This window comes from Halobellus sp. MBLA0158 (assembly GCF_041477585.1).
Lineage (GTDB): Archaea > Halobacteriota > Halobacteria > Halobacteriales > Haloferacaceae > Haloquadratum > Haloquadratum rubicundus.
On sequence record NZ_JBGNYA010000001.1, the window covers coordinates 110,268 to 222,453 of the forward strand.

The window sequence follows — 112,186 nt, forward strand, 5'->3', positions numbered from 1 at the left end:
CCGAGTTCGTGCGCGAGCGCCCGCGAGACGGTGGTCTTGCCCGTTCCGGGCGGCCCGACGAAGAGGATCTTCCCGATCTCGCGCAGGCCGATCTCCGCGAGGTACTCGCGGTGTTCGATCGCCTGCATCAGCTTCTGGATCTCGCCCTCCTGATCGGTCGTCAGCACGAGGTCGTCGAGGGTCATCTCGATCTCCTCGGGGGCGCGGACCTGGACGAGGTCCAGCATCTCGGCGTCTTCCTCCTCGTCGAAGTACTCCTCCAGCAGGCTGTCGATCCAGACCCGGTCGGCCTGGATCGGGCGGGTGTGCTCGCGCGCCTCGGCGTGGGTCACGTCGACGTCGTCGCGGTCCTCGACGGCCGCGGCGATCGTCGGGTTCGTCTCTATCCGTTCCCTATCGGCCCGGTCGAGGAACCACTCGATCGCCATCTCCGGCTGCGTCAGAGAGATCCGGCCGGAGAAGTCCTCGCGCTGGGTGAACAGCAGATCCGAGACTGCATCCCAGGGGTGTTCGACGCCGGTCGCCTTCCGGGCGACGCTCTCGGTGACGACGAGCGGTCGCTCGATCCCGACGACGCCCGAGTCGGGGTCGTCGGCGTCGTCGTCTTCGTCGTCGGCATCGGGGTCGGACCAGAAGACGCGGCGGTAGCGGGGCGGGAGATCGTTCTCGTCGAGGTCACGGTCGTCGGTGTAGAGGTGTGCCGTGAGGAGGAACTCGACAACTTCGAGAGCCCGGTTACTCATCCCAAAGACGTTGCCGGGTCACCCGCATAAGCGCGTCGAAAAGGCCCGACACCGAAGCGGCCCGAAAACTCCGCGCCCGGACCTTCGGGTTCTGTGAGCTTTATGCCCACGGCCCGCCCAGGGTGTGGTATGCCGACACCTGTGATCGCCGCCGCGCGCCGAACCCCGTTCGGGAAGGCCGGCGGCGTCTTCGCGGACGTCCGAAGCGAGGACCTCTCTGTGGCGCTCGTCGACCATCTCCTCGACGAGCACGGACTGGAGAGCGACGACATCGACGACCTGATGTGGGGCGTCGCCCAGCAGCGGGGCGAACAGGACAACAACGTCGCCCGCGTGATCGCGCTACTTTCCGACCTCGGAGAGTCGGTCCCGGCGACGTCGATCAACCGCTGGTGTGCCTCCTCGATGCAGGCGATCACCTCCGCGGCGGACGCGATCGCGGCGGGCAACCGCGAGTGCATCATCGCCGGCGGCGTCGAATCGATGTCGCGGGTGCCGATGGACGGCGACTCCTACCAGCACCTCCACCCGGAGCTCTCGGAGCGGTACAACGTCTTCCAGCTCCAGATGGGGATGACCGCCGAGAAGGTCGCCGAGGAGTACGACGTCTCCCGCGAGGCCCAAGACGAGTACGCGCTCCGCTCGCACCGGCGGGCCGCCGAGGCCACCGAGTCAGGGAAGTTCGCCGCGGAGATCGTCCCGTTCGAGGTCGACGGCGAGACGGTGAGCGAAGACGAGGGGATCCGTCCGGACACCTCCCTGGAGGCGCTGTCGGGCCTGTCGCCGGCGTTCACCGGCGACGGGACCGTCACGGCGGGCAACTCCTCGCAGATGACAGACGGCGCGGCCGCGACGCTCGTCACCTCGCGGGCGTTCGCCGAGGAGCGCGGCCTCGACGTCCTCGCCGAAGTGGGGACCAACGCCGTCGCGGGCGTCGATCCGACGGTGATGGGGATCGGCCCCGTTCCCGCCACGCGGGCGCTCTTGGAGCGGGCCGGCACCGACATCGACGACTACGGCCTCGTCGAACTGAACGAGGCGTTCGCGAGCCAGTGCGTCTACGCTCGGCGGGAACTCGGGATCGACGAGGAGCGGTACAACGTCAACGGCGGCGCCATCGCCATCGGACACCCGCTCGGCGCCTCGGGCGCGCGGCTGCCCGTGACGCTCCTCCACGAGATGGAGCGGCGGGACGTAGAGCGCGGGCTGGCGACGCTGTGTGTCGGCTTCGGACAGGGCCAAGCGATCGAGTTCCTGCGGTAGGCGGTCGTCCTACTTGTCGGGGTGGACGAACTCGATCGCTTCCTGGACCTCCTCCTTGCCGCCGATGATCGTGATGCGGTCGCCCTCTTCGAGCGTGCAGTCCGCGTCGGGGACGCGGGTGACGCCGTCGCGCTGGACGAGCGTGATCAGGCAGTCGTCGGGGAGTTCGGGGCCGATCTCGCGGACCGTCCGGCCGATGATCTCCTCGGAGGTGACGTCGATCTCCTGGACGTCGCCAGAGCGGCCGATCTCGCTCATCCAGTCCATCATCGACGGGCGCTCGATGTAGTTGTCCATCGCCTGGGCGGTCGCGAGCGTGGCCGAGATGGGCCGGACGCCCAGCTCCTCGAACGCCTCGGCGTTGTCGGGGTTGTTCACCCGCGCGAGGATCGTCTCGGGGTCGAACTTCGAGCTGGCGAGCTGTGAGACCAGCAGATTCACGTCGTCGTTGCCGGTCGCGCCGACGACGATCCGGGCGTTTTCGGCGCCCGCAGACCGGAGGACGTCCGTGTCGGTCCCGTCGCCGTGGTGGACGGTGAAGCCGGCGTTGCGGGCGGTCTCGACGGTCTCGGGGTCCTGTTCGATGAGCACTACGTTCTCTCCGCGGCCTTCGAGGCGTTCGGCGAGCGTCCGGCCCACCGTGCCGCCTCCGATGATGAGTACGCGCATTGGGATGATGTCCAGGTATTCGGCTATCTGACGGGCGAATCCGCCTTCGACGACGACCGTGACGAGGATGACGAGAAAGACCGTCCCGACGAGGGTGTCGGCCGCCTCGGTGAACCCCGCGTTCCGGAGTTCGATGGCGAAGAGCGTCGCGACCGACGCGGGGATGATCCCGCGGGGGCCGACGAGGCTCATAAACCACTTCTCGCCGGTGCTGAAGCGGTCGCCGTACGCAGAGAGGAAGACGAGCGCCGGGCGGAGCACGAGCGCGACGACTGCGGTGACGAGCAGGCCTCTGGGCCCGATCGTCCGCAGGATGTCGAACTCCAACAGCGCCGCGAGCGCGATGAAGACGAACGAGAGGACGACGAGCGTCACGTCGCCTTTGAACGCCGAGATCTCCTCCTCGTAGGGGATCTCGGCGTTGCCGAGCAGGATGCCGGCGGTCGCGACCGCCGCGATCCCGGCCTCCGTCGCGATGGCGTCGGCGGCGCCGTAGGAGACGAGCGCGCCCGCGAGGACGAGCAGCCGGGCGTTCTGCGGCGCGTTCCCCGGCGACAGATCGACGTAGCGGATCCCGTACAGGAGGACGCCCGCCACGAGGCCGCCGACGAGGATGCCGATGCCGAGCCGCTCGGCGAACAGCCGGAGGAGTTCGGTCGGCGCGGTGACGTCCGTGACGATCGCCTCGAAGATGACGACCGCGAGGATCGCCGCCGTCACGTCGTTGACGATCCCCTCGGTTTCGAGGGCGGCCTCGACGCGGTCCCGCGCGGGGACGACCTCCAGGATCGGGGTGACGACCGTCGGCCCGGTCGCGACGAGCAGGGCGCCGATCAGGAACGCCAGCGGCCACGACGCCCCGAGGAGGACGTGAACGGCCGCGGCGGTCCCGAGGAGCGCGATGGCGGCGCCGACGGTGATGAGCTTCAGCGTCGCCGCCGGGGCCTCACGAAGCTTCGCGATCCGCAGGTGGAAGGCGCCCTCGAAGACGATGATCGCGACCGAGAGCCCGACGATGGCCGACAGCGCGTTCCCGAAGGAGTTCGGACCGACGACGCCGAGGACCTCCGGGCCGAGGAGGATCCCCGAGGCGATGAGGAACACGACGCTCGGGACCCGGTACCGGTCCGAGAGGATCTGCGCGATCACGCCGATCCCGATGATCGCCGCGACGATGGGGATGAGGTTCGCCCCGCCGCCAGTCGCCACTATGGTCCCTCCATTATCTCGGGATGGATCCTAGAGCGGTATAAACCCACACATTCCGGAGGGTTTTATCCCGTCTGATGCTGACGAATAGCTAAGCGAAAGCGGATATCCGTGGACAAATGTGGGGTTATCGGGTCAGTCGTCCTCGTAGAGCATCTCGATCTGGTCGCCGTATCGGTCGAGGATGTTGCGGCGCTTCTTCTTCATCGTCGGCGTCAGCGTGTCGCTCTCGGCGGAGAACTCCTCGGCGACGAGCCGGAAGCGCTTGATCCGCTCGTGGGATTCGAGGCCCTCGTTGACGCCGTCGACCTCCCGCTCGATGCGCTCGCGGACGCGGTCATCGCGGACGACGGCCTCCGGGTCCTCGGGGAGGTCGACGCCCGCGCCGTCGGCCCACTCGCGGAGCCCCGCGAAGTTCGGGACGATCAGCGCGGAGACGAACTTCCGGCCGTCGCCGAGGACGAAGCACTGCTCGACGACGGGACTGGCGGCGAAGGCGTCCTCGATCGGGCCGGGCGCGACGTTCTTGCCCGTCGAGAGGACGATGAGCTGCTTCGCTCGCTCGCGGAAGGCGAGGTAGCCGTCCGGACGCAGTTCGACGATGTCGCCGGTGCGGAACCACCCGTCGTCGGTGAACGCGCGCTCGGTGTCGTCGGGGCGGTTCCAGTAGCCCGAGGAGACGTTCGGCCCGCGGACGAGCAGTTCGCCCACGTCGCCGCCGGCCGCGCCGGTCTCCTCGGGGACGAGGCTCGCGTCGAGATCGACCTCGATGTCCTGGAGCGGCGGGCCGATCGTGCCCACCTTCGGCGCCTCGGGCGGATTGACCGAGACCACGGGGGCGGTCTCGGTGAGGCCGTAGCCCTCCAAGATCGGGAGGTCCATCGCGTGGTACAGCCGGCAGAGCTCCGGCGAGAGGCTCCCGCCGCCGCTGATGAAGAACTCGACGCGCCCGCCGAGGGCCTCGCGCACCTGCGAGAACACGAGCCGGTCCGCGAGGTCGTGTTTCAGCGAGAGCAGCGCGCCGGGGTCGTCCGCCGCTTGGTGTGCCGTCCCGACGTCGACCGCCCACTCGAAGATGCGGCGACGGAGCGGCGACGACGACGCCTGCGACCGGATCGCGTCGTAGAGCTTCTCGTAGACGCGCGGGACGCTCGTGCCCACGGTCGGCCGGACCAACTGGAAGTCCTCCCGAAGCGTGTCCGGGCTCTCGGCGTAGGCGACGGTCGCGCCGGCGGCGAACATCAGGAAGTGGCCCGCGAGCCGCTCGAAGACGTGCGCCAGCGGCAGGAACGAAAGCGTCGTCGAGGCCGCCGACACCGAGGGCGTCGGACGGTCCGGCCGCGGACCGAACCGCCGGTAGCACTGATTCACGTTCGCGCGGAAATTGCGGTGTGTGAGTTCGACGCCCTTCGGCTGGCCAGTCGTGCCCGAGGTGTAGATCAGCGACGCGAGGTCGTCGGGACCGCGGGCATCGAGCCACGACTCGTAGGCGTCGGAATCGAAGGTCTCGGCTCCGCGTTCGTACACCTCGCCGAGCGAGAGGACGTCGTCGCGGTCGCGGACCGCGCCGGCCATCCCGCTCCCGTCGGGGAGGTCGTCGACGACGACGACGAAGGAGAGATCGAGATCCTCCTCGACCGCGAGGACGCGCGAGAGCAGCTCGGCGTTCTCGACGACGACGCCGGCGGCGTCGGGGTCCGAGAGGAGGTACTCGACCTGGGACTCCGAGGAGGAGGTGTAGACGGTGGTGACGACGGCGCCGGCCGCGAGCAGCGCGAAGTCGGTCTGGGCCCACTCCATCCGCGTGTCCGAGAGGACGCCGACGCGGTCGCTGGCGCCGACCCCGAGCGACCGGAAGCCCGCGGCGAGCGCGCGGACGATCTCGCGCATCTCGGCGTAGGTCAGTTCGGCGAACTCGCCGTCCGGCGCCGCCGCGACGGCGCCGCTGGAGACGAGCGATCGGTCGTAGATTCCGCCCTTGTACCGCTGTGCGCCCGACGCCGCGTGCCGCTCGGCGCTTTCTTCGAACATCCGGCCCAGCGTCTCCTCGCCGAGGGCGTCGTCATCAAACGCCGCCTCGGCCTCCCGCCACGACATACCGGCGAGACGCGCCGGGTGGAATTAAATCTACAGTCCTTCGGCGCCGGCCCGTTGTTCGGCGTTGAACGGCGCAGAACGGACGCGCCGTTTACGACGCGGCGGTGTCGTATCGGATCGGATCGCCAATGCCGTGATTAGACGACGAACCGCAGCAGCCACAGCGTCGCCATCCCGGCGACGATGGTCGCGAAGACGTCCTCGACGTACCAGGTGGCCGCGGCCGCGACGATCCCGGCGAGGAGGCGCTCGTTGCCGACGAGCGCGACCGTCCCCCCGGGCGCGACGATCGCCGGGACCGCCAGCGCCGCGAGCACGGCGGGCGGCACGAACCGGAGCGCGTGGACGAGGCGGTCGGGGACGTCGTCGATCCGGCCGAACAGGTAGATGAACGACCCCCGGATCGCGAAGGTACAGACGCCCAGCGCGACGATCGCGCCCCAGACCGCGAGCGGACCGTACTCGGCGGGCATCAGTGCCCACCTCCCGGCTCCGAATCCGCCTCGTCGTCGGCCGATCCCAGGACCGCGTCGGTGGCGACGCCGGCGACGACGCCGACGACGCCTCCGGCGATGAGGCCGAGGTTGAACGGCGCGGCGAAGACGCTCCCCGCGAGCGCGACCGTCCCGCCGACGATCGCCGCGACGGCCTTCGGCGGGGAGGTGACAGTCGGGACCAAGAGACCCAGGAAGACGAGCGGGACCGCGAACTCCAGGCCCCACGAGTCGGGGACGCGCGCGCCGACGACGATTCCGAGGATCGTACAGACCTGCCAGAGGAGCCACAGCGACACCGCCACCGTGAGGTAGTAGTTGCGCCGCTCCGAGGGGGAGAGGTCCTCGTCGCTGTACCGGGCGATAGAGAGCGCGTAGGCCTGGTCGGTCAGGACGTACGCGCAGGCGGTCTTCCACCACGCCCGGAGCGGCCGGAAGCGCGGCGCGATCGACGCCGAGTACATCAGCATCCGGAGATTGATCACGACGCCGGTGAGGACGACCACCAGCAACTCGGCGTTCCGTCCGAACAGGTCGATCGCGGCCAGTTGGGACGCGCCGGCGAAGACGACGACCGAGAGGCCAATCGTCTGGAGGGGCGTGAGGCCGGCGTCGACGCCCGCGGCGCCGGCCACCAGCCCGAACGGGACGAATCCGATCAGGACGGGACCGGCGTCGCGGAGGCCGCGGGCGACCTCTGGCGGGAGCGAAGCGCGGGACACGGCGGGAAGTCGAAGCGGGACGGCTAAACCGCTACCGTTTCGGGCGCGAGCGGGGCGCCGACGGCCTCGGTCCGTCGTACCGTGCGACACCCCTAACTACCTCTCCCGAGTAGGGGCCGCTATGTCGAACGACGCGCAGTCGCAGGCCGGGACGGCCGAGGGGCAAGGCCCCGTCGAGGTCTCTATCGAGGTCGCCCGGCAGTTGGAGGAAAAGCGCGAGGAGCTCTTCGAGGAGTTCGAGATCCGGGACCGGTTCCCGTCCGAGGTTCGCTCGGAGGCGCGCGCGCGGACCGAGGGCATCCAAGCGGAGATCGAAGACGAGATCGACGAGCGGGCGGACCTCCGCGACCTCACGACCTGGACGACCGACCCCGTCGACGCCCAGGACTTCGACGACGCACTCAGCATCGAGGAGGGCGAGGAGACCTACACGCTGTGGGTCCACATCGCCGACGTCACCCACTACGTCCACCCGGGCTCGGAGATGTGGGCCGAGGCCGTCGAGCGCGGCAACACCGTCTATCTGCCCGGCTACACGATCCATATGCTCCCGCCGGTGCTCGCAGAGACGGTCTGTTCGCTCGTCCCCGAGGAGGACCGCCTCGCGCACACGGTCGAGATGGAGATCGACAAGGAGACGCTCTCCTTCGAGAACGTGGACATCTACAAGTCGGTCGTCCACTCCGACGAGCGGCTGACCTACACGCAGTGCGAGCGCCGCCTCGACGACCCCGAGGCGCCGCTCCACGAGGAGAACGCCCTGGTCTACGAGCTCGCCGACCAGCTCCACGAACAGCGCAAGGAGGACGGCTCGCTCGTGTTGAATCCGAGCCGCGACCGCGCCCACACGATCATCGAGGAGTGCATGCTGAAGGCCAACAAGGCCGTCACCCACGAGCTGATGTGGAACCGCGGCGTGGAGGCGATGTACCGCGTCCACCCGCAGCCGACCCCCGATCAGTGGGACGACGCGCTCAGAGAGATCAACGACCTCGACGGCGTGAACATCTCCGGCGCCAACTGGGACGACCCGCGGAAGGCCGTCAACGACGCCTTGGAGAACTCCGAAAAGCGGGCGCTGAACAAGATCCAGCGCGCCGTGCTGAAGGTGATGCCCCGCGCGAAGTACATGAACGACCCCTTCGGCGGACACTACGCCCTGAACTTCGACATCTACGGGCACTTCACCTCGCCGATCCGGCGGCTCTCGGACCTCATCAACCACTGGATCGTCCACGAGAACGACGTCCCCGAGGACCTCGTGGAGCTGTGCGACCGCGCCTCCGAGCGCCAGAAGGACGGCGAGACGGCCGAGCGGCTCTACAAGCAGTTCCTGGAGGAGGTCGGGCTCGACCCCCACGCGGTCAACAACCGCGGGATCGTCACCGTCGACGAGGACGGCGCCGTCGTCAACGAGGAAGGCCTCCCGCCCGAGCGGATCGACCTGCGGGACGAGTGAGCGGGCGCGTCGGCGGCCCCCTCACCGCCGGGCGGCGGTGACTGCCGGTCGACTCAGTGTTTGTGGGTGAAGAGGAGGACCTCGTCCTCGTGGGTGGTCACACAGAGGTCCAAGAGCATACTGAGTTCGAGGCTGTTGTACTCGTCCTCGCAGATGACCAGGTCGTCGAACGGCTCGCCGCAGGCGGGACAGGCGATGGCCACGGTGTTCCGGTACGTCGTCACCCCGCCGGCCGACTCGTGGGGCGTCAGCGACGAAGTGAGCTCCTCGTACTCTTCGTCTTCCATCGTTCCCACGAACGAGACGATCCATCATAATTCTACTCCTCGCGTCGGGCGCCGCGGCGCCGACACCAGCGGCCGGCGACGCCCCGACTCACTCCGCGAGCGGGAGTTCGACGACGAACACCGCGCCCTCGGGCTCGTTGTCCTCGACCCAGACCGCGCCGCCGTAGGCGTCGACGAGCGACTGGACGAGGTAGAGCCCGAGGCCGGTCCCGCTGCTTTCGAGCCCCTTTTCCCCCTTCCCGAAGATGGCTTCCTTTCGGGAATCGGGGACGCCCGGCCCGTTGTCGGCGATGCGGACCCGGGCGACCGCGTCCCCGTCGTCGACGGTCGCGGAGACGACCACCTCGGCGACGTCCTCGTCGTTGTGCTGGACCGCGTTCGAGAGGAGGTTCCCGAACACCGAACTGAGGAGGTCGTCGCCGCGCACCGAGACGTCGGGGAGCGACCCCTCGACGGAGACCGCGGCGTCGGTCGTCGCCGAGCGCAGTTTCTCGATCTCCCCGGAGAGGACGGTCCGGAGGGCCACCGGTCGCGGCTCGTCAGCGTCGGTCAAGAGCAGGTCGGCGATGTTCCGGGCGGTCTCTGTGAGCTCGACCGCGTGGCTCGCGCTCTCGCGGATCTTCTCCAGGTACTGGCGGTTCTGCCGGGTCGTCTCGTCCATCTCCGCGTCCGCGTCCGCATCCGCATCGGGGAAGGACTCCGCCAGGAAATCGGCGTAGGCGGTCACGAGCTGGAGGTCGTTGCGGATGTCGTGGCGGACCACCTGATTCAGGACGTCGAGGTTGTCCCGCTGCTTGCGGAGGCGCTTTTCGTACTCCTTGCGGTCGGTGATGTCGATGTAGACGCCGAACTGGCGCGAGACGCTGCCCTCGGGGTTGATGGGTGCCGACCGGAAGAGGAAGTCGCGGACGCCGTCTTCCGTCCGTCGGCGGACCTCCCGGGTGAGCTGTTCGCCCTCTGCGGCCCGCTCGTCGATCCGCGCGGCCTCGGCGCCGATCTCGTCGTCGTCGGGGACGATCAGGTCGTTGACGTCCCGTCCGATCACCGCTTCGGCGTCGTAGCCGAAGGTCTCCTCGAAGGCCGCGTTGACGTCCCGGAGGTACGTCCCGTCGTCAGTGAGCTCGACGCTGACGATCGGCTCGGGGACGCCCTCGAACAGCGCCTCGAAGCGGTCGCGTTCGCGTCTGAGCGCCCGCTCGCGCGCCCGACTCTCGGCGCGGGACTGCTCGATCGCCCGGCTGACGCGGTTGAAACTGCGCTCGATCTGCTGCCACTCCTCGGCGTCGTCGAGGCTGATCTCGGAGCCGTAGCGCTCGGCTTCCAGCGCCTCGAACCCCGCGAGGAGGCGCTCGATCTGCTGGATGTTCGAGCGGTAGATCCACAGCCCGAATCCGAACAGGACCGCGAGCACCGCCACGATCGAGGCGGCCTGGAGGACCGTCACCGTCCGGATCGTCGACTCGACGTCGGCCCGGTTCTCGCGGACGCTGACGGTCCAGCCCGTCTGTGAGACCGTGACGTTGTGGGCGAATCCGACCGTCTCGATCGGGCTGGAAGTGTAGATCGCCTCCCCCCGCTGTGCGTACATCGTCAGCTGCTGTCCGTCGTCCAGCGTCGACGCGAACGACGAGAAGAAGGCGTGCTCCGAGAGGTGGAAGGCGGCGTTCAGCGTGCCGACGACGCGGCCGTCGCGGGTGATCGGCGTGCTGACCGTGATGATGTAGTTGCCCGAGTCCGCCTCCACGGGGTCGCTGATGTACGTCTCGCCGGCGAGCGCGCGCCGGAAGTACGTCCGGTCGCCGAAGTCCGAGCCGATCAGTTCGCGGCGCGTCTCGGGGGAGACGTCCGAGACGATGTTCGTCATCGTGCCGTTGGCGGCGATGACCGAGGCGCCCGAGAAGTCCGAGCGGTTCCGAAAGCGCGCCAGCGCCCGGCGCTGGGCCGCGGACCCGTGCCGCGCCAGGTCGGGGTTGTCGGCCGCGACCGCGACCGTCCGCTCCAGGGCGGCGAGCTGCCGGTCGAGCGACGAGCCGACGAACTCGGCCGACCGTTCGACCTCCGTCTGCTCCTGGGCGTAGAGCGTCCCCTTGTACTCCTGGAAGCCGACGAAGACGGCCCCCGCGAGCACGACCGCGACCAGCAGGACCGACAGGAGGAAGGCGCGCTTGATCCTCACTACCGACGCTCAGCGACGGTAGCGAATTGAATGTACTGATTCTACGGCGCCGGGCCCTCTACCCGTCGGTCGGTCTCGGCGCGCCCTCGAACCGGCGTTCGCGCGGCCACCGCGACGCCGACGAGGACGCCCGCGGCGTGGCCGACGTTCGCGACGCCGGGAGTGCCGAGAAGCGCCGCCGCGAGGAGCTCGGCGGCGACGAGCGCGACCGCACACGCGCCGAACAGCGTCGCGAGGAGTTCGAGGTCGCTCACGCGGCGGCGGCGCGGAAAGTACGCGACCGCGAAGCCGCCGGACGCGAAGACGACGCCGCTGATCCCGTAGACGGCGATGGTGGGATCGGAGCCGAAGAGCAGGCTCCAGCCCGCCAGCGCGGCGATCGAGCCGGCGGCCGAGACCGCGGCGAGGACGGCGAACCGCCGCGTCGCGAGCGTCGCTTCCGCGACCCGCCCGAAGGCAAAGAGCGTGAGCGCGTTCGGCACGACGTGGGTGAGGCCGCCGTGCAGGAGCGGCGACAGCGGCCACGCGAGCCACGGTGCCCGGAGGTAGACGTAGTTCGTCGTCGCGAAGACCGACGGCGCGTCCCACAGGACGGTCTGGAACGCCTGGAGGGCGTACACCGCACAGACGGCCACGACGAGGAGGTCCGTGATCGGCGCCGACAGCGCGCGGTGCTGGGCCACCACCGGCCGCAGGCCGTTCTCGAACGGCGTGAGCAGATTCGACACCGAGACGCGTCGCATCGGCGCGCTAGTGCGGCCCGCGGGAGTATGAGTGCTTGGGCGGCGAGGGTTTATCACCGAAACCGAGGCCAGGGTCGCCGTGACGTAGCACCAGCCCCGCGCCGAACAGCGGGTGTCCGGCACAGCGGCGCGGGCGAGGGCGGGTGTCGGCTGTTCGCAACCGTCCGAGCGGAGTGGCCGCGCCGCCACCCGCGGACCCGCCGGATTCTTGTCGCGTCGGCGTGAGCGACCGACGTGCGACTCGTACAGGTGATGGTCCCGACCGGAAAGCGCGAGGCGGTCCTCGACGTCCTCGACGACGAGGAGGTCGACTACGCCGTCTCCGACGAGACCAGCGGCCGCGACTACACCGCCGTGGTTACGTTTCCGCTCCCGACGGCCGCCGTCGAGCCGGTCCTCGACCGCCTGCGGGGCGTCGGGATCGAACGGGACGCCTACACCGTCGTCGTGCAGGCCGAGACCGTCGTCTCCGAACAGTTCGAGGCCCTAGAGGAGCGCTACGAGAGCGACGAGGAAGAGACCGGCAACGGCGACCGGATCGCCCGCGAGGAGCTCGTCGCCCGCGCCGACGAGATGGCTCCGACGGTCCGGCCGTACGTCCTGATGACGGCCGTGAGCGCCGTCGTCGCGACCGCGGGACTCCTGCTGGACTCGCCCGCGGTCGTCGTCGGCTCGATGGTCATCGCGCCGCTCATCGGCCCGGCGATGGCCACGAGCGTCGGCACCGTCGTCGACGACAGCGAGCTGGTGCTCCGCGGGGTCAAGCTCCAGGCGCTCGGCGGCGCCCTGGCGATCGGCGCCGCCGCCGTCTTCGCGTTCCTGCTCCGGATGACGAACGTCGTCCCGCTCACCGCCGAGGAGGTCTTCGCGATCGGCGAGGTCCGAGAGCGGCTCGCGCCCGACGTCCTCTCGCTCGTGATCGCGCTCGGCGCGGGGGCCGCCGGCGCGGTCTCGCTGTCCTCGGGCGTCTCCTCGGCGCTCGTCGGGGTGATGATCGCCGCGGCCCTGGTGCCGCCGACCGCGGTCGTGGGGATCGGCATCGCCTGGGGCGCGCCGCAGACCGTCGTCGGCTCGGCGGTGCTCGTCCTCGTGAACATCCTCGCGATCAACCTCGTCGCGCTCGTCGTCCTCTGGCGGCTGGGCTACCGGCCGAAGCTGTGGTTCCGCGAGGAGGAGGCGCGCGCGGCGACGCTCAAGCGGATCGCCGCCCTCGGAGCGGTGCTGCTCCTTCTGACGGGGCTGCTCGGCGCGTTCACCTACAGCGCCTACCGGACCGCAGACTTCGAGGAGGAGGCGACGGCCGCGATCGAGGCCGAACTGCCGCCGGAGGCGACGCTGTTGGATATGGAAGTCGTCTACGAGGGATTCCCGCTCCAGACGCCGCAGCGGATCGTCGTCACCGTTGGATACCCGCCCGGGGCCACCCCGCCAACGGCCGCGAGCGCCATCCGCGACCGAGTGGCGACGCTCGCGCCGGACCCCATCGGACCGTTCGGCCACGCGGACGTCAGCGTCCAGGTCCGGTACGTCGGCGTCGACGCCGCCGCGTAGGCGCGGGTCCGAGGCGAAGACGCAAATCTGCCTTTGCGCTAAGCGCGCGTTCAATACCTGAGCCGTCGTTAGAGCGGTATGAATCGCCGATTTGGGCTCGTCACGATCGCCGTCGCAGCACTGGTACTGTTCGCGGGCTGTGCCGCACCGCTCCAGGCCGACAACGGAACTGCAACAGCCGCGACTGACGCGAGCGGGGATCGCACGATCTCGACCGCCGGGACCGGCGAGGCGTCGGCCGACGCCGACCGCGCGATCGTGACGATCGCCGTCAGCGCCCACGCCGAGACCGCCGAAGCAGCCCGGGACTCGGTCGCCGCGGACGCGGCGCAGTTGCGCGAGGCGCTCCGCGAACTCGGAATCGCGGACCAGGCCGTGCGGACGGTCTCCTACAGGCTCTCGCCCCGGTACGAGTCGCTCGACGGGCGGAGCGGCGGCGAGGTCGCCGGCTACGAGGCGGTCCACGCCTACCGGATCGAGACCGCGCCCGCCGAGGCCGGGCGCGTCGTCGACACCGCCGTCGGCAACGGCGCCAGCGAGGTGTACGGCGTGTCGTTCACGCTGAGCGACGAGGCCCGCGCCGAACTCCGCGCACAGGCGCTGGAGCGCGCGATGGCGGACGCCAGAGCCGACGCCGACGTCGTCGCCGGCGCGGCCGGGCTGTCGGTGACGGGGGTCCAGTCCGTCTCCGTTGGCAGCGACTACGGCCCGATCTACGAGAGCCGAGTCGCGGCCGACGCCGGCGGGGCGGGGACGCAGTTCGACGCCGGTCCCGTGACGGTGACCGCGCGGGTCGACGTCACCTACACCGCGGCGTGAGCCGTCGAAAAAGCGTTTTCCGCGGCGCCCGCTACTCCTGTCGCGACGGCGGGATGTCCGGCTCCCAGGCGACGGCTTCGACCGCGGCGTCGAGGACCTCGTCCACCCCGTCGCCGCCCTCGACGCTCATCTGGTAGTCGGCGTCGATGTCCGTCGAGCGGTCGCTCTTGTTGTTGATCGTGAGGACGGGCACGTCCCGCTCCCGGAAGCGCGTCGCGACCGCGTCGCGCAGCTCCAGTTGGGCCGAGAGCGGATAGCCGCAGGCCTCGCTGGCGTCGACGACGAAAAGCACCGCGTCCGCGAGGTGTTCGAGCGCGCTCACGGCCTGGCGCTCGATGTCGTTTCGGTCCTCCTCGGGGCGGTCGAGCAGCCCCGGCGTGTCGATGATCTGGTACCGGATGCGGTCGCGCTCGAAGTGCCCCACGTGGACGCTCTTGGTCGTGAACGGGTAGCGGGCGATCTCGTTGTGCGCCCGCGTCACCTGATTGACGAACGAGGACTTGCCGACGTTCGGGTAGCCGGCGACGACGATCGCGGGCTCGTCCGGCCGGATGTCGGGCAGCGTCTTCAGCGAGTCGCGGGCCTCGCCGATGCGCTGGAGGTCCTCGGCGACCTCCTCGACGACGTCGGCCATCCGCGCGAACGCCTGCTTGCGGTGCTTCCGGGCCGTCTCGGCGTCCGTGTTCCGGAGCTTGGGCTGGTACTCGCGTCGGAGTTCGCTGATCTGTCGGCTCGCCCAGGTCACCTCCGAGAGGCTCTGTCGCAGTTCGTCGACGTCGACGATGGCGTCCGCGAGTTCGTAGTAGAAGGGGTCGACGGTACCGAAGTCGGGCCACTGCGTCACGACGTTTTCGAGGTTGTCCGAGAGGATCGACGAGGCCGTCTGCAGCATCGACTGCTGGGCCTCCAGCCCGGACTTCGCTCGCCCCGCGCGCGCCGCCCGCGAGAACGCCTTGTCAAGAAGCTCCTCCGACCGGGGCGTCGTCGGAAGGGACTCGAAAATCATTACCACCCCGTACTCGGCCGAGGGGTAAAAGCGCGTCCGTTCGGCCGCCACGCGCGGGATCGCCGATTCGGGAGGCGTCGGCCCGGACCGTTTTAGTCCCGCGGCCCGTCGGCGGCGGTATGGAGACGGACTGGCGCGCGGTGGGGATCGGGTTCGTGGTGATGATCGTCGGATCGATCGCCGGGATCGCCATCCCGCCGATCGGACAGCTCGGCGCCGGGTTCCTCGGCGGCGTCGCCGCGGGCTATCTCGCCGGCGGCGGGATCGGCAACGGCGCGTGGAACGGCCTGCTCGCGGGGTCGATCTCGGGGATCGTCGTCTCCGTCCTGATCGGGCTGATCGGCGGCCTGATCGGGCTGGCTGGCGGCCCGCTCGGCGGACTGCTCGGCGGGGCCGGCGCGTTCCTCGTCGGCATCGTCGTCACGGTTCTGTTCGCGCTCGACAGCGCCATCGGCGGCGCGATCGGCGGGTTCGTCGCCGACTGAGCCGACAGCCGGACAGCCGCGCCCGAGCGGTCAGCCGTCCTCGCCGCGGTCGAGGTACTCCTGCTGGACGGCGACGACCGCCCCCGAGTCCGCGCAGTCGGCGTACCGGCGGAGCGGCTCGTCGTTCAGTTCCAGGAAGGTGTGGCCCCAGGAGAACTTCGAGAGCAGTCCCTCCGCGCGGTCGCGACGCCCGAAGATGGCGAGCGCGGCGGCGAGCGCCTCGACGGTCGTCAGCCGCATCGGCCGCCCGAAGTTGACGGGGTTCGCCGCCACGAGATACGGCAGCGCGCGGTGCTCGCCCGGGAGCGAAAAGCGCGCCTCGCCCGCGGACTCCCACGAGCAGTCGAGCGCGACGAGCGCCCCCGCTCCCGCGTCCGTGTCGGCGTCCGCGGGCGAGAGCGCCCGCTCGGCGTGGGGATTGAGCACGACGCCGTAGGGGGTCGCCCGGTCCGATCGGTGGAGTTCGACGAGGTCAAAGCGGGCGAGGTTTCGCGCCGTACACTTCTCGGGATCGTCGTCGCCCTCGTAGCGGACGTGCAGCGAGCCGCTGAACCCCGCCGCGGACCCGTCGGAGTCGGCGGCGATGCGTTCGTCCGCGGCGGTGTCGGGATCGGCGGTCACAGTCGTCGTAGGCGCCGGAAGCGCGAAAAGCCTTCCTCACTCGCGTCCGCCCGGAACGCGGCTGTGACAGTGATTACTCTCACTGTTTACCGCGAACGCCGTCACCTGGGTGGCGTTCGGCGGTAAGAGACGAGAGTACTCGCTACTCAGGAGTGCATACCCGCTCGGGCGGTTCTGATCTCGACGGTGCCGTCGGCCGACACGCGCACCGTCCTGTTCGACACGGAGAAGACGACGCTGGCGTCGTCGTTTCGCACGGAAGAGAGGAACCGCTCTGCGGGCTCGGTGTCGACGTCGGTGTACAGCGGCCGCCCGTCCAGCGACTCCTCGCTGTCGAGCGCAGAGAGGATCGTCGCATCGAGTTCGTCCGGGCCGTCGAAGTCGTGGTGAGCGACGGTCTTCCACTGCCAGGAGCCGCCGCCTGCGAGATGGTCCGTCCGTTCTGCCATACGTCAGTGGACTGTCCGTACCGATAAGAAGGGGGATGACCGTCGCTCCGGTTTTCGCCGAATTAGCCCGAATATCGCGTTTAATCGGTCGTTACAGGGGCTCAGCCCCGTCAGTCCCGGTCACCGGCGCCGACCGCGGCCTCGCCGACCGGCTCGTGGCCCTCGATGACCTCGGTGCCGCCCATATACGGCCGGAGCGCCTCGGGCACGGTCACGGTGCCGTCGTCGTTCTGGTAGTACTCCAGGATCGCGACCATCACCCGCGGGATGGCGAGTCCCGAGCCGTTCAGGGTGTGGAGGTACTCGGCGGACTCGTGCCGTTCGGGGCGGTACCGCAGGCCCGCGCGCCGCGCCTGGAACGCGCCGAAGTTCGAGACCGACGAGACTTCGAGCCAGCGGCCGCCCTCCTCGGGGCCGCCCTCCATATCGTCGGCCGGCGCCCACACCTCGATGTCGTACTTCTTGCGCTGGGTGAAGCCGAGGTCGCCCGTACACATCTCGAGGATCCGGTACGGGAGGTCGAGCCGCCGGAGCACCTCCTCGGCCTCGTCGACGAGCCCCTCGAAGCGGTCTTCGCTCTCGTCCGGCCGGACGAAGTTCACCATCTCGACCTTGTTGAACTGGTGGACGCGGACGATCCCGCGGGTCTCGGTGCCGTGTTCGCCCGCCTCGCGCCGGAAGTTCGGCGTGTACGCCTGGAGCTTGAGCGGGAGATCGTCGTCCAGCAGGATCTCGTCGCGGTACATATTCGTCACCGGGACCTCCGCGGTCGGGCAGAGCCACAGGTCGTCGTCGTCCCAGGGCTCGTCGTTGGCGCCGCCGAGGCGGTAGGCGTCCTCGGTGAACTTCGGGAACTGCCCGGTGCCGACCATCGATCGGGAGTTCACCGGGATCGGCGGGAAGACGTCGACGTAGCCCTGCTCGCGGTGGAGGTCCAGCATAAACTGGACCAGGGCGTGTTCGAGGCGCGCGCCGTCGCCCTTCGTGAAGTAGAAGCCGCCGCCGGTCACCTTCGCGCCGCGCTGGAAGTCCAGGATGTCGAGGTCCTCGCCGAGGTCGTAGTGGGGGACGACCTCGTCGGGCAGGGTCCGCAGATTGTCGAACCCCTCCCGGCGGCGCTCGACGTTCTCCGACTCGTCCGCGCCGATCGGGACCTCGTCGGCGGGGATCTGCGGGATCTCCAAGAGCGCGGCCTCCAGTTCGGCCTCCAGTTCGTCGGCGCGTGACTCGACGTCTTCGAGCTCCGCTTTGAGCTCCTGGGACCGCTCGATGGCTTCCTGGGCCTCCTCGTCTTTGCCCTCGGCCTTCAGGTCGCCGATCTTCGAGGAGATCTCGTTGCGCTCGTGTCGGAGGTCGTCGCCGCGCTGTTTGAGCTCCCGCCACTCCTCGTCGACGGCGAGGACGCGGTCGAGATCGACGTCCTCGACGCCTTTGTGCTCCAAGGCCGCGCGAACCGCCTCGGGGTTCTCGCGGAGGAACTGTCTCCCGATCATACCCGCGCTTCTTCGGGATGCGGCAAAACCGTGTCGCATCCGCGAGCCGACACCGCGGGATTCGACACGAGCCAACGAAAAGACACATACCCGATGCCGGACTGGATGTCAGTAGCGTGAACTCGCGTATGGCGAATCGGATTCGACGACGGTTCGGGGACGCCTACGAGCGGATGCTCCGGCGGCAGCTCGATTCGGCCCCGACCCACGTCGCGATCATCCAGGACGGAAACCGACGCTACGCCCGCAAACAGGGCGACGACGCGCCCGAGGGCCACCGCGAGGGCGCACAGACGACAGAGCAGGTGCTGGAGTGGTGCGACGAACTGGGGATCGAAGAGCTGACGCTGTATGCCTTCTCGACGGAGAACTTCAACCGCCCCGACGAGGAGCTCGAACCGCTCTTCGACCTCCTCGAATCGAAGCTCTACGAGTTCGCCGACGCCGACCGCGTCCACGAGAACGGCGTCCGGATCGGCGCGATCGGCGACGTGGAGCGGCTCCCCGACCGCGTCCGGGAGGCCGTCGAGTACGCCGAGTCCCGGACCGCCGAGTACGACGCGCTTCGGCTCAACATCGCCCTCGCGTACGGCGGTCGCTCCGAGCTCCTGGGCGCCGCACGGGAGATCGCGCGGGAGGTGGACGCGGGCGAACTCGATCCCGACGACGTCGACACCGACGCCGTCGAGGACCGGCTGGCGCGCCACACCACCCGCGCCGTGGACCTGATCATCCGGACCGGCGGCGACGAGCGGACCTCGAACTTCCTGCCGTGGCACGCCAACGGCAACGAGGCCGCCGTCTACTTCTGTGCGCCCTACTGGCCGGAGTTCTCGAAGATCGACTTCATGCGCGGGCTCCGGACCTACGAGTCCCGCGCCGAGTCCTGGCGCCAGTCCCGGACCGAGCGGGCTGTCGCGCTTTTGCGCGCGGTCGCGGAGACCGAACTCGCCGACGCGAAAACCGTCGCCGGACGGCTCCGCGCGCAACTGCCGTCCGCGGGGGCCCAGGAGGTCTCGGCCGAACTGGAGCGCCAGCACGGCACCGACGCGCCGTCCGTCGAGCGGGCCGACTGATTTCGGACCGTCCGGCGGTCTTCGGGAGGCCGACAACCGCCACGGTCGCCTCGATCGAACAGCGTTAGCGGCCGAACCGCCGCTGTCGGTCCTGGTAGTCCAGGAGCGCCCGGAGGTAGTCGCGGCGGCGGAAGTCCCGCCAGTTGACGTCCGTGAAGTACAGCTCCGAGTAGACCGACTGCCAGATCAGGAAGTCCGAGAGCCGCTCGGCGCCGGTCTTGATCAGCAGATCGGGCTCGTCGTCGAAGACGAGCCGCTCTTCGATGCGGTCGGCGTCGACGTCGTCGGGGGCCAGGTCGCCGGCGTCGACCGCCTCGGCGATCTGCCTGACGGCCGCGGCGAACTCCCGCTTGCCGCCGAGGCCGATGCTGATCCGGATCGGGGCGTCGGCGCGCTCGGTGTCGCCGGGGGCGCGGACGTCGACCGGCCGCGGCGCTTCCACGTTCCGGAGTTCGCGTTCGAGCGTCGGCACGACGGCCTCGTCGAGGACGCTGACAGAGACCGTCACGCGGCGGGCGCCGTACTCGAAGGCCCACTCGAAGAAGTCCGCGAGCGTGTCGTAGGCGCCCTGCTCCAGGAGGTCGCGCTCGGTGATTACGACCGCGACGTGCGCCGGCGGGTCGGCGTCGTGGAGCCGGTAGCGGAGGGCGAGGTACCGATCGTACAGTCCCACGCGAGGCCGTGCGCCGCCGAGCGGTAAATGCTCCGGGGATTCGAGCCCACCTGATACAATGGTTAATAGTGTCATAGAAAGCCATATAATCAAACGTATTCGAACTCTAGTCGTAGTAAACGGGAATATACAGATGGAATTTGCCGAAATTGTTGCTGTATTTCGAACGTGCGGATCGGCGCCGCGGGGGGTCGAACGGCGGTGAGCCACTCGCTGCGGACGGTCGCGCGGCGGCCGCTGGTGCGACACCTGCTGCGCCCGGTCGCGGCGTTCGCGGCCGTGGTCGGGGTCGGAGTCGCGGCGTTCGCGGCCGTGGTCGGGGTCGGAGTCGCGGGATTCAGTTCGCTCGGGGGCGTCGGCGTCGTCGACGCCCTCTTTTGGCTGCTGGATCCCACGAGCATCGAGTTGCACTTTCAGGCGCACGAGGGCCCCGAGACGCTGGTGAAGGGCTATGCGGTCGTGGTCCTCTCGGGGCTCGTCGTCACCGGGCTGTGGATCGGCGAGACGGTCTTTTCGGCGGCCTTCGGCGGGCAGATCAAATCGGAGTTCAAACAGATGCAGATCGAACGCGCGATCGACGAGGCGGAGGGGCACATCATCATCTGCGGCTACGGGACGTTCGGCAAGACCGTCGCCGGGTCGCTGCGCGAGGGCGACCGGGAGGTCGTCGTGATCGAACAGGACGACGCCGAGTACCGGCGCGCGGTCGACGACGACGTCCTCGCGATCCAGGGCGACGCCCGGCGCGAGGAGACGCTGACCGACGCCGGCGTCAAGCGGGCCGCCACGGTCGTCGGCGCCATCGACGACTCGAACGCGAACATCCAGATCGCGATGGCCGCGAGCCAGATCGCGCCGACGGTGCGGCTCGTCGTCCGCGTCGGCGACGAGATGTACGAGCCGCTGGCGCGCCGGGCGGGCGCAGACGAGGTGATCATCCCGGAGATCGCGAGCGCCCGGCAGGTGACGGCGAACCTCTGAGGCGGGCGCCGACGCGGAACCGCGACGCCGTGCCGAAATCGCGACACGCGATGTCGGGACCGTTAAGTGCGCGTCGGCGGAACCCCGGAGCGTGCAACCGACGCTTCGGCGAGCGGGCGGGTTCGCCCTCGTTGGGACGCTCGCGGTCGCCGCCCCGGTGCTCGGCCGGGCGGCGTTCGTCCCGTTCGCCGCCGTCGCCGTCCTCGCGGCGTTCGTGATCACGGACGGGCCGCTGTTCGACCTCTTCGCCCGGCCCGCGGACCGCCGCGAGGGTCGGCTGAACGGCCTCGCCGGCTTCTCGCTCGCGGCGGCCGGCCTCGCGATCCTCGCCACCGAACTGGGCCTGCCGACGGACCTGTACGTCGCGGCGGTGTTCGTCCTCGCGTACGGGAACCTCGGCAAGCGGCTGGTGGCCGAGACCTCCGACGAGCCGTTCCTGGGCGCCGCGGGGTTCGGCGTCGGCGGCGCCGTCGCGGGGTTCGCCGGCCAGGCGGCCGTCTCCTCGCTGACGTCGACGTCGATCGCCGTCCCCCGGTTCGCCTTCCTCGCGGTGGCGGGGACGCTCGTCGCCGCGCTCTTCCGGGAGATGCTCTTCGAGCGCGACGACCCGCTCGTGATGCTCTCGACGGGGCTGTTGCTGTGGCTGTTCGACGCGCTCGCCGTCTCTGTCGGCGTCGTCGACGTCGGCGCCGCGCTCGCGGTCACCGTCGCGCTCGGCTACGCCTCCTACGCGCTCGGCGCGGCCTCCGTCGCCGGGATGCTCTCGGGCGTCCTCCTGGGGCTCTTGGTGATCGTCTTCGGCGGCTTCGGGTGGTTCGCCGTCCTCATCACGTTCTTCGGCGTCGGGTCGCTGTCGACGAAGTTCCGGTACGAGGAGAAGAAGCGCCGCGGCATCGCCGAGGAGAACGAGGGCGCGCGCGGCACCGGCAACGTCCTCGGCAACGCCGCCGTCGCGCTGCTGTGTGTGATCTGCTTCGCCGGCAGCCAGTCGCTCTCGGTCGAGGGCGCAGTCTTCCAGTTCGCCTTCGCGGGGTCGATGGCGGCCGCCCTCAGCGACACGCTCTCCTCGGAGATCGGCGGCCTCTACGACAGCCCGCGGCTCATCACGACCCTCGAGCCAGTCCCGCCGGGGACCGACGGCGGCGTGACCTGGCAGGGCGAGGTGTTCGGACTCCTCGGCGCGCTCGTCGTGGGCGGCGTCGCGCTCGCGCTCCTGCCGGGCGTCTCGCCGACCGGCGCGGGGGTCGTCGTCCTCGGCGGCGTCGTCGGGATGACGGCCGACAGCGTCCTCGGCGCGACCGTCGAGGGGCCGCGGTTCGGCAACGAGGCGGTGAACTTCGCCGCGACGTTCGTCGGCGCGGTCGTGAGCGGCCTCGTCGCCCTGGCGCTGTTGTAGCGATGCCGACGATCCGCCGCGCCCGGCCCGCGGACCTCCCGACGCTCGCGGCGCTCCAGTCCGAACTCGACGCGCCGTCGCCGGACCTCCTCGCGTCGTTCGCCGCCGTCGGCGCCTGCCTCGTCGCCGTCCCCGACGGTGAGCGGGTCGGCGTCGACCGAAATGGGGACGCGACCGACGACGGGCGGCAGCCAGTCGGCTACGTCCTCGTGGTCGGCCGCGGCGACGCGGACGGCGACGGCGGCGACGCCCACCTCGCGGAGCTGGTCGTCCACCCCGATCACCGCCGGGAGGGCTACGGCCGCGCGCTCGTCGGGGCGGCGATCGACCGGCAGGCGCCGGGGACGCGCTTGACGCTGCTCGTCGCGGTCGACAACGGCCCGGCGCGATCGCTCTACGAGTCGGTCGGCTTCCGGCCGATCGCGTACCAGCCGCGGTTCTACGAGGACGGCGACGGACGCACCGACGCGGTCGTCTACGCCTACGACGCCTGATGCGGTTACTCAGTGCGAGTCAGTTCGCGACGGACCGGGCCAGCTGGTCCGCCGTCAGCAGCCGGACGCCGACGGGCTTTTTCACGAACTCGCCGGTCGAATCGGCGACCGCGTGATCGACGCCGCGCTGGGCCGCGACGTCGAGGAGGCGCTGGGTGAACTCGCCGTCGACGACGGCGGCGTAGGGCGCCGGCTCGGCCTCCGAGAGCGCGTCGAAGGCCTCCTCGACGGGGTACTCGCCGGTCGCGACGAGGTCGTCGTCGAGGAGCCGGATCCGGCCGGTGTCGCCGTCGATGACCTCGCGGACGTGGTCCCCGAGCGACTGCGGGCGGGGCGTCTCGTCCCCGGTCCCGTCCGTCTCCTGCCCGGTTTCCTCCGAGTCCGCCGCGTCCCCGTCAGCGTCGACCGACGAATCGCTCTCGGAGTCTTCGGTACGTTCGTCGGCGTCCTCGCTCGCGGGCGCGTCGGCGGGGTCGGTGTCGGCCGCGGTTTCCGCTTCGGATTCCGATTCGGACTCCGGCTCGGGACCCGATTCCGACGCCGATTTCGACTCCGGCTCGGGACCCGATTCCGACGCCGATTTCGACTCCGACTCGGCCGCCGGTTCGGCCGCGGAGTCGGCTTCGGCACCGTCCGGTCCGCCCGTCGCCGACGCCCCGTTCAGGTCCGCCGCCGACGCCTCGGGATCGGAGTCGGCGTCGAACACGAGATCCGCGGGGTCGGCCTCCGGCGGCGGCGCGGGCGCGCGCTCGACGTCCGGGGCCGCCGACGCCGACTCAGTCGTCGGCGACCCCCTGCGAGGGTCCGCGGAGGCGTCCTCCGCGGTCGCGTCCGCGTCCCCGTCCGTGTCCGCGTCCGCGTCGGCATCGAGGTCCTCCTCGGCCGCGGCCTCGAACTCGAAGGAGTCCATCGGGACCTTGTCGCGGAGCGCCGCGAACACCTCGTGGCGCTTGAGGTCCTCGACCGAGCGGCCCGCGGGCGCGAACGCCACGTAGTCGACGTCGCCCACCTGCGAGAGCTCCCGCAGGATGAGTTCGCCGCCGCGGTCGCCGTCGAAGAAGGCCGTCGTCGTGCGCTCTTGGGTAAGCTCCGCGACCGCCTCGGGGACGTTCGTCCCCTCGACGGCGACGGCGTTCTTGATGCCGTAGCCCAGGAGCGTCAGGACGTCCGCGCGCCCCTCGACGACGACGACGGCGTCGGAGTCGGCGACGTTCGGGCCGGCGGGCAGGCCCTCGTACTCGCCGATGTCCTCGATCCGGACGCTCTCTTTGACCTCTTCGAGGATCTCGTTGGAGGACATCACGCTCTCGTCGAACGACTCCGAGAGGAGTTCCTTCGCGCGCTCGACGACCTCGCGGCGCTTGGCCTCGCGGACGTCCTCGATCTCGGTTACCTCGACGGTGGCCCGGCAGGGCCCGACGCGGGTAATCGTCTCCAGGGAGGCCGCGAGAATCGCGGTCTTGACCCGGTCGAGGCTGCTCGCGATGGTGATCGTCCCGAACGACTGGCCGTTCTGGGAGTCGATCTCGACGTCGATGCGTCCGACCTTCGAGGACTGCTGGAGGTCCCGGAGGTCCAGGTCGTCGCCGAGGAGCCCCTCGGTCTGGCCGAAGATGGCCCCGACGACGTCGGAGCGCTCGACGACCCCGTTCGCGGTGATCGCTGCGTGAATGAGATATTTTTCGGTGTCTTCCATTGGTGAATCCCCCCGTGAGGGCGGCGTGATGGTGATGTGCGCGTCATGGGAAGCCCGATGACGTCATTATATATGGGACGCTCGCGGCAAATAACTATCGTGTCGGAGACAGAATATGATAATCGCGCGGTCGTCGCCGACGCGAGCCGCACGGCGCCGGAAGGCGGCGGCGAGTGCAGAACGCCGCCAGGCCGGCGAAGACGGGCGTGAAATCCCGGTCCGGGATGGCGGGTGTGGTCCCAGACCGCCGCCCGGACCGCACGACGACGACCACTCGAATAAGTAACAATTTTTCGTCCGGATTGTCGCCTCGGGCGCATCAGGGTGCTGAGATGACAGTCCATCGATCGCGATCTGTATCATCGATCACTACCGCTCGCCCTTATCGAAGAAAAATTCTCTTCGGTAGTGGTCTTCGAACTTCGAAAGACAATTTTTACGTGTACCGAGCGATGAGAGAGATTCGATGACGCGAAAGAAGACCGATTATCTTTGGATCGGGGTCTTCGCTGTACTCGTGACGTTCGCGATTCCGTGGTTCCTCTGGCGGGACGCGGCGACCTGGCAGGGGCTGCCCGCGTGGCTGTGGTGGCACATCGGGTGGATGGCGCTCGCGTCGGTCGCGTTCTGGCTCTTCACGCGCGGCGCGTGGGACCGCGGGATGGACGTCGACCCCGAGGAGGTGGGCTTCGATGGCTGAGTCGCTCGCCGTCCAGTTGGGCGTCGTCGGCGCGTACCTCCTCGTGGCGCTCGCGGTCGGGCTGGTCGCCTACCGGCTCACCGGCCGCGACGCGGAGGATTACTACCTGGCGAGTCGGTCGATCGGAACCCTGGTGCTGCTCTTTACGACGTTCGCGACGCTGCTGTCGGCGTTCACCTTCTTCGGCGGCCCCACCCTCGCCTACCGGGCCGGGCCGGAGTGGATCCTCGTGATGGGGCTGATGGACGGGATCATCTTCGCGATCCTGTGGTACCTGATCGGCTACCGCCAGTGGCTGATCGGGAAGGTCCGCGGCTACGTCACGCTGGGCGAGATGCTCGGCGACCGCTTCGGCTCCCGGCGCCTCCGGGCGCTCGTGGCGGGCGTCTCGCTGTTCTGGCTGTTCCCGTACGTGATGCTCCAGCAGATGGGCGCGGGCGAGGCCATCGTCGGCCTCACGAACGGCGCGGTCCCCTACTGGGTCGGCGCCGCGGCCATCACGCTGTTCATGATCGTCTACGTCGTCGCCGCGGGCCTCCGCGGCGTCGCCTGGACCGACACGATCCAGGGGCTCTTCATGCTCGGGATCGTCTGGCTCGCCGTCGTCTGGGTGCTCTCCAGCGCCGGCGGGCTCGAATCGGTTTCGGCGTCGATGGCCGAGTCGAAGCCCGAGTTCCTGGCGCTCGGCGGCGGCCTCTACTCGCCGCAGTGGATGATCTCGACGGCGGTGACGATCGCGTTCGGGGTCACGATGTTCCCGCAGATCAATCAGCGCTTCTTCGTCGCGAAGGACGTCGGCGTCCTGAAGCGGTCGTTCGCGCTGTGGCCCGTGCTCGTCGTCCTGCTCTTCGTCCCCGCCTTCCTGCTCGGGTCGTGGGCCGCGGGGCTGGGCGTCGCGGTGCCGGAGGGCGCGAACGTGATCCCGCTCCTCCTGAACGAGTACACCCCCGCGTGGTTCGCGGCGCTCGTGATCGCGGGCGCGATGGCGGCGATGATGTCCTCGTCGGATTCGATGCTGCTGTCGGGATCGTCGTACCTGACGCGGGACCTCTATCGGCCCTTCGTGAACCCCGAGGCCACCGACGAGCGCGAGGCGTGGATCGCCCGGGTCGGCGTCGCCGCCTTCGCGGTCGGGACCTTCGCGGTCAGCCTGTTCCGCCCCGGCACGCTGATCACCGTCGGCGACACCGCCTTCGGCGGCTACGCCCAGCTGGCGCTCCCGGTGCTGGTCGCGCTCTACTGGCCGAAGACGACCCGGCAGGGGATGTTCGCGGGGATTGTCGGCTCGCAGGCGTTCTACCTCCTGCACGTGTTCCTGCCCGCCGTCACCGTCGGCGGCGTGACGGTCTTCGGCACGACGTACTTCACCTGGGACTTCGCGCTCTACGGGATGGCCCTCTCGCTCGTGCTGACCGTCGGCGGGTCGCTGCTCACGACCGCCGACGCCGACGAGCGGGCCGAGACGTTCACCGTCGGGACGCGGGCGGACTGACGGCGGCCCGCTCGGGCTCTGGCGACTCGCCCGCGGCCGCGGCCCCGTCGTCCACGGCGGCCCGCGTTGCCGGGAGACGGGACCGAGCGAAGCGCTCTTTGTCGATCGTTCCGAGTGTGAGGTATGAACGAACCGGGCGTACAGTCGCTCGTGGACCAGGAGACGATGGCCGCGCGCGTCGACGCCGGCGCGGTCCCCGCGTGGGTGCAGCGGCACTTCGAGACGTTCACCGACGCCCTCCTCGGCGAGCGGAACGGCACGCCGTTCCCGTGTCACTTCGGCACGCAGTCGGTCCGTGACGGCGAGCCACTCTACACGGCGGTCCCCTCGACGACCGATCCCGACGCCCTCCTGTCGTTCCGCGACACCCTGCTGGAGTACCTCGACACCTATCCCGACGCGCCGGGGCGGGCGTCGCTCGTGACGTTCTTCGAGCCGCCGGAGGAGCCGTGGGCCGAAGCCGACTACCACGAGGCGCTGTGGCACGTCCTCCAGTTCCTGCACGTCCACGACCCCGAGCCCTGGCCCGCGGAGATCCCGACCGACCCCGACGACCCCCACTGGGAGTTCTGCTTCGGCGGCGAGCCGATGTTCCCGACCTGCCGGGCGCCGTTCTACGACGAGCGGCAGAGCCGCTACTGCCCGGTCGGCCTGGAGATCACCTTCCAGCCGCGGGCGCTCTTCGAGGGGATCACCCACGACACCGAGGCGGGCCAGCGCGCCCGCGAGCAGATCCAGGGGCGCCTGGAGGAGTACGACGGCGTCTGTCCGCACGCCGACCTGGGCGACTGGGGCGTCGAGGGCGACCGCGAGTGGCCGCAGTACCTCTTCCGGGAAGACCCCGCGCAGTCGCCCGACGAGTGTCCGATCGAGGTGACCCGCGAGCACCCGAAGGCCGCGCCGCCGGCCGACGACTGAGAGAGGACCACGACGAGAGACCGATGACGACCGACGCATCCACCGGAACCGACGGCGCGCTCGCCCTCGACGATCGGGCCGCGCTCGTGCTCGTGGACCTCCAGACCGGCTTCGACGACCCGGCGTGGGGCGAGCGCAACAACCCCGACGCCGAGGCCAACGCCGCCCGCCTGCTGGCGGCCTGGCGCGCCGCGGACCGACCGCTGGTCCACGTCCGCCACGACTCCACGGAGCCCGACTCGCCGCTCCGCGGCGACGCCCCCGGCTTCGCGTGGAAGCCCGAGACCGCGCCCGCCGACGGCGAGACCGTGATGACAAAGCGGGTGAACGCGGCGTTCGTCGGGACCGACCTGGAGGCGTGGCTCCGGGAGCGGGGCTGTGAGTCCGTCGTCGTCGTCGGCCTCACCACCGACCACTGCGTCTCGACGACGACGCGGCTGGCGGAGAACCTCGGCTTCGCGCCGGTGGTCGTCTCGGACGCGACCGCGACCTTCGAGCGCGACGCCCCCGACGGGACGCACTACGGGGCCGAGGAGATGCACCGGACCGCGCTGACCCACCTCCACGGGGAGTTCGCGGCGGTGGCGACGACGGCGGAAGTGTTCGCGGCGGTCGACGCCGCGGGCGCCGCGGCCGGGGACGACGACCGACCGTCGACGGCCGACCGCGGCTGAGAAGATTACGCGCCGCCGCGGGCCGAAATCTAGTCTCGGAAACATTTAGCCGCTTTTATTAGCGAAATGTCCTAGCAACGTAGTATCGATGGGGACGCGCGAGCGGCAGTCGCGAGCAGTCGTGGGAGTCGTGCGAAGATGGGGCCGATGATCGCCCACCTAGCGCTTTTCGGCGCCGGGTCGGTCGCGACAGCGGCGTCGCTCCGGTGGACGCTCCGGAACCGCGGGAAGCGCGCGACGACCGCGTTCGCGGCCTTCCTCTGTGCGGTGCTGATGTGGGCCGGCGCCCAGTCCGCCGAGGTCCTCGGCGGCGCGACCGTCGCGTACTACGCCTCGTTCGGCGTCGAGTTCGCGCGGGGGCTGATGGCGGCCTGTTGGTTCTACTTCACGATGACGTACGCGGGCTACGAGTCCGCGCTCGAATCGGTCCCGGGCCGGGCGCTCGTCGGCGCGGGCACCGGCTTTCTCCTGTTCGCGACGGGCGTCCCGCCGGTCGCGACGGCGCTCACCTTCGAGACGGTCCACCTGGTGCGCGAGCCGTTCGTCGCCGTCGCGCTGCGGGGGTCGACCCCGTACCACTACGCGGCGCAGGTCGTCGGCTACACGCTCGTCGGCGTCGGGACCGTCGCGCTCGCCTACCGGCTCGTCGAGACCGAGTACACGCGTCCGTGGCAGGTCGCGGTCTTCCTGAGCGCGGTCTTTCTGGTCATCGGGTTCGACATCGTCGCGAACGGCCTCCTTGTGCCGGTCGCGGGCGTCGACTACGCGGTCGTGGGGACGGCGGCGGCGTCGGTCGTGTTCATCCTGGCGCTCTACCGCGGCGACCTGTTCGGACACGTCCCGGTCGCGCGCGATCACGCCGTCCGCCACATCGACGAGGGCGTCGTCGTCGTGAACCCCGACGGGCGGATCATCGACGTCAACCGCGCTGCCCGCTCGCTGCTCGATTCGTCCGTCCGCGTCGGAGCCGACATCGAGACCGCGCTGCCGGCCGCGATCGGAACGCACGACCTGCTTACCGACCAGACCCCGGGCCGGGCGACGGTGACGCTTCAGGGAGACGAGTCGCGGCGGCACTACGAGCTGACCGTCTCGACGCTCGATCCGGGCGAGGCGGACGCCGGCGTCGTCGTCATCCTCCGCGACGTCACAGAGCGCGAGGAGTACGAGCGGGAACTCGAACAGTATCGCGCCTTCGTCGAGCAGTCTTCGGACCTGATCACGCTCATCGACGAGGAGGGCCGGATCCGGTACACCAATCCGCAGGTCGAGGCGACGCTCGGCTACTCGCAGGCGGAGCTACAGGACGTGGACTGCCTCGGCTACATCCACCCCGAGGACCGCGAGCGGGTCCAGAGCGCGTTCGAGAGCGTCCTGGAATCGCCGGGGGCGACGACCCGCGTCGACTTCCGCTTCCGCGACGCCGACGGGGAGTGGGTCTGGCTGGAGAGCCGGGGGACGAACCGGCTCGACAACCCCGCGATCGACGGCGTCGTGCTCAATCAGCGCGACGTCACGGCCAAGAAGGAGCGCGCCGCGGAGCTGCGCCGGCAGAACGAGCGCCTCGAACAGTTCGCGAGCTTCGTCTCCCACGACCTGCGGAACCCCCTGAACGTGGCGCAGGGCCGGCTGAGGCTCGCCCGCGAGGAGGCCGACAGCGAGCACCTCGCGTCGGTCGCGCGGGCCCACGACCGGATGGCGGAGCTCATCGACGAGACCCTGGCCTTAGCGCGCGCCGGCACGACCGTCAGCGACGCGAGCGCGGTCGAGCTGGCGTCGCTCGCCCGGACCTGCTGGGGGACGGTGGCGACCGCGTCGGCGGGCCTCGAAGCCGACGCCGACGCGGTCGTCCGCGCCGACGAGTCGCGGCTCCGACAGCTCCTGGAGAACCTCTTCCGCAACGCGATCGAGCACGGCGGCGAGGACGTCACGATCCGCGTGGGACGCCTCGACGACGGCGCGGGGTTCTTCGTCGCCGACGACGGCCCGGGAATCCCCGAGGAGCGCCGGGAGAAGGTGTTCGAGTCGGGCTACTCGACCGGCGACGACGGGGCCGGTATCGGGCTGGCGATCGTCCAGACCATCGCCGAGGCGCACGGCTGGGAGGTCGCGGTCGCGACCGGCGAGGCCGGCGGCGCGCGGTTCGAGTTCAGCGGCGTGACGCTCGTCGAGGACGGCGCGTCGCGGGCGGAAGAGCCGGTCGCCAGTCGACGGGATTGATAACCGTCCCGGCGGACCGTACGGGTATGCAGACCCACATCGTCCCGGTCGGGTTCGACTACGACCGGCTCATCGCGCCCCTCATCCGGGACCAGCAGGACGTCGACCGGGTGATTCTCCTCGAGGGCGCGGTCGGCAGCGAGTCGAACGTCGAGTACTCGCGGAACCTCTCGGGCAAGCTGGAGAAGGACTTCCAGAATCTGCTGGGCGCCGACACCGAGCGGGTCGTCGTCGACGACGTCTACGACTACGACGCCGCGTTCGAGCAGGCCTACGACCTCATCAACGAGGAGCTGGACGCCGCCGCCGAGTCGGAGGTCTGGGTGAACGTCTCGGCGATGCCGCGGCCGGTCTCCTTCGCCTTCGCGACGGCCGCACACTCGATCATGGTCGAGCGCCAAGAGGACCGCGAGCGCATCCACACCTACTACACCGCGCCGGAGAAGTACCTCGAAACCGAGCTCGCAGAGGAGGTCAGGGCCACGAAGGAACTGCTCGGCGAGCTGCGCTCGGGCGCCGACGTCGACGACGAGCGGATCCGCGAGCGCCACGAGTCGGCCGCGGACATCCTAGAGGAGTTCGACGAGCGCGGGACCACCATCGGCGCCAAGCGGATCGGCGACAGCCACATCGTCGAACTCCCGGTGGCGTCCTTCCGGAACGTCAAGCCGTTCGAGGAGGTCATCCTCTTCGAGCTCGGCGAGTACGGGGAGTTCGACTCGGTCTCGGAGCTCGCCGAGACGCTCGCGCGCGACATGAACGAGGAGTACACCGACTCCTTCAGGTCGAAGGTGATCTACAACGTCGACCGGCTCGGCCCCGGCGGGAAGGGCTACATCGAACAGGAGGAACACGGCAAGTCCTACCGGACGCGGCTCTCGCGGATCGGCCAGCTCTGGGTCCGCGCGCACGCCGAAGACGACGTCCTCGGCGACGAGTAGGGGCTGGAGTCGAGGCCCCGGTTTCGATCACTCCTCGTCGACGTCGAGGTGGAACTGCTCGTTTTCGACGACCGCGTTGAGGACGACGCTGGTGTTGGACTCCCGGATGTCGGCGTCGGTCAGGAGCTCCTTGATCTGGTCGTTCATTCCGTCGGTGTCCTCGAACTTCCCGACGGCGATGACGTCGTAGTCGCCCGTGACCTCGTAGACGGTGGTCATCTGCTTGTGGCCCTTCAGATTGTCCGTGATCTCGGGGAGCGCGCTCCCTTCGACCTTCAGCTGGATGATCGCGGTGACGTCGTAGCCGAGCGCGTCGTAGTTGACCCGGGGCGTATAGCCCTCGATGACGCCTTCGTCTTCGAGATCCCGGAGGTGGTTCGAGACCGTCGTCACCGATACGTCGAGTTCTTCCGCGAGGCTGCGGAGGCTCGCGCGGCCATCGCCGAGCAGTGCGTTGATGAGTTTCGCATCGAGGTTTTCGTACGTCATTACACCTAAGATACCTCTGGGGGCATTAGAATTTTACGAATATCCAATTAGGGGAGAGACGAGAGGCATTTGCACTAAGCGATAAGGTCTTTATACTGGGAGTGTTCGGATTCGATTGTCCAGGATATGACGGACGAAAACGCACCAACTCCCGCCACCGACGGGGGACTCTCAGCCGAAGCACAGCGCGTCATCGACGAGATCGAAGAGAAGGACGTCGACTTCCTCCGCCTGCAGTTCACCGACATTCTGGGGACTGTAAAGAACGTCGCCGTCCCGGCCACGCAGGCCGAGAAGGCCTTCACCGACGGCATCTACTTCGACGGGTCGAGCATAGAGGGCTTCGTCCGCATCCAGGAGTCCGACATGCGCCTCAAGCCCGACCCCGAAACGTTCGCGGTCCTGCCGTGGCGCGACGGCCGCTCGGCGCGGCTCATCTGTGACGTCATCAACACCTCCACGGGCGAGCCCTTCGAGGGCGACCCGCGCCGCGTCCTGAAGAACGTCCTCGAACGCGCCGAGGACATGGGCTACGAGGTCAACGTCGCCCCCGAACCGGAGTTCTTCCTGTTCGAGGAGGACGAAGAGGGCCGCGCGACGACGAAGACCAGCGACGCCGGCGGCTACTTCGACCTCGCGCCGAAGGACCTCGCTTCGGACGTCCGCCGCGACATCATCTACGGCCTCGAACAGATGGGCTTCGAGATCGAGGCCAGCCACCACGAGGTCGCCGAGGGGCAACACGAGATCAACTTCGAGTACGACGACGCGCTCTCGACGGCCGACAACGTCGCGACGTTCCGGACGGTCGTCCGCGCCATCGCGGCCCAGCACGACCTCCACGCGACGTTCATGCCCAAGCCGATCCCGAAGATCAACGGCTCGGGGATGCACACCCACATGTCGCTGTTCGAGGACGGAGAGAACGCCTTCCACGACCCCGACGACGAGTTCGACCTCTCCGAGACGGCGCACTCGTTCCTCGCGGGCATCCTCGAACACGCGCCGGCCATCACGGCCGTCGCCGACCCGACGGTGAACTCCTACAAGCGCCTCGTCCCCGGCTACGAGGCGCCGGTCTACATCGCGTGGTCCGACCGCAACCGCTCGGCGCTCATCCGGAAGCCGGCCGCGCGCGTGCCGGCCGCCTCCCGGATCGAGGCCCGCTTCCCCGACCCGTCCTGTAACCCCTACCTCGCCTTCGCGGCGCTGCTGTCGGCCGGTCTCGACGGGATCGAGAAGGGCCTCGACTGCCCCGACCCGGTCCGGGAGAACATCTACGAGTTCGACGAGCAGAAGCGCCAGGAGTACGGCATCGAGACGCTCCCGGAGAACCTCGGCGAGGCCGTCGACGCGCTCGAAGAGGACGAGGTCATCGCGGATGCGCTCGGCGAGCACGTCTTCGAGAAGTTCGTCGAAGCCAAGAGCCAGGAGTACGACGAGTTCCGCGTCGACGTCTCCCAGTGGGAACTCGACCGCTACCTCGAGACCTACTGAACGGCGTCAGTCCGTCCCGATTTCTTTTTTGCGCGCTACGCACTGCCACGCGATCGTGAGCGGCGGCTGCGGCTGTCGCGGACGACGTTACGCGTCGGCGCCGCCGCTCACGCGTCGTCGCCGGAGGCGTCGCCGACGAGAAGCGGCAGCGACAGGAGTACGACCGCGCCGACGGCGCCCGCGGCGACGACGACCCGCGCGTTCTCCGAGAGCTCGGCCGCGCCGCTCATCGCCGCGAGCGCGACGGCGAGTCCGCCGACGCCCACGGCGAGCGAGCGCGGCGAGGGATCGATCGCGGCCGCGGCCGCCTGCGGCCCGAAGCGGTACCACGAGAGCGTCCCGCCCAGGGCCGTGCCGACGCCCAGGAGGAGTTCGCTCTCGCCGGGCGCGACGGCGAGGCCGGCCAGCCCGAGGAGGAAGGCGAGGCCGAACAGCGCGGTGACGTGGCGGTGCTCGGGCGTCGCGAGCGCGCCCGTCGGATCCGATGACGAGAATCCGGGGCCGAGCGCGACGGCCGCGAGGAGGAACGCGATACCGATCCCGACGCCGGCGACGACGTCCGCGAGGTAGTGGACGCCGATCAGCACCCGCGAGAGCGCGACGACGGCGACGACGGCGCCCGCGATTCCGAGTCGGCGTCGCCAGCGCCCCCGGGTCGCCAGCACCGCGACGCCGCCCCAGAACATCGTCGATCCGAGGGCGTGACCGCTGGGGAAGCCGTACCCGCCGCGGTAGGAGGTTGGCGGGCGCGGGAGCGCGAAGAGGTGTTTGAGCCCGATCGTGAGCCCGATCGCACAGAGCCCGAGCGCGAGCGCGAACGCCGCAGAGCGCCGCGGGATCCCGGCCCGCTCGCCGAGCAGGTACGCCAGCGCGACGAGCGAGAGGAGCAGATAGGGGTTTCCGAGGTGGGTGAGCCACCAGAACGCGGCGGCGACGGCCTCGGGCAGCGACTCCGCGAACGCCACCTCGCCGACGCCGCGGGTCGCGAGCGGCAGCGCGGTCGGGTGCATCGGTACGCCTCTCGCCGGGCGAGCGACAAATACCTGCGGGAAGCGGGACGGGCGAACCGCGCGGCGGCCAGGCGGTCAGGAGCGCCGGTCGCGGACCCAGTCGACCAGCCGGCCGGGCACGCCGAGGGCGTTGAGGCCGACGCCGAAGATCACAAAGAGGAGATAGAGGCCGAGCGTCGAGAGGTAGATGACGAGCATCGCGACGACCGCGAGCAGGTCCGAGAGGAAGTAGAACGCAGCGATCGTGGCCGCGGTGCCGTAGAGCAGGACCAGATACGGACCCCAGCCGCGGGCCTTCCCCCGCCGGAGGCGGCCGCGGACGTACCGGCGCATCTCGGATGTGACCTCGGGGCGGTCGACCGTCCGCGAGTCGACCTCCTCCTCGAAGGCGTCGAGGTCGGCGCGGAGTTCCTCGATCTCCCGTTCGAGCTTCTCGATGTCGGGCGCCCCGCGGGGTTCGACCTCGGTCCCGTCGTCGTCGGCCTCCTCGCTCGGCGTCGTCGCGTCGCCTTCGCTCATCGTCCGGTCGTCACGTCGGTCCCGCGGGTGTTGTAGCTGCCGGTCTCGGTCCCGAGCGGACGTGAGCGCGGCCTCGGCCGCGGGCCCGCTCGTCGAAGTCGCGGTCGCCGCCGACGAGCCCGCAGCGACCCCCGGGAGTCCGGTCCGGCCCGACAGGACCGCGTTCACGGCCGCGCCGGTGAGGACGAGCAGCCCGGAGAGGTAGAACCACGTCACGAGAAGCAGGAGGCCGCCGAGCGCGCCCGCGACGCCGCTCGTCGCCTGGGCGTAGAGCCCGAAGGCCGCGCTCAGGATCGCCCAGCCGACCGCCGCGAACAGCGCGCCCGGAAACGCCTGGCGGACCGGGACCCGGACGTCCGGGATCACGGCGTAGAGCGGCACGAACGCCGCCGCGAGGAATCCCAGGAGCACGAGCGGCCCCAGGACGTCCACGAGCGGGAGGTCGGCGACGGCGATGAGCGCGGCGACGACCGCGACGCCGACGGTCGCGACGCCGAGCGTGACGAGCGTGACGAGGCCGTCCGAGAGCTGTCGCAGGAGCGGGCTCGTCGGGTAGCCGTAGATCCGGGCGAAGGCGACGTCTACGCCGCGGAACAGCTTCAGCGCGCCCCAGACCGTCACGGCCAGGCTCAGCGCGGAGACGGTCCCGCGGCCGGTCCCGTCCGCGAGCGCGTCGGTCACGAGCTCGGAGCCGGTCGGCAGCAGGTAGCGCTGGGCGATTGACTGGACCTGGGCGGCGAGGTCCGCCCCGCCGAGGACCGTCGCGGCCACGACGGCCAGGGTCAGGATCGGCACGAGCGAGACGAGGACGTAGTAGGAGATCCCCGCCGCGAGGAACGTGACCTCGCGCTCGCGGACGGTCGCGACGACAGAGCGGGAGACGGCCGGGAGAGAGGTGCGGGCGCTCACGGCGGAGGGTTCGGCCGATCGGACAAAGAGTGTACGGGGAACAGGGGGCGGGAAAATGACAGAGCGGCGGCGCGGGCAGGAGACGGCTCAGTCGGCGTCCGCGTCGGCGGTCGCCTCGCGGATCTCGGGGACGGTCGCGTCGGTCTTGAACGAGGTGCCCGAGTAGTGGGCGCGGGTCGCCGCGAAGCCGGCGTCGCAGAGGTCCGCGAGGAAGTCGTCCATCGCGGGCGCCGAGCGGCTCCACTGCTTGCAGAGGCGGTGCTGGTCGTAGTGGGTCGGCGTGTCGAGTTCGGCTTCGAGCGCGTCCAACAGGCGCTCGGCGTGGGCGGCCTCGCCCATCTCCTCGCCGACCGCGTCGGCGACGCCCCGGACGAACTCCCGGTCGCGGACCGATCCGAGGTAGATCGGTCCGGCGGTGAGCAGGCGGTCGCCGCCGCAGGCGTCGCACGTCTCCGGCGGGTGGGCGACGAGGCCGTACTCGTGGGTCCGGCGGAGGCAGTCCTCGCAGTGGTGGACGTACCCCAGATCGTCGATCAGGCCGTCCGCGCGGGTCGCGCGGGCGTCGAGTTCGAGGTAGACCCGGGCGTAGTGGCGCGTGGCGTGCGAGAGGATCGGCACCGCGGCCTTGTCGTAGCGGGCGGCGGTGCGGATCAGCGCCGAGAGCAGCACTCGAAGCCCCATCTCGGGGTGGTAGTCGGTGTTCTGCGGGAGCGTCGCGTACTTGCGGATCCCCGAACGCTGGTGGGCGCCGCAGAGCGGCGCGGTGTCGGTCGCGGTGACGCAGACCAGATTGCGGGCGTTGGCGAACGCCGCGTCCGCGAAGGGGATCGGCGTGCCGAAGGGGTCCAGGTCGACGACGTCGAACACCCGCTCGCAGTCGTAGAGGAGGGCGTTGACGTCGCGCTCGACCGCCTCGCCGTCGAGGTCGTTGCGCGCGAGGTTCTCGCGGGCGAGCGCGACGGCGTCGGCGTCGACGTCGGCGCAGGTGACGTCGTAGCCCTCGGCGGCGGCGCGGACCCCGCGGATCCCGCTGGCGGCCATCGCGTCGAGGTAGGAGTCGACGCGGGGCTCGCGCTCGCGGTAGGCGCGGAGCACCGCCACCGTGACGTCGCGGTTGAGTTCCTGGGTCGGGTTGTAGAACACGTCGTCGCCAGCGCCCTCGGAAGCGCCGTCGCGGGCGTCGGGGACCGCGACCTCGACGCCGCCCTCACGAACGTCCATAGCGGGGGAGGACGCTCCGCGGCGAAAAGCGATGCGATGCGGAGCTGACGGGCACCGGTGGGATTTTGTCCGGCCCCTGGCAACCCACGGGCGTGAGCGACGGCGGCGACTCCGAGAGCGGTCGCGATCCGACCGAGGAGCGCCGCGACTCCGCCGACAGCGACGGCCAGGGCTCCGACGGCAAGTCCGAAGATGGAGCCGACGTCGGAACCGAATCCGGGACCGCACCCGAACCGTACGTCGTCCCGACCGAAGCCGGCGACGAGCGCGAGACAGCGTGGCGCCGGGAGCTGGAGCGCGAGGGCGAGCTGACGCCGGGCGCGGTCGAGACCATCGTCGACCTCCACGACGGTCGCGGCGCCCGGGCGGTCGAGGCCGTCTCCGAGGGGCGGATCAAGCGCTACCGGGACTTCACGGTCGTCGTCGGCCACGAGGACGAGTACGTCGTCGAGGACGGCGGCTGCACCTGCAAGGACAGCGAGTACAACCTCGATCCCGAGGAGCCGCTGGAGCGCTGCTGGCACGTCCTCGCGGTGGCGATCGCCGAGCGCATCGGCGAGGTCGACCGCCACGAGATGTGGTACTCCGAGGTGCGGGACTTCCTGTAACTCCGCGAATACGTATTCCGATCCCGTCATCACGCCCTGAGCTCAGGGCCGGACCCACCTTCCGCTCGCGCCCTCCGCACCGTTTTTACCCCGCCTCGGCGAACGGCCGACAATGCCCACCATCGACGAGAAGCGCGTGTACACGGACAACGCGGGGACCGAGACCGTCTACCTCGCGACGGGCCTGGGCGTCGTCGCCGTCGCCGTCTCCGACGACCTGATCGGGGAGTTCGGGATCGCCCATCGGTGTGCGGCGCGCGACGTCGCGACCGCGGGTTCGCTCGTCGCGGTCGCGACAGACGAGGCCGTCTTCCTCGCCGACCGGAGCGAGAGCGACGCCGGGGACGCCGAGGGCGGCTCCACCGTCGTCGCCGCCGAGGGGCTCTCCTTCGCCGAGACCGGTTTCGGTCCGGCGACGGCGGTCGGCTTCGACGACGGCTCGCTCGTCGCCGGCGACGGGGCCGGGCGGGTCGCGCGGCTGACGGACCCAACCCCCGACACCGCGGCCGAGGACGGGTGGACCGACCTCGGGACGGCGGGCTCGGTGCGCGCCATCGACGGCGGCCTCGTCGCCGCCGCCGACGGCGTCTACCGGCTCGGGTCGTCGTCGCTCACCCATACCGGCCTCGACGACGCGCGCGACGTCGACGCCGAGCCGCTCGTCGCGACGGGAGCGGGGCTCTACAAGCTCGGCAACGGCTGGATGGATGTCCTCGACGGGGCGGTCGACGCCGTCGACGCGGCGGGCGAGCGCGCGCAGGCCGTCCGGGATGGCGAGCTCTACGTCCGGACCGCCGCGGGCGCGACCCAGGAGTGGCGCGCCGAGGAGCTCCCGGTCGACGAGCCGGTCGCGGCCGTGGCCCACGGCATCGACGCCTCCTACGCCGTCACCGAGCACGGGACGTTCGCGGTGCGACTGCCGGACGGCGAGTGGCGCTACCGCGGCGTGGGCGTCCGCGACGTCGTGGCCGCCGCGGTGTAGCACAGATCGCCACCGCGACGACCGCGCCGAACCGGACGGAAAGGGGTTTTACCGCGCGTCGTGAGACATCGGATATGATCGTACCCGGCGGATCCTCGCAGGCCCTCGCGGCGGCGCTCTCGGCGGAGCTGGGCGAGCCGCTCGCGGCCGTGACCTACGACCGCTTCCCCGACGGCGAGACGTACGCCGCCGTGCCCGAGTTCGATGCCGAGCGCGCGGTGGTGGTCGCGACGACCGACTCGAACGACGCGTGGGTCGAACTGCTCCAGCTCCAGGACGCCGTCCGCGAGGCCGGCGCGAGCGAGGTCGTGACCGTGCTCCCGTATATGGGCTACGCGCGGCAGGACCGCGCGTTCGAGGACGGCGGTCCCGTCTCGGCGCGGGCGATGGCGCGGGCGGTCTCGACGGGCACCGACCGCGTCGTGCTCGTGAATCCGCACGAGACCTCGATTTCGGACTTCTTCGACGTCCACGTCACCGTCTGCGACGCCGCCGGGCGCCTGGCCGAACCCCTCCCCGGGGATCTGACCGACCCGCTCTTCCTCGCGCCCGACGCCGGCGCAATCGACCTCGCGGAGTCGGCGTGTGCGGCCTACGGGCGCGGCGAGACCGACTACTTCGAGAAGACGCGCCACTCCGGGACCGACGTCGAGATCACTCCGAGCGACGCCGACGCCCGAGGGCGGGACGTCGTGATCGTCGACGACATCGTCGCGACCGGGTCGACGATGAGCGAGGCCATCGCGCACCTGAACGACGGCGGATCCGAGCGGGTCTTCGCGACCTGCGTCCACCCGCTCTTGGCCCGGAGCGCCCGCACGAAACTGGAGCGCGCCGGCGTCGAGCGGATCGTCGGCACCGACACGATCGAGCGGGACGTCAGTGCCGTCTCGGTCGCGCCGGTCGTCGCCAGCGCGGTCGACGCCGTCGAAGTCGCCTAAGGATCGATGACCGACGACGGGAACGGGACCAAAAGCGGTGATCCGGACCCGCTGTTTCCCGAGGACCGACACGTCCTCGAAGCCGACTGCGCGCGCTGTCCCGACCTGGTGGCGTGCCGCGAGCAAATCTCGTGGGGCACCGGCGACCGCGACGCCGCGGTGCTGGCGGTCGGCGAGGCGCCGGGCGCGGGCGCTCCCGACGCCGAGACCTGGCGCGGCGGCAACTGGACCGGTCGGGCGTACACGACCCGCCACTCGGGGCGCCGCATTCGGAAACTGCTCACGGACGCCGGCCACCCCGACGCGTACGTCACGAACGCCGTCAAGTGCTTCCCGTGCGACGGCGCGGGGTCGAACCGCGAGCCCACCGCCGACGAGCGGGCGAACTGCCGGGCTCACCTCGAACGCGAACTCGACACCGTCGATCCGGCTGTCGTCGTCGCGACCGGAAAGCACGCGACGACGAGCGTGCTGGCGCTCGACGGCCGCGAATTAGATGGGTTTATCGACTCGATCCTGGAGCCGATCGATCTCGAATCGGCGGACGCGACGCTGCTGCCGATCCTACATCCCTCGTACCAAGACGTCTGGCGCGCCCGCCTCGGCTACGACGACGGCGAGTATCGGGACGCGGTCTGCGAGGCGATCCGGAACGCGGTCGGCGAACGGGCGTGAGTCGCGGCGACGAGGGATCCGAGGGCATCCCTCCGAGGCGGTCACGGTCTCGGAGTTCGAACCGGACGCGGACCTGCGCCCGAACACAGACCGAACTTACTTCGGCGATCCGTACGACCGAACGCGTATGAGCGACGATCCGACCATCTTCGAGCAGATCATCGACGGCGACATCCCCGGGCGCATCGTCTACGAGACCGAGACGGTCGCGGCCTTCCTCGACGCCAACCCCCTCGCGCCCGGCCACACCCTCGTCGTCCCGAAAGAGCCCTACGAGCGCCTCGACGAGCTGCCCGACGACGTCGCCGCGGACGTCTGGGCCGCCGTTCAGGAGCTGACGCCGCGGATCGAAGACGCCGTCGACGCCGACGCGACGACCGTCGGGGTCAACAACGGCCCGGCGGCGGGCCAGGAGGTCCCGCACGTCCACGTCCACGTCGTGCCGCGGTTCGAGGGCGACGGCGGCGGGCCGATCCACGCCGTCGCCGGGTCGCGGCCGAACCTCTCCGACGCGGAGATGGACGAGATCGCGGCGGACATCGAAGCGAGCGACTGAGCGGCCGACGCCGACCCCTTCTCGCGGCCGCGGCCGACCGGATCACTTAAATCCGAGTGCGCGGCCAGGTGCGGTATGTCAGACACAGACCGCGGGACGGCGTCCGTCGTCGCGTTCGCGGGTGCGACGGGCGGCGCGGGCACGACGCGGACGGTCGTCGAAGTCGCCGCCGCGCTCGCGGCCGACGGGCGCGAAGTGTGCGTCGTCGACGCCGCCTACGCGACCCAGGGCCTCGGCGAGTACCTCGACGGACGGCTCGCGCCCGACGTGACCGCGCTCGTGACCGACGAGCGCGACGCCGACCTCGGCGCCGGACTGGTCGAGATGGACCTCGGCGTCTCCGGGCGGGTGGCTGCCGCGCCGGCGAACGCGCCCTTCGAGCGGCTCGCCCGGGCGAAGACTGTCGAGGCCGCCGAGGCCCTCGAAGCGCGGATCGAGACGGCGGCCGCGCGGTTCGATCACGTCCTCCTCGACGTCCCGCCGATCGCGGCGAACCAGGCCGTCGCCGCGGTGAACGCCGCGGACCGGATCGCCGTCGTCGCGCCGGGGTCCGACAGAGGGACGGAAGCCGTCCAGCGGACGCACGAGCGCCTCGCCGACGTCGGAGCCGAGGCGTCGCTCGTGGTCGCGGTCCGCGGCGACGGGGTCGGTGACCTGTCGATCCCGGCGACGAAAGCGACTGACGCCGCGGCGGCCCCCGCGTGTCTCGGCGCGACCGGCGCGTTCGCGACCGCGATCGAGCGGGTCGCCGCCGCGGCGGTCGGCGAGGAGATCGTCGTGCCCGAAGCGGACAGCGGCTTCCTGGGAACGGTCGGGGAGTACGTGGGCCGATAAGAGAGCAGTCGCAGAATCGAATCCGGGCAGCTACCGGAGGTCGCCGCCGGCGCTCATCGTCTCCGCCAGGGCGTCGCGCTTCGAGACGAGGGCGTCGCCGGCGATCGGCGCCGACGCGTCCCGGCGGACCGCCTCGGCGAGTTCGGGGATCGGTTCGTGGGTCTCAACGTACGCCGCGAGCGCGAACTCCGCCTCGCTGGCGCCGGTGAGTTCCAGCGCGTCCGCCCGCGCGATGCGGCCGTCGAGCCAGTCGCGGAGCACGCGGCGGGCCGTCGGAGCGAGCGGCGTCACGCCCTCGAAGCCGCAGCGGTGGAGGAGCTTCGCGGCCGTGACCTCCGCGACCGCGGCCGCCCCGGCCGCGTCGCCGACGCTGCCGCCCGACTCGTAGCCGTCGAGAACCTCCCCCGCCGCGACGGCCGAGCACGGCAGCTCGTCCTCGTACGCGCGGAGGCGGGCGTCGCGGTCGACGCCCGTGTCGTCGACGGTCGCCACGCCGCGGTCGACCTGCGCCGTCGTCAGTTCCAGTCCCGCCGCGATGTCCGACAGACTCATCGCTCGACTCTCCCGCGCGATCGCATAAGGTGTTTCGTTTTCGGTATCTTATTCGATAATTGTAACCGACCGGTCACCGGTAGGTAACACCTCGCTTTTCCGGCCCGAAACGGGCGTTTCTTCCTTCATTTAAATATGGCTTCGAGCCCAATTTTCAGATGTGATGAGTGAAGCACCCGCCGCCGACGCCGCCGCGCCCACGAACGCCTGCCCCGAATGCGGGGGTCACCCCGAGACGGCCCGCGGCGAGACCCTCTGTGGTGACTGCGGGCTCGTGCTCTCGGAGTACCGGATCGACCACGGCCCCGACTGGCGCTCGTTCGACGACAGCGACACCGACCCGAAGCGGACGGGCGCGCCGCTGACGCGGTCGCGCCACGACCGCGGGCTGTCGACCGAGATCGGCCGCTCGACGCGCGTGAAGGGCCGGAAGCGGCGCCGACTCGCCCGGATGCGTCGCCAACACAACCGCGCGCGCATCGCCTCGAAGCGGGAGCGCAATCAGGTGTACGCGTTCACCGAGATCCGGCGGCTCACGGGCGCCCTGTCGCTTCCCGAGCGCATCCGCGACCACGCCTGCTCGCTGTTCCGCTCCGCGCAGTCCGAGGACCTCCTCCGCGGCCGCTCGCTCGAGGGGTTCGCCGCGGCCGCCGTCTACGCCGCCTGCCGGATCGCGCGCGTCTCGCGGACGGTCGACGAGGTCGCCGACGCCGCGAAGGCGACGAAGGGAGAGCAGACGACCGCCTACGACGCGATCAACCGCGAACTCGGCCTCCCCGTCGGCCCGATCGACCCCGCGGAGTACCTGCCCCGGTTCGCCTCGGAGCTGGACCTCGTCGGCGAGGTCGAACGGCGCGCCCGGGAGTACGTCGACGAGGCCGCAGAGCGGGGTCTCTCTGTCGGTCGGAACCCCAGCGGCGTCGCCGCGGCCTGCCTCTACACCGCCGGTCGCGACCTCGGCGTCGGGGTGACGCAGCGCGACGCCGCCGACGTGGCGGGCGTGACCCCGGTGACGCTCCGCTCGACGTACCAGCAGCTCCGCGAGGAGTGAGCGCGGCGGCGAGTCGAAAGCGACGTCGAAAACGAGTTCTCAGACGCGTTTCGTCCGCCGAACAGCGTCGGCGACGGTCGTGACCGCGCGGGCGGCCCGCGTCGACGGCGCCGACCGGACCACCGGCCGGAACGACTCGACGGTCTGGCCCACGCGCGGATCGGCGGGGACCGTCACGGCCGGCGCGCCGAGGACGTCCCTGAAGGCCGCCTCGGGCGGGTCGTCGACGGCGCGGTTGATCACGACCGCGACGAGCCCGGCGCCGAGTTCGCGGGCGAGTTCACGGGAGCGCACGGCGTCGGCGAGCGCGTAGGCGTCGGGCGAGGCGACGACGACGCAGGCGTCCGCGACCGCGAGCGGCACGCCGGCGTCGGCTTTCATCCCCGCGGGACAGTCGACGACGACGTCGCCGTAGGCGGCCTCGACTGCCCGGAGCGCGCTCTCTAATTTGGTCACGTCGGCTGCGCGGGCGCCCGCGAGCGAGCGGCCGCACGGGAGGAGCCGCACGGGGCCCGTCTCGCGGACCGCCTCGATCGGATCCGCGCGCCCGGCGAGCACGTCGTGGAGGTCCGGGCCCGGCCCGGTCGGCAGGTCCGCCATCCCGAGGTCGGCGTCGACGACCGTGGCGTCGAGGGCGGCCCCGAGTTCGACCGCGAGCGTGGACTTGCCGACGCCGCCCTTTCCGCCCGTGACGGCGAGGATCACCGGCCCGCCTCCGTCGCCAACTGAGACTCGGACAGCCCCGCCGCGCCCTCGGCCAGCGCCGTCGCGACCGGCTCGGGATTCGCGGCCGCCGCCCGCGACAGCAGGCGTTCGACGCGTTCCAGCGCCCCGCGGAGCGCCGTCGTGTCCGCTCCGAGCCTGTCGGGGACTGCCGCGACGGCGTCTGGATCTCCGCAGTCTTCGAGAACCGACGCCGCTTCCGCCGCCGACGCGTCGGTCAGCCGCTCCGCGCGCTCGACGCGCGCCTCGACGGCATCGAGCCACGCGGCGACCGAATCGGGGAGGTCCGGATCCGCGTCGTCACGCGGACCGTCGCCTGGGTGCCCTGTGAGATCGACAGACTCCACGGAGCCTGTGGGCACCGCGTCGGCGGGCGGTACCGACCGCCCGAGATCGCGGACGGCGGCAGCGACGTGGCCCGTGTCTTCTTCGTTTCCGCCGTCCGACGGGCCGAGAAGTTCGACCGCGACGGGCGCTTCGGATTCCTCGACGACGCGCGGACAGGCGTAGCCGACGCCGAGAGAGCCGTTCGCCGGGAGCGTCCCCGTGAATTCCCCGTCGTCCCACCCGTCGGCGGGGACGCCCTCGGTCCGCGGCGGCAGAACGGGACCGTCGAGTCGGTTCCGGAGACGGACGCGAAGCGGCGCATCGACGTCGCTGTGGAGTTCCACGCGGACGAGCGTCACCGCCCGGACGGCGTCGGTCGCGGCGGTGACGTCGACCGGCGGGCGCTCCGAGACGGCCGATTCGGAATCGAGCGATTCCGGCGGCGGATGGATCTGCATACGGCGCCTGGCCGCGGGTTCGGATATAAACTCCCGGTCGGATTCAGCAGATCACGAGCGGCGCGGCGAGGAGCGCCGCCGTCGCCCTCGCGCCCCCGAGCCACGCAACGACGTCGGGCGCGACGATCACCGGGGCTCGGACGGGCGCGAGGCGGGCCGCGGCGAGCGCGTCCGCGAGCGCTTCCGGCTCGTCGGTCGGGGTCCGATCCTCGCCGGGACCGGCGTCCATCCCTGCGAGCACCCGCCGACGGGCGGTCGCGAAGTCGTCTTCGACCGCGGCGACGCGGGCCGCTCTGACCGCGCGTTCCTCGTTTCCGATCCGGTCTTCGAGTCGGAGCCGCGCCGCGCGCCGATCCCGGACGGACCGGGCACGAGCAGCCAGAAGCGACAGGCGTTCCTCGGCGGCGATCCGCTCGGTCGCGACCTCCGAGAGCCGGCGCATCGTCTCCGACAGCGACCCCTCGGCGGCGGCGAGCGCCTCCGCCGTCGCGTCGGTCGCCTCGGCGTCGCGGAGCGCGGTGACCCGCCCGCGGATCGTCGCGACGCGCTCCCGCAGTCGCTCGGTCTCGGTGCCGACCTCGGCGGCGCGACGGCGTGCCTCCCGGAGTTCGGCGGCGTCGACGGGCGTGGACGGCGCGTCGCGGAGGGCCCGACGAGCCGCAGTGAGAGACTCGTCGTGGTCGGTCTCGACGCCGCGGGCGGCCGCGACGGCCGCCAGCGCGGATCGGCGATCGATCCCGGCTTCGGCCGTCAGAAGTGCGACGTGGGCGTGCGCGGGACCCGGCGCGGGCGCGTGGATCGCGGGGGAGTCGGTCGGCACCGGACCGCCGGCCCGGACGGCGTCAACGAGGGCACGACGCGGCGGCCTCTCCGGCCGAGCGCGGAGGTCGACGACCGGCCCAGAAAAGCGGGGCCCGTCCGCGAGGAGTACCTGGAACGTCTCGTCGGCGTCGCGCGGATCGCCGTCACCGCTCACAGCTCCCGCTCGCGCATCGCGTCCGACGGCGGGTGGTCGGTCCCGGCCGCGAAGCGGTCGTACGGCGTGCTCGGCGACTCCCGCCGCGCGTAGGCGACGGCGGCCTCCCGAACGCCTTCGGGCGCGTCGGCGAACTCGTTGAACGGCTCGGTCCGCTCGACCTGCACGTCGCCGGCGTGCCGCTCCCGGAGCCGACAGGCCAGGAACGCGCCGTACTCCGTCTCGCGCAGCAGCGCGGCGCGGCCGAACCGACGGACGACGGTCTCCTCGTGGGCTCGACACGCGTTCCGCAGCGCCTCGCGCGCACGGCGCGAGTAGGTCACCACCAGCAACACGACTACCTCGCGGTCCACGCGGGGTGATAAAAGTCTACTCACACCGGCGAGACGTCGACGTCGAGCGATTCCGGCTCGGCGTCGAGCAACTCGGCGATGCGCTCGCGCGCGGCGGCCTCGCTCTCGGCGACGACGACGAGCCCGTGCGCGCGGCCCTCCCCCGTCGCCTGATAGGCCCGTACGTCCGCTTCCGTCTCGAAGTCGGTCGCGTACGTCCGGAGGATCGTCACGACGCGCTGTTCGGTCGCCGCGAGGTCGGCCTCGCCGGACTCGAAGTCGCCGAGCGCCTCTTCGATGTTCCGGAGCGCGGAGATGCGGTCCATCTACGTCGTCCGGAGGTAGTCCTGCCGAGGCTCGTAGAGCTCGCCCTTGCGCTTCAGGTTCTCGATCTCGCCTTCGGCCTTCGACTCGTCGAGGCCCAGGTCGGCGGTCGCGCGCTCGATCACCTCCTCGACGGGCGCGCCCTCCTCGTACTCGTCTTCCAGCTCTTCGATCAGGTGCTTGATGTTCTTGATCCGGTCCCGCTGGTTCTTCGAGGTGCCGGTCTCGACGATGTCGGCGTCGAACTCGCCCGTCTCGGGGTCCATCCCGATGTCGCGGAGACACGACTCGACGATCTCGGTCACGCGGACGGCGTCCTCGCGCTCGACCGTGTCGGAGAGGCGGAGCCGCGCCGACGCCTCGGAGAGCCGGACGAGCGCTTCGAGCTTCCGCGCGGTCACCGGCACGGGGGCGTCGTCGTCGGCACCCTTCGCCCGGAAGTCGACGTAGAAGTCGCGGATGACCTCCTTCGCCTCCTCGGTCATCGTCGGGTAGCAGTTGCGCTTGGCGTAGGCGATGTACTTCCGGAGGAGCTCGGCGTCGATCTCGGGGGTGACCTCCTCGGTGGCGCTGTCGACCTCGTCGTCTGTGAACTCCGAGCTCGGGACCTTCGACTTCTGGGTGTGGAGCTCGCCCGCGTAGTTGGTGTTGATGATGTGCTCTGCGAGCTCGGCGTCGGACTCGGGATCGGGGTCGTCGGTGACGGTGAAGATCAGGTCGAACCGCGAGATGAGCGCGGGTTCGAGGTCGATCTGCTCGCCGATCGGTTCGTACTGGTCGAAGCGGCCGTACTTCGGGTTCGCGGCACCGAGTAGCGAACACCGGGATTTGAGGGTGGCGTTGATTCCGGCCTTCGAGACGGAGATGGAATTGTGGAGGACGACGCCGCCGCTGACGAACGTGTTCGTCGGCTCGACGGTCACGTCGTAGACCCACTCGCAGGCGTGCTCGCCCTCGTTCGGCACCGTCTGGACGTCCCGTACGCGGTAGTAACGCAGGTCGCACCTGGATTCCAGTGCGTCGATCCGCCTCTCCGCTTCCGTAAGTGCGTCTTCGATCGCGCCGACGGCGTTCCTTCGCATCTCGGCCCGTCGTGCGGCGGTGTAGCCGCCGTCTTCGGCGTAGTGGACGGCGCTCGTCGTCGCCGCCGGGAGCCGATCGGCGAGCTGTCTCCCCGACCAGCCGACGAGTTCGCGAGCTTCGGCGAGCGTCGAGACGTCGTCGATCCCGGCGCGGATCGTCTCGGTCCGCTCGCGAAGCGTCTCTAGCTCCGTTTCGACAGTGCTGATCTGGACGCCGTATTCCTCATCGAGAGCCGCTCTGAAGCGACCGTCGAGCGGGATTCCGAGGAGGCGTTTGAGCGAGCGGAGTTCCCTCGCGGCGCTCGTCGGGAGGACGTCGTGATGGCGTTCCGTCTCGTTGCTCCGTTCGACGAACTGCTGGGCTTTCTCGTAGCGATCGTCGGCCGGTTCCACGACCGCTTCGACGAAGCGCTCCGTGGAATCGCCCATCACGTACGTCTTCCAGGAATCCTCGGCCTCGTCGTGGTGGATCCGGGACGCCACGCCGATCTTCAGAAGCGCGTCGGCGTAGTCTTCGGCGAGGCCCGGAGAGGCGGTCGAGAAGGACATCGCCTCGCTTTCGACGCCGCCGTCGCCGGCGAACGCGCCGACGAGGAAGCGCCGGATCTCCTCTTCGGAGGCGCCGAGGACGGCCGCCGGCATCCGCTTCTGCCGCGATTTCTCCATCACTTCCGGGAAATTCGACTCGAACCACCGGTAGAGCTTCGTCGACACCCACCGCTTCGTGGTCGTCCCGGCGCCGTTGACCGCGTCCGTGCTCCCCAAGCCGAAGAGGTCGCCCATCAGCCGATCCATCCGGTCGAGGAGCCGTTCGTCCTGGTTCGAGAACCCGATCTCGTGGGTCCGGCCGCCGGAGTAGGAGTGTCCCTCCGCGGTCAGAAATCCGAGCACCTCCGCGAGATCGGGCGACATCTCGTTCGGGAAATCGACGTCGCGCTCCTTGCCTCGGTGCTCTTCGTCGGCGAGCGGCATCGGTGCCGCCGAGTTCGGGAGTTTCCGTGGTGCGGGGACGAAATCTCCCTCCGAGATGTCGGCGGCGTCGACCGTCCCGACCGCGCCCCCGTCGTCGACGAACATCGGGTGTTCCGGCGTGACCGTCACAGAGCGCCCGTTCGAGAGCGTGACGCGGACGAACTCCTCGGGCGCCTCGTGTCGGCTCACGCGGTCGATCGGGACTTTTTCGACGTCGTTCGCGTCGAGATCGACCGTGTGGACGCCGACGTCGTCGACGGGGAGGATCTCGCAGTCGACACCGTCGACGACGTCGTCGGCGCGCTCGTCCATCAGGGAATCCACGAACGGGCCGATCTCGACGCGCCGGCCATCCGATAGGAGAATCTCGGATTTCGGGTGGTAGGACTGCTGTTCGAGCGCTTCGTGCATCGCGCTTCGATCCTCTGAGTTGTGTACGATCATTCCGTTCGCGACGAAATTGTGCGTTCCTTGCACGGTGAGATCGTACACCTTGGGTGACCGGTCGCGGCTCTCGATTTCATCGTAGATGGACTCGATCCGAATCCGAACATCGTCCAGCAGATCGAAGGCGGCCTCACTGACTCGCTCGAAGTTATCGACATCGACTGTTCTCGAGAACCATCGCGAGACAGTCGATCCCGCGACGCCTAGTTCGTCCGCGAGCCGCTGGAACGAAACGCCGTGTCGTTCGAGTTCGGATCTGAGTTCGACCCACGACTCGGCCGTCGGCTCCGTATCGAGTAGCTTCCGGGCGCGTTCTCGGGCACAATCGCGGTCGCAACCGAGTTCGTCGGCTAACTGTCGCTCTAAGACGGGGATCTTGTCGTCGTCGGATGCCGGCGACGTCGGTTCGACTGATTCGATCCGACGCCACCGAACGTCGGCCGCGACCAGTTCGGAGACTCCTTCGATATCGGTTTCTACGACGGTTTTCAGGATATTTCGGAGTCGTTCGGCGACTGTTTCCCGTAGCGCGTCGTCCTGTTCCCAGTGGTAAGAGATCCGTTGCTGTGTGTACGCAGTCCCCGCAGCGAGTTCGCGCTGTGAGACGTGGTACTCGTCGCGGAGAACGTTGAGAACAGTCCACGACGGGGGTTCGTCTAACAGGTCGAGATCAGTGTACGCCTGGCGACGGCGTGCGGCGAACGCAGAGACGATCCGTTTTGCTCGATGGAGCGAGGGGTTCGCATCGCCGTTCTCGAAGTTACAGTACGTCGCCCCGTTGAGTCCACATTCGGACTGATGAAGTCGCAGCGACTTCCGTATCTGCCGGAGTCGGTCTCCAATATCCGGGAGGACGTCGATAATCGCTCTGTCTCCGGTGGTCCGTCCAGCGGCCTCATCCAGCGCCGACTGCTTCCGGTCCAGCGTGAATCCGATCTCCCGGTTGTACGAATCTATGGAGTCCGCCGCAGTAATCGCCAAGACGTAGAGGTCACGCTTGTTTTCACGCGAACGCGTCTGTATCTGACAGCGAATGCTGAACTCCGAGAGGAGCATCTTCGACCCCAACAGCAGATCGTAGCTGCTGGAGTGGATCTTGACCGACCGTTCGTCTACGGTCCCCTCCGAATCGGCGAGCGCTCGGATGAAAGCGGCCTTCGTTTCCCCATCGCTTCGAGTGACTTCGACCGGGACACGTTTTCCCTCGTACGTCTCGAGATTCAGCCCCGACTCAAGGAGGTCGTCGACGTACTCCTTCCCGTGGAGGCGGACTGTTTCGACCCCGTCGTCTCGCTGTTCGCTCGGGTGTCGGACCGCTTTTTTGCCGTACGCCTTCCGGCAGACCGACTCGAAATGACTGAGGAGTTGTTCTTCCTTGTTCGTAAACCGAATTCCGTGGCTTCCTCCGGTATCGTGGCTGTAGACGTTGCCGTCGCCGGCGAGATACCCTAGTATCGCACCCTTCGCCGGAGAGAGATCCGCCGCGGGACCGGAAGTATCTCCGGCCGTCTGCGGAGTTGGAGCCGACGCCGTACCCCCGTCAGTCGCCGTGTCCTGAACGGTCTCGGGAACGTACACCCAATCGCCGGCTTCGAGTTCCGCAGTCGCTCTCTCGCGGCGGTCGCCGCCCTCGAAGACGAAGAACGGATGGTCGGCAGTTGCAGACACCGACTCGCCGGATTCCAGCGTCACCTCATAGAGCGTATCGGGAGCGTTGTACTCGTGAACGGCAGTGACGGGGCGTTGAACGAGTTTTCCGTCCTGCGCGAGCGTCCAGACCCCGGTGACGTCGTCTCGGATCGTCCGACCGTTCGACAGCGGTTCTACCGTGCCTGACGATGCTGCCTCGCGGGCGAGTTCGCGGATCGGCCGGATCCCGTCTGTCGTGTGCACGAGCGTGTCTCCGGTCACACACCTCATCTTGTCGAGCTCGTCGACGGCCGCGATCCCCTTGTCGGCGAGCACGAGCGCGCCGGCTTCGAGCGTCCACTGCTGTCCGTCGCCGAAGTCGTCGCGGACGGCCGCCGCGGTGAGCCCCGCCGAGGAACTCCCTTTCCCCGACGTGTAGACGGATCGTGGAGCAATATTGCGTATATATTGCAACATTGCGCTCTTCCCGGTCCCGGGGTCCCCGATAAGAAGCATATGCAGGTCCCCGCGGATCCGGGATCCGTCCGGGAGGTGCTTCGTGACCCCCGAAAAGAGCTGGAGGATCATCGCGAGCTTCTCCTGCTCGTAGCCGTAGATCGAGGGCGCGACCGAGGCGACCATCTTCTCGTAGATGTCGGGCTCGTTCGAGAGGTCGACGATCTCGGCGACGTCCTCGTCTGTGATGTCCATATCCTCGAACTCCTCGTCTTCGATCTCCACCGAGACGCCGTCCATGTAGAGGTCGAAGATGGGCGTCTTCTCGTTGCCGGAGGTCTGCTGTTCGATGTGGAGGACGCCCGTGACGGTGACGTGGTCGCCCGCGGTCACCTTCCCGGTGACGTCGTCTTCGAGGTCGATGTCGATGCTCTGTGGCGTCTCGCCGCCCCGCAGGCCCTCGGGGCTCTCCTGAACGCGCACCTTCTGGGCGTCGACGAACTCCGACTGGTCGAAGTCGACGTGGAACGGCCCCTGGCGCTCGCAGCCCTGGCACTCGTGGGGCTCCTGGAAGCCGCTGTCCGATTGCGGAATGTAGGTCATCGTCCCGCAGCGCTGGCACTCGAAGGCGGCCTCGGTGATCTTCGGCCGGACGTCGGTGGCCTTGCGGACGATCCCCTGGACGGCGATCAGGCGCCCGATGTGGTCGTCGTGGACCCGGATGTCACGGATGTCGACCGTCTCGGGGAGCCCGCGGAGGCGGACGTGCGCGCGGCCCAGTTTGACGTCGGCGGGGAGGTCATAGAGGCGCAGCGCCTCTTCTGCGTACTCGCGGATCTGGTCGGGCTGCTTGCGGTAGTCCTCGGCGAGCTCGGTGTCGAACTTGTAGAGGTCCTCGTAGTCGACGTAGAGCGAGCGCTGCTCGTTCGGGTACTTCTGCGCGAGCGTGCCGATCTCGTCGCGGTAGTACTTCCGGTAGAACTGGATGAACCGGTCGGTGAGGTCGCGCGAGTCTTGGGGGGCCTGGGCCATCGCACCGGAGTAGGGACCTCACCGGGTAAGAGTCTTCGCCACCCGCGGCGGAAGTGATCGGTCGGGACTCACAGCGACACGTCGGTCTCGATGTCTTCTGTGGCCTCGCGCAGGCCGTCCTCGCGGGCGTCCTCCGCGAGCCGCGTCGAGAGGTCCGCGTCTGTGAGCAGTTCCGCGAAGGCGTCGCGGAAGCGGTGGCTCGCGCGCCGGGAGGCGAGGTCGGCCGCCGCGACGCGGCGATAGCGGCGGACCGTCTCGGCGTCGGGCGCGGAGTCGACGCCCTCCGACGCCGCGAGCGATTCGGCCAGATCGACATCGTCGACATCCGCGCCGGTCCCGACGCCGCCCTCGTCGCTCGCCCGCGACACGAGCGCGCGGAGTCGCTCGTAGGGGAACGGGGCGTCGCGGTCGGTCGCCGCGACGAGGTGGAGGTCCATCCGCGCGCGGAAGATATCGTCCGCGTCTGCGTCGGTGTCGAGCGACGCCGCGAGTGCGGCGTCGGCGTCCCGCGACCACGACTCCGGCCCGGCGCCGTCGATCTCGGGTTCGAAGAAGCCGCGGACGACCTCCCGGAGGTCGGCCGTCGACAGCGACGACGCGAAGTCGTAGCGCTCGCGCATCTCCTCGACGAGTTCGGTCAGGCGCTCGTCGACGGTCGCGTCGTCGGCGCTCGACAGCGACCCGCGCGGGTCGGACTGGGACTCCGTCACGGTCTCCTCGCCCGTGGTCGACACGAACAGGTCGCGGAGTTCGGCCGTCTTGTCGTCCATCGGGCGGCGATACGCCCCGCGGACGTACAAAGATTGTCGTCGGGCGCGCCTCCGATGCGATCCGCACGGTCCCTACCCAATTCGTAAACCGAACGATTCATACGAGTTTACGAGACACGGGAGAGTATGTCGACAGAGACGGAGTCGGTCGAACTCGTCGGCGACGACGTCGTCGGCAACGTCGCGCGGGCGGCGTTGTTTGCGGCGCTCACCGGCGCGTTCGCGTACGTGTCGTTTCCAAATCCGATCTCGCCCGTCCCGGTGAGCCTCCAGGTGCTCGGGGTCTTCCTCGCGGGGATCTTCCTCGGGCCGGTCTGGGGCGGCGTCTCGCTCGCGTTCTACCTCGCCGCGGGGGCCGCCGGCGCGCCGATCTTCGCGGGCGGCTCCGCCGGCATCGGCCCGCTCGTCGGCTACACCGCGGGCTACCTCTGGTCGTACCCGATCGCCGCCGCGCTGATCGGCGCCGTCGTCCACGGCACCGACGACCTCGCGGACCCGAAGAACGTCGGGACGGCCCGGCTCGTCGCCGGGATGGTCGCCGGGACGGTCGTGATCTACGCGCTCGGGACGGTCGGTTTCTCCCTGGTCCAGAACGTCGGGCTCGTGGAGGCCTTCACCGTGAGCGCGCTGGCGTTCGTGCCGTTCGAGGCCGTGAAGATCGCCGCCGCCGTCGGCGTCGTCCGGAGCGACGCGGCCGCGGCCGCGTGAAGCGCCTCGTCAGACTCAGGGCGACGAGAGCCGCACCGTGATCCGCACCGAGAACCTAGTCCACCGCTACGGCGACGCCGTCGCGGTCGACGGCGTCTCGATCGAGATCGGGGACGGCGAGTGCGTCGTCCTCGCGGGCGCGAACGGCTCCGGCAAGACAACCCTCGTGCGGCACTTCAACGGCCTCTTAGAGCCCGATTCGGGATCGGTCGCGGTGAACGGCCGCGCGGTCGGCGCGGACCTCGTGGCCGCTCGGACCGCCGTGGGGATGGTGTTTCAGGATCCGAGAGACCAGTTCGTCGCGGCCACCGTCGGCGCCGACGTCGCCTTCGGGCCCGAGAACCTCGGGCTCGAACGGGGAGAAATCGACCGGCGCGTCGCGGACGCGCTGGCAGCGGTGAACCTCGCCGGCCGCGAAGACGACCGCGTGACAGACCTCTCGGGCGGCGAGCGCGAGCGCGTCGCGATCGCGGGCGCCGTGGCGATGGAGCCCGACCACCTCGTCCTCGACGAGCCGTTCACCGGGCTCGACGCGCCCGCCCGCGAGTCGGTCCTCGATCGCCTCCGCGCGCTCGCCGCCGACGGAACGAGCGTCGTGGTCGTGACCCACGACCTGCGCGACGTCCTCGACCTCGCCGATCGGGTGGTCGCGATGTCGGCGGGGCGCGTCGTCGTCGACGATGACCCCGAAACCGCGCGGGCGGCTCTTCCCGACTACGACGTGCGGGTGCCCGAAGCAGAGCGCGGGAGCACTGACGCGCGGAGCGACGGATGCTGAGCTACCGCCCCGGCGACTCCCTCGCTCACCGGCTCGACCCGCGGACCAAGCTCCTCTGCCAGGCGGCGTTCGCGCTCGCGGCGTTCGCCCACACGACGCCCCGCGGGCTCGCCGCGCTGACGGGCGTCGCCGGGCTCTTTCTGGCCAGCGGCCGCGTCTCGCCGATCCGCGCGGTCCGCGGCTACCTGCCCGCGCTTCCCTTCCTGGTCGCCGGGCCGCTCGTGGCGACCGTCGGCGTCGACCTCCGCGGGTGGACGGTCGGCCTCGATTCCGGCGCGGCCGCCGGCCCGCTGCTCGCGAGCTACCGCGTCCTCCTGATCCTCCTCGTGTCGGCGACGTACCTGGAGACGACGCCCGTCCGCGACTCCCGCGCGGCGATCCAGCGGCTCGTGCCCGGGAAGCCCGGGCGACTGCTGGGCGTCGGCGTCGCGCTCGTGTTCCGGTTCGTGCCGCTCCTGCGGGCGGATCTCGGTCGCGTCCGGGACGCCTCGCGGGCGAGGCTCGGCACGGAGCGGCCGCTTCGGGACCGGATGCAGGTCGTCGCGGCCGCCGGACTCCGACGGGCGTTCGGCCGGGCCGACCGGCTCGCGCTCGCGCTCCGGGCCCGGTGTTTCGCGTGGAATCCCACGCTCCCGGCGCTCCGGTTCGGTCGGTCCGACGCCCTCGGGCTGGGCGTCGCGGGCGCGCTGGCGGCGTCGGCGCTGCTCTGATCAGACGGGGACCGCGACCGCCGTTACGACCCTTCGTACTCCTTCTCGAAGCCGCGGAACTCCGTGCGGTGGGCCTCCTCGTCGGCCAGGATCGTCACCGCGAGGTCCTCCGTCACGGGGTCGTCGGCCTCCTCGGCGGCGTCGATGAGATCCCGGTAGGTCGCGATCGCGTCCTCCTCGGCGTCGAGGACGCCGCGGATGACAGCGAGGACGTCCGTGGTGTCCTCGGGCGGCTGGAGGGTCGTCTGGGTCGCCTCGAACGCGGCCGACCCGGGCGGGTGCTCGTCGAGCTGTTTGAGCCGATTGCCGAGCTGCTCGGCGTGGGTGAGTTCCTCCTGGATGTCCTGCTGGAGGGACTCTTTGATCTCCTCGGCGCGGACGCCGTCGAGGACGATCGAGTTCGAGAGGTAGTTCATCACGGTCTCGATCTCGTCCTGATACGCCTTCTGCAGCAGCCGGACGACTTCGTCAGACATAGCGTCCGTAGTTCGACGGGCGGCGGCAAGATACTGTCGACGGCGAGAACCGTCGCCCCGACCCGTCGGGGTCATACTGTCGGACACAAGTCTGTGAAGAATTTCGGCGCCCGGGGCGGCGAATATCTTGAAACAGTTGTGTCCGACAGTATCAGGAGCGCGAGGCATCGACGTCGATGGCATCGACCGGACAGATGTCGACACACAGCATACAGTCGATGCACTGGTCCTCGTAGGTCGGCTCGACCTTCCGCTCCGATTCGGGGTGGTCGGGCGTGTCGACCCACGTGAACACGTCGACCGGACAGTTCTCCAGACACGCGCCGTCGGCGATGCAGATGTCGTAGTCGACGGCGACGTGGGTGCCGTGGATGCCCAGTTTCTCCGGCGGGTCGACGGGACCCCAGACGTCGACCCCGTTTTCGGTGCCGACCTGCTCGCGGTTGCTGTCGAAGTTCGGATCGATTCCCATTTGCCGCCCTTTCTCCCGACGGGAGGAAAACGGCGTCGGTGTCGCGGACGGGCGGACGTACCTCTTTACGCTCCGGCGTCCTCGGAGGGGTATGGCCCCGCCACGATCGACGGCGACGCGACGACGACTCCTCCGCGGTATCGGCACCGGCATCGGATCCGCGGCACTGACCGGTCTCGCCGGCTGTCTCGGCGGCGCGCCGAGGGCCGACGGCGGCTCTCCCGGCCCGGACGACGGAGGCGGCACCGGCGGGGCCACGGACACCCGCCCCAGCGGCACGGGCGGGCCGGGCGTCACGATCGCCGCCGTCGACGGCGCGATCGACCTTCCGATCGAGCCCGAGGTGGAAATCGTCCGCGAGGCCGCGACGGCCGCGCACCCGCCGCGCCTCCGGACCGTCCTCACCAACGCGGGCGACGAGCGCGTCAGAGTCGGCGAGGGCCGAGCGGTACACTTCGAGTACGTCAGGGACGGCTCGGGCGCGCTCGTGTTGCTCCCGGGCGGAGAGGAGTTCCCCGCTGAGCCCGATTGCTGGCGACTCACGGACGACGTCGCCGTCACCGAGGAGTACCGGACCTTCGAGATCGACGCCGGCGGATCGAGCGGTCGCCCGGTCGACCTCTATGCGACCCCCGGCGAGGACGCCTGCCTCCCGGTCGGGGAGTACCGCTTCGAGACCACGATCTCGATCGTGTCCGAGGACGCAGAGCCGCAGTCGTCCGCGGAGTGGGGCTTTACGATCCTCTTGGAGTGAGGCCGTTCGCACCCCCTGATTGACATTCGGGAGGGCCGAACGGTCGCTATGGGACGGGTCAACGAAGCCGACCTCGACTGGAGCGAGACCGAACGCGAGACGACGCACTTCCGGCGCAAGGAACTGGGCGCCGAGACCGACGTCTCCGACCTCGGCGCGAGCCTCTATGAGCTCCCGCCGGGCGGGTCGTCGTGGCCGTACCACTTCCACACCGGAAATGCAGAGGCGATCTACGTGCTCTCGGGCCGCGGGACCCTCCGGACGCCCGACGGCGAGGAACCCATCGCGGCGGGCGACTACTGCGACTTCCCCGCCAGCGAGGACGGCGCCCACCGGCTCCGCAACGACGGCGACGAGCCGCTGCGCTTCCTCGCGGTGTCGACGATGCGGGACCCGGACGTGACGGTCTATCCCGACTCGGGGAAGATCGGCGTCTACGCGGGCTCGCCGCCCGGCGGCGACGAGGACGAGCGCGTCGTCGCGGGCTACTACCGCGAGGACGACGACGTGGATTACTGGGAGGACGAATCTTAGCCGCGACAGAGCGGGCCCGGCGCTACTGCGCGGGCGCCTCTCGCACGCGACGGACGTGCGAGGTGAAGTTCTCGAAGAGCCGCTTCGTCCGGCAGGCGGCCTCGTAGTTGTCCCGGTCGATGCCGTCCAGCACGGACTGGATCCGCTCGTCGGGCAGGTCCTTGCCCTTCGTCACCGTCGCGGCGGTGTCGCGGTCGTACTCGGGGTGGAACTGGACGCCCCAGGCGTCGCCGCACCGGAAGGCGTGGACTCCGTAGTCGTTCTCGGCGAGCAGTTCGGCGTCGGGCGGGAGTTCGGTGACGACGTCCGAGTGGGTCGTGAAGGCCGTGAACGACTCGGGGATGCCCTCGAAGAGGTCGTCGTCTTCGAGTTTGCGGATCTCCCGGTAGCCGATCTCGTACTCGCCCATGTCCTCGACGCGGCCGCCGAGCGCCGACGCGAGGACCTGGTGGCCGTAACAGACGCCCAGGATCGGGAGGCCGCGCTCGTGGGCCGCGGCGACGTAGTCGACGAGCGGCCGGATCCAGTCGCGGTCCCAGTAGACGGAGGTCCGCGAGCCCGTGATCACGACGCCGTCGAAGTCGAAGCCCGCCGGGCGGTCGTTGTCCGTGACGTCGAACTCGACGAGGTCCGCGTCGAGTTCGCGCCGGAAGTTCCGCCGGGTGTGATCGCTCTTCGAGGCGTCGAGGAGGGCGAGGCGTGGTCGGTCGCGTGCCGCAGTCATCGTCTGGACGAGGCGACGCGGAGGGAAGTGGCTTGCGCCGGGTCGCGAGGACTGGACGCCCGTCTACCCGTCGGCCAGGAACCCGAGCAGTTCGTCGTTGACCCGCTTTGAGGCCTCGACGTGGACGAGGTGGCCGGCGTCCTCGACGGCACGGAACGCCCCGCGCGGGAGGCCCTCGGCCAGCGTCCGACCCCGCTCGACCGGCCAAATTGCGTCGTCGGCGCCGTGGAGCACGAGCGCCGGCTCTGTGATCTCGTAGAGCGCGTCGGAGACGTCGAAGTCCGAGACGGCGGCCGCTTGGGCCGCCCACGCCGCCCGGTCGGCGTCCTCGCTCGCGCGCCACTCGACCATCCGCTCGACCTCGCCGGGGCGGTCGTCGACGAAGGACGGAGAGAGCGCCGCCGCGAGCGACCGTTCGAGCGCGTCGGGGTCGTCGGGTGCGCCCCACAGCGGATCGAGGTCGAGGCCGTCGCCGCGGGCGGCGGTGCCGACGAGCGTGAGGCTGTCCACGCGGGCCGTCTCGCGGGCGGCGGAGAGCGCGACCATCCCGCCGAGGCCCGCGCCGACGACGTGCGCCGAGCGGGCGCCGGCGTCCGAGAGGACCGTCGTGAGGTCGTCGGCGAGCGTCGAAACCGAGTACGGGCCCGCGGGCGCGTCCGATCGCCCGCACCCGCGGAGGTCGGCCACGAGGCTCCGGTAGGGCCCGGCGACCGCGGCGTGTTGCCAGCCCCACTGCCAGGCGCCGTAGCCGACGTCGCCGACGAAGGCGACCGTCTCGCCGGCGCCGGCCGTCTCGTAGTAGAGGTCGACGCCGTCGTTCGAGACCGTGGGCATACCGGACGGTGGGCCGCGGACGGTTTAGGCGTCCCGGAGCCGGTCGGAAAACGGGAACAAGAACGGAAGCGAAGACGGGAGTCGAAGCGAGAGCAGGAACGGAAACGGCTGTCGCGACCCCACTCTATCCGGCCCGACAGCTGACCGTCCACTCGTCGTCGCCCTCGTATTCGAGGACCGCATCGAAGAGCGTCTTGAGGAGTTCGACGGTCTGGTCGTCCTGAGCAGTCGAATCGAAGAAGAACTGCCCGCACGCGTCGGCCGCGCGGAGCCGGCTCGTGAGCACGTGGAGGAACCGGTAGACGATCTGCGGGTCCGCGTACTGGAGCAACACCGTCAGCGACTCCACGGTCACGACCGGGTCGTTCCACTCGTTCAGGTACGGTGTGAACTTCACGCCGACGCCGGTGAGGTTCGAGGGGCTCGCGACGGTCTCGACCGAGAGCGCCTCGGCGGGGTCGTCGGCGTCAGCGAGGTCCGGGGTCGTGATCAGGGCGGCGTTCGCGGGCCCGCCGTCGACCACCTCGGCCCACTCGTCGTACCATCCCGACGGCGGCGTCGAGAAGTCGACGCCGAGGACGTCGACCTCGTCGCGGCCGTTGAGAAGTAGGCGCTTGCACCGGCCGTCCGCGGCGGCGGCGGTCCGCGGACGGAGGACGAGAACGGCGTTAGCGTCACCGATCCGTTCGACGGCCTGTTCTAAGGAGGACACAATGTTAGATCGATTACAGCTGTCGATAAGTCTTTTGTCGGCGGAACCGACGACCGCCAACGCGACGACGAGAGCGGGGGCGTCTCAGGCGCTCTGGACCGCGCGGAGGACCTCGGGCGCTTCTTCGAGCGTCTCGTCGAGGGCGTCGACGTCGGGACCGCCGCCCTGGGCGAAGTCCGGCGGGCCGCCCCCGCCGCCGCCGACCTTCGCGGCGAGTCGGCCGACGACCTCGCCCGCGTTGATCCCGACGTCGTCGGGGACGCCGACGACGAACTGGGCGCTGTCGCCCGCGCCCGAGCCGAGGACGGCGATCGTGCCCTCCTCGACGAGCGCGTTGGCGGTCGCGCGCAGCTCGTCGGCGTCGCCGTCGAGCCGCCGGACGACCGCGGGCGTCCCGTCGACGTCGATGGCGTCCTCGCCGGCCGCGGCGCGCGCCTCCGCGAGCTCGGTCTTCAGCCGGTCGATCGTCTTGCCGCGCTCCTTCCACTCGGTGAAGAACCGCTCGGCGGTCTCGGGGACGTCCTCGGGCGTCACGTCGAGCACGTCGGCCGCCTCGTAGAGCGCGTCCTCGGTGCGCTGGGTGGCCTCGATCGCGGCGTCGCCGGCGGCGAAGGCGATCCGCTCGACGCCGTCTTGGACCGGCTCCGTCGAGAGGATCTTGATCGCGCCGATGTCGCCCGTCCGGCTCACGTGGGTGCCGCCGCAGGCCTGGACGTCGTCGCCGACGGTGATGGTGCGGATCGTCTCGCCCGGCGGGATGCCGCCCTGGTAGAGGTCGAAGCCGTGTTCCTTCTCGGCCTCGTGGCGGTCGGGCCAGCGCTGCTTGACCGTGAGGTTCTGCCGGACGACGTCGTTGGCGACCGCCTCGATCTCCTTCACCTCCTCGCGGGTGATGCGCTCGTAGTGGGCGACGTCCAGGCGGGCGCGGTCGGTGCCCTTCTGCGCGCCGGCCTGGCGGACGTGCTCGCCGAGGACCTGCCGCGCCGCGTAGCCGATCACGTGGGTCGCGGTGTGGTGGCGCATCAGGCGGCGGCGGCGCTCGACGTCGAGCTGCCCGCGGACGAACTCGCCCTTGCCGGGGTTGGCGTCGGCGCGGTGGAGGACCACGCCGCTTCGGGCCTGGACGTCCGTGACCTGGACGGTCGCGTCGTCTGTCGCGAGCGTCCCGTGGTCGGCGGGCTGGCCCCCGCCCTCGGGGTAGAACATCGTCTGGTCGAGGACGACGTCGTAGCCCTCCTCGCGCTCGATGACGTCCAGCACGACGGCCTCGAACTCCGTGCGCTCCTGGTCGTCGTAGTAGAGCTTCTCGGTCTCCGGAAGGTCAGCGAGGCGCTCCTCGCGCTCTACGGCCTCGCGGGAGGCGCCCTCGCCGCCGTGGCGGTCGGCCACGAGCGAGTAGAAGTCGTCGGGGACGTCGACGTCGGCGCCGCGCTCGTCGGCGATCTCCGCGACCATCTCGGGCTGGATGCCGTGGGAGTCGTACAGCTCGATGAGCTCTTCGACCGGGATGGGTTCGTCCTTGTCGGCGTAGTCGGCCGCGAGCGTCTCGACCTTCCGGCGGCCGCGTTCGAGCGTCTCGCGGTACTTGCGCTCTTCCGTTCGGACGATGTCGCGGATCGTGTCGCGGTTCTCGTAGCCCAGGCGCTCGGCCTGCATATCGACGAGCTCGTCGAGCGGCGCGTCGACGCCGACGTCGTCGACGAGGCGCTTCGTGCGGCGGAGGACCATCCGCGCGAGGTAGCCCGTGCCGACGTTCGAGGGGACGATCTCGTCGCCGAACATGTACGCCAGCGTCCGGCAGTGGTCGGCGATGGCGTAGATCGTCTCCAGGGGTTCGAGGAGTTCGGTGAGTTCCTCGCGGTCGACGCCGAGCTCGTCGGCGACGTCGGCGCGGGCGGCCGTCAGGTCGTCGACCTCGTCGATGTCGAGGTAGCCCGAGAGCTTCGCCGCGCGGTGGACGAGCTCCTCGTCCTCGTCGGTGAGCTCGATCCCGGCGTTGTCCTTCAGGAATTCGATCATCTCGGGGTAGACCGCCTCATAGACGGTGGGGGTCCCCTGGGACACCCACGTCCAGCGTTCGAGGCCGTAGCCGGTGTCGACGATGTAGGTGTCCATCGGCGAGTACCGGTTCCCGTCTTTCATCTCGTAGTCACCCTCCTCGTCCTGTTCCATCGACATGAAGACGAGCGTGGCGAGCTCGGCGCCCCGGTATAAGACCTCGAAGGCGGGCCCGGCGTTGCCGCCGCCGACCCACGGGTCCTCGATGTAGGTGATCTCCTCCAGGTTCGCGCCCATGTGCTCGAAGAACTCGTCGCAGAGCTCGACGGTCTTGTCTTTCCAGTAGACCTCGCCCTCGTAGGCGTAGGCGTCTTCGACCTCCTCGCGGGCGTTGAAGGCGTGGTGGGCCATCATCTCGAAGGCCATCGTGTGGCGGCCGGTCTTGCCCACGTTGTCGATGTCCTGCATCCGGATGCAGGGCTGGGAGATACAGAGCGGGTTCGCCGGCGGCGGGGTCTGGCCCGAGGTGACGAGCGGCTGGAAGTCGTAGATCGACGCCTGGGTCAGGAGGACGTCGTCGCGCCAGCGGTTGGCGGCGACGGGGTACGGCTCGATGCGCTCGTGGCCGTGCTCCTCGAAGAACGAGAGGAACTCCTCGCGCATCTCTTCGAGGGTGTACTCCTCGTCGAAGCCGGGGTTGTCGATGAAGGAGTAGTCGTCCGCGGGCGGTTCGCCGCAGGTCTCGCGGTCGGGGTCCCGCGTCCAGAAGTGGACGCCGGTCACCGGACACTGCTTCCGGTGGAACCCCTCCTCCTCGAAGTAGTCGAGACGGTACTCCGCTTCGAGTTCACTCATTACGAGTCAGTTGGCCAACGGCCGGGTAAAACAGTTCCGGGTGCGCGAGATCGCGGACGGGAGCGCGAGCCCGTTTAACGAGGGATTAGACCCGCGACGGGCGCTCGGACGCTCACTCTTCGGCCGCCAGCGACGCCAACAGCGCCTCCAGTTGGACCCGCTCGTTGGCGCCGGCGGTGATCCGGTAGTCGGCCTCGCCGATGCGCTCCATCAGCCGGATCGTCGTCCGCTCGTCGAGGTCGAAGTCCCACGCCGAGCGGTGCAGTTGGTCGATGATGTCGCCGCCGGCCATCCCGGTGTCGACCAGCAGCGTCTCCAGTTTCGCGCGGGCGCTCGCGAAGTCGCCCTCGATGGCGGCGCTGACCATCTCCTCGATGTCCTCGGGCCTCGCCGTGGAAGTGATCATAAACACCGCCTCCTCGTCGACGACGTCGCCCGTCGTGGCCGCCGCCTGGAGGGAGTTGATCGCGCGGCGCATATCGCCGCCCGCGGCGTAGACCAGGGCGTCGAGGCCGTCGTCTGTCACCTCGATGTCCTCGCTCGCGGCGATCTCTTCGACCTGGTCGCGGACGGCCGCGTCCGAGAGCGGCGCGAAGCGGAACACCGCACAGCGGGACTGGATCGGGTCGATGATCTTCGAGGAGTAGTTACACGAGAGGATGAAGCGCGTGTTGTCGGAGAACTGCTCCATCGTCCGGCGGAGCGCCGACTGGGCGTCGTCGGTGAGCGAGTCGGCCTCGTCGAGGAAGATGATCCGGTAGTCGTGGCCGCCGAACGACGACCGCGCGAAGTTCTTGATTCTATCTCTGACGACGTCGATACCGCGCTCGTCGGAGGCGTTGAGTTCGAGGAAGTTCTCCTCCCAGTCGTCGCCGTAGAGTTCGCGCGCGATGGCGGTGGCTGCGGTCGTGTTGTGCATTACCGTCGGGACGTCACCGGCGACGTAGTTTCGCGAAGATGGGACAGTGAGGTCGTACACGCGGCGAGACTCGTCGACCGTTTCGACGTGAGTCACCTCGTCGTAATAGAGGTCCGAGTCGGCGACCCGCGAAACGTCGTCGAGGAGTTCGATTACGTCGAGCGAGAGCATCTCGTTCGCCACCGTACGGAGTCGATCCGCCACCGTCTCGAACCGGGCCAGCGATCCGAGTTCGTGATCGTCAGTGTTCAGGAGATTGTTTACGTCGAGACCGCGGAGATCAGTTCCCTCCGCGATCCGTTCGTAAGAGACGCCGAGCGCGTCGACGCACGTCGAGAGGTCACGCTGTAGCCGTTCGATGTCCGGTCCGCTTCCGGACGGCGAATCGGGAACTGAGGGGTCCGGTCCCGCGTCAAATTCGGACACAAGGCGACAGACACGCGATGCGTATGGAGTCCGCCGCCCGTCTGCGTATTCGAGTAATCGGTCGCTCCGAACGCCAGTGGACTCGCTGACTTCCCGCCGAACGGAGATGGGTTCGAGAGACTCGCGCGTCCCGATCCACGTCGCTGGTATCGCACTGGTGGTATCGAGTTCCCGCGAGAGGGCTTCGATGCGAGAAAGAACTTCCTGTGCCGATTCTAACCGCTCCGTCGCCGCTTCGACGACGTCTGTGAGTTCCGCCCGGTGTGTCTCTCGTCCGGGGTTCTTCGGATCGAGCGTGTTCGAGAGGAGCGACTCGACGGGGAGATTGAGACGCTCGCACAGACGCCGAGCGGCTCGCTGTCGTGGGATCGTGTCGTGGTTTGGATTCGAGGCTTTTCTCGCATTCGCCTCGAGCTTCCGCTGTTTTGCGTCGATATCGAATCCGACCTGCTCGGAGAACCGTCTGAGCGCCGGAGCACCCGAAATATAGAGGGCGTGGTACTCACGTATGGTCCCGGATCCGTTGGTCGCAGACTTCTCGACCGTTTTGCGACGGCTCGGGACACCGAACGACGAGAGGAGGTACGAGAGCAGCGTGATGTGTGCTTCGTTCTTTTGGATCAGTTCGATGATGCCGTGATCCGAAACGTGCGCCTCGCCGTCGAACATCGCACGAAGGAACGCCGCGCGGCTCTCGTCGTCGCCGGCGACGAGCGTCGATCCGATTCCCGTGCCACCGCTCGCGCTCTCGAAGACGTCGAACGACGCACGGAGCAGGTGCGTGAGCATCTTCGACCGGAGTGCGACGTAGGGGACATCCTTCTGGATGCCGCGCTCGGGGGCGAGAGCGAACAGCGACTCGGCCGCACTAGCGAACGCATCGCAGAGCCCGTCGTCGGTGTTGTAGAACTTGATCCGGCCGTTCTCGATCCGCGCTTCGGCCACCGCGAGACCGACGAACCGCGCCAGCTCGGGCGTCAGTCGCCACGGCGGCGTGATCGGTCGAGAGCGCCCGCCGGACGCGCTGACGTACTGGATCGATTCGACACCCGCGCGCAGCCGGTCGGTAGACGCGTCCAGCGCGCGGAGTGCCGACGGTGAGACCGTCGTCTCGGGGAGGTCGAACTCGGCGGCGAACGCGTCGGTAACGGAAACCCGGATCCGATCGTCGTCGACCGCGTCAAGCCAGTCGAGGGCGACGCGTTCTCCGTCGGCGTTCCCGGAAGGGGTCGGTGTCCGTCGCGGTCGAGCGATCCGGTCGCCGTCGGTGACCTCGGCCGCTTCCTTCCAACTGAGACCGTCTTCGGTCGCGACGAGCAGTTTGTGCTCGGGCGTGACTTCCATCACGTTCCCGTCGCGCGTCTCGATCCGCCGGAGTTCAGAGGTCCGCTTGCCGAACACGTGTGAGGGGCGGACGTACTCGAAGTCGTTCGAATCCGTGAGCGAGAGCACTTCCAGGTCGTCGTCGGGATCGTCGAACCCCTCGACATCGCCGACGACGGAGCCGATACGCTCGACACCGTGATTCGTGAGTACTGGCGTATCACCCGTCACGCACTTCCCCACGCCGGCCGGACCGGCGAAGAGCAGGTGCGGCAGGTCGTCGCGGTCGACGTACGACTGGAGTCGGTCGACGATCTCCTCCTGTCCGTGGATGTCTGCCAGCCGCTCTGGCCGGAACTTCTCGATCCAGATCTCGCGCCCGGCCGGGGTGTCGTCGTCCGCGGGCGCGTCGGCCTCGCTCATACGGACCAGACGGATCCGGCGGGTGATAAACCACCCGCGTTCCGATCGGCCGGCTGGCGGAGGATCGACGGCGACGGCGACACCGGAGCGAAACGCGCAAGCCCGCGACGCGTCAAGCGGGGATATGCGCGTGCGCGTCGAAGTCGTCGGCGAGGGCGAAACGGACGTCGAAGTCGACGACGACGGGACCTACGCCGACGTCGTCCGGGCGGTGGGCTACTCGCCGCACGAGACCTCGGTCCTCGTCGACGGCTCGCCGGTGCCGGAGGACCAGCCGGTCGAGGCCGAGCGAGTGCGGGTGCTCAGGCTCATCAAGGGCGGCGCGGAGTGACGGGCGATGGCGGCCACCGTCCGCGAGGCGACCGGCGACGACGCCGACGACATCGAGCGGCTGCTCGACGCCGCGATGCTGGATTTCTCACGGGAACGGCTCAGACAGCGGATCGAGCGCGGCAGCGCGCTCGTCGCCGTCGTCGGCGACGGGGCGGATGACGAGCGCGTCGTCGGGGGGTGCGTGTTCGACGACCCCGCTCGGGCACCCGCGAGCGTCGGCGACGCGGACGCTCCGGTCACCGAGATCGAACACGTCGCCGTCCACCGCTCGCGACGCGGGCGCGGGATCGGCCGCGCGCTCGTGGCGGCGGTCGACGAGCGCGCGACCGGGCCGCTGATCGCGCGGTTCCGCGAGTCGGTGCGGCCCTTCTACGAGTCGCTCGGGTTCGAGATCCGCGAGGACGGCGCCGATATGTCCGAGAAGCGCCTGCTCGGTGTCCGGGTCTGAGTCAGATCAGCGGCTCGACCAGGTCCCGGCCGGCCGCCAGGAGGGCGTCGGCGCGCTCCTGGCTCGCGGCCTCCGCGTAGACGCGCATCTTCGGTTCGGTGCCCGAGGGCCGGATCAGGAACCACGAGCCGTCGTCGAGCAGGAGCTTGAAGCCGTCGAGGGTGACGACCTCGGCGATGTCGCGGCCGGCGACCTGCTCGGGGAGGGCGTCGTCGAGGTCGGCGATGACCCGCTCCTTCTCGGCGTCGGGGCAGTCGAGGCTGATCTTGTCCGCGACGATGTCGCCGTGAGTGTCGAGCAGGCGGTCGACGCGCTCGTCCATCGGCTCCTCGGCTACGGCGGCGGCGCCGAGCAGCGCCATCAGGACGCCGTCCTTCTCGCGGACGTGACCCCGGATGGAGAAGCCGCCGGACTCCTCGCCGCCCATCAGGGCGTCGTGCTCGGCCATCCCCTCGGCGACCCACTTGAAGCCGACCGCGGTCTCGAAGACCTCCTCGCCGTGTGCCTCCGCGATGCGGTCGATCAGGAACGTCGTCGAGACCGTCCGGATCGCCGGGCCCGAGTCGGATTCGAGCAGGTAGTCGTAGGCGGCCGCGAAGAAGAGGTTCTCGTCGAGGTGGCCGCGGTCGGGCGTGACGAACGCGACGCGGTCGGCGTCGCCGTCGTTGGCGACGCCCAGGTCCGCGTCGTGGGCCTCGACGGCCTCGACGAGGGGTTCGAGGTTCTCGGCGCTCGGCTCGGGCGGCGTCCCGCCGAACTCGGGATCCCGGTCGTCGCGGATGCACACCACCTCGGCGCCCGCCGAGCGGAGGAGTTCGTCGGTGACGCCCCGGCCCGAGCCGTGCATCGCGTCGTGGACCACCGTCAGCCCCGAGAGGTCCGCGTCGATCAGGTCGCGGGCGTGCTCGAAGTGCGGCGTCGCCAGGTCGACCCGGCGGACGGCGCCGCGCTCGCCCTCCGGGAGAAGTTCGGGCTCGCGGAGCCGCTCTGCGACGGCGTCGGTCACGGCTGGCAGCGCCGGGGCGCCGTCGGCGGGGATGAACTTCACGCCGTTGTACTCGGGGGGGTTGTGGGAGGCCGTGATCATCAGCGCGCCCGAGAGCCCCCGGTCGGCGATCGCGTACGCGACGAGCGGCGTCGGGCAGTCGCGCTCGGGGAGGAGCACGTCGAAGCCGTTGCCGGTGAGCACGTCGGCCAGCGAGCCGGCGAACCCCTCGGAGCTCGGCCGGGCGTCGTAGCCGACGAGGACGGGCTCTGTGAACCCCTCGTCGCGGAGGTAGTCCGCGACCGCCTGGCCGACGATCCGGACCCGATCGTCGGTGAAGGTATCGAGCGTCGCGCGCCACCCGTCGGTGCCGAAAGAGATCGCGTTCGCGTCCATACTGCGGTGTTTCCGTCAGCGATCAAAAAGGTACGGCGCCCGACGACCTCGACGGGTCGCCCCGCCGCGCTTTTCGGGGTCGGCGTCCGAGTGAGAGTAATGCTCACCGTCGTCGCCATCAGCGGCAGCCGCCGGGACCGGAGCTACACCCGCAAGTCGCTCGGGATCGTCCTCGAGGCCGTCGGAGACGAGCCCGACGTCGAGACCGACTGCATCAATCTGGCCGCGGCCGACCTGCCGCTGTACCACCCCGACCGGGACGAACAGGGTCAGTCCGAGACGCTGACGCGTCGCGTCCGCGAGGCCGAGGCCGTCGTCATCGGCTCGCCGGTGTACCACGGCTCGTACTCCTCGACGTTCCGGAACTTCCACGACTACTGCTCGAAAGACGAGTTCCGCGACACCGCCGTCGGCCTCGTCGCGACCGCCGGCGGCGGCTCCTACGGCGCGACCCTCGAACACATGCGGAGCACCGTCCGCGGCGTCCACGGCCACACCGTCCCCGAACAGGTCGGGATCCGGAAGGCGTCGAGCAAGTACGACGGTGACGACCTCACCGACGACGACACGCGGCGGCGACTCGAAGAGCTGGGCGCGGCGGTCCTCGCGGAGGCGCGGCGACTGCATCCCAACGCCTGAGCCGGGAGCGCGCCAGCCGGCGGATGGCCCTCAATCGAGGCCGACCAGCCGCTCCTTGTCGGCCCGCGAGAGCTGTTTGATCTCGTACTCGCGGGACATCGCCGCGGACTTCGAGTCGAAGGACTCGACGTGGGCGAGTTCGACCGGCGTCCGCCCGCGCGTGTACTTCGCGCCCTCGCCGGCGTCGTGCTCGGCGACGCGCCGCTCGACATCGGTGGTGTAGCCCGTATAGAGCGAGCCGTCCGCACAGGAGAGGACGTAGACGTAGTGGTCGGCGGTCATTCGCCCCGACGCTACTCGACGCTGATCGTCTCCACGACATCGGCCAGCGCCGCGCTGTCGGGCGAGGCGTGAGTGACGGAGAGCGGCGAGACCGAGACCGCGGCGTCGACGAGCGCCCGCCGGTCGGTGCCGACGGGGTAGCGCTCGCGGTGTTCGTCGGTCGGCGGGAAGGGGCTCTCCCAGCCGACGACGCCCGGCCAGGTCCGGTCCTGGAGGCGGACGACGTGCTCGTCGGAGGCGAGGTCGTCGGGGTCGACCCCGTCGAGTTCCAGGTCCGACGAGAGCGCGCCGTCGGCCGCGACGCCCTCGGGCGAGACGTGCTCGACGTCCTGCTCGTAGTCGTGGTACGGCTCGGTGAGGATGACCGGCGGCGACGACGCGTCGACGGGGGCGTTGACGTTCAGGAGATCGACGTCGTCGTAGACGCCGGCGTCGAGCGCGCGGGCGACGAGCCGGCGGGCGATCCGGGCCGGTCGGGCGAAGTCGTACTCCTCGGGCGGCGAGAGGAAGAAGTCGGTGGAGTGGTACGCCGAGATGGCGAGCGCGGGCGTCCCGAGGAAGGCCGACTCGATGCCGGCGCCGACGGTGCCCGAGCGCCCGACGACGTAGTTGCCGGCGTTCGGGCCGTTGTTGACGCCGGAGACGACGACGTCGAAGTCGGTGTCGAGCCCGCGGAGGCCGTAGGCGACGCAGTCGGCGGGCGTGCCGTCGAGGGCGACGCCCCAGGGGTGGTCGCGGACGATGGCGGTGTGGCTCCGGGTCCGGCCGACGCCGCTCTGGTTCGAGGCCGGCGCGACCACGGTGACGTCGCCGAGCGCCGTGAGCTCGGTGCGGAGCGTGGCGAGCCCCGGCGCGTCGATGCCGTCGTCGTTGGTCAGGAGAATCGTGGGGGAGGGACCGTCGCTCATTACGCGTACGTTCGTGGAGAGTCAGGTAGCCCTTCCGGTCCGCGGCGCGGTGGCGCGCGGCCGCACCGCTCGGGAACGCGGAATTAGCGGACCGGACGGCGGTTCACCCGCCCGGCCGCAGAACGGAACACGGCTTCGCGTGGTGGTCTGAGTCCGCTTCAGTGGTCACGCTGTGCGGGTCCGCTGTCTCGCGACCTCCGCGATCCCCGCGTTCGCCGAGCAGTTTGGACAGGCGAGGAGTCGCCCGTTCTCGTCGGCGAACACGCGCGCGAACCGATCGGAGACGTGTGACCCGCAATGGTCACAGGTTGGCATGCGTGTGTCCGGCAGCCACCAGTTGCCGGTATCCCGGATACGAGCGCGCCCCATATTAGGCTTCCCGCGCGTGCGCGTGAGCGTTCGATTTGTGCAGAAATACGGCGCATAATCGGACGTTTGTCTGTGTCTGTGTCGCACACCGCCGCCTCGTTCGGCGCGCGTGGCGACAGCGAGCGGGTCGGTCCCTACTCGCGCGCGGCGGCGATGGCGCGGGCGATGAGCCCCGCCTGCGTGCCGGCGACGAAGCCTGCGTCGACGTTGACGACCGAGAGGACGGTACAGGACTGGAGCAGCCCCGCGAGCGCCGCCTCGCCGTCGCCGCCGTGGCCGTAGCCCGTCGAAATCGGAAGGCCGACGACGGGCGTGTCGACCAGCCCGGCCACGACGGTCGGGAGCGCCCCCTCCCGGCCCGCGGCGACGACGAGGACGTCGGCCTCGCGGAGCAGTTCCAGGTGGTCGAGCACGCGCCCCAGGTGGGCCACGCCGACGTCGTCGACGCGCTCGACGGTCGCGCCCATCGCGTCGAGGACGGTCTTGGCCTCGCCCGCCGCGGCCGCGTCGGCCGTGCCGCCGGTGACGACGCCGACCGTCGCGTCGATCGATGGGGGCTCGAACCGATCTGTTCGAGCGACGAGCGTCCGGGCGCGCTCGTCGTGGTCGAGGTCGACCGCGACGTCGATTTCGGCGTCGACGATCTCGGCCACGGCCGCGACGTCGTCCTCGCCCGCGCGGGTCACGAGCGCGCGGCCGGTCGATTCGAGCGCCGCCGCCGCGAGCGCGGCGACCTCGGCGGGCGTCTTCCCGGCGGCGAGGATGCCCTCGGGCGCGCCGCGGCGGTGCTCGCGGGCCGCGTCGAACCGCCCGGCGGCGGTCGTGACGTAGCCCGACAGTCGCGCTTCGGCGGCCGCCGGCGAGAATTCCCCGTCGGCGACGGCCTCCAGAACATCGCGCATAGCCGCGGTCGATCTGCGAGGGGGACGTAGCTGTCGCTTCCGTCGGGCGGGCGCGCCCGTGTCGTCAGCGCGCCCTCGACCGCCGTTTCGCGCGGCGCGGAAGCCCTTCGACGGCGAATTCGAGATCCCGCTCCGTTGCGAGCCCTGGGTATATAAATTATTCCCCTGCGAAACCCCGCAGACGACGGGCACGGACGGAGACGCCGGCGTTTTGGAAAATATTTTTATATAGGGCCGATATAGGAGGACCTGTATGGCAGACCTCATTGTCAAGGCAGCCGTCAAGGAAGCGCTTCAGGACAAAAACGTCGCTTCTGATTTCTACGACGCGCTCGACGAAGAAGTCGAAGAACTGCTCGAAGACGCGGCCCGTCGCGCGGAACAGAACGACCGCAAGACGGTCCAGCCGCGCGACCTGTAACTCGGGAGAACGACTCCGATTTTTTGCGACGCCACCCGCTGAGCCGTCGGTCTCGCGTTCGCGACTATTCTCGGGTCCGGACCTCGACCCCGTCGTCGGTACCGACGTAGACGGCGTCCGCCAGCCCGACGAACAGGCCGTGTTCGACGACGCCGGGGACCGCGGCGAGATCGGCCGCCAGGGCCGCGGGCTCTGCGATCGCGCCGAAGTCGCAGTCGAGGACGACGTTCCCGTTGTCGGTGACGACCGGCCCGTCCTTGCGCTCGGCCCGCCGGAGCGTCGGCTCGCCGCCCAGGGCGTCGACGTCGCGCTCGACGGCCGCTCGGGCGTCGGGGAGGACCTCGACGGGCACCGAGCGGGAGAGCGTCTCGGCCGTCTTCGAGGGGTCGGCGACGACGACGAAGCGCTCGGCGGCGGCGTCGACGACCTTCTCGCGGGCGTGGGCCGCGCCGCCGCCCTTGATCGCATCGAGTCTCGAATCGAGCTGGTCCGCGCCGTCGATCGCGACGTCGATCCGCTCGACCTCGTCGAGCGCCCGGAGGGGGACGCCGACCTCCCGCGCGAGCTGGCGGGAGTCGAACGACGTCGGGACGCCGACGACGTCGAGGCCGTCGTCGACCGCCCGGCCGAGCGCGCGGATGGCGTACGCGGCGGTGCTGCCCGTGCCGAGCCCGACCACGTCGCCGTCGTCGACCGCCTCGGCGGCGCGCTCGCCGGCGCGCCGCTTCTGGTCGTCGGTGCCGCCGGTGGTCTTCATACGCGCCGCCTCGCCTCGCGCGGGCACAAAAGTTCCGCTCTCTCGGTCGACGTCAGAGCCGCTCCAGCACGGCGTCGGCGTCGTAGGCCAGCGACAGCGACCGCGACCGCCCCCGGCCCTCGACGTCGGCGTACGAGGCATCGAGCACGCCCAGCTGGTCGAGCTTGTTGACGATCTCGGAGTACCGCGTGTAGCCGAGGTCGGTCTCCTCGTGGAACGCCTCGTAGACCGCGCCCGCCTGGTCGCCGTCGTGCTCGGCGACGACGCGGACGAGGTCGCGCTCCCGGTCCGAGAGCCCGCGGAGCCGCCGCGAGAGGTGGACGTACTTGGACTTCTCGTAGGCGGCCTCGACGTCTTCGACCTCGACGGTTCGGCTCGCGCGCATCTCGGCGTGGAGGCCGGCCCGCCGGAGCAGGTCGATTCCTACCCTGAGGTCGCCGCTCTCGGCGGTGAGTTCGGCCACTCGGTCGAGTTCGGGCGCGCCGACGACGTCCTCGTGGAACCCCCGGCGCACGCGCTCCCGCAGGATGTCGACGATCTCGTTGACGTCGTAGACCGGGAAATACACCTCCTCCGGCCGGAAGACGCTCTGGACGCGGCCGTCGAGCTCCTCGATCACGTCGAGCGCGAGGTCCGAGGAGACGACGACGACGCCGATCCGGGCGCCCGAGTGCGCCTCGTGGGCCCGCAGGAGCGAGTACAGCGTGTCGGAGGCCTCGTTCTCGTAGAAGAGGTAGTTCACGTCGTCGAGGGCGACCGCCAGCACCTCGTCTTCCTCGACGAGGCGGTCTGTGATCTGGCTGAAGAGCTTCTTGAACGAGATGCCCGAGGAGGGAGGTTCGTACTCGAAGATGTGCTCGAAGATCCGCGAGAAGACGGCGTATCGCGTCGAGTCGACCTGGCAGTTGACGCGGACGGTCTGGACACCGCTCTGGGCGCCGAGCTCGCCGAAGAGCTTCTGGACCGCCGTGGTCTTGCCCGTCCCCGGCGGGCCGCGGACCATCGTGTTCAGCGGTCGCGAGCCCCGGACCGCGGGCCGAAGCGCGTACTTCAGGCTCTCCAGTTGGCTCTCGCGGTGCTCGAACGTCTCGGGGACGTAGTCGATCTCGAAGACGTGCTCGTCGCGGAAGACGGTCTCGTCCCACGACAGCATCCCCTCCTCGGGGTCGTCCCTCATCGGTTCAATCACGGCCAGGAATCTACTTAACCGTTCCCCAGCGCGGGGGCGTGCGCCTCACTCCGTGACGAGCCGATACGCGCGGAACGCGGCGAAGAGGCCGACGCCGAGCGCGACGAGGCCGAGCGCGAGCGCCGTGAGCGAGGCCGACCCGCGGAGGAAGGGGCCGATCCCGCCGACTGCGATCGACAGCGCGATCGCCGCGAGCGCCAGGTAAAACAGGATCAGCGTCGCGGTGCCGACGACGTCCCAGACCGCGTCGCGGGTCGCGCGGTAGACGAGGGCGTAGGCGTCGTCGGCGTCGAGATCGGCGAGCGTCGTCTCGGCGGAGGAGTCGGGGACCATACCGGCGCTTGTGCCGAAACGGACAAAAAACCCCGCTCAGAACTTCCGCAGCAGGCGGTCGTAGAACGCCGAGTCTGAGGCGTCGCCGTCGGCGAGCTTCTCGACGATGAGCTCGGGCGTCGAGCGCGCGAGGTGGTCCTTCACCGGCGAGCGGTTCACCACCAGCTCGCCGTCCTCCAGCCCGAGCGCCTCGATGCCGTCGACCGCGACGTCGAAGGCGGCGACCTCGCGGATCTCGCCCGCCAGGTGGGAGACGAAGACGGCCGTCGCGTCCTGCTCGGAGAGCGCCTCCAGGATGCCGGCGATGATCTTCGCCGAGGCGCCCGGCTCGGTGATGCTCTCCAGTTCGTCGACGAGCACGAGGCGGTTCGCCTCGCCGTCGACCAGGTCCCGGAAGTCCCGGAGCGTGCTCTCGAAGGCGCCGGCGTCGAGCGTCCCCTGGGTCTTGGCGTAGTAGTGCAGTTCGGAGAAGCGTTCGAGCCGGACCCGCTCGGCCGGAACGGGCAGGCCCATCTGGGCGAGGACGACGACGAGCGCGACGAGATCGAGCGTCGAGGTCTTGCCGCCGGAGTTGACTCCCGACAGCAGCGTCGCGCCCGAGACGCGGTAGTCGACGGGATCGACGTCCTCGAAGTCGACGTCCAGGAGGGGCGAGCGGCCGCCCTCGATGGCGAAGCCGCGGGGTGCGTCGTCGCTCTCCCGGCCGTCGACGAACTCCGGGAGCGTGCAGTCGAAGTCGTCGTCGAACCGCGCGACCGCGAGCTCGACGTCGAGTTCGAGCGCGTCGCGGGCGAGCGTCTCCACGGACTCGCGGAGGTCCGAGAGGTCCGCGGCGAGCTCGCGCTTCAGGCGGGCAGCCCGCTGGTCGCGGGCGGCCTTGAGCTCGGTTCGGAGCCGCGAGACCACCGAGTCGTTGTGCTCGACCGGAAACGAGGGGTCGTCGGGGAAGGCGCGCTCGGCGAAGTCGGCCTCGCCGGGCCCGAGGTCGAGCGCCTCGATCAGGTGCTCGCGCGCGGCCGCGACGGCGGCGTCGTACTCGTCGGCCAGTTCGCGGTCGAGCAGGGAGTCGACGCGCGCGCCCTGTTCGACTAAGGAGAGGAAGTCCGTGCCCTCGATGGTCACGTCGCGCTCGCGGATCGCGTCGCGGAGGCGGTCGTTGGCGACGGACTCCGCGGTGCCGACGGCGGCGTCGAGGTCGTCGACCGCGGTAGAGAGGCGATCGAGTTTGGCGTCGCCGACGACGGTGCCGTCCTCGTCCAGGCGATCGAGCGCGTCGCGGAGGCTGTCGGGGTCGCAGGGCGGGTCGAGGTCGGCCGCCTCGTGGACGGCCACCGCCGCGAGGATCCGCTCGCGGTTCGCCGCGAAGAACGCCAGCACGCGCTCGGGGACGATCTCCTCCTGCTCGTCGAGCGCGTCGGGGCGTACCCGGACATCGCCCTCGACGTCGACGCCGGCGAACTGCTCGTCGAGGGCGATCACGGTGGCGTACGACCGGGCGAGCTCGGCGAGCCCGCGGGCGTCGTCGACGACTTCGACCGACAGTTCGGGGAACGCCTCGTCGGCCTCGGCGTAGCGCTCGGCGTCGGCGGTGGCCAGACAGCGGTCGCGGACGCGACGCGTCGGCGGCGGATCGAGCGGTTCGACGCCGGAGAGCGCGTCCAGCACGTCGGGGTCGGGCGCGCGCTCGGTCGCGCGCTCGACGAACTCCCGCACCTCGGCGATGCGGGAGGACGACCGCGTCGGGTAGAACGTCTCGATCCGCCGGGCCGCGTAGTCGGTGACGGTCCGCTCGCGCAACAGTTCGCAGACGTCGTCGTAGATCTCCCGCGCGCGATCGGTCGCGAGGAAGCCGCCGTCGTCGTCGTGTCGTCGCCGGATCGCCCCGCGGGCGACGGCGGCCGCGCGCCCCTCCGAGAGGCCGGGGGCGCGGGCGAGCGCCGCGACGTCGCCCTCTTCCAGTGCCCGCTCGGCGTCGTCGAGTTCCGACAGCGCCGCCGCCGTCTTCTCGCCGACGCCCGGGATCGCCTCGAACTCCATTCGGGGATGGGTTGGCCCCCCATCGGACAAAACCTTGTGGGTATCCGTGCCACGGCCTCGCACCCCGATCGCGACGCGTCGCGCTTTTGCGAGTGCGTCGAGTAGCGCGGATATGCAACCCGAGACGGACGTCGAGGGCGGCGCGACGGGCGCGACGGGAGCGACCGACGCGGACGCGACGCCATCGGCGCGGGAGAAGGCCGAGGCCGTCCGCGAGTCGCTGTCGGCCCGCGACGGCGTCCTCGTCGCCTTCTCCGGCGGCGTCGACTCCGCGGTCGTCGCCGCGCTCGCAGACGATGCCCTCGGCGACGACGCCGTGGCCTGCACGGCGAAGTCCGAGACGCTGCCCGACGCCGAACTCGACGACGCAAAGCGGGTCGCGTCCGAGATCGGCATCCGCCACGAGGTCGTCGAGTTCTCCGAGCTTGACGACCCCGACTTCGTGCGGAACGACGGCGAGCGGTGCTATCACTGCCGGACGATGCGGCTCGGCCGGATGTACGAGGCCGCCGCCGAACTGGGCATCGAGACGATCTGTGACGGCACCAACGCCTCCGATCCGGGCGAGGGCCACCGCCCCGGGCTCCGCGCGGTCGAGGAACTGGAGGTGCGGTCGCCGCTCCTGGAGGCCGGCATCGAGAAGGAAGAAGTGAGAGCGATCGCCGACGACCTCGGGCTCTCGGTCGCGGACAAGCCCGCGATGGCGTGTCTCTCCTCGCGGATTCCGACCGGCCTCGAAGTGACGAACGAGCGGCTCACGCGGATCGAGAAGGCAGAGCGCGTCCTCAGAGAGTGGGGCTTCTCGCAGTTCCGCGTCCGCGACCACGACGGCCTCGCGCGCATCGAGATCGACCCCGACGAACTCGACGCGGCGCTGAATCACGACTTCGTCGTCGCCGCCCGCGAGCACCTCTCGGACCTGGGCTTCGAGCACGTGACGCTCGACCTCCACGGGTACCGGACGGGGAGCGTCAGCCCCGAGGGAGACGAATCGGAGCCGGACGAAAGCAGCGAGAGGGACGCCGAGCCGGTCGTCGCCGACGTCTTCGACGCGGAGTACCCGACCCGGTAGGCGTCAGTTCCCGGAGCCGGTCCACCGGAGCGCGAGCAGCGTCCCCTCGAACAGGCCGATCATCGTCAGCGCGATGATGATCGGCGCCATCCCGGTCGGGTCCGGGGAGACGAGGAAGGCGAGCCCGAGGAACGTCCCCCAGAAGAGCAAGCGGCGCTCCTCCAGCCACGTCCGGGTGACGAGGTTCATCATAATCGCCAGCATCACGAAGAGGGGAATCTGGAAGATGATGGCGTTGTAGCCCATCAGGATCAGGATGAGGTTGAACGTCTCCTTGAGGCCGAACGCCACGAGCGCCGTCCCGGTCGTATAGGAGGTGAAGTACGCGAAGATCGCCGGCAGGACGATGAAGTGCGCGAAGGAGATGCCGATGAACGCCAACACGACGCTCGTCGGGACGGCCGCGAGGTAGTACCGGCGCTCCTTCGGATAGAGGCCCGGCCGCATAAACAGGTACGTCTCGTAGACGAACACCGGGAGCGCGACGACGAGGCCGCCGAGCGCGGCCACCTTCAGTTCGGTGAGGAGGAGTTCGAGCGGCCCGTAGACCCGCGGCCGGCGGTCGACCATCTCGGGCGCGCCGGGGATGTGCTTGTTCCAGAGGAAGTCGATGACCTCCGTAGAGCTGACGAGATCCAGCCCGAACGCGGAGTTCACCAGGTCGGCGCCGGGGTACAGGAGCAGCGTGACGATGCCGCCGACGCCGAGGACGACCGCCAGCCGGCGGATCATCTCCTCGATGTGGTCCGCCAGCGGCATCTCCTCGTCGCTCTCGGGGCCCTCGGGCTCGAACCCCTCGTCGACGACGGGCGCGGGGTCGGCGACGCCGGTCTCGCCGGCGTTCACCGAGGCGCCGCCGTCGGTGCCGGCGACGATCTCCTCCGAGGAGGGGCCGATCTCGGAGTCGGTGGCGGTGTCGGCGTCGAAGTCCGGGTCGGAGTCCGAATCCGAGTCCGAGTCCGAATCTTCCTCGTCGTCCGCTGTCTTCTTTGCGTCGTCGTCTGCGGCGTCGTCGTCTGCGGCGTCGGCCGCGACGTCGGCGACTGACGGCGCTTCGGGGTCGTCGGCCGTCTCGGAGTCGGCATCGGTGTCGGAGTCGGCATCGCCGCCCGAGTCAGGATCAGCATCGGTATCCGAATCAGCATCGGCGTCCGATTCCGTGTCGGCGTCCGAGGCGGGATCCTCCGACGACGACGAGCCGGCCGCGGCGGCGACGTCTTCGGCCCGCGGGTGGATGTCCGGCGTCTCCGTCGGCGGGTCGACGTCGGAGTCCGACCCCGACTCCGACCCCGACTCGGTGTTCGCGTTCCCGTCCGCATCCGTGTCCGTGTTCCCGTCCGGGTCCGTATCTGCATCTGCATCCGATTCGGGGCTCGACTCCCTATCCGGCTCGGAGTCCGAGTCAGGGTCGGGAGTCGCGTCGGGGTCGCGGTCGGGCGCCGAGTCCGCGTCGTCCGCGTCGTCCCCGGGACTGACGCCGGACGCGTCGCTGTCGGCGTGATCGCCCCCGGCTTCGTCGCCGTCGGGCGTCCGGTCCGGATCCTCCCCGTCGTCGGCCATTCGTCTGAGATTGGCTGCCCGGTTCTTATAGGCCTTTCCGCATCGGCTCGCGGCCGTCCCCGACGATCGGAGTCGGGCCACGGCGACGCGGACGCGGGGCCCCCGGGCTGGCCCGGCCGAGAGCGCCGGTCGAAAAGATTGATAACTGCGAGCGGGTTCACTTCGGGTATGTCCGGCGCGCTCGACGAGGATACGAGAGAGACGCTCGACGCCGGCCGGGAGACCGCCGGCGCGATGCTTCGAGCCGCGCAGAAGGACCTACAGAAGGTCTTCATCGTCTTCCTCGTCGGCTTCCTCGGGACGTTCTACGCGCTCCGCCTCTACGTCTGGGACTTCTTCAAGCGGGTGACCCGCGCGCGGATGTCCGCGCAGGTCAGCGGCGAGGTCTCCATCATCGCCCAGACGCCGTTCGACGTGATCCTCCTGCAGGCGAAGATCGGCCTCGTTGTCGGGATCATCTTCGCGCTCCCGATATTCGTCTACTTCTCGCGGGACGCGCTCAAAGAGCGCGGGCTGTGGCCCTCCTCGCCGATCCCGGCCTGGCAGCTCGGACTCCTCGTCGGCACGATGGGGCTCCTCTTCGCCCTCGGCGTCGGCTACGGCTACTACGTCTTCTTCCCCTTCACCTTCGCGTTCCTGGCGCAGAACGCCCTCTCGGCGGGGTTCACGCCGACCTACTCCATCGTCAAGTGGGCGCAGTTCATCTTCCTGCTGACGGTCTCGTTCGGCCTCGCGAGCCAGCTCCCGCTCGCGATGACCGCGCTCTCCTACGGGGAGATCGTCCCCTACGAGACGTTCCGCGACAAGTGGCGCCACGCCGTCGTCGGCGTCTTCGCCGCCGGCGCGCTGTTCACGCCGCCGGACCCGTTCACCCAGATTATGTGGGCGATCCCGGTGATGACGCTGTACGGCGTCAGCCTCTACCTCGCGAAGGTCGTCACCGTCGCCCGCCGCGGCAGCGAGCAGATGGACGTCGTCGGGAGCGTCCGGGCGCACTGGAACGTCGTCGCGGGCGTCGGCGTCGTCGGCGGACTCGCGGTCTACGCCTTCTTCGAGCGCGGCGGCGTCGCGCTCTTCAACGCCGGGCTCGATCTGATCGGCAGCGACTACGCGGTGTTCGCGCCGGCGTCGACGGCCGTCCTGGCCGGCTACGTCCTGCTCGCGGGCGTCGCCGCCGCGGTCCTCGCCGTCGGCTACGTCGTCTACCGCGACATCGACGAGATGGCCGTCGTCGAGGCCGGCGTGGGCGACCCCTCGGCGATCGACCTCGCGGACCTCGACGCCGGCGGCGTGCGGGCGGCCCCGCCCGAGGTCTTCGCCGAGATGAGCGAGGACGAGGCGATGGCCGCCGCGGGCGACGCCCTCGACGCCGGGAACAAGGAGAAGGCCCAGGCGATCGTCGACCGGTTCGACGCCGACGGCGGGGCCGGCCAAGAGGGCGACGCGGACGGAGCCGCCGGCGCGGCCGCCGCGGGCGGCGCCGAGCAGGCGACTGGAGGAGGGATCGGCAGCCGGGCCCGCCGCGCCGGGAGCGCGTTCTTCGACGAGTACAGCGGCGACGACGCGACCGAGGAGAGCGACGAAACCGACGACGCAGACGACGACTTCGAGGGCTACTACACCGACGTCCAGTTCATCCTCGACTCCCTGACCTCGAACGCGTTCCGCATCGTCGCGGTGTTCATGGCGGTGCTCGCGGTCACGTTCGGCTGGCTCTACACGGGCGGCATCAAGCGCGTCTACGAGGACTTCCTCTCGCGGCTGCCCGCGCAGGTCCGCCCGAACGAGGTGCTCGACGTGGTCGCGCTCCACCCGATGGAGGCGCTGATCTTCGAGGTGAAGTTCTCGACGATCATCGCGGTCATCGTGACGCTCCCGCTCGTGGCCTACTACGCGTGGCCGGCGCTCCGCGAGCGCAACGTCATCAGACAGCGCCGCCGCGCGGTCTTCCTGTGGACCGGCGCGCTCGCCGCGGGGCTGTTGGGCGGTTTCGCGCTCGGCTACACCACGATCGCGCCCTCGGTGATCTCCTGGCTCGTCAACGACACCGTCCGGGCGAACATGGTGATCGCCTACCGCATCACCAACTTCTTCTGGCTCATCTTCTTCACCACCGCCGGCATCGGCATCCTCGCCGACGTCCCGATCCTGATGATCCTCCTCAACAGCGCGGGCGTCGGCTACGAGACGATGCGGAGCCGCTGGCGCGAGGTGACCGTCGGGGTGCTGGCGGTCGCGGCGCTCTTCACGCCGGCGGACGTCCTCACGATGTTCCTCGTGACGATCCCGCTGATGGCCGCCTATATGATCGGCCTAGGCGTCTTGTTCGTGCTCACGCTCGGCGGCCGTCGGGATCTGGCGCCGCCGCGGACGGCCGACGTCTAGAGCGGGCGGACGTGCGCTCACCGAGGCGGAGCGGTTCTCGAAGCACCGCGAGGATCACCGCGACTCTCCGGAGTCAAAGAGATTCGCCAGTAGCGTGTCCTCCGCCTTCCGGAGGTGTCCTTGCAGCGTCGGCCGCGAGATGTCGAGCGTCTCGGCCACGTCTTCGGCCGAACTCTCGCGGGGCCACTCGAAGTAGCCGGCCCGATACGCCACTTCGAGCGCCTCCCGCTGTCTGTCTGTGAGTTCCTCGGCCGCCGTCTCGGCGAGCGCCGTCCCGCAGTCCAGCGACTGCGTCGGATCGCGCTGGCGTTTGGCTTCCAGTCGGGTCTCGGGAAACGCCCGCTGGAGTTCGTCGACCAGCGAGCGCATCTCGCGCTCGGACGGAACCTCGACGGAGCACTCGATGCGGTCCTCGGTGGCGGTCAGTCTGAGGACGTTGAGGCTGCGACCGGCGACGATTCCGATGAGGGATCGCTCCGGGACGGTCCACTCGATGAGGCCGCCCCGATCGTCGGTCTGAATGACTCTGCACCCGCCGTCGGACGCGCCTTCGAGCGCGTCCGCGACGCGGTTCGGGCGGTCGGTGGTCTCGACGTACGCGGTGTCGCCGCGGCCGCCGTCGGTGACGATGGCGCTGAGTTCCAGCCGAGACCCCGTCTCCAGCGTCGCGTCCAGCAGCGGCGCGTCCTCGTCGCTGCTCCGAAGTTCGAGCTCGACGGTCGTCCCGTCGCTGAGCAGCTGGCGGTTCTCGACGGCGTTGATCGCGTGACCGATCGTCAGGCCGAGTTCGGTGAGGACTTCGCGTTCGTGCGTCTCGGTCTCGGCGGAGAGCTCGCGATCAGCACGCAGTCCCAGTGCTCCGTAGACCGTCCGGCGGTAGACCAGCGGCACGACGGCCCAGCTCCCGGACCCGTCCGCGGTCGGGACGTCGATGGCGGACCGGCCCCCGTCCTGGATGTCGTCGCCGCTCAACAGGGCGGACAGCTTGTCGGGGTCGCACGGGTCGCCCGCGACCGTCCAGCGGTCGGCGTCGCCGCTCCACGTCGGAATGTCGGCGACGCAGGCTGTCTGATACAGGCCGCTCTCGGCCAGGTGATCGCACACGGCCCGCTCGATCTCCTCGCGGGAAGCCGCCGAGGCCAACACGCGGTTGACGCCGCGGATGACCGAGTTCAGCTCCTGGAGCCACTGGAGTTCGTCGCGCTGTCGTCTCAGTTGGCGCTCCCGGCGCTTGCGTTCCGTGACGTCCGAGATCAGGAGCGTATGCCCCACGAGGTCGTCGCGTCGGTTCCGGATCGGCGACGTGCGCACCTCGTACACCGAGCCGTCGCGTTCGAACTTCGAGAGCGCGTCGTCGGTGTCGAAGTCGAGCGACTCCGCGTCGACGATCGAGCGGATCGACCGTCCCAGGACCTCATCCGGGGCGGCGTCCAACAGCTCCGAGGCCGCCGGATTGCAGTAGATGACGCGTCGGTCGGTGTCGACGATGACGACGCCCTCTTCCAGGTCCTGTATGGCAGAGCGGCGCCCGAGCTGGCGGGTCGCGGGCACGATGTCGAACAGCCGGTGTCGGAAGATCGCGTATCCGAACGTGGTCCCGGTGACGACGAAGGCGTACGGCGTCAGATCGAGCGTCGGATCCCGCAGCGGCGACAGCCCGGAGACCGTCAACACGCTGGCGATCATCGGCGCGACGGCGCCGACGAAGAGGAGGATCGACTGGTCCAGATACAGCTGTTCGGACACCCAAGCGAGGCGTACGAGAAGCCCCGTTCCGGCGAGTATGAGCCCGTAGGTGTAGACGACGTATACCCAGAACCACGGCCCGAATTCCTGGTCGAGGAGCGCCAGGCCGGCGACCGGATCGAGCGCGTTGTGGACCCACATCAGACCGTGCCACGGATTGGTCCAGACCAGCAGGATCGTCAGCGCCGGCACGACCGACAGAAGCCCGACAGACGTCCGCGTGACCAGCTGTTCCGAGCCGGTGTACTCCATCGCGAACAGCAGCCAGAAGAGCGGCACGAGCGCGGTTCCGATCCACTGCACCTTGTCTATCAGTAGTCTGAACGGCTCGTGCAGCGTCAGCAGCCCGAGGAGATGCGCACCCGAGTAGATGGTGAACACCGCCATCAGCGCGGCGAACGACCGCGTCCCGTGCTCGGCCCGTCGCCAGGCGTACCCAGCGAGGACGGCTGTAACGACTGTCGTGGCGGCGAGCACGAGGACGTGGAACGCGACCACAGTATCGTTCATAGGACGTGCTGGCGCGTCGCGTGGTCCATCGGAAAGTGAGTGGAATGTTAGCATATATGAATAAAAATTTTGCTGTGATCGGAACGGCGCTCGGCAGGGAAATGTGGCTCTCGTGGCAGCGATTCGGGATCGATCGGTCGTTATATCGGACATTAACGCCCACGTCGCGTCGCTAATTTCCGATTAAGCGATCTGTCAACAGAGTCCGCTAGATTTCGGGTTACTGATTTCGACCCGTAGAGTACATCTCAGTCGGGTTTCTGAGCTCCGATCGGAGAGGCATCCCCTTCGGGATGGATTGCCATAGGAGAGACCACAGCAGGAAGAATCCACGGCGAGGAAACGACCCGAATCGGATTTCCGTGGGGCCCGGATGCGACCGCGTCGTCCGCGCTAGCGACGCTACCAGTGTAGCGAGTGGTTCTATTGAAGTCTGTCGACCAGTCGGGGCTATGACAATCCGTGGCAGGGGACCGCGTAGTGACGGGAGCGTACGGCGCGCGCCGTACGCTCCCGACCACAGCGGTCGCGGAGGGCATCGCTCGATCGCGGATCGACGACGGAGTCAGGAAACAGTGCGGGGCGGTCGCGTATGAACCACGACTCGAAGGCGGGGCGTGCGGTAGTCCTCGCAGCGCTCGTAGTGATTTCGATGGTCGCTGCCGGGGTTGGTATCGCCGGGAGCGCAGCGGCGAGCGAATCCACCGGGGAGGGTGCGACCGGCCAGAGCGCAGCGCCTCTCGCGTCGGCGAACAGCATATCAGACGGCAGCGCGAGTGCTTCAGGCGATCTCTCCGGTGCCGCAGAGCCAAGAGACGAGGCCGCACAGGTCGCAGTCACTCCAAGTGATCTCTCGGGGAACGGAACCGCGGACGACCCGTACGTAATTACTAATGCCTCGCAGCTGCAGGCGATGGAAGACGACCTGGACGCTCACTACCGACTGGGCGACGACATCGACGCCTCGAACACCACCACGTGGAACGGTGGGAGGGGATTCGATCCCGTTGGATCCAACACGACGTCGTTCACGGGAACGTTCGACGGAATGGGTCACGACATTACAGGGTTGACCATAGATCGGACTGAAAACAACCTCTCCGCACCGGTGGGTCTTTTCACCCGAGTCGGATCATCGGCACGCATCGAGAATGTTGATTTAGAACAGGTGTCAATCGCTGCGAATCGTTCGCTCGGAAGTCACGGCTTTAGCGGGGATAATCTATATGGTGTAGGTGCGCTCGCTGGGGAGAGCGAGGGAACAGTTCAGGATGTTTCGGTAAGTGGTCAGGTGTCCGGAGCGTACGACGTAGGCGGATTGATCGGAATTAGTTCCGGCTCCGTCAGAAATGTCTCTGCCAGCGCCACGACCGTTGGGACCAACGGGGTGGGGGGACTCATCGGAACGGTGGAGTCGGGCGGCACGGTCGCCGACGTGACGCTTCGTGACCCGACCGTACTGGTGTATCGAGCAGACCAAAATGACAGCCTTCGTTTCTATGGAATCGGTGGCCTCACCGGACGCCTCAACGATGGAAGTCGGATTGAGAACGTAACGGCAGAGGTGAATGTCACTGTGACTCGATCGTCGATTGCAAACCTCTCCGAGGGCTACTATGTAGGTGGATTGGTCGGTGCGAGTGGCGGCACAGTCACGGACGTTCACACGAGCGGCCGAGTGAGAGGATATCTCGATGTGGGAGGGATAATTGGACTCCAAGAGGGGAACACCACGAATATATCGAGTAATGCCACTGTCGTCGGGATTGCCGACATCGGAGGGGTTACCGGACAGCTGAATGACGGAAGGCTCGTTAACGCAACGTCAAGCGGCTACATAGATGGATACCCGTACGACGGTGTCGACGAGGTGCAGTCGGAGGCCTCCGGACTTGGTGGACTCATTGGAGAGACGGCCGGCGGCACCGTTCGGAACGCTTCCAGCAGCGCGACGATCAACGCGTCGTACTCAAGTTCGTCGGGAGGTCTCGTCGGATCGAACGGAGCAACGTTGATTGATGTCACGGCAAGTGGGTATGTGAATGCCACACCCTCGGGATCAGTACCGACGATCAACGAGGATATCGGGGGACTCGCTGGCACGAACAGCGGGACGATTCGAAACGCCACGGCCACCGGTCGCGTGGACGGGGCCTTTGGAGACAGTCGCTCGTTAGGCACTAACAGAATCGGCGGCCTCGTGGGCGATAATTCGGGGACGATCCGGAATGCCTCCGCGACTGGCCGAGTGACGGGTTCCGACAACGTCGGGGGGCTTGCTGGCGAAAGCTCCGGGACGATTCGGATCGCAGCTGCGCGGGGCGACGTCAACGCTTCCAGGTATAGAGTCGGTGGGCTCGTCGGATTATACGAAGGTGATACGATCACGAACACGTCGGCGCGCGGGTCAGTGAATGGTTCGGAACGCGTCGGAGGGCTCGTCGGCGAGAGTCGTGGTAACGGGATCAATCACTCTTTCGCGGTCGGGAACGTCACCGGTTCGAATCTGACAGGTGGAGTCGTGGGATCGAAAGCTGACGAGTTCGATGGCTCAATTCATTCGTATTGGGACATCGAAACGACCGGCCAGGACTCATCCGCTGGCGAAAGAGATAGCTACCAAGATCCCGACGGACTCCAGACCAGCCAGATGACCGGAGAAGCCGCCGAGTCAAATATGACCGAACTGTCGTTTGGGACAGTTTGGTACACTAGGGCGAACGACTACCCAGTCCTCGCGGCGCGGACGGATCCGAGCACGCTGTTCTCGATCGCGAGCGCGAGCGTGGTTGACGCGACCGACGCGAACGGGAACGTCACGACGAACGATGCGATCGAAGTTCGAGCGGATATCGATGGTGTCGTCGACTCCGTCACAGCGAACACCTCATCGTTCGGCGGACCGGAGTCGCTATCCCTCTCCGACGGGGACGGCGACGGGACGTACAATGGCACGTTCACCGTCTCGGCGACGGGCCGAGACGACGACTACCGGATCGAGATTACGGCAACGAATACAAACAGTGTCACATCAGCGGAGACGAATCAGATCCGACTGGATACGAGCCAGCCCGTGTTCAGGTTCGATACCGGCGACGGCATCGTTGATCTCGAAAACAACGACGGAGAAGTCGGTGACGGAGATCGGGTCGGCGTCAATATCACCGCCTACGACACCGACTCCGGGCTAGCGACCCTCCAAGCGAGCGCGTCCGACTTCGGTGCCGGTTCGGTCACGCTGACCGAGTACCGAGACGGCAGTTACACCGGCACATTCACCGTCGACGCGGCGAACGCATCGTCGGACGGATCGTACGCCGTCAGTGGATCGGCCACGAACGGCGTCGGCCAAACGACGACCGCCACGTCCGACGACCTCGTGCTAAACACGTCGCGAACGCCTTCGGATTCGACCCCACCGGTGCTCACTAACGCGACCATCACCGACTTCGGGAATCCGTTCGCCGACTTCTACGTGAACGACGGCGACGAGGTGTTCATCAACGTCACAGTCACCGACTCGGGCGGCAGCGGTGTCGTGAGCGTCGAAGCCGACGCGAGCGGCTTCGGTGCTGGGACGGTGAATCTCACCGACGGGGATAACGATAGCGTCTACAACGCCACGTTCACCGTCAACGGCTCCAGGGTCTCCGGGGAAGACTTGATCATCAGGCCCGAGATCACCGCAACCGACGGTGCAGGGTACAGTAACAGTACAAAACCGGAAGACAAGGTCGGGAACAGAGTGTATCTGGACACGGTTCCACCAGAAGCGAACCTCACCGCCAATCGGACAACTATCCAACCGGGAGACGCGATCAGGCTCAACGCCAGTGGATCGAGCGATGGCAGCTTCCGTGACCTCGAATCCATCCGCTGGGACTTCGACGGCGACGGCACCGTCGAACAGTCTGGGTCATTTTCGAGAAATTCGGAGGTCACATACCAGTACGTCTCGGCAGGCACGTATGCAGCCGAAGTCAACGTGAGTGACGACGCCGGCAACACGAACACCACGTCGATCACCATCGACGTGAGCGAGACGAACCGGGCGCCGACGGCGACCGACGACGGCTACACCACCTCGGAAGATGTGCCGCTGACCGTCGACGCGTCCCGGGGCGTGTTAGCGAACGACACGGATCCGGACGGCGACTCGCTGACTGCGACGCTCGCGAGCGGGCCGACGAACGGGACGCTCTCGCTGAATGCAAACGGGAGCTTCACCTACACCCCGGATCAGAACTTCGCCGGAACCGATTCGTTCACCTACAACGCCAGCGACGGCGAATTCAACAGCACCGCGACGGTCACAGTAACGGTATCCCCGGTGAACGACGCGCCGGTCGCACGCGACAATAACTATACCGTCAGCGAGAGCACCGACCGCAGCGACTCGGTGTTGAGCGTCTCGGAACCGGGAGTGCTGGGGAACGACTCCGATCCGGAGAATGACACGCTGGCCGCGGCGCTCGTGAGCGGCCCGACGAACGGGAGCCTCACGCTCTACGCGAACGGGAGCCTCCGCTACACGCCAGAGCAGGGCTTCGTCGGCACGGATTCCTTCACCTACAACGCCACCGACGGACGGGCGAACGACACGGCCACAGTCACGATCAGCGTGACCGGGACGAACCAGGCGCCGACGGCGGACGACGACAGCTACACCACGACCGAGAACGAGACGCTGAACGTCACGGATCCGGGCGTCCTGGACGACGATCAGGATCCGGACGACGGAGACACCCTCACCGCTGTCGTGGATACCGGCCCGGAGAACGGAACGCTGGATCTCAACGCGACCGGCGGCTTCTCGTACGATCCGAACCCCGGCTTCAACGGCACGGATTCGTTCACCTACAACGCCAGCGACGGACAGGCGAACGACACCGCGACCGTCACCATCACCGTCGAGCCGTCGGGGCCGAGTGATTCGACGCCCCCGGCGCTCTCGAATCCGACGCTGACCGACGCGAGCGACGGCGACGGCTACGTCGCCGACGACGACCGGATCGCCGCGGCGGTCACAGTCACCGACAGCGGCGGGAGCGGCCTCGACGGGGTCGGCGTCAACGCCGGCCGGTTCGGCGCCGGGACCGTGAACCTCACCGACGCCAACGGCGACGACACCTACAACGCCACGTTCCGCGTCGACGACACCGACGCCGGAAACGACGGAACGGTCACGCCGCTCTTCCGCGCCGTCGACAACGCGAGCAACATAAACACCACGAGCGGGCCCTCGCTCACCCTGGACACCGAGCCGCCAACGGCGAGCGTCACCGCCAACCGAACGTCGATCGCGCCGGGAGAGACGGTTCGGTTCAACGCGAGCACCTCCACCGACAACCTCGCCGACGGACTCTCCCACCACCGATGGGACTTCGATTCCGACGGCGGGATCGACGCGAACAGGTCCTTCGATGACACCGCGACCGTCGCACACGCGTTCCAGTCGAACGGGACGTATGCGGTCGAACTCACCGTCTCGGACCGCGCCGAGAATACAAACACCACGTCGATCACCGTCGACGTGAAAGAAGCGAATCGGGCGCCGACGGCGGACGACGACGGGTACAACACGCCGGAGAATACCACGCTGACCGTCGACGCGTCCCAAGGCGTGTTAGCGAACGACACGGATCCGGACGGCGACTCGCTGACCGCGACGCTCGTGAGTAGCCCCGCGAACGGAAGCCTCTCGCTGGATGCGAACGGGGGCTTCACTTACGTCCCGAACCAGAGCTTCGTCGGCACCGACTCCTTCACCTACAACGCCACCGACGGCGAATTCAACAGTACCGCAACGGTCACGATCAGCGTCACGGCGACGAACAGCGCACCGATCGCGCGTAACGACAGTTACACTGCGAGCGAGAACACGACGCTGGGCGTTTCAGCACCGGGCGTCCTCTTCAACGACTCCGATCCGAACAACGATTCACTCGCGGTCGGCATAGTGGACGGTCCGGACAACGGAACGCTGATCCTCAACGCGAGCGGAAGCTTCGCGTACACGCCCGACTCTGGCTTCACCGGATCCGACTCCTTCACGTACGACGCCAGCGACGGACAGGCCAACGACACCGCGACCGCCACCATCACGGTCGAGCCGTCGGAGCCGGATGATTCAACGTCTCCGGCTCTCACAATTCCAACCCTCAGCGACCTGAGTGACGGCGACGGCTACGTCGCCGACGGGGATCTGATCGGTGCAGTGGTAACGGTCGACGACGCCGGCGACAGCGGGATCGCGAACGTCTGGATCAACGCGAGCCGGTTCGGCGCCGGAAACGTCACCCTCACCGACGGCAACGACGATAGCGTCTACAACGCCACGTTCGCCGTCGACGACTCGAACGCGGGGGGAGACGGGAGCGTTACCCCGACGTTCTACGCTGCGGACGGTGCAGGCAACGACAATTCGACGTCCGGGCCCTCGCTGATCCTCGATACGACCGCTCCGGGCGTGTCGATCGACGCCAGCAATATGACCGTCGGAATCGGCGAGACGGTCGACTTCGCTGCGTTCGCGGGCGACCCGTCGTCGATCGAGAGCTACGACTGGCAGCTCGGTGACGGAACGGACGCCAGCGGACCGACGGTGAACCACTCATACGCCGCCGCGGGGACGTACACGGTCGAACTCACAGTCACCGACGGCGCGGGGAACACGGAGACCTCGACCACCATAATAACGGTCGAAACCGAGGATCAGCCGGCGGCGCCACCATCGGAGCCGGTCGTCAGCGCGCCCGAAGACCAGCAATACGTGCCCAGCGTGGGCGGAACCCCAGAGATCAGCTACAACGCCACGGGCGTCATCGATCCCGCGGACGTCGGCCTCGTGGTGCGGAACGCGACCGCTGGCAACGACACCGTCGTCGCGAGCGCGACGCCCGATAGCGACGAAGGGGTCGAAGAAGTGCGGATCCCCGGCGGCACGCTCTCGGGAGACGTCACGCTGAACGTCACGCTCGTGAACACAACTGAGGAGAGGGTCTACGCGTCTGATCTGGTGAACCTCACCGCGGTGACCGCACCGGCGATCCTCACGCCCGCGAACGGCACCTACGATCCGACGGCCGAGACCACGATCGGAACGTTCCACGTCGCGGAGGGCGTCATCGCGTCCGGAGACGTCGGCATCCGCCTGCGGAACGTCACCGGGACCAACGACACCGTGGTCGCGAGGAACACGTCCGTGCCGCCGATCGGGAACGCCAACACGACAGTCCCGTCCAGAGCACTCGCCGGCAACGTCACGCTGCGGGCCGAGTTGTACAACACCTCCAACGGAAGCACGGCAGCCGCCGGGCTGGTGAACCTCACGACGACGACGACGGACGGGGACGACGAGGCGGACGGCGGCGTGGACGAGCCCGCACCGACCGTCCTCGTCCCGGGTGATAGCACGTACGACCCCACCGAGGAACTCAACGTCGGGATCGAGTACAACGCGACGGGATTCGTCGCGCCCGACGACATCGAGATTCGGTTCCGGAACGCGACCGCTGGCAACGGCACGGTCGTCGCGACAGCGACGCCCGAAAGCGCGAGCGGGAGCGCGGGAGTCACGATCCCCGCCGGCACGCTCGCCGGCGACGTCACCATCAACGTCACCCTCGCGAACGGCACGACAGACGTCGTCTACGCGTCCGGGCTGGTGACCTTCACCGCCGAGACGGTCGACGGCGGAGGTGGCGGAGGTGGCGGAGGTGGCGGAGGTGAGGGTAGCGCTCCGCCCGCGCCGGCGATCTTCGCGCCGGCGAACGACACCTACAATCCGGACGTCACGTTCAATTTCACGGCGTTATACAACGCCACGGGCGTCATCGCACCGGCGGACGTCGGCGTCCGCCTCCGGAACGTCACTGACGGCAATTCGACTGTCGTGGCGAGAAACACCACCCTCTCGGATCTCGGCGAAGCCCGGCTGCGAGTCGAAGCCGGCGCGCTCGACGGCAACGTCACCGTGCGGACCGAGCTCTACAACACGACGAACCCCGGTACCACGGCGGCCGAGGGGATCACCAATCTGACCGTCGGCGCGGCCGACGCGGCGCCGACCGCCTTGCCGTCCGTCCCCTCGACGGCGAGCGTGAATCAGTCGGTCACGCTCGACGGACGGCCGTCCGTCGACGACGGCGCCATCGCGAACTACAACTGGACCGTCGTGGCGCCGAACGGGAACGTGACCGACCTCACGGGAGCGAGGGCGACGTTCGTCCCGAATCAGACCGGGACGTACAACGTCACTCTCACTGTCACTGACGACGCGGGCAAGACCGACAGCGAGAACCGAACCATCGAAGTCTCCGGCGGGCCGTTCGTCGTCGCGTCGAGCCTGAGCCACGTCGGCGGCGCACAGCCCGACTTGGCCAACGTCGGCCTGCGCGCGGAGTTCTCCAGCGGGCTCCTCCAAGTCCAGCTCAGAAACGAGTCCTACGTCGGCCGCGAAGCGGGCGAGCCGGGCGGCAACTACGAACTCGACGGACTCGGCGTCACCGACTCCACCCGAATCCGGGTGAACGTCACCGTCGCGAATTTCACGCCGCGGGTCCTGATCGGCTCCGCCCGCAACGTGACTTGGTCGCGGACGCGCACCGCCGACGGCGACTGGCGGCTCTCGATCGCGGGATCGCCGGCGGAGGTCCACTCGTACTTCGAGAATGGAACCGGTCCGGAGGAGTGGAACGGATCGCTGGTCGCGACGGAGTCACAGAATCGGACCATCTCCTACGCCGTCGACGGACTTTCGACGGTCTCGCCCGCGTACCGCGAGCGGCTGAACGGCAGCGTCTTCATCACCGACGCCCAGCGGTTCGGAGCGCCGACGTACAACGCCTCGGCGACCCCGGATCGGGTGGAACTGGAGGTCGCGGCGCCGCACTACGAGACCGACGGCGAGACCGTCAATGAGGGCTTCTTCGAGGCGTACCTCCCCCCGTCGCTGCTCGACGAGTGGGGCGTGAGTACCTCGGATCTCGTCGGGACGTTCAACGGATCGCGCCGGGATGCCACCGTCTCGGCCGTTTCGGGCGGGGGCGCGGCGATCGCGTTCAACGTCACCTACTCCGAGGGGACCGCCGCAGTGACGTACGACACGTCGAACGAGACAACCGACGCGCCGATCGCGAGCAACGACAGCTACGCCGTCAAGCGGAACGCGACCCTGTCGGTCGCCGAGCCGGGCGTGCTCGGCAACGACTCCGATCCGGCGGGCGATCTGAACGCGTCGGTCGTCGACGGGCCGGAAAACGGATCGCTCACCCTCTACGAGAACGGTTCGTTCGCCTACGATCCCGACGAGGCGTTCGTCGGCACCGACTCGTTCACCTACGAGGCGACGAACGAAAGCGGCGGGACGGACAACGCGACCGTGGTCGTCAGGGTCGTCGCTCCCCGGCCCGCTGACGTCGTTTCCGCGGTCGAGGTCGACGGTACGATCGAACTGGTGACCAACCGATCCGCCGCCGTCCGGCCGGGATCGCTGCGGGTTCGGCTCGATGGGACCGAGGTGTACAACGCCTCCGACAGATCGACTGCGGGGCCGGTCGGCGGAGTCACCGTCACGCCCGCGGCCGGGAACGCCAGCGCGCGTCACACCGTTGTGCTGACGAGCGGCGGCGACGCGGTCGAAGTCGATCCCGTCCGGAATCTGTCGGTGTCGCTGACGCTGAATGCGACGACGGCGGGCGTCACCGCCACGAGTCGGGTGTCCGAGGAGGTGACCGTCACCGGCGCGGTCGTCAAGGAAAGCGGCGGATTCGACAGCTCTGAGGATGCCCAGCGTATCTACCAGGGGACTCCGCTGGCCGTGCAGTCGGACGTCTCCGGGCCGAACACGGTCCTGTACTTCGATACCACCGGACAGATGCTCTCGACCGGGCCGAATAGTACCGTGCTGGCTCTGAACACGTCCGAATTCGGATTCAACGTCGGCGAGACGACGGGAGTCGAGTTCGCTGACGACGGCGGGAAGGTCGAGTACTTCGAGCTCGCCGACCTCGGCTGGTCGGTCGCCGTCGCCGACGCGACCGTCACCACCGATCAAGTCGTCGAGGCCACCGTCTCGGCCAACCGGGGCGGAGAACCGTTCACCGCGACAGTGACCGACGCGAACGGCGACATCGTGGCGACGAAGCAACTGACACTGGACGGCGACGGTAGTACGACGGTGACGTTCGACCCGGCCACCGTCGACGGGCTCGACGCCGGCGGGACATACACCGTGACGGCGACCGACGATCGAACCGGCAACGTCGCCACGGACACGGTCGAGATCATCGAGCCGGCGTTCTTCGACGTCGCGATCGACTCGACGAACGCGCCGGTAGTCGCGGGCGAGAACCTCACCGTCGACGTGACCGTCTCCAACACGGGCGGCGAGGGCGGCAGTCGAACGATCTCCCTGCTCGTCGACGGCACGGAGCGAAACAACACGTCGGTCGAGGTCGCGGCGGACGGCTCCGAGTCCGTGTCCCTCGCGTGGAACACGACCGGCGCCGACGCCGGCGACTACGTCGTCGAGGTCGCGAGCGAAGATGATACGACGACGGAGACCGTGACCGTGGAGGTCCCGGGGCCGAACATCACCGTCGATTCCGCGTCGCTCTCGACGGGAACGATCACAGTCGGAGAGACACCTACTGTCACCGCGACGGTGACCAATAGGGGAGCAGTGGAAGCTACAGAGCGCATCGCACTGTCCGCAGACGAGACGCCGCTCGCGATTCAGGAAGTGACACTGGGAGCCAGCAACACGACCGAAATCACCTTCGCCGAGTACGGCGCGTCGCTCGATCCCGGCACCTACGAGATTCGCGTCGGGAATCAGAGTGCGGGAACGCTCACCGTCGAGGAGTCGTCGTCGGGGACCGGAGCGCCCGGGTTCGGCGTCGGCACCGCCGTCGGGGCGCTCGCCCTCGTCGTCCTGTGGACGCGGAGACGGCGCTGACGTCTCACGCCGTCATACGCTACAACAGGAGGTCTTCCCAGTCTTCGGGGTGCTCGCTCGGATCGAGCGTGACCGGCTCCAGGCGGCGCGCGCCCTTCACCGTTCGCGTGCCCGACACGCCGGGGGCCGCGAACCGCGGCTCGGCCTCCACGGCCCGGTCCTCGAACGCCAGGACGCCGTCGAGCGCGGCGCCGATCGGCACGCAGACGGTGAAGCCGTCGGCGCCCTCGACCTGGAGGTGGGTCGTCTCGTCGGGGACGTCGGCCGCGACGAGCAGCGAGCCGACCGCGAGGCCGCTCCAGCCGTCGGCGACGAGGTCGCCCGACGAACAGCGGAATTGCCCCTCGATCGCGGTCGTCTCGTAGTCGTGGTCGGGCGGGAGCGGCACGGGAATCCGGACGGTGCTCTCGCCGGTCACCGTGACGTGCGCCTCAGCCGTCTCCATCATCTGTCGGCGGATCTTGGCAGTCCGCGGATTTAGTCCCTGCCCCCGCCGTCCGCCGCGCCGGCGCCGAGAGCGAACGCCTAAATATTCGCGAGAGAATCCTCGGATATGGCCAAGATAAGCGTAGAGATCCCCGACGAGCTGCTCGCGGACCTCGACGAGCACGTCGGCGACGACGGGAAGTTCGTCAACCGCAGCGACGCGGTCCGGGCCTCGATCCGCAAGACGCTGGATATGCTGGACGACATCGACGCCCGACACGGGCGGTTGGACGATGAGTGAGCGGTCCCAGGTCGGCTCGGTCGCGCTCGTCGCGCTGTTCGTGACGGCGCTGACGACGGCGCAGCTGACCGCCTCGAAGCTGCTCGCCTTTTCGCTGCCGGTCGAACTGCCGGTCACGGGCGCGATCATCATCCTCCCCGGAGCGGCGCTGGCGTACGCGCTGACCTTCTTCGCGTCGGACTGTTACTCCGAGCTGTACGGGCGCCGCGCCGCGCAGGTGATGGTCAACGTCGGCTTCGTGATGAACTTCGTCCTCCTGGCGCTGGTCTGGAGCACGATCCTCGCGCCGGCGGCCAACCCCGAGTCGGCCTCGCAGTTCCGCGCGGTGCTCGCGCCGGGGACGAACATCGTCCTCGGGAGCCTGCTGGCCTACGTCGTGAGCCAGAACTGGGACGTGCTCGTGTTCCACCGCATCCGCGAGGCGACCGGCGAGTCGATGCTGTGGCTCCGGAACATCGGCTCGACCGCGACGAGCCAGGCGATCGACACGGTGATCTTCGTCGGCGTCGCGTTCTACGTCGCGCCGCGGGTGCTCGGCTTCGGCCCGCGGTTCGAGATTCCCGTGATCCTCTCGCTGATCGTCGGCCAGTACCTCCTGAAACTGCTCATCGCGCTCGTGGACACGCCGTTCGTCTACGCCGTGGTCGCGGCGCTCGGCGGATCGCAGATCGGAGCGGACGACGAGGGCTGGGCGCCCGAGTGAGCTCGGAACTTAGGCTTACGCCGCGTCGTCGCCGTTGAGAACCTCGGCGAAGCCGTAGTTCGCCTTGACGTCGTCGACGCGGATCCGGACCGACTCGCCGGTCTCGACGCCCGGCACGAACAGCGTGTAGCCGTCGATCTTGACGACGCCGTCGCCCTCGCTGCCCACGTCGTCGACGACGACGTCCAGTTCGTCGCCTTCCGAGACGGGCGCGGTGACGCGGTGTTTGCCGACGAGATACAGTTCCGACGAGGAGTCCCGCGAGGCGTCCGGACGGATCGTGCGGACGTACTCGAACTCCGCGTCGATGTCGTCTTTCAGCTCCTCCAGGTCGGGCCCGTCGAAGACCTTCGCGGCGAAGTCGCCGCCCGCGGGCAGGAGGTCGAGCGCGACCTCCAGGGCCTGGCGCGCGAGGTGGACGGACCGGGCGTGATCCAGCGAGTACTCGCCGGTCATATTCGGCGCCATATCCGAGACGACCGCGTCGGCGCCGTCGTCGCCGACGCGCTCTCTGAGCTCGGTTTTGGTCTCTTCGTCGGTCATATCGCCGCGGATCGTCTCGACGTTCGCCAGGTCGAGGTCGCGGATGCGCTGGAAGTCGACGCCGACGACGGTGCCCTCGGTCCCGACGGCCTCGCTCGCGACCTGGAGCCACCCACCGGGGGCGGCGCCGAGGTCGACGACGGTGTTGCCGGGGCCGAACAGCCCCGCCTGCCGGTCGAGCTGCTTCAGTTTGTACGCCGAGCGGGCGCGGTAGCCCTCCTGTTTGGCCTTGTTGTAGTATTCGTCCTTCCCCGCCATCGTCAGGTCACCGGGGACCGTCGCGGCTCCCCGTCGCGTGAAATACCGGTCATAACCGTCTCCACGCCACCGACGCTGAAATGGGTGCCGACTCGACCGTGAATCGACCGTCCGGCGCGGAAGTCGGCCACTGCGCTCGCGTCGCGCGCGCGATGAACCAAGAGTATTTTTAAGCCCGCTGTTCGTACCTCCGCGCATATGTTCAAGGCCATCGTGGGCGCGTCGACGCTGCAGGACGCGCTGGACTCGGTGAGCGTGCTGGTCGACGAGTGTAAGATCCGGCTGAACGAGGACGAACTGGCGATCCGCGCGGTCGACCCCGCGAACGTCGGGATGGTGGATCTCTCGCTCGACGCGGCGGCGTTCGAGTCCTACGAGGCCGACGGCGGCGTGATCGGCGTCAACCTCGCGAAGCTGGAGGACTTCGTCGGGATGGCCAGCGGCGACCAGCTCGTCGAGCTCGAACTCGACGAGGAGACCCGAAAGCTAAACATCCGAATGGACGGCCTCTCCTCGACGCTCGCGCTCATCGACCCCGACTCCATCCGCCAGGAGCCCGATATCCCGGATCTTGATCTCTCCGCGGAGATCGTCCTGGAGGGCGCCCAGCTGGACCGCGGGATCAAGGCCGCCGACATGGTCTCCGATCACGTCCGGCTCCGCGTGGACGCCGACGAGGAGGCCTTCCACATCGAGGCCCAGGGCGACACCGACGACGTCGACTTCGAGCTCGACGCCGACGACCTGATCGCGCTCACCGCCGGCGCGGCCGACTCGCTGTTCTCGCTGGACTACCTGAAGGACATGAACAAGGCGATCCCGAAGGACGCCGAGGTGACGATCGAGCTCGGCGAGGAGTTCCCGGTGAAGATCCACTACGCGGTCGCGGAGGGCCAGGGCAACATCACGTACATGCTCGCGCCCCGGATCCAGAGCGAATAGGTACGCTCACCCGCGGTGGCGGTCGATGACGCGCTTTGCCGCCTCGGCCTTCTCCTTCCAGCCGTATCCCGCCTCGTAGACGTGGCGCTTCGAGTCGACGAGCGCCGCGGGCGAGGGCTCCTCGAAGCCGCCGCGGGCCCACGCGCCGCTGTCTTCGAGCCACTCGATCACGTTCTCGCGGGTCTCGGACCACGAGAGCCCGACCATCTCGTACCACGCGATCATCGCGAACACCGCGTTGTCGTGGCAGCCGGGGACGCTCCCTCTGGTGTACAGGGTCCGCATCGGCTCGCGGGTCGGCTCTGCGACCTGCTCGCGGAACTCCGCGGCGGTCCGGAGGCGGAGCACGTCGTTGTTCTCCGTCACCCGCTCGTCGCGCTTGAGGCGTTCGAGCGCCGAGCGGTGGAGCGCGCCCCACTCGCCGTCGACGGCGTCGTAGAGGTCCGCCTCCGCGACGGGGCCGGCCGAGAGCCGGGCGACGATGTCGGTGTAGGCCTTCTCGACGTCGGGCCAGGGCGTGCCCTCGAAGTCGCAGTCGGCGTCGTGGAGGCTGTTCGTGGCCCGGCAGTCGGGACACGGGTAGTCGAAGCGCGGCACAGGGAAAGAAGGGCGGCGGCCGGTCTTAGGTGCCACGGTGTGGGCGATGCGTCCGCGGGCGGGCGACGGAGAGAGGCGTCCGATCGTCGTGTTTATTCGGCGGCGGCCGAGATAGAAAGCCGATGCCGATCGACCCGCTCTACGCCCGGTATCCCTTCTTCGAGGGCGCGCGCGAGGCCGTCCGCGAGGCGGACATCTCGCCGGCGGCGCTCGTCGTCGAGGACGCCCCGGCGGTCGAGCGCGGCCGCGAGCGGGTCGAACGCGCCCTGATGGAGGGAACGGTCGCCGCCGAGGAGCCGAAGCGGTGGGACCGCCGCGAGGAACTGCTCTCGTATCCGATCGCGCGGATCCTCGTCTCGCTGGTCGACACGCCCGCCGCCGTCGACAAGTACGCCACCGCGGAGGCGTCGACGGCGCGGGAGCGTTTCGAGGCCGACTTCGGCGGCGCGGAGTTCCAGAGCACCGGCCGAGCGCGCGCGTCGTTGGACGAGGTCCTCCGCGAGTTCGACCTCGACGGCGACGTCCGCCCGGACCGCGGCGGCGACGGACCGGGACGGAGCGGCCCGTCGAGCCAGGCAGGCCGCGGCGGCGCGGGCCCCGGATCGGGCGGGGATGCGGGCCGCACCGCCTCCCACTACTGGGTCGCCCTGGGCCCCTATCTCGAACTCGGCGAGGGAAGCTGGGGGAGTCGCTGGCGACTCGTCAACCGCGAGGTGCGCGACGGCGAGGTGCGCGTGGAGTCCGCGGAGCTGTCGCGGCTGCTTGAGGCGGCCGTCGAGCGCCGGGTGAGCGAGGGGCTCCCGTTCGAGGTGAGCGGGACCGACGGCGGCGACGCCATCGCCGACGCGCTCGATTCAGCCGTGGCCGACCTCCGCTCGCTCCTGAACGACCACGACGCCGGCACCGGGGAGGCGATCGAAGCCGTGGTGCCGGCGCTGTTCCCGCCGTGTATGAAGGCGCTCGTCCAGCGGGCCCGGAGCGGGGAGTCCCTGCCCGAGCACGCGGAGTTCTCGCTGGTGTCGTTCCTCGTCGCGCTCGGGATGGACGGCGAGGACGTCACGACGCTGCTCGGAGTCGCGGACCCGGAGAGCGACGGAGACGAAACAGGGGAAGGAAGCGAAGAGAGCGACGGCGATGACGAGCGTCCCGCCGAGCGGATCCGAACGCGCGTGGAGTACCTCTCGGATTCCGACAGGACCCAGTACCCGCCGCCGTCGTGTGCGACGATGCAGTCCTACGGGACCTGCGTCGACCCCGACGAGCGCTGTGAGAGGATCTCGCACCCGCTGTCGTACTACACGGACGCCCTCGCCAACGCCGGCGACGTCCGCGACTGGCGGGAGGCGACGAGCGGAGAGTGATCACGATGAGCCAGTCACTCGTCGAGGAAGACGCCCGTGAGCGCCATCACGACGATGAAGAGCGCGACCGCGCCCACGAGGGCGAGGCCGCCGTCGTTCCCGAGGTCGGGCCCGAAGGTCGCCCCGATGCCGACGAACACGGCGAAGAAAACGCCGACAGAGACGATGGAGACGACGATCTTCCGCCGCATCTCCGCGTCGATTTCCATACCTCCGCCTTCCGGTGGCCGTTCTAAAAGGGCTTCGATGCGGCGCTGACGCCGGTTCGCGGTCGTCGGCGTCGATCCGGCCGCGCGCGTTCAGGCGTCCGGCGCGTCGCCGTCGTCTGTGGGTCCGTCGGACGTCGCCTCCTCGACGTCGGTCAGCCGCGCCTGCGCCGGCCCGCCGACGAACGACTCGAAGGACTCGCCCTCGGCGAGCGCGGTCTCCTTTTTCACTCGGTAGTTACCGCCGTCCGTCACGTGCAGGTCGCCGGGGTGGAAGAAGTACCACGACTCGCGGTCGAACCGGACGCCGATCCGGGCCTTCGCGCCGAAGTTCCGCGCGAAGTAGATCAGCGCCTCCACCTCCTCGCCGGTGAGGTAGATCGGCCGCCCGGAGCTGGATTTGGCCTCGATGGCGTAGAACACCTCGCCGTCGCCGGCGAGCACGTCCGGGAGCTCGCGGTCGGTCGCCGAGCCCGAGGCGGGAGCGCGCATCACCGCGAAGCCGGCCTCGTCGAGGCGGTTGACGAGTTCGCGCTCGCGGCGGTCGCCCTTCCGGTTCGAGGACATACCCGCTCTCGGTCCGAGAGGGTCTTAAACCGGACGACACGGTCGCCGTGAGTCGGCCGCGAACCCGCGAGTATATATATCGAAAACCCCATCAGTCGAGTACTACGCGCCTCCGGCCGGAGCGGAGCGTCGCTGGAGGCCGAGCTCGGGGACTACATGGACGCTGATACCGCGGTCTCGAACGTCGTGCTCGTCACGGTCGACTCGCTGCGAGCCGACGCGCTCGGCACCTACGATTCGGACCGCCACACCCCCGTCTTCGACGGCCTGGCAGGTCGCGGCACCGTCTTCGAGCGGGCGTTCGCGACCGGGAACTGGACCCCGTTTTCCTTCCCGTCGATCCTGGCCTCGCGGCCGGTGTTCGCCGACTCCGGCCGGATCGGGGTCGACGGCGCGCCGACGCTGGCGTCGGTCCTCTCCGAGAGCGGCGTCGCGACCGGCGGCTTCAACGCCGCCAACGGCTTTCTCACCTCTCACTGGGGCTACGACGACGGCTTCGACGAGTTCGAGCCGTTCGTCGCGAGCGTCGGCGGCAGCCTCTACAGCCGCTACCTCGCGACCCATCCGACGGTCGAGGCGTGGCTCCAGCTCGCGGCCTCGCCCTTCCGACGGCTGCGTTCGCGGCTCGCGGGCGACGTCGACGACCGGCCCTTCCTCGACACCTCGCGGATGTTCGACGTCGAGCACGCCGCGACGGCGTTCCTCGAATCCGTCGAGGGGCCGTTCTTCCTCTGGATCCACTACATGGACGCCCACACGCCCTACGTCCCCGCGCCGCGGTACATCCGCGAGGTCTCCGACAGCCGCGTCGGTACCCACCGGATGCTCCACGCCCACACCCGGACCGGGCTCGGCTGGGAGGTCGGCGAGCGTACCCTCGCCGATCTCCGGACGCTCTATCAGGCGGCCGTCCGCCAGGTCGACGCCAGCGTCGGCCGGCTGCTCGACGCGCTCGACGCCGAGGGGCTCTCCGAGGAGACCGCCGTGGTGCTCGCGGGCGACCACGGCGAGGAGTTCCAGGAGCACGGCCACCTGGCGCACTACCCCAAGCTGTACGACGAACTGATCCGCGTGCCGCTCATCGTCGACGTGCCGGGCGCGGAGAGCCGGCGGGTCGACGGCCAGGTCGGTCTCGATGCGGTCCCGCCGACCGTGACCGACCTGCTCGGCGTCGACGCCCCCGACGTCTGGACCGGCTCGTCGCTCCGGCCGACGGTCCGCGACGGCGCCGCGCCCCCGGACGAGCCGGTCGTCTCGGTCACCGTCCGCGACGAGGACGTGACCGCCCAGCCGATCCCGCGGGGCCTCGACGACGGCGACCTGCTCGTGAGTGTCCGGGACCGCGATTGGACCTACATTCGAAACGTCGACCGCGAGACCGAAGGACTGTACTTCCGTCCCGACGACCCCGACCAACAGATGGATCTCGCAGGGAACGTCGCGGACGGTCGCGGGGGCGACATCGGGGGAGAGGCGCGGACGGTCGTCGACCGCTTCCGGCCGCTCGTCGACGCGCACGTCGAACTCATCCGGGAACGAGACGGCGATGGCGAGGGCGAGTCGGAGCAGTCGGCGGAGATGGACGCGGACCTCGGCGCGCGGCTGGAGGCACTCGGGTACAAGTAGCGATGCTCCGGCGCTTTCTTCGCAACCTCCATAGCGGTCCGCTCGCGCTCCAGCTGCGGCGGTTCGTCGTCGTCGGCGCCGTGACCGCCGGGATCCAGATGGTTCTGTTGTGGCTGTTCGTCGACGTCTCGGGGCTGTACTACCTCCTGGGCGCGGTGATCTCGATCGAGATCACGATCGTGCTCTCGTACGTGCTCAACAACGCCTGGACCTTCCAGGCGACGCCGAACACGGGGATGAACTACCTCTACGGCCTGCTGCGCACGAACGTCGTCCGCGGGACGGCGATCCCGATCCAGATCGGCGTGCTCTATGCGCTCGTCGAGTGGCTGTCGCTGTTCTACCTGCTCGCGAACGCCGTCGCCATCGTGATCAGCGGCGTCTACCGGTACGTGCTCGACGCGAAGTGGACGTGGGGGCAGTAAGCGGCGCGGGGACGAACTCCGATTACGTCCCGTGGCTCCAGCTGTCTATGTACTCCGCCTGCGCGTCCGAGAGGGAGTCGATCTCGACGCCCTCGGCCGCCAGTTTGATCTCGGCGACCTCGCGGTCGAGGTCGTCGGGGACGTCGTGGACCCCGGCGTCGTAGGCGCCGCCGTTCTCGACGAGCTCGCGGACACAGACCGCCTGGATGCCGAACGACTGGTCCATCACCTCCGCGGGGTGGCCGAGCGCGACCGGCGCGGCGAGGTTGACGAGGCGCCCTTCGGCGATGACGTTGAGGCGGCGGCCGTCGTCCATCTCGTAGGCGCGGACGCCGTCGCGGGCCTCGTACTCGTCGACCGCGAGGTCCGAGAGCGCGTCGAGATCGATCTCGATGTCGAAGTGGCCGGCGTTCGCGAGCAGGACGCCGTCTTTCATCTCCGCGAAGTCCTCGCGGGTGATGACGTCGCGGTTGCCGGTCGTGGTGACGAACACGTCGCCGACTGCGGCGGCCTCGTTCATCGGCATCACGTCGTAGCCCTCCATGTGCGCCTCCAGGGCGCGGCGGGGCTCGACCTCGGTGACGATGACGTTCGCGTTCTGGCCCGCGGCCTTCTTCGCGACGCCCTTGCCGCAGTAGCCGTAGCCCGCGACGACGACGTTCTTGCCCGCAAAGGAGAGGTTCGTCGTCATCGCGATCGTCGCGAGCGAGGACTCGCCGGTGCCGTGGACGTTGTCGAAGAGCCGCTTCATCGGCGTGTCGTTGACGGCGAAGACGGGGTATTTCAGCTCGCCGTCGTCGTCCATCGCGCGCAGGCGGTGGACGCCCGTGGTGGTCTCTTCGGCGCCGCCGACGATGGTGTCGATGAGTTCGGGGTGGTCCTCGTGGATGGCGTAGACCATATCCATCCCGTCGTCGACGGTGATCGTCGGCTCGTGGGCGACGACCGACTCGATCGCGGCGTAGTAGTCCTCGTCGTCGACGCCGCGCTTCGCGTAGGAGGTGATGGCGTCGTGTTCGTCGAGCGCCGCGCTCACGTCGTCGTGGGTCGAGAGGGGGTTACAGCCCGTGATCGCGACCTCGGCGCCGCCGAGCGCCAGCAGTTCGACGAGGTTCGCCGTCTTGGCCTCGACGTGCATCGCCATCCCGATCGTCTGGCCCGCCAGCGGCTGTTCCTCGCGGAACTGCTCGCGGAGTTCCTGGAGGATGGGCATGTGTTGCAGCGCCCAGTCCATCTTCCGGCGGCCCTCGTCGCGAGCGGCCGCGACGTCGTCGAGGTGCTCGCTGATCGGTGGATACGTGCTCTTGCTCATACCCCCGATTGCGACAGGTGAAAGAAAACGCTGCCGAACCACCTTTTTACTTCGTCGGGTGCGCAGAGCGCACCCTCCTCGCAAAAAGCTGGACCAAAAAGGATCCGCGAGGCTCGCTCTGCTCGCCTCGCGGTGCGCTCACTGGAGAGTACCACTGGAACGGATACTCCACGGACGATCAGAGATCGAAGCGAAGAGTAGAGGGGTCAGCTGTCGGCGCTACCGTGATTTTATATGCGAACACGGGACCAGCGCCCCCGTGACGTAGCGAATACCCCGCGTCGGGAAGCGGTTGTCCGGCACGTCGGCGCGGGAAGCGGCGGTGCCGGCTGTTCGCCAACGATCCAGCAGTGTGCCTCACTCGGGGAGTGAGAACTCCAGCACGTCGCCTTCGGTGATTCCGCGATCGGTCGTCCAGTCGTAGTTGACTTCGAGGACGTACTGCCCGCGACCCGGATAGCGCTGGTCTTCGCCGTCCTCGTCGGGGGCGGGTTCGGGCGCGTGGTGGATCCGGGTGATGGTGCCGTCGCCATCGGCGTAGACGATGTCGAGCCCGAAGTCCATCTCCCGCATCACGTAGGTGTGATTGCCGACGGCGTCGTAGACGAAGAACATCCCGCGGTCCGCCGGCAGAGAGTCGGTCTCGCTCAGACCGCGATAACGGAGCTGTCCGGTGTCGGCAATAGCCGCTGTGACGGACCCGAGCAGGTCGCCGTTCGGAGACCGGACTTCCACTACTGTCGTCTCGTAGCCGCGGAAGATCGGAGTACCGGTGGTCATATCCGCCGTCGCCGTCGGGGACGTCTCGGTACCGGTCGCCGCGACATCCGAAGTCGTATCGGACGCCGGCGTCGGCTCGGTGCCGGAATCCGACGGGGCGCCCGCGCATCCCGACGCCCCCACAGCGGCAGCGCCGAGCAGTCCGAGGTACGTGCGACGCCGCATCGTCACTCCGCGCGGGCGACGAGGTCCACCGCGCGCTTTCGCGCCGTCTCGACGACGCGCTCCGCATCGAGCGTCAGGACCTCTCGGTCCCGCATCAGCACCTGCCCGTCGCAGACCGTGTGCCGGACGTCAGATCCACGGACGGCGTACGCCAAGTGGCTCACGAGGTCGTGGGCGGGCGCGAGGTGCGGCGCGTCGAGGTCGACGACCGCGAGGTCGGCCGCCGCGCCGGCTTCGATCCGCCCGCCAGGGAGCGACAGCGCCGCGGCGCCGCCTTCGGTCGCCATCCGGACAGCCGCCGCAGCGGGGACGGCCGCGGCGTCGTCGGCGCCGAGCTTGCCGAGCATCGCGGCGTCCCGGAGCTCGTCGAAGAGGTCGAGGTCGTTGTTGGAGGCGGCCCCGTCGGTGCCGAGCGCGACCGTCACGCCGGCGTCGAGGAGGTCCTGAACGGGCGCGATGCCCGAGGCGAGCTTCATATTCGACGCCGGACAGTGGACGACCGCCGCGTCCTGCTCGGCGAGGAGGTCGATCTCGGCCTCGTCGACGTGGACGCCGTGAGCGAGGAACGAGGTCTCCGAGAGGAGGCCGACGTCGTCGGCGTATTCGAGCGGCCGCTCGCCGCGTTCGTCGACGATCGGCTCGACCTCCTCGCGCGTCTCGTTCGCGTGCGTATGCACCGGGACGCCGGCGTCGCGAGCGGCGTCGACGGCCTCGCGGAGGAGCGGCTCCGCGACGGTCGTGAGCGAGTGGGGCATCACCGCCGTCCGGACCCGGCCGTCGGCGGCGCCGTCGTACTCGCGAGCGACGTCGACGCTCTCTTCGACGTCGGCGCGGGCCGCCTCGTCGTCTTTGCCGACGGTGACGACGCCGTGGCCGAGTCGGGCACGCAGGCCGGCGCGGTCGACCGCGTCGACGATCTCGGGGACGTGGAAGTACATATCGGCGAAGGCGGTGGTGCCCGAGCGGATCATCTCGACGAGCCCGAGTTCGGCGCCGGCGCGGACGTCCTCCGGGCCGAGTTCGGCCTCGGCCGGCCAGATGTCCTCGCGGAGCCACGCATCGAGCGGCTTGTCGTCGGCGTAGCCCCGGAGAAGCGTCATCGCGACGTGCGTGTGCGCGTTCACGAGCCCCGGGATCACGAGGCCGCCCGCGGCGTCGAGTGTCTCGTCGACCTCGTGGTCGACCGCGAGATCCGGCCCGACAGCGTCGATGACGCCGTCGTCGCGATCGATCACCACGTCCGCGTCCACGACCTCGAAGTCCGGCCTGAGGACTCGTCCGCCGGCGACCAGGAGCGTGTTCGATGACATACCGTGCGGTACCGACGGCGCGGGTATCATACTGTCGTCTGGCGGCGGCAGAGCGCCGGCCGCGAGGCTCCCCGAACGGACCGGTACCGGGTCCCAGCGCCGGTCAGAGCCAGTCTCGCAGAACTTAAACCGGGGCGTGACGAACCTCCGCCTATGAGCGACGACGAGAACGGGGGGCGACGAGACCTCCGGATGCCCGACGACGACGAGGTGTTCGCCGTCGTCACGAATATGCTCGGGGCGAACCGCGTGAAAGTCCGCTGTGCCGACGGCGTCGAGCGGACCGCGCGGATTCCCGGCCGGATGCAAAAGCGCATCTGGATCCGCGAGGACGACGTCGTCCTGGTCGAGCCCTGGGACTGGCAGGACGAGAAGGCCGACGTGGTGTGGCGCTACGAGAAGTCCGAGGCCGACCAACTGCGCGAGGAAGGCCACATCCAGTGACCGTGCCCCGAGCGCCCGCGGCCGGACCGACGAGAGACTGATTCGATGACCGACCCCGAGCGCGGTTCCGACCCCGATCCCGACCCGGATTTCGACGACGACGAGGACTTCGGCTTCTTGGCGCCCGACGAGGTAGAAGCGCCCGGCGACGAGTGGGAGGAGATCGACGTCACCGACACCGAGGCAGACCGGATCGCCCGGCGCCGCGATCGGGAGTTCGACGAGTTCCGGAAGCGGCTGAAGGACGCCGACCAGTTCAAGGTCGAGCAGTCGGTCTTCGACGACGCCACCTTCGCGGCGATCTACAAGCTCGTCCAGGACGGCCACATCGACGCCTTCGGCGGGCCGATCTCGACGGGGAAGGAGGCGAACGTCTATGAGGCGCTGGGGAGCCACGACGGGAGCGAGCGGGACGTCGCGGTGAAGATCTACCGCATCAACGCCTCGAACTTCCGGCAGATGCGGGAGTACCTGGAGGGCGACCCGCGCTTCGAGGGCCTCGGCAACGACAAGAAGCAGGTCGTCCTCGCGTGGACGCGCAAGGAGTTCGCGAACCTGAAGCGGGCGCGGGAGGCCGGCGTCCGCGTCCCCGAACCGATCGCCGTCGAGCGGAACGTCCTCGTGATGGAGCTGGTCGGGCTCGTCGAAGACCGGGCGCGGCGGCTCGCCGAGGTCGACGTCGAGAACCCCGAGACGGCCTACGACGTCGTCAGCGAGTATATGCGGCGGCTCTACTCCGCAGGCTTGGTCCACGGCGACCTCTCGGAGTACAATATGATCATCCACGACGGCGAACTCGTCGTGATCGACCTCGGCCAGGCGGTGACGGTCCACCACCCCAACGCCGACGAGTTCCTCCGGCGCGACTGCCGGAACGTGGCCGCCTTCTTCGGCCGGCAGGGGCTCGACGCGAGCGGCGACGAGCTCTACGACTTCGTCACCGCGGTCGAGCCCGAGCCCGCCGGCGAGCCCGACGGGCCGGACGTCGCCGACGGATAACGCTTCCGCGCCGGGGTGCGAAGGAACGCTTAAACGGCTCCACCGGGTAGCGAGGCGTATGCAACACGTGAAGGTACCGCAGGATCGGATCGGCGTCCTCATCGGCGAGGGCGGCGAGACGATGCGGGAGATCGAACGCCGGGCCGAGGTGCGCCTCGACATCGACTCCGAGAGCGGCGCCGTCGCTATCGACGACGTGGGCGACCCCGTGTTGGGGATGCTCGCGCCCGACGTCGTGCGGGCGATCGGTCGCGGCTTCACCCCCGAGGCCGCGCTCTCCATCCTCGACGACGAACTGCGGACGTTCGAGCTGGTCGACCTCGAATCGCACACCCGGAACAAGAACGACCTCCAGCGGCAGAAGGGCCGACTCATCGGCGAGAACGGCCGGACGCGAGAGCTGATGGAAGAGCTCACCGGCGCCGAGGTCGTGATCAAGGGCACGACCCTCGGCGTGATCGGACAGCCCGAGGAGGTCGAGGCGGTGCGGCGCGCGGTGGGGATGATCCTCGACGGCGCGCCCCACGGAGCCGTCTACTCGTTCCTCGAACGGAAGCACAACGAACTGACCCAGGGCTTCGACGTCCGGCAGTCCGGCTGAGTCGGCCGCGTCGGTCCCCGCGTCCGGGCTCGGCCCCGGAGTGGGTCGTCGTCTCCGTTCTCAGTTCGCGCCGTACCGCTCCGAGAGGTGTCGCCGGACCCGACGCGCCGCGTCGGCGTCGAGGGTCCAGACCCCGTCCCATTCGTCGCCGTCGTCGGTCACAGCGATGAGCGCCGCGCCCTCGCCGTCCCCGTCGGCGGGCGGCGTGAACACCACGAACCACCCGTTTCTGATCTCGGGGGCGTCGTCGTTGTGGACCGTGAGCGGCGAGGACACCACCCGCTTCGGGCTCCCGAGGCCGTAGACGTGGACATCGAGGTCGGTGTGGGAAAGCTGCCGATAGGCGCGTTCAGTGCCGCGTTCGTCCGCGATGCGGGAGAGCCGCTGGAAGCCCGTGTGGAGTTCGCCCTCGCCGTGGCGGAGCGCCATCGCCTCGATGTACCGGGAGATCTCGATGAGGAGGAGCTTCCCCTTCGTACCGGCCGGGTAGCCGCGGACGCGGAACCGCGTGCCTTCGAGGTTGTGAACGACGTCGGGGGTCTGGATCTCCGAGAGGGGCCGGGCCCCCGTGATGTAGATGTCGGAGTTGACCGCGAGGACGGAGTCGCGGACGTCGGTGAACGGGGACTCGGCGACGACGCTGCCGTCGCGCCGCAGTTGGACGATGTCCGAGTCCGAGAGGATCCGGGTGGCCTCGGAGACCGACACGGGCTGGTCCGAAAAGAGCGAATCCAGCATCCGCGCGACCATCGGCGGCTGTTCGCTGTTAACGATCGAAAGCGACGTCTCCCGCTCTCCGGATGCGAATTCCTCGATGAAGTCCCGGAGTGCCATTGCACCCTCCTAAGACCACTCCCGATATTAGCGCTTTGGCACGGTATCACGTTCGATAACCACCGATACGGGCTTCCGACGGATACGGGGCCCAGAACGGGAGAAAAACAATATAAAAGCACTCGATGTGGTAGTCGTTACCACGGACATTCGCCCGTCGGAGGGCCTCTCCCGGACCGGTAGCGTTACTTTTTTATAGAATCACAAACAATCAACGGGCGACTATGTCTCAGCGAATGCAGCAGGGCCAGCCCATGATCATTCTGGGCGAGGACTCCCAGCGCACACAGGGGAAGGACGCGCAGTCGATGAACATCTCGGCCGGCAAAGCCGTCGCCGAGTCCGTCCGGACCACGCTGGGTCCGAAAGGGATGGACAAGATGCTCGTCGACTCCGGCGGGTCCGTCGTCGTGACCAACGACGGCGTAACCATCCTCAAGGAGATGGACATCGACCACCCGGCGGCGAACATGATCGTCGAGGTCTCCGAGACCCAGGAGGACGAGGTCGGAGACGGAACGACGACCGCCGTCGTCGTGGCCGGTGAGCTCCTCGATCAGGCCGAAGAGCTCATCGAGCAGGACGTCCACGCGACCACCATCGCCCAGGGCTACCGCCAGGCTGCAGAGAAGGCCAAGGAGATCCTCGAGGAGAACGCCATCGAGGTCTCGAAGGAGGACCGCGAGACGCTCGTCAAGATCGCCGAGACGGCGATGACGGGCAAGGGCGCAGAGTCCTCGAAGGACCAGCTCGCCGAGCTCGTCGTCGACGCCGTGCTGGCGGTCGCCGACGAGAACTCCGTCGACACCGACAACGTCTCCGTCGAGAAGGTCGTCGGCGGCGCCATCGAGAACTCCGAGCTCGTCGAGGGCGTCATCGTGGACAAAGAGCGCGTCCACGAGAACATGCCCTTCGGCGTCGAGGACGCCGACGTCGCGCTGTTCGACGGCGCGCTGGAGGTCCGCGAGACGGAGATCGACGCCGAGGTCAACGTCACCGACCCCGACCAGCTCCAGCAGTTCCTCGACCAGGAAGAAGAACAGCTCAAGGAGATGGTCGACAAGCTCGTCGACGTCGGCGCCGACGTCGTCTTCGTCGGTGACGGCATCGACGACATGGCCCAGCACTACCTCGCGAAGGAGGGTATTCTGGCCGTTCGCCGCGCGAAGTCCTCCGACCTGAAGAAGCTCGCCCGCGCGACCGGCGGCAACGTCGTCGGCTCGCTCGACGACATCGAGGCCGACGACCTCGGCTTCGCCGGCTCCGTCGCCCAGAAGGACATCGGCGGCGACGAGCGCATCTTCGTCGAGGACGTCGAGGACGCCAAATCCGTCACGCTCATCCTCCGCGGCGGCACCGAGCACGTCGTCGACGAGCTTGAACGCGCCATCGAGGACTCCCTGGGCGTCGTGAAGACGACCCTCAACGACGGCAAGGTCCTGCCCGGCGGCGGCGCGCCGGAGACCGAACTGTCGATGGAGCTCGGCGAGTTCGCCAGCTCCGTCGGCGGCCGCGAGCAGCTCGCGATCGAGGCGTTCACCGAGGCGCTCGACGTCATCCCGCGCACCCTCGCCGAGAACGCCGGCCTCGACCCCATCGAGTCGCTCGTCAACCTCCGCAAGGAGCACGCTGACGGCGATATCGGTGCGGGCCTGGACGCCTACACCGGCGAGATCGTCAACATGGAGGACGACGGCGTCGTCGAACCCCTCCGCGTCAAGACGCAGGCCATCGAGTCCGCCACCGAGGCGGCCGTGATGATCCTCCGCATCGACGACGTCATCGCCGCCGGCGACCTCAAGGGCGGCGGCAGCGACGACGGCGGCGACGAGGGCGGCGCGCCCGGCGGCGCCGGCGGTATGGGCGGCATGGGCGGCATGGGCGGTATGGGCGGCGCAATGTAAGCGTCGGCTCCAGGCCAACACCCACCCCCCCACCGACCGCAGTTCAGTACCGCCCGCCGAACGCCAGCGACCGATTTTCTTCGCGAACGGACCGCGTAGCGGTAGCGCCGTCGCTTGAGACGGCGTCGTCGACGAGGAGTGTCCGGATTGCGGTCGCTCGCTGGCGCACAGCCGAGGCGACGAGTGAGGGGCAAGAGGGACCCGATCCGGAATGCGAAAGAGGGAAACGGAGAGCGAAGAACGAAAAGCGAGACGGCGAGCGGCGACGGTTACTCGGTCCGGTCGATGTCGATCTGCTCGCGGATCGCGGCCAGTTCCTCGGAGTCCGCGAGCGCTTCGACCTGCGTCCGGAAGTGCCGCTCACACAGCCCGACCTTGATTCCGTCCTTCTCCGCGGCGTACGCGGCATCCCGGTCGCAGTAGTGGCACTTCATACGAGAGGCTTCGTTCTCGATGGGGTTTAACTCTATGCTCCCGGCTATCTCGGCCGAGAACGGGCGTCATACACCCGGCAGACGAGCGGCGAACGCGTCGAAGTCAGCCGCCGGCGGCCCGGCCACGCCGAGGGTCCGGTCGTGGGCGTCGGAGCCGCCGGTCCGGACGAGGTCGGCCTCCTCGGCCACGCGATCGACCAGGGCGGGATCCTCGCGCTCGGCGCTCGATCCGCTGTAGGGGTAGTACCGCTCGACGGCGTCCAGATCGCGGGCCAGATCGAGCGCGGCGTCCGGGTCGGGATAGCGGAACGGGTGGGCGAGGCCGACGACCGCACACGACTCCCGGAGCACCTCGACGCCGGTCGCGGCGTCGGGGACGTAGCGTTCGACGTAGCAAGGGCCGTCGTCGCCGATCAGGTGCTCGAAGGCGCCTTTGTAGTCGTACGAGGCGTCGCTCTCGGCGATGGCGCGGGCGATGGTCGGCCGGCCGAGGCCCTCGCGGAGTTCGACGTCGAGCGTGACGTCAAGATGGGCTTCGACCTTCCGGACGATCTCGGCCCCGCGGCGCTTCCTGTCTTCTTGGATCCGGTCTGTGACCGACCGGAGCCCCCCGGTCGCCTCGACGCCGTAGCCCAGGAGGTCGAGCCGCTGGTCGCCGGCGTCGACGCGGAGTTCGATCCCGCGGATCACGGTCACGCCCTCTCGGGTCGTCACCGGGGCGTCCAGCTCCGGGTGAATCCGGTCGTGATCGGTGACCGCGACGACGTCGACGCCGCCCTCGCGCGCGGCGGCCGCGAGGTCCGGGACCGTCAGGACGCCGTCCGACGCCGTCGTGTGGACGTGGAGATCGGCCGACGGCGCCGGGCCGTCGGGATCGCCGTGTCGGTCGAGAGGCACAGTGGGGCGTCGGCGACGGAGCGCTTTATTCCTTGTGTGGTGAGCAAATTCATATTAGTGACGTAATATTTGATATTAGGATATATTACGTATTAATCTTCTACAAATACCATAACAGAAAACCATTAAGAACCTCCGGCATGCAGATACGGGTGCAATGCGCTTGAACCGCACCGGCGAACTCATCGACGCTCACGAGTTCCCGGCGACGACCGAGGAACTCATCGAGGCGTACGGCGACCAGACTATCGAACTCCCCAACGGGTCCGCCCGCCTCGGAGACGTACTCGCCCGTGCGGGTTCGGAGACCTACACGGACGCCGACGACGCCCGCTCGGCCCTTCACTGCGGGCTCGGCCACGAGGCCATCGGCCGACGGTATTACAGCGACCGCGACGCCTACGCGATGGGCGAGGACGGTCCACAGCAGGTCTCCTTCTGAAGCGACCGAAGCGAATTTCTTAGAACGGTAGTTCGAGGGGCACGCGCCCCTTCGTGTACCCCTCCACCCGACCGGACGGTCTGAGTCGGAAGACCGCGGCCGGCCGGTGGTGGACCTCCGGCTGCTCGGCGAGGATCGCCCGCCACTCGTCGTCGGGGAACGACGAGCAGTCGACGAAGAGGACGACGCCGCCGCCGTGTTCTTCCAGTTGGCCGTCGGACTTCGTCTCGGCGGTGTCGCGGACGGCGGCGATCGGCGTCCCGGCGCTCCGCCTGGCCGTCGGCGTCGGGCGCGTCACCTCGACGAGGATGG

Annotated in this window: 102 protein-coding genes and 1 pseudogene (2 of these 103 only partly in view); 47 read left to right on the forward strand and 56 right to left on the reverse strand. The window is 69.2% G+C overall.

The features are described from left to right. A protein-coding gene (locus OS889_RS00565) for an ATP-binding protein (RefSeq protein WP_372386537.1) crosses the window boundary here: on the reverse strand, window positions 1–743 show its 5' portion. Its footprint begins 652 nt before the window's first position; the window shows 743 of its 1,395 coding nt (coding positions 1–743); the start codon lies at window positions 741–743; its stop codon lies beyond the left edge, outside the window. 129 nt (window positions 744–872) lie between these two features. Here OS889_RS00565 and OS889_RS00570 point away from each other — a divergent pair, with 129 nt between their 5' ends. Continuing rightward, on the forward strand, window positions 873–2,006 hold the full coding sequence (locus OS889_RS00570; protein ID WP_372386538.1) for a thiolase family protein: 1,134 nt from the start codon (window positions 873–875) through the stop codon (window positions 2,004–2,006). Window positions 2,007–2,015: 9 nt separating this feature from the next. Here the strand turns inward: OS889_RS00570 and OS889_RS00575 are convergent, their stop codons facing one another. The 4 genes from OS889_RS00575 to OS889_RS00590 form a co-directional block, all read right to left on the reverse strand. Beyond that, complete coding sequence (locus OS889_RS00575) at window positions 2,016–3,884, reverse strand: cation:proton antiporter domain-containing protein (protein WP_372386539.1); 1,869 nt, start codon at window positions 3,882–3,884, stop codon at window positions 2,016–2,018. Window positions 3,885–4,019: 135 nt separating this feature from the next. Continuing rightward, window positions 4,020–5,981: an AMP-dependent synthetase/ligase gene (locus OS889_RS00580; RefSeq protein ID WP_372386540.1), complete on the reverse strand. Its 1,962-nt coding sequence runs from the start codon at window positions 5,979–5,981 to the stop codon at window positions 4,020–4,022. A 137-nt stretch (window positions 5,982–6,118) separates the two neighbouring features. After that, window positions 6,119–6,454 carry an AzlD domain-containing protein gene (locus OS889_RS00585; RefSeq protein ID WP_372386541.1) on the reverse strand — a complete coding sequence of 112 codons (336 nt, stop codon included), beginning with the start codon at window positions 6,452–6,454 and terminating at the stop codon, window positions 6,119–6,121. Next, entirely contained in the window at window positions 6,454–7,197 is a 744-nt protein-coding gene (locus OS889_RS00590; protein ID WP_372386542.1) for an AzlC family ABC transporter permease, read from the reverse strand. Before OS889_RS00590 ends, OS889_RS00585 begins: the two co-directional genes overlap by 1 nt. A gap of 121 nt (window positions 7,198–7,318) precedes the next feature. Here OS889_RS00590 and OS889_RS00595 point away from each other — a divergent pair, with 121 nt between their 5' ends. Then, a complete protein-coding gene (locus tag OS889_RS00595; protein WP_372386543.1) occupies window positions 7,319–8,656 on the forward strand; it encodes a ribonuclease catalytic domain-containing protein in 1,338 nt (445 codons plus the stop codon). A 53-nt stretch (window positions 8,657–8,709) separates the two neighbouring features. Here the strand turns inward: OS889_RS00595 and OS889_RS00600 are convergent, their stop codons facing one another. The 3 genes from OS889_RS00600 to OS889_RS00610 form a co-directional block, all read right to left on the reverse strand. Further along, window positions 8,710–8,943, reverse strand: coding sequence for a DUF7385 family protein (locus OS889_RS00600; protein WP_372386544.1), 234 nt, complete (start codon window positions 8,941–8,943; stop codon window positions 8,710–8,712). Window positions 8,944–9,031: 88 nt separating this feature from the next. Beyond that, on the reverse strand, window positions 9,032–11,119 hold the full coding sequence (locus tag OS889_RS00605) for an ATP-binding protein (protein WP_372386545.1): 2,088 nt from the start codon (window positions 11,117–11,119) through the stop codon (window positions 9,032–9,034). Window positions 11,120–11,160: 41 nt separating this feature from the next. Then, window positions 11,161–11,862: a rhomboid family intramembrane serine protease gene (locus OS889_RS00610; protein WP_372386546.1), complete on the reverse strand. Its 702-nt coding sequence runs from the start codon at window positions 11,860–11,862 to the stop codon at window positions 11,161–11,163. Window positions 11,863–12,096: 234 nt separating this feature from the next. On the opposite strand from OS889_RS00610, the gene OS889_RS00615 reads away from it, so the two are divergent. Continuing rightward, a complete protein-coding gene (locus OS889_RS00615; RefSeq protein WP_372386547.1) occupies window positions 12,097–13,413 on the forward strand; it encodes a TIGR00341 family protein in 1,317 nt (438 codons plus the stop codon). 78 nt (window positions 13,414–13,491) lie between these two features. Then, window positions 13,492–14,232: an SIMPL domain-containing protein gene (locus tag OS889_RS00620; RefSeq protein WP_372386548.1), complete on the forward strand. Its 741-nt coding sequence runs from the start codon at window positions 13,492–13,494 to the stop codon at window positions 14,230–14,232. A gap of 31 nt (window positions 14,233–14,263) precedes the next feature. Here the strand turns inward: OS889_RS00620 and OS889_RS00625 are convergent, their stop codons facing one another. Next, complete coding sequence (locus tag OS889_RS00625) at window positions 14,264–15,238, reverse strand: NOG1 family protein (RefSeq protein WP_372386549.1); 975 nt, start codon at window positions 15,236–15,238, stop codon at window positions 14,264–14,266. A gap of 119 nt (window positions 15,239–15,357) precedes the next feature. On the opposite strand from OS889_RS00625, the gene OS889_RS00630 reads away from it, so the two are divergent. Next, a complete protein-coding gene (locus OS889_RS00630; protein WP_372386550.1) occupies window positions 15,358–15,723 on the forward strand; it encodes a DUF5518 domain-containing protein in 366 nt (121 codons plus the stop codon). A 30-nt stretch (window positions 15,724–15,753) separates the two neighbouring features. Here the strand turns inward: OS889_RS00630 and OS889_RS00635 are convergent, their stop codons facing one another. The 3 genes from OS889_RS00635 to serS form a co-directional block, all read right to left on the reverse strand. After that, window positions 15,754–16,263 carry a DUF367 family protein gene (locus OS889_RS00635; RefSeq protein ID WP_372391490.1) on the reverse strand — a complete coding sequence of 170 codons (510 nt, stop codon included), beginning with the start codon at window positions 16,261–16,263 and terminating at the stop codon, window positions 15,754–15,756. Window positions 16,264–16,490: 227 nt separating this feature from the next. Continuing rightward, entirely contained in the window at window positions 16,491–16,793 is a 303-nt protein-coding gene (locus tag OS889_RS00640; protein ID WP_372386551.1) for a HalOD1 output domain-containing protein, read from the reverse strand. Between the two features lie 110 nt (window positions 16,794–16,903). Next, the gene (gene serS, locus OS889_RS00645; RefSeq protein ID WP_372386552.1) at window positions 16,904–18,286 is read right to left on the reverse strand and encodes a serine--tRNA ligase; all 1,383 of its coding nucleotides are present in this window, start codon (window positions 18,284–18,286) and stop codon (window positions 16,904–16,906) included. 128 nt (window positions 18,287–18,414) lie between these two features. Here serS and uppS point away from each other — a divergent pair, with 128 nt between their 5' ends. Then, a complete protein-coding gene (gene uppS / locus OS889_RS00650) occupies window positions 18,415–19,362 on the forward strand; it encodes a polyprenyl diphosphate synthase (RefSeq protein ID WP_372386553.1) in 948 nt (315 codons plus the stop codon). Window positions 19,363–19,426: 64 nt separating this feature from the next. Here uppS and OS889_RS00655 read toward each other — a convergent pair whose 3' ends face one another. Continuing rightward, window positions 19,427–20,035 carry an undecaprenyl diphosphate synthase family protein gene (locus OS889_RS00655; protein WP_372386554.1) on the reverse strand — a complete coding sequence of 203 codons (609 nt, stop codon included), beginning with the start codon at window positions 20,033–20,035 and terminating at the stop codon, window positions 19,427–19,429. Window positions 20,036–20,236: 201 nt separating this feature from the next. Between OS889_RS00655 and OS889_RS00660 the strand changes: the two genes are divergently transcribed. From OS889_RS00660 to OS889_RS00670, 3 genes are all read left to right on the forward strand, one after another. Further along, window positions 20,237–21,016: a potassium channel family protein gene (locus tag OS889_RS00660; RefSeq protein WP_372386555.1), complete on the forward strand. Its 780-nt coding sequence runs from the start codon at window positions 20,237–20,239 to the stop codon at window positions 21,014–21,016. Between the two features lie 91 nt (window positions 21,017–21,107). Further along, on the forward strand, window positions 21,108–22,412 hold the full coding sequence (locus OS889_RS00665) for a DUF92 domain-containing protein (protein WP_372386556.1): 1,305 nt from the start codon (window positions 21,108–21,110) through the stop codon (window positions 22,410–22,412). A gap of 2 nt (window positions 22,413–22,414) precedes the next feature. Beyond that, window positions 22,415–22,906, forward strand: a complete 492-nt coding sequence (locus OS889_RS00670; RefSeq protein ID WP_372386557.1) for a GNAT family N-acetyltransferase — start codon at window positions 22,415–22,417, stop codon at window positions 22,904–22,906. 19 nt (window positions 22,907–22,925) lie between these two features. Here the strand turns inward: OS889_RS00670 and dnaG are convergent, their stop codons facing one another. Continuing rightward, on the reverse strand, window positions 22,926–24,602 hold the full coding sequence (gene dnaG / locus OS889_RS00675) for a DNA primase DnaG (protein WP_372386558.1): 1,677 nt from the start codon (window positions 24,600–24,602) through the stop codon (window positions 22,926–22,928). A 466-nt stretch (window positions 24,603–25,068) separates the two neighbouring features. On the opposite strand from dnaG, the gene OS889_RS00680 reads away from it, so the two are divergent. The 6 genes from OS889_RS00680 to OS889_RS00705 all read left to right on the forward strand — a co-directional run bounded on the left by OS889_RS00680 (window position 25,069) and on the right by OS889_RS00705 (window position 31,547). Beyond that, window positions 25,069–25,302 carry a DUF3311 domain-containing protein gene (locus OS889_RS00680; RefSeq protein ID WP_372386559.1) on the forward strand — a complete coding sequence of 78 codons (234 nt, stop codon included), beginning with the start codon at window positions 25,069–25,071 and terminating at the stop codon, window positions 25,300–25,302. Beyond that, window positions 25,295–26,794 (forward strand): sodium:solute symporter family protein, encoded by a 1,500-nt coding sequence (locus tag OS889_RS00685; protein WP_372386560.1) that lies wholly within the window; start codon window positions 25,295–25,297, stop codon window positions 26,792–26,794. Before OS889_RS00680 ends, OS889_RS00685 begins: the two co-directional genes overlap by 8 nt. Before the next feature lie 123 nt (window positions 26,795–26,917). Beyond that, window positions 26,918–27,712 (forward strand): YqcI/YcgG family protein, encoded by a 795-nt coding sequence (locus tag OS889_RS00690; protein ID WP_372386561.1) that lies wholly within the window; start codon window positions 26,918–26,920, stop codon window positions 27,710–27,712. A 23-nt stretch (window positions 27,713–27,735) separates the two neighbouring features. Then, window positions 27,736–28,386: a cysteine hydrolase family protein gene (locus OS889_RS00695; protein WP_372386562.1), complete on the forward strand. Its 651-nt coding sequence runs from the start codon at window positions 27,736–27,738 to the stop codon at window positions 28,384–28,386. Window positions 28,387–28,524: 138 nt separating this feature from the next. After that, window positions 28,525–30,606 carry a sensor histidine kinase gene (locus OS889_RS00700; protein WP_372386563.1) on the forward strand — a complete coding sequence of 694 codons (2,082 nt, stop codon included), beginning with the start codon at window positions 28,525–28,527 and terminating at the stop codon, window positions 30,604–30,606. A 26-nt stretch (window positions 30,607–30,632) separates the two neighbouring features. Next, window positions 30,633–31,547, forward strand: coding sequence for an HFX_2341 family transcriptional regulator (locus OS889_RS00705; protein WP_372386564.1), 915 nt, complete (start codon window positions 30,633–30,635; stop codon window positions 31,545–31,547). A 27-nt stretch (window positions 31,548–31,574) separates the two neighbouring features. On the opposite strand, the gene lrp is transcribed toward OS889_RS00705, so the two are convergent. After that, the gene (gene lrp / locus OS889_RS00710; RefSeq protein WP_372386565.1) at window positions 31,575–32,036 is read right to left on the reverse strand and encodes an HTH-type transcriptional regulator Lrp; all 462 of its coding nucleotides are present in this window, start codon (window positions 32,034–32,036) and stop codon (window positions 31,575–31,577) included. A 126-nt stretch (window positions 32,037–32,162) separates the two neighbouring features. Between lrp and glnA the strand changes: the two genes are divergently transcribed. Then, a complete protein-coding gene (glnA, locus tag OS889_RS00715) occupies window positions 32,163–33,533 on the forward strand; it encodes a type I glutamate--ammonia ligase (protein WP_372386566.1) in 1,371 nt (456 codons plus the stop codon). A 107-nt stretch (window positions 33,534–33,640) separates the two neighbouring features. On the opposite strand, the gene OS889_RS00720 is transcribed toward glnA, so the two are convergent. From OS889_RS00720 to OS889_RS00730, 3 genes are all read right to left on the reverse strand, one after another. Beyond that, window positions 33,641–34,543 (reverse strand): phosphatase PAP2 family protein, encoded by a 903-nt coding sequence (locus OS889_RS00720; RefSeq protein ID WP_372386567.1) that lies wholly within the window; start codon window positions 34,541–34,543, stop codon window positions 33,641–33,643. Between the two features lie 75 nt (window positions 34,544–34,618). Next, on the reverse strand, window positions 34,619–35,971 hold the full coding sequence (locus OS889_RS00725) for a YihY/virulence factor BrkB family protein (RefSeq protein ID WP_372386568.1): 1,353 nt from the start codon (window positions 35,969–35,971) through the stop codon (window positions 34,619–34,621). 87 nt (window positions 35,972–36,058) lie between these two features. Continuing rightward, window positions 36,059–37,192 carry a tRNA (guanine(26)-N(2))-dimethyltransferase gene (locus OS889_RS00730; RefSeq protein WP_372386569.1) on the reverse strand — a complete coding sequence of 378 codons (1,134 nt, stop codon included), beginning with the start codon at window positions 37,190–37,192 and terminating at the stop codon, window positions 36,059–36,061. Between the two features lie 290 nt (window positions 37,193–37,482). Between OS889_RS00730 and OS889_RS00735 the strand changes: the two genes are divergently transcribed. From OS889_RS00735 to OS889_RS00760, 6 genes are all read left to right on the forward strand, one after another. After that, a complete protein-coding gene (locus OS889_RS00735; protein WP_372391492.1) occupies window positions 37,483–37,800 on the forward strand; it encodes a hypothetical protein in 318 nt (105 codons plus the stop codon). A 112-nt stretch (window positions 37,801–37,912) separates the two neighbouring features. After that, window positions 37,913–38,782, forward strand: coding sequence for an HVO_0234 family beta-propeller protein (locus tag OS889_RS00740; protein WP_372386570.1), 870 nt, complete (start codon window positions 37,913–37,915; stop codon window positions 38,780–38,782). A 74-nt stretch (window positions 38,783–38,856) separates the two neighbouring features. Next, window positions 38,857–39,723, forward strand: coding sequence for a ribose-phosphate diphosphokinase (locus OS889_RS00745; RefSeq protein WP_372386571.1), 867 nt, complete (start codon window positions 38,857–38,859; stop codon window positions 39,721–39,723). A gap of 6 nt (window positions 39,724–39,729) precedes the next feature. Further along, window positions 39,730–40,398, forward strand: coding sequence for a uracil-DNA glycosylase (locus OS889_RS00750; protein WP_372386572.1), 669 nt, complete (start codon window positions 39,730–39,732; stop codon window positions 40,396–40,398). Window positions 40,399–40,525: 127 nt separating this feature from the next. Beyond that, window positions 40,526–40,954 carry an HIT family protein gene (locus tag OS889_RS00755; protein ID WP_372386573.1) on the forward strand — a complete coding sequence of 143 codons (429 nt, stop codon included), beginning with the start codon at window positions 40,526–40,528 and terminating at the stop codon, window positions 40,952–40,954. Window positions 40,955–41,029: 75 nt separating this feature from the next. Continuing rightward, on the forward strand, window positions 41,030–41,788 hold the full coding sequence (locus OS889_RS00760; RefSeq protein ID WP_372386574.1) for an AAA family ATPase: 759 nt from the start codon (window positions 41,030–41,032) through the stop codon (window positions 41,786–41,788). 30 nt (window positions 41,789–41,818) lie between these two features. On the opposite strand, the gene OS889_RS00765 is transcribed toward OS889_RS00760, so the two are convergent. Then, window positions 41,819–42,340 (reverse strand): DUF7858 family protein, encoded by a 522-nt coding sequence (locus OS889_RS00765; protein WP_372386575.1) that lies wholly within the window; start codon window positions 42,338–42,340, stop codon window positions 41,819–41,821. A 163-nt stretch (window positions 42,341–42,503) separates the two neighbouring features. Here OS889_RS00765 and OS889_RS00770 point away from each other — a divergent pair, with 163 nt between their 5' ends. Next, window positions 42,504–43,391 carry a transcription initiation factor IIB gene (locus OS889_RS00770; protein ID WP_372386576.1) on the forward strand — a complete coding sequence of 296 codons (888 nt, stop codon included), beginning with the start codon at window positions 42,504–42,506 and terminating at the stop codon, window positions 43,389–43,391. 39 nt (window positions 43,392–43,430) lie between these two features. On the opposite strand, the gene OS889_RS00775 is transcribed toward OS889_RS00770, so the two are convergent. The 7 genes from OS889_RS00775 to OS889_RS00805 form a co-directional block, all read right to left on the reverse strand. Continuing rightward, on the reverse strand, window positions 43,431–44,096 hold the full coding sequence (locus OS889_RS00775; RefSeq protein ID WP_372386577.1) for a MinD/ParA family ATP-binding protein: 666 nt from the start codon (window positions 44,094–44,096) through the stop codon (window positions 43,431–43,433). Continuing rightward, a complete protein-coding gene (locus OS889_RS00780; protein ID WP_372386579.1) occupies window positions 44,093–44,899 on the reverse strand; it encodes a DUF7857 domain-containing protein in 807 nt (268 codons plus the stop codon). The genes OS889_RS00775 and OS889_RS00780 overlap by 4 nt, the downstream gene beginning before the upstream one ends. Before the next feature lie 43 nt (window positions 44,900–44,942). Further along, complete coding sequence (locus OS889_RS00785) at window positions 44,943–45,875, reverse strand: DUF7856 family protein (RefSeq protein ID WP_372386580.1); 933 nt, start codon at window positions 45,873–45,875, stop codon at window positions 44,943–44,945. Continuing rightward, the gene (locus OS889_RS00790; RefSeq protein ID WP_372391494.1) at window positions 45,872–46,210 is read right to left on the reverse strand and encodes a DUF7855 family protein; all 339 of its coding nucleotides are present in this window, start codon (window positions 46,208–46,210) and stop codon (window positions 45,872–45,874) included. The genes OS889_RS00785 and OS889_RS00790 overlap by 4 nt, the downstream gene beginning before the upstream one ends. Before the next feature lie 38 nt (window positions 46,211–46,248). Continuing rightward, window positions 46,249–46,533, reverse strand: a complete 285-nt coding sequence (locus tag OS889_RS00795) for a DUF7854 family protein (RefSeq protein ID WP_372386581.1) — start codon at window positions 46,531–46,533, stop codon at window positions 46,249–46,251. Continuing rightward, complete coding sequence (locus OS889_RS00800) at window positions 46,534–52,149, reverse strand: LAGLIDADG family homing endonuclease (RefSeq protein ID WP_372386582.1); 5,616 nt, start codon at window positions 52,147–52,149, stop codon at window positions 46,534–46,536. 68 nt (window positions 52,150–52,217) lie between these two features. Further along, window positions 52,218–52,919, reverse strand: a complete 702-nt coding sequence (locus tag OS889_RS00805; RefSeq protein WP_372386583.1) for a conditioned medium-induced protein 4 — start codon at window positions 52,917–52,919, stop codon at window positions 52,218–52,220. Between the two features lie 126 nt (window positions 52,920–53,045). Between OS889_RS00805 and OS889_RS00810 the strand changes: the two genes are divergently transcribed. The 3 genes from OS889_RS00810 to OS889_RS00820 are packed head-to-tail and all read left to right on the forward strand — an operon-like array spanning window position 53,046 to window position 55,115. Continuing rightward, window positions 53,046–53,627, forward strand: coding sequence for a biotin transporter BioY (locus OS889_RS00810; RefSeq protein ID WP_372386584.1), 582 nt, complete (start codon window positions 53,046–53,048; stop codon window positions 53,625–53,627). A 37-nt stretch (window positions 53,628–53,664) separates the two neighbouring features. Further along, window positions 53,665–54,405, forward strand: a complete 741-nt coding sequence (locus tag OS889_RS00815; protein WP_372386585.1) for an energy-coupling factor ABC transporter ATP-binding protein — start codon at window positions 53,665–53,667, stop codon at window positions 54,403–54,405. Next, window positions 54,399–55,115 carry an energy-coupling factor transporter transmembrane component T family protein gene (locus OS889_RS00820; protein ID WP_372386586.1) on the forward strand — a complete coding sequence of 239 codons (717 nt, stop codon included), beginning with the start codon at window positions 54,399–54,401 and terminating at the stop codon, window positions 55,113–55,115. The genes OS889_RS00815 and OS889_RS00820 overlap by 7 nt, the downstream gene beginning before the upstream one ends. Before the next feature lie 23 nt (window positions 55,116–55,138). On the opposite strand, the gene OS889_RS00825 is transcribed toward OS889_RS00820, so the two are convergent. Then, entirely contained in the window at window positions 55,139–55,591 is a 453-nt protein-coding gene (locus tag OS889_RS00825; RefSeq protein ID WP_372386587.1) for a ferritin-like domain-containing protein, read from the reverse strand. Window positions 55,592–55,742: 151 nt separating this feature from the next. Then, window positions 55,743–56,063, reverse strand: a complete 321-nt coding sequence (locus OS889_RS00830; protein WP_372386588.1) for a 4Fe-4S dicluster domain-containing protein — start codon at window positions 56,061–56,063, stop codon at window positions 55,743–55,745. A 91-nt stretch (window positions 56,064–56,154) separates the two neighbouring features. Between OS889_RS00830 and OS889_RS00835 the strand changes: the two genes are divergently transcribed. Then, window positions 56,155–56,817 (forward strand): hypothetical protein, encoded by a 663-nt coding sequence (locus tag OS889_RS00835; protein ID WP_372386589.1) that lies wholly within the window; start codon window positions 56,155–56,157, stop codon window positions 56,815–56,817. 48 nt (window positions 56,818–56,865) lie between these two features. Then, window positions 56,866–57,351 carry a cupin domain-containing protein gene (locus tag OS889_RS00840; protein WP_372386590.1) on the forward strand — a complete coding sequence of 162 codons (486 nt, stop codon included), beginning with the start codon at window positions 56,866–56,868 and terminating at the stop codon, window positions 57,349–57,351. Window positions 57,352–57,373: 22 nt separating this feature from the next. Here OS889_RS00840 and OS889_RS00845 read toward each other — a convergent pair whose 3' ends face one another. The 5 genes from OS889_RS00845 to OS889_RS00865 all read right to left on the reverse strand — a co-directional run bounded on the left by OS889_RS00845 (window position 57,374) and on the right by OS889_RS00865 (window position 65,565). Further along, a complete protein-coding gene (locus tag OS889_RS00845) occupies window positions 57,374–58,075 on the reverse strand; it encodes a type 1 glutamine amidotransferase (RefSeq protein WP_372386591.1) in 702 nt (233 codons plus the stop codon). A 63-nt stretch (window positions 58,076–58,138) separates the two neighbouring features. Continuing rightward, on the reverse strand, window positions 58,139–58,909 hold the full coding sequence (locus tag OS889_RS00850) for an alpha/beta fold hydrolase (RefSeq protein ID WP_372386592.1): 771 nt from the start codon (window positions 58,907–58,909) through the stop codon (window positions 58,139–58,141). Between the two features lie 124 nt (window positions 58,910–59,033). Beyond that, the gene (locus OS889_RS00855) at window positions 59,034–59,621 is read right to left on the reverse strand and encodes a DUF7504 family protein (protein WP_372386593.1); all 588 of its coding nucleotides are present in this window, start codon (window positions 59,619–59,621) and stop codon (window positions 59,034–59,036) included. An 84-nt stretch (window positions 59,622–59,705) separates the two neighbouring features. Beyond that, on the reverse strand, window positions 59,706–62,474 hold the full coding sequence (alaS, locus tag OS889_RS00860; RefSeq protein WP_372386594.1) for an alanine--tRNA ligase: 2,769 nt from the start codon (window positions 62,472–62,474) through the stop codon (window positions 59,706–59,708). Window positions 62,475–62,586: 112 nt separating this feature from the next. Beyond that, window positions 62,587–65,565, reverse strand: a complete 2,979-nt coding sequence (locus OS889_RS00865; protein WP_372386595.1) for a replication factor C small subunit — start codon at window positions 65,563–65,565, stop codon at window positions 62,587–62,589. A gap of 124 nt (window positions 65,566–65,689) precedes the next feature. On the opposite strand from OS889_RS00865, the gene samp2 reads away from it, so the two are divergent. Continuing rightward, complete coding sequence (samp2, locus tag OS889_RS00870) at window positions 65,690–65,896, forward strand: ubiquitin-like small modifier protein SAMP2 (RefSeq protein ID WP_372386596.1); 207 nt, start codon at window positions 65,690–65,692, stop codon at window positions 65,894–65,896. A gap of 6 nt (window positions 65,897–65,902) precedes the next feature. Next, window positions 65,903–66,346 (forward strand): GNAT family N-acetyltransferase, encoded by a 444-nt coding sequence (locus OS889_RS00875; protein WP_372386597.1) that lies wholly within the window; start codon window positions 65,903–65,905, stop codon window positions 66,344–66,346. 1 nt (window position 66,347) lies between these two features. Here OS889_RS00875 and OS889_RS00880 read toward each other — a convergent pair whose 3' ends face one another. Next, on the reverse strand, window positions 66,348–67,727 hold the full coding sequence (locus tag OS889_RS00880) for a phosphoglucomutase/phosphomannomutase family protein (RefSeq protein ID WP_372386598.1): 1,380 nt from the start codon (window positions 67,725–67,727) through the stop codon (window positions 66,348–66,350). A gap of 99 nt (window positions 67,728–67,826) precedes the next feature. Here OS889_RS00880 and OS889_RS00885 point away from each other — a divergent pair, with 99 nt between their 5' ends. Further along, on the forward strand, window positions 67,827–68,366 hold the full coding sequence (locus tag OS889_RS00885; protein WP_372386599.1) for an NADPH-dependent FMN reductase: 540 nt from the start codon (window positions 67,827–67,829) through the stop codon (window positions 68,364–68,366). 30 nt (window positions 68,367–68,396) lie between these two features. Here the strand turns inward: OS889_RS00885 and OS889_RS00890 are convergent, their stop codons facing one another. From OS889_RS00890 to larB, 4 genes are all read right to left on the reverse strand, one after another. Then, window positions 68,397–68,648, reverse strand: coding sequence for a GIY-YIG nuclease family protein (locus OS889_RS00890; protein WP_372386600.1), 252 nt, complete (start codon window positions 68,646–68,648; stop codon window positions 68,397–68,399). An 11-nt stretch (window positions 68,649–68,659) separates the two neighbouring features. Then, the gene (gene surE / locus OS889_RS00895; protein WP_372386601.1) at window positions 68,660–69,556 is read right to left on the reverse strand and encodes a 5'/3'-nucleotidase SurE; all 897 of its coding nucleotides are present in this window, start codon (window positions 69,554–69,556) and stop codon (window positions 68,660–68,662) included. A 165-nt stretch (window positions 69,557–69,721) separates the two neighbouring features. Beyond that, window positions 69,722–69,871 carry a DUF7563 family protein gene (locus OS889_RS16785; protein ID WP_435183850.1) on the reverse strand — a complete coding sequence of 50 codons (150 nt, stop codon included), beginning with the start codon at window positions 69,869–69,871 and terminating at the stop codon, window positions 69,722–69,724. 188 nt (window positions 69,872–70,059) lie between these two features. Beyond that, the gene (gene larB / locus OS889_RS00900) at window positions 70,060–70,827 is read right to left on the reverse strand and encodes a nickel pincer cofactor biosynthesis protein LarB (protein WP_372386602.1); all 768 of its coding nucleotides are present in this window, start codon (window positions 70,825–70,827) and stop codon (window positions 70,060–70,062) included. A 253-nt stretch (window positions 70,828–71,080) separates the two neighbouring features. Between larB and OS889_RS00905 the strand changes: the two genes are divergently transcribed. After that, window positions 71,081–71,248 (forward strand): DUF1931 family protein, encoded by a 168-nt coding sequence (locus OS889_RS00905; RefSeq protein ID WP_257627937.1) that lies wholly within the window; start codon window positions 71,081–71,083, stop codon window positions 71,246–71,248. 64 nt (window positions 71,249–71,312) lie between these two features. On the opposite strand, the gene rpiA is transcribed toward OS889_RS00905, so the two are convergent. From rpiA to OS889_RS00925, 4 genes are read right to left on the reverse strand one after another with little or no spacing between them, the layout of a single operon-like run. Beyond that, window positions 71,313–72,005: a ribose-5-phosphate isomerase RpiA gene (gene rpiA, locus OS889_RS00910; RefSeq protein ID WP_372386603.1), complete on the reverse strand. Its 693-nt coding sequence runs from the start codon at window positions 72,003–72,005 to the stop codon at window positions 71,313–71,315. A gap of 52 nt (window positions 72,006–72,057) precedes the next feature. After that, entirely contained in the window at window positions 72,058–73,182 is a 1,125-nt protein-coding gene (locus tag OS889_RS00915) for an ORC1-type DNA replication protein (protein WP_372386604.1), read from the reverse strand. 57 nt (window positions 73,183–73,239) lie between these two features. Further along, window positions 73,240–73,527: a hypothetical protein gene (locus tag OS889_RS00920; RefSeq protein WP_372386605.1), complete on the reverse strand. Its 288-nt coding sequence runs from the start codon at window positions 73,525–73,527 to the stop codon at window positions 73,240–73,242. 36 nt (window positions 73,528–73,563) lie between these two features. Further along, window positions 73,564–75,564 carry a MutS-related protein gene (locus OS889_RS00925; RefSeq protein ID WP_372386606.1) on the reverse strand — a complete coding sequence of 667 codons (2,001 nt, stop codon included), beginning with the start codon at window positions 75,562–75,564 and terminating at the stop codon, window positions 73,564–73,566. Between the two features lie 112 nt (window positions 75,565–75,676). Here OS889_RS00925 and larE point away from each other — a divergent pair, with 112 nt between their 5' ends. Next, a complete protein-coding gene (gene larE, locus OS889_RS00930) occupies window positions 75,677–76,636 on the forward strand; it encodes an ATP-dependent sacrificial sulfur transferase LarE (RefSeq protein ID WP_372386607.1) in 960 nt (319 codons plus the stop codon). Between the two features lie 3 nt (window positions 76,637–76,639). On the opposite strand, the gene tatC (OS889_RS00935) is transcribed toward larE, so the two are convergent. After that, complete coding sequence (tatC, locus tag OS889_RS00935) at window positions 76,640–78,196, reverse strand: twin-arginine translocase subunit TatC (protein WP_372386608.1); 1,557 nt, start codon at window positions 78,194–78,196, stop codon at window positions 76,640–76,642. Between the two features lie 168 nt (window positions 78,197–78,364). Here tatC (OS889_RS00935) and tatC (OS889_RS00940) point away from each other — a divergent pair, with 168 nt between their 5' ends. Further along, window positions 78,365–80,581: a twin-arginine translocase subunit TatC gene (gene tatC, locus OS889_RS00940; protein ID WP_372386609.1), complete on the forward strand. Its 2,217-nt coding sequence runs from the start codon at window positions 78,365–78,367 to the stop codon at window positions 80,579–80,581. Window positions 80,582–80,635: 54 nt separating this feature from the next. Here tatC (OS889_RS00940) and OS889_RS00945 read toward each other — a convergent pair whose 3' ends face one another. Then, the gene (locus OS889_RS00945) at window positions 80,636–82,837 is read right to left on the reverse strand and encodes a histidine kinase N-terminal 7TM domain-containing protein (protein ID WP_372386610.1); all 2,202 of its coding nucleotides are present in this window, start codon (window positions 82,835–82,837) and stop codon (window positions 80,636–80,638) included. A gap of 1,048 nt (window positions 82,838–83,885) precedes the next feature. On the opposite strand from OS889_RS00945, the pseudogene OS889_RS00950 reads away from it, so the two are divergent. Together OS889_RS00950 and OS889_RS00955 are read left to right on the forward strand one after the other, a co-directional pair. After that, a pseudogene (locus tag OS889_RS00950) lies at window positions 83,886–84,974 on the forward strand (GLUG motif-containing protein); the annotation flags it as partial. Between the two features lie 513 nt (window positions 84,975–85,487). Continuing rightward, complete coding sequence (locus OS889_RS00955) at window positions 85,488–93,797, forward strand: beta strand repeat-containing protein (protein ID WP_372391497.1); 8,310 nt, start codon at window positions 85,488–85,490, stop codon at window positions 93,795–93,797. Between the two features lie 19 nt (window positions 93,798–93,816). On the opposite strand, the gene OS889_RS00960 is transcribed toward OS889_RS00955, so the two are convergent. Continuing rightward, complete coding sequence (locus OS889_RS00960; RefSeq protein WP_372386611.1) at window positions 93,817–94,245, reverse strand: molybdopterin-binding protein; 429 nt, start codon at window positions 94,243–94,245, stop codon at window positions 93,817–93,819. A 105-nt stretch (window positions 94,246–94,350) separates the two neighbouring features. On the opposite strand from OS889_RS00960, the gene OS889_RS00965 reads away from it, so the two are divergent. Further along, entirely contained in the window at window positions 94,351–94,524 is a 174-nt protein-coding gene (locus OS889_RS00965) for a ribbon-helix-helix domain-containing protein (protein ID WP_372386612.1), read from the forward strand. Beyond that, window positions 94,517–95,227 carry a queuosine precursor transporter gene (locus OS889_RS00970; protein ID WP_372386613.1) on the forward strand — a complete coding sequence of 237 codons (711 nt, stop codon included), beginning with the start codon at window positions 94,517–94,519 and terminating at the stop codon, window positions 95,225–95,227. Before OS889_RS00965 ends, OS889_RS00970 begins: the two co-directional genes overlap by 8 nt. A gap of 15 nt (window positions 95,228–95,242) precedes the next feature. Here OS889_RS00970 and OS889_RS00975 read toward each other — a convergent pair whose 3' ends face one another. After that, complete coding sequence (locus OS889_RS00975) at window positions 95,243–96,028, reverse strand: 23S rRNA (uridine(2552)-2'-O)-methyltransferase (protein ID WP_372386614.1); 786 nt, start codon at window positions 96,026–96,028, stop codon at window positions 95,243–95,245. A 198-nt stretch (window positions 96,029–96,226) separates the two neighbouring features. Here OS889_RS00975 and OS889_RS00980 point away from each other — a divergent pair, with 198 nt between their 5' ends. Beyond that, window positions 96,227–96,970 carry a DNA polymerase sliding clamp gene (locus tag OS889_RS00980; protein ID WP_372386615.1) on the forward strand — a complete coding sequence of 248 codons (744 nt, stop codon included), beginning with the start codon at window positions 96,227–96,229 and terminating at the stop codon, window positions 96,968–96,970. Between the two features lie 6 nt (window positions 96,971–96,976). On the opposite strand, the gene OS889_RS00985 is transcribed toward OS889_RS00980, so the two are convergent. Beyond that, on the reverse strand, window positions 96,977–97,567 hold the full coding sequence (locus OS889_RS00985; RefSeq protein WP_372386616.1) for a DUF7474 family protein: 591 nt from the start codon (window positions 97,565–97,567) through the stop codon (window positions 96,977–96,979). A 122-nt stretch (window positions 97,568–97,689) separates the two neighbouring features. On the opposite strand from OS889_RS00985, the gene OS889_RS00990 reads away from it, so the two are divergent. Next, on the forward strand, window positions 97,690–98,928 hold the full coding sequence (locus tag OS889_RS00990) for a DNA primase (protein ID WP_372386617.1): 1,239 nt from the start codon (window positions 97,690–97,692) through the stop codon (window positions 98,926–98,928). Between the two features lie 14 nt (window positions 98,929–98,942). Here the strand turns inward: OS889_RS00990 and OS889_RS00995 are convergent, their stop codons facing one another. After that, a complete protein-coding gene (locus OS889_RS00995) occupies window positions 98,943–99,137 on the reverse strand; it encodes a DUF7472 family protein (RefSeq protein WP_372386618.1) in 195 nt (64 codons plus the stop codon). 90 nt (window positions 99,138–99,227) lie between these two features. Next, window positions 99,228–99,701, reverse strand: coding sequence for a Holliday junction resolvase Hjc (gene hjc, locus OS889_RS01000; protein WP_372386619.1), 474 nt, complete (start codon window positions 99,699–99,701; stop codon window positions 99,228–99,230). A 156-nt stretch (window positions 99,702–99,857) separates the two neighbouring features. Here hjc and OS889_RS01005 point away from each other — a divergent pair, with 156 nt between their 5' ends. Beyond that, window positions 99,858–101,327, forward strand: coding sequence for a sulfatase (locus OS889_RS01005; protein WP_372386620.1), 1,470 nt, complete (start codon window positions 99,858–99,860; stop codon window positions 101,325–101,327). Window positions 101,328–101,329: 2 nt separating this feature from the next. Continuing rightward, the gene (locus OS889_RS01010; protein ID WP_372386621.1) at window positions 101,330–101,752 is read left to right on the forward strand and encodes a GtrA family protein; all 423 of its coding nucleotides are present in this window, start codon (window positions 101,330–101,332) and stop codon (window positions 101,750–101,752) included. Window positions 101,753–101,774: 22 nt separating this feature from the next. Here the strand turns inward: OS889_RS01010 and OS889_RS01015 are convergent, their stop codons facing one another. The 3 genes from OS889_RS01015 to OS889_RS01025 all read right to left on the reverse strand — a co-directional run bounded on the left by OS889_RS01015 (window position 101,775) and on the right by OS889_RS01025 (window position 105,319). Then, entirely contained in the window at window positions 101,775–103,064 is a 1,290-nt protein-coding gene (locus OS889_RS01015) for an adenosylhomocysteinase (RefSeq protein ID WP_372386622.1), read from the reverse strand. Between the two features lie 357 nt (window positions 103,065–103,421). Then, entirely contained in the window at window positions 103,422–103,844 is a 423-nt protein-coding gene (locus tag OS889_RS01020; protein ID WP_372386623.1) for a DUF192 domain-containing protein, read from the reverse strand. Window positions 103,845–104,011: 167 nt separating this feature from the next. Beyond that, complete coding sequence (locus OS889_RS01025; protein ID WP_372386624.1) at window positions 104,012–105,319, reverse strand: amidohydrolase; 1,308 nt, start codon at window positions 105,317–105,319, stop codon at window positions 104,012–104,014. Between the two features lie 153 nt (window positions 105,320–105,472). Between OS889_RS01025 and eif1A the strand changes: the two genes are divergently transcribed. Genes eif1A through OS889_RS01040 form a run of 3 tightly spaced genes read left to right on the forward strand, consistent with a single transcriptional unit; the run spans window position 105,473 to window position 107,363 of the window. Continuing rightward, complete coding sequence (gene eif1A / locus OS889_RS01030; protein WP_089765603.1) at window positions 105,473–105,763, forward strand: translation initiation factor eIF-1A; 291 nt, start codon at window positions 105,473–105,475, stop codon at window positions 105,761–105,763. 45 nt (window positions 105,764–105,808) lie between these two features. Beyond that, a complete protein-coding gene (rio1, locus tag OS889_RS01035) occupies window positions 105,809–106,762 on the forward strand; it encodes a serine/threonine-protein kinase Rio1 (protein WP_372386625.1) in 954 nt (317 codons plus the stop codon). A 58-nt stretch (window positions 106,763–106,820) separates the two neighbouring features. Continuing rightward, on the forward strand, window positions 106,821–107,363 hold the full coding sequence (locus OS889_RS01040) for a KH domain-containing protein (protein ID WP_372386626.1): 543 nt from the start codon (window positions 106,821–106,823) through the stop codon (window positions 107,361–107,363). A gap of 60 nt (window positions 107,364–107,423) precedes the next feature. Here OS889_RS01040 and OS889_RS01045 read toward each other — a convergent pair whose 3' ends face one another. Next, on the reverse strand, window positions 107,424–108,197 hold the full coding sequence (locus tag OS889_RS01045; protein WP_372386627.1) for a DICT sensory domain-containing protein: 774 nt from the start codon (window positions 108,195–108,197) through the stop codon (window positions 107,424–107,426). A 254-nt stretch (window positions 108,198–108,451) separates the two neighbouring features. On the opposite strand from OS889_RS01045, the gene thsA reads away from it, so the two are divergent. Further along, window positions 108,452–110,101: a thermosome subunit alpha gene (thsA, locus tag OS889_RS01050; RefSeq protein WP_372391501.1), complete on the forward strand. Its 1,650-nt coding sequence runs from the start codon at window positions 108,452–108,454 to the stop codon at window positions 110,099–110,101. Between the two features lie 269 nt (window positions 110,102–110,370). Here thsA and OS889_RS01055 read toward each other — a convergent pair whose 3' ends face one another. Next, window positions 110,371–110,535 carry a DUF6757 family protein gene (locus tag OS889_RS01055; RefSeq protein ID WP_175454563.1) on the reverse strand — a complete coding sequence of 55 codons (165 nt, stop codon included), beginning with the start codon at window positions 110,533–110,535 and terminating at the stop codon, window positions 110,371–110,373. Window positions 110,536–110,601: 66 nt separating this feature from the next. Next, a complete protein-coding gene (locus OS889_RS01060) occupies window positions 110,602–111,432 on the reverse strand; it encodes a PHP domain-containing protein (RefSeq protein ID WP_372386628.1) in 831 nt (276 codons plus the stop codon). Between the two features lie 157 nt (window positions 111,433–111,589). Between OS889_RS01060 and OS889_RS01065 the strand changes: the two genes are divergently transcribed. Next, window positions 111,590–111,874 (forward strand): DUF5789 family protein, encoded by a 285-nt coding sequence (locus tag OS889_RS01065; protein ID WP_372386629.1) that lies wholly within the window; start codon window positions 111,590–111,592, stop codon window positions 111,872–111,874. 19 nt (window positions 111,875–111,893) lie between these two features. Here OS889_RS01065 and OS889_RS01070 read toward each other — a convergent pair whose 3' ends face one another. After that, a protein-coding gene (locus OS889_RS01070) for a DUF5784 family protein (protein ID WP_372386630.1) crosses the window boundary here: on the reverse strand, window positions 111,894–112,186 show its 3' portion. Its footprint extends 697 nt past the window's final position; only the last 293 of its 990 coding nucleotides appear in the window; its start codon lies off the right edge, out of view; its stop codon occupies window positions 111,894–111,896.

Excerpts from the sequence above, each read along its gene's own strand:
- OS889_RS00690 (WP_372386561.1), top strand. The coding sequence starts at position 26,918 with ATGAACGAACCGGGCGTACAGTCGCTCGTGGACCAGGAGACGATGGCC.
- OS889_RS00745 (WP_372386571.1), top strand. The coding sequence starts at position 38,857 with ATGATCGTACCCGGCGGATCCTCGCAGGCCCTCGCGGCGGCGCTCTCG.
- serS (WP_372386552.1), bottom strand. The coding sequence starts at position 18,286 with ATGATCGGGAGACAGTTCCTCCGCGAGAACCCCGAGGCGGTTCGCGCG.
- OS889_RS01045 (WP_372386627.1), bottom strand. The coding sequence starts at position 108,197 with ATGGCACTCCGGGACTTCATCGAGGAATTCGCATCCGGAGAGCGGGAG.
- OS889_RS00890 (WP_372386600.1), bottom strand. The coding sequence starts at position 68,648 with ATGACCGCCGACCACTACGTCTACGTCCTCTCCTGTGCGGACGGCTCG.
- alaS (WP_372386594.1), bottom strand. The coding sequence starts at position 62,474 with ATGAGTGAACTCGAAGCGGAGTACCGTCTCGACTACTTCGAGGAGGAG.
- OS889_RS00945 (WP_372386610.1), bottom strand. The coding sequence starts at position 82,837 with ATGAACGATACTGTGGTCGCGTTCCACGTCCTCGTGCTCGCCGCCACG.
- OS889_RS01065 (WP_372386629.1), top strand. The coding sequence starts at position 111,590 with ATGCGCTTGAACCGCACCGGCGAACTCATCGACGCTCACGAGTTCCCG.
- OS889_RS00865 (WP_372386595.1), bottom strand. The coding sequence starts at position 65,565 with ATGAGCGAGGCCGACGCGCCCGCGGACGACGACACCCCGGCCGGGCGC.
- OS889_RS01020 (WP_372386623.1), bottom strand. The coding sequence starts at position 103,844 with ATGACCACCGGTACTCCGATCTTCCGCGGCTACGAGACGACAGTAGTG.
- OS889_RS00585 (WP_372386541.1), bottom strand. The coding sequence starts at position 6,454 with ATGCCCGCCGAGTACGGTCCGCTCGCGGTCTGGGGCGCGATCGTCGCG.
- thsA (WP_372391501.1), top strand. The coding sequence starts at position 108,452 with ATGATCATTCTGGGCGAGGACTCCCAGCGCACACAGGGGAAGGACGCG.
- OS889_RS00755 (WP_372386573.1), top strand. The coding sequence starts at position 40,526 with ATGAGCGACGATCCGACCATCTTCGAGCAGATCATCGACGGCGACATC.
- OS889_RS00805 (WP_372386583.1), bottom strand. The coding sequence starts at position 52,919 with ATGGACGACAAGACGGCCGAACTCCGCGACCTGTTCGTGTCGACCACG.
- OS889_RS00915 (WP_372386604.1), bottom strand. The coding sequence starts at position 73,182 with ATGAGGGACGACCCCGAGGAGGGGATGCTGTCGTGGGACGAGACCGTC.
- hjc (WP_372386619.1), bottom strand. The coding sequence starts at position 99,701 with ATGTCCTCGAACCGGAAGGGCGACCGCCGCGAGCGCGAACTCGTCAAC.
- OS889_RS00595 (WP_372386543.1), top strand. The coding sequence starts at position 7,319 with ATGTCGAACGACGCGCAGTCGCAGGCCGGGACGGCCGAGGGGCAAGGC.
- OS889_RS01040 (WP_372386626.1), top strand. The coding sequence starts at position 106,821 with ATGCAACACGTGAAGGTACCGCAGGATCGGATCGGCGTCCTCATCGGC.
- OS889_RS00670 (WP_372386557.1), top strand. The coding sequence starts at position 22,415 with ATGCCGACGATCCGCCGCGCCCGGCCCGCGGACCTCCCGACGCTCGCG.
- OS889_RS00840 (WP_372386590.1), top strand. The coding sequence starts at position 56,866 with ATGGGACGGGTCAACGAAGCCGACCTCGACTGGAGCGAGACCGAACGC.
- rio1 (WP_372386625.1), top strand. The coding sequence starts at position 105,809 with ATGACCGACCCCGAGCGCGGTTCCGACCCCGATCCCGACCCGGATTTC.
- OS889_RS00980 (WP_372386615.1), top strand. The coding sequence starts at position 96,227 with ATGTTCAAGGCCATCGTGGGCGCGTCGACGCTGCAGGACGCGCTGGAC.
- OS889_RS00825 (WP_372386587.1), bottom strand. The coding sequence starts at position 55,591 with ATGTCTGACGAAGTCGTCCGGCTGCTGCAGAAGGCGTATCAGGACGAG.
- OS889_RS00920 (WP_372386605.1), bottom strand. The coding sequence starts at position 73,527 with ATGGTCCCCGACTCCTCCGCCGAGACGACGCTCGCCGATCTCGACGCC.
- larB (WP_372386602.1), bottom strand. The coding sequence starts at position 70,827 with ATGCGCGATGTTCTGGAGGCCGTCGCCGACGGGGAATTCTCGCCGGCG.
- eif1A (WP_089765603.1), top strand. The coding sequence starts at position 105,473 with ATGAGCGACGACGAGAACGGGGGGCGACGAGACCTCCGGATGCCCGAC.
- OS889_RS00625 (WP_372386549.1), bottom strand. The coding sequence starts at position 15,238 with ATGATTTTCGAGTCCCTTCCGACGACGCCCCGGTCGGAGGAGCTTCTT.
- surE (WP_372386601.1), bottom strand. The coding sequence starts at position 69,556 with ATGAGCGACGGTCCCTCCCCCACGATTCTCCTGACCAACGACGACGGC.
- larE (WP_372386607.1), top strand. The coding sequence starts at position 75,677 with ATGCAACCCGAGACGGACGTCGAGGGCGGCGCGACGGGCGCGACGGGA.
- OS889_RS00610 (WP_372386546.1), bottom strand. The coding sequence starts at position 11,862 with ATGCGACGCGTCTCGGTGTCGAATCTGCTCACGCCGTTCGAGAACGGC.
- OS889_RS01005 (WP_372386620.1), top strand. The coding sequence starts at position 99,858 with ATGGACGCTGATACCGCGGTCTCGAACGTCGTGCTCGTCACGGTCGAC.
- OS889_RS00700 (WP_372386563.1), top strand. The coding sequence starts at position 28,525 with ATGGGGCCGATGATCGCCCACCTAGCGCTTTTCGGCGCCGGGTCGGTC.
- OS889_RS00570 (WP_372386538.1), top strand. The coding sequence starts at position 873 with ATGCCGACACCTGTGATCGCCGCCGCGCGCCGAACCCCGTTCGGGAAG.
- OS889_RS00600 (WP_372386544.1), bottom strand. The coding sequence starts at position 8,943 with ATGGAAGACGAAGAGTACGAGGAGCTCACTTCGTCGCTGACGCCCCAC.
- OS889_RS00630 (WP_372386550.1), top strand. The coding sequence starts at position 15,358 with ATGGAGACGGACTGGCGCGCGGTGGGGATCGGGTTCGTGGTGATGATC.
- OS889_RS00800 (WP_372386582.1), bottom strand. The coding sequence starts at position 52,149 with ATGGCCCAGGCCCCCCAAGACTCGCGCGACCTCACCGACCGGTTCATC.
- OS889_RS00970 (WP_372386613.1), top strand. The coding sequence starts at position 94,517 with ATGAGTGAGCGGTCCCAGGTCGGCTCGGTCGCGCTCGTCGCGCTGTTC.
- OS889_RS00965 (WP_372386612.1), top strand. The coding sequence starts at position 94,351 with ATGGCCAAGATAAGCGTAGAGATCCCCGACGAGCTGCTCGCGGACCTC.
- OS889_RS00695 (WP_372386562.1), top strand. The coding sequence starts at position 27,736 with ATGACGACCGACGCATCCACCGGAACCGACGGCGCGCTCGCCCTCGAC.
- dnaG (WP_372386558.1), bottom strand. The coding sequence starts at position 24,602 with ATGGAAGACACCGAAAAATATCTCATTCACGCAGCGATCACCGCGAAC.
- OS889_RS00765 (WP_372386575.1), bottom strand. The coding sequence starts at position 42,340 with ATGAGTCTGTCGGACATCGCGGCGGGACTGGAACTGACGACGGCGCAG.
- OS889_RS00730 (WP_372386569.1), bottom strand. The coding sequence starts at position 37,192 with ATGGACGTTCGTGAGGGCGGCGTCGAGGTCGCGGTCCCCGACGCCCGC.
- OS889_RS16785 (WP_435183850.1), bottom strand. The coding sequence starts at position 69,871 with ATGCCAACCTGTGACCATTGCGGGTCACACGTCTCCGATCGGTTCGCG.
- tatC (WP_372386609.1), top strand. The coding sequence starts at position 78,365 with ATGTCCGGCGCGCTCGACGAGGATACGAGAGAGACGCTCGACGCCGGC.
- OS889_RS00850 (WP_372386592.1), bottom strand. The coding sequence starts at position 58,909 with ATGCCCACGGTCTCGAACGACGGCGTCGACCTCTACTACGAGACGGCC.
- lrp (WP_372386565.1), bottom strand. The coding sequence starts at position 32,036 with ATGACGTACGAAAACCTCGATGCGAAACTCATCAACGCACTGCTCGGC.
- OS889_RS01010 (WP_372386621.1), top strand. The coding sequence starts at position 101,330 with ATGCTCCGGCGCTTTCTTCGCAACCTCCATAGCGGTCCGCTCGCGCTC.
- OS889_RS00820 (WP_372386586.1), top strand. The coding sequence starts at position 54,399 with ATGCTGAGCTACCGCCCCGGCGACTCCCTCGCTCACCGGCTCGACCCG.
- OS889_RS00845 (WP_372386591.1), bottom strand. The coding sequence starts at position 58,075 with ATGACTGCGGCACGCGACCGACCACGCCTCGCCCTCCTCGACGCCTCG.
- OS889_RS00955 (WP_372391497.1), top strand. The coding sequence starts at position 85,488 with ATGACCGGAGAAGCCGCCGAGTCAAATATGACCGAACTGTCGTTTGGG.
- OS889_RS00830 (WP_372386588.1), bottom strand. The coding sequence starts at position 56,063 with ATGGGAATCGATCCGAACTTCGACAGCAACCGCGAGCAGGTCGGCACC.
- OS889_RS00705 (WP_372386564.1), top strand. The coding sequence starts at position 30,633 with ATGCAGACCCACATCGTCCCGGTCGGGTTCGACTACGACCGGCTCATC.
- OS889_RS00720 (WP_372386567.1), bottom strand. The coding sequence starts at position 34,543 with ATGCACCCGACCGCGCTGCCGCTCGCGACCCGCGGCGTCGGCGAGGTG.
- OS889_RS00770 (WP_372386576.1), top strand. The coding sequence starts at position 42,504 with ATGAGTGAAGCACCCGCCGCCGACGCCGCCGCGCCCACGAACGCCTGC.
- OS889_RS01055 (WP_175454563.1), bottom strand. The coding sequence starts at position 110,535 with ATGAAGTGCCACTACTGCGACCGGGATGCCGCGTACGCCGCGGAGAAG.
- OS889_RS01025 (WP_372386624.1), bottom strand. The coding sequence starts at position 105,319 with ATGTCATCGAACACGCTCCTGGTCGCCGGCGGACGAGTCCTCAGGCCG.
- OS889_RS00620 (WP_372386548.1), top strand. The coding sequence starts at position 13,492 with ATGAATCGCCGATTTGGGCTCGTCACGATCGCCGTCGCAGCACTGGTA.
- tatC (WP_372386608.1), bottom strand. The coding sequence starts at position 78,196 with ATGGCCGACGACGGGGAGGATCCGGACCGGACGCCCGACGGCGACGAA.
- uppS (WP_372386553.1), top strand. The coding sequence starts at position 18,415 with ATGGCGAATCGGATTCGACGACGGTTCGGGGACGCCTACGAGCGGATG.
- OS889_RS00875 (WP_372386597.1), top strand. The coding sequence starts at position 65,903 with ATGGCGGCCACCGTCCGCGAGGCGACCGGCGACGACGCCGACGACATC.
- OS889_RS00760 (WP_372386574.1), top strand. The coding sequence starts at position 41,030 with ATGTCAGACACAGACCGCGGGACGGCGTCCGTCGTCGCGTTCGCGGGT.
- OS889_RS00750 (WP_372386572.1), top strand. The coding sequence starts at position 39,730 with ATGACCGACGACGGGAACGGGACCAAAAGCGGTGATCCGGACCCGCTG.
- OS889_RS00740 (WP_372386570.1), top strand. The coding sequence starts at position 37,913 with ATGCCCACCATCGACGAGAAGCGCGTGTACACGGACAACGCGGGGACC.
- OS889_RS00990 (WP_372386617.1), top strand. The coding sequence starts at position 97,690 with ATGCCGATCGACCCGCTCTACGCCCGGTATCCCTTCTTCGAGGGCGCG.
- OS889_RS00780 (WP_372386579.1), bottom strand. The coding sequence starts at position 44,899 with ATGCAGATCCATCCGCCGCCGGAATCGCTCGATTCCGAATCGGCCGTC.
- OS889_RS00795 (WP_372386581.1), bottom strand. The coding sequence starts at position 46,533 with ATGGACCGCATCTCCGCGCTCCGGAACATCGAAGAGGCGCTCGGCGAC.
- OS889_RS00975 (WP_372386614.1), bottom strand. The coding sequence starts at position 96,028 with ATGGCGGGGAAGGACGAATACTACAACAAGGCCAAACAGGAGGGCTAC.
- OS889_RS00640 (WP_372386551.1), bottom strand. The coding sequence starts at position 16,793 with ATGGCAGAACGGACGGACCATCTCGCAGGCGGCGGCTCCTGGCAGTGG.
- samp2 (WP_372386596.1), top strand. The coding sequence starts at position 65,690 with ATGCGCGTGCGCGTCGAAGTCGTCGGCGAGGGCGAAACGGACGTCGAA.
- OS889_RS01015 (WP_372386622.1), bottom strand. The coding sequence starts at position 103,064 with ATGAGCAAGAGCACGTATCCACCGATCAGCGAGCACCTCGACGACGTC.
- OS889_RS00680 (WP_372386559.1), top strand. The coding sequence starts at position 25,069 with ATGACGCGAAAGAAGACCGATTATCTTTGGATCGGGGTCTTCGCTGTA.
- glnA (WP_372386566.1), top strand. The coding sequence starts at position 32,163 with ATGACGGACGAAAACGCACCAACTCCCGCCACCGACGGGGGACTCTCA.
- OS889_RS00960 (WP_372386611.1), bottom strand. The coding sequence starts at position 94,245 with ATGATGGAGACGGCTGAGGCGCACGTCACGGTGACCGGCGAGAGCACC.
- OS889_RS00810 (WP_372386584.1), top strand. The coding sequence starts at position 53,046 with ATGTCGACAGAGACGGAGTCGGTCGAACTCGTCGGCGACGACGTCGTC.
- OS889_RS00885 (WP_372386599.1), top strand. The coding sequence starts at position 67,827 with ATGCTCACCGTCGTCGCCATCAGCGGCAGCCGCCGGGACCGGAGCTAC.
- rpiA (WP_372386603.1), bottom strand. The coding sequence starts at position 72,005 with ATGAAGACCACCGGCGGCACCGACGACCAGAAGCGGCGCGCCGGCGAG.
- OS889_RS00685 (WP_372386560.1), top strand. The coding sequence starts at position 25,295 with ATGGCTGAGTCGCTCGCCGTCCAGTTGGGCGTCGTCGGCGCGTACCTC.
- OS889_RS00580 (WP_372386540.1), bottom strand. The coding sequence starts at position 5,981 with ATGTCGTGGCGGGAGGCCGAGGCGGCGTTTGATGACGACGCCCTCGGC.
- OS889_RS00880 (WP_372386598.1), bottom strand. The coding sequence starts at position 67,727 with ATGGACGCGAACGCGATCTCTTTCGGCACCGACGGGTGGCGCGCGACG.
- OS889_RS00995 (WP_372386618.1), bottom strand. The coding sequence starts at position 99,137 with ATGGAAATCGACGCGGAGATGCGGCGGAAGATCGTCGTCTCCATCGTC.
- OS889_RS00835 (WP_372386589.1), top strand. The coding sequence starts at position 56,155 with ATGGCCCCGCCACGATCGACGGCGACGCGACGACGACTCCTCCGCGGT.
- OS889_RS00925 (WP_372386606.1), bottom strand. The coding sequence starts at position 75,564 with ATGGAGTTCGAGGCGATCCCGGGCGTCGGCGAGAAGACGGCGGCGGCG.
- OS889_RS00905 (WP_257627937.1), top strand. The coding sequence starts at position 71,081 with ATGGCAGACCTCATTGTCAAGGCAGCCGTCAAGGAAGCGCTTCAGGAC.